This window comes from Streptomyces sp. NPDC002467, from assembly GCF_042889825.1.
In the GTDB taxonomy this organism is placed as follows: domain Bacteria; phylum Actinomycetota; class Actinomycetes; order Streptomycetales; family Streptomycetaceae; genus Streptomyces.
On sequence record NZ_JBIARJ010000011.1, the window covers coordinates 168,765 to 277,514 of the forward strand.

General features: G+C 69.2%; 114 protein-coding genes, 4 tRNA genes and 2 pseudogenes (1 of these 120 cut by a window edge). 32 read left to right on the plus strand and 88 right to left on the minus strand.

The window, feature by feature from the left end:
* The 38 genes from ACFYYJ_RS23310 to rfbB all read right to left on the minus strand — a co-directional run.
* A protein-coding gene (locus ACFYYJ_RS23310) for a DNA-directed RNA polymerase subunit alpha (RefSeq protein ID WP_008739666.1) crosses the window boundary here: on the minus strand, positions 1-318 show its start. The gene continues 705 nt to the left of window position 1, outside the view; only the first 318 of its 1,023 coding nucleotides appear in the window; it begins with the start codon at positions 316-318; its stop codon lies off the left edge, out of view.
* A gap of 150 nt (positions 319-468) precedes the next feature.
* Entirely contained in the window at positions 469-873 is a 405-nt protein-coding gene (rpsK, locus tag ACFYYJ_RS23315; RefSeq protein WP_003956432.1) for a 30S ribosomal protein S11, read from the minus strand.
* A gap of 54 nt (positions 874-927) precedes the next feature.
* A complete protein-coding gene (rpsM, locus tag ACFYYJ_RS23320) occupies positions 928-1,308 on the minus strand; it encodes a 30S ribosomal protein S13 (RefSeq protein ID WP_007265919.1) in 381 nt (126 codons plus the stop codon).
* 200 nt (positions 1,309-1,508) lie between these two features.
* Positions 1,509-1,622 carry a 50S ribosomal protein L36 gene (gene rpmJ / locus ACFYYJ_RS23325; RefSeq protein ID WP_003956441.1) on the minus strand — a complete coding sequence of 38 codons (114 nt, stop codon included), beginning with the start codon at positions 1,620-1,622 and terminating at the stop codon, positions 1,509-1,511.
* A 73-nt stretch (positions 1,623-1,695) separates the two neighbouring features.
* The gene (infA, locus tag ACFYYJ_RS23330) at positions 1,696-1,917 is read right to left on the minus strand and encodes a translation initiation factor IF-1 (protein ID WP_003956442.1); all 222 of its coding nucleotides are present in this window, start codon (positions 1,915-1,917) and stop codon (positions 1,696-1,698) included.
* Between the two features lie 141 nt (positions 1,918-2,058).
* Positions 2,059-2,910, minus strand: a complete 852-nt coding sequence (map, locus tag ACFYYJ_RS23335) for a type I methionyl aminopeptidase (protein ID WP_384585721.1) — start codon at positions 2,908-2,910, stop codon at positions 2,059-2,061.
* Between the two features lie 93 nt (positions 2,911-3,003).
* Complete coding sequence (locus tag ACFYYJ_RS23340; protein WP_385126263.1) at positions 3,004-3,651, minus strand: adenylate kinase; 648 nt, start codon at positions 3,649-3,651, stop codon at positions 3,004-3,006.
* Positions 3,651-4,964 carry a preprotein translocase subunit SecY gene (secY, locus tag ACFYYJ_RS23345; protein ID WP_384745033.1) on the minus strand — a complete coding sequence of 438 codons (1,314 nt, stop codon included), beginning with the start codon at positions 4,962-4,964 and terminating at the stop codon, positions 3,651-3,653. The genes ACFYYJ_RS23340 and secY overlap by 1 nt, the downstream gene beginning before the upstream one ends.
* Before the next feature lie 186 nt (positions 4,965-5,150).
* Complete coding sequence (gene rplO / locus ACFYYJ_RS23350) at positions 5,151-5,606, minus strand: 50S ribosomal protein L15 (protein WP_190183001.1); 456 nt, start codon at positions 5,604-5,606, stop codon at positions 5,151-5,153.
* Between the two features lie 2 nt (positions 5,607-5,608).
* Positions 5,609-5,791: a 50S ribosomal protein L30 gene (gene rpmD, locus ACFYYJ_RS23355; RefSeq protein ID WP_005313525.1), complete on the minus strand. Its 183-nt coding sequence runs from the start codon at positions 5,789-5,791 to the stop codon at positions 5,609-5,611.
* A complete protein-coding gene (rpsE, locus tag ACFYYJ_RS23360; protein WP_030388857.1) occupies positions 5,791-6,393 on the minus strand; it encodes a 30S ribosomal protein S5 in 603 nt (200 codons plus the stop codon). The genes rpmD and rpsE overlap by 1 nt, the downstream gene beginning before the upstream one ends.
* Positions 6,394-6,438: 45 nt before the next feature.
* Positions 6,439-6,822 (minus strand): 50S ribosomal protein L18, encoded by a 384-nt coding sequence (gene rplR, locus ACFYYJ_RS23365; protein WP_030008471.1) that lies wholly within the window; start codon positions 6,820-6,822, stop codon positions 6,439-6,441.
* A gap of 2 nt (positions 6,823-6,824) precedes the next feature.
* On the minus strand, positions 6,825-7,364 hold the full coding sequence (gene rplF / locus ACFYYJ_RS23370) for a 50S ribosomal protein L6 (RefSeq protein ID WP_385126264.1): 540 nt from the start codon (positions 7,362-7,364) through the stop codon (positions 6,825-6,827).
* Between the two features lie 20 nt (positions 7,365-7,384).
* A complete protein-coding gene (rpsH, locus tag ACFYYJ_RS23375) occupies positions 7,385-7,783 on the minus strand; it encodes a 30S ribosomal protein S8 (RefSeq protein ID WP_008739698.1) in 399 nt (132 codons plus the stop codon).
* Positions 7,784-8,003: 220 nt separating this feature from the next.
* Complete coding sequence (locus ACFYYJ_RS23380; RefSeq protein WP_003956452.1) at positions 8,004-8,189, minus strand: type Z 30S ribosomal protein S14; 186 nt, start codon at positions 8,187-8,189, stop codon at positions 8,004-8,006.
* A 5-nt stretch (positions 8,190-8,194) separates the two neighbouring features.
* Positions 8,195-8,746, minus strand: coding sequence for a 50S ribosomal protein L5 (rplE, locus tag ACFYYJ_RS23385; RefSeq protein ID WP_030154702.1), 552 nt, complete (start codon positions 8,744-8,746; stop codon positions 8,195-8,197).
* Positions 8,746-9,057, minus strand: a complete 312-nt coding sequence (rplX, locus tag ACFYYJ_RS23390; RefSeq protein WP_030008468.1) for a 50S ribosomal protein L24 — start codon at positions 9,055-9,057, stop codon at positions 8,746-8,748. The genes rplE and rplX overlap by 1 nt, the downstream gene beginning before the upstream one ends.
* Before the next feature lie 2 nt (positions 9,058-9,059).
* Positions 9,060-9,428, minus strand: a complete 369-nt coding sequence (gene rplN, locus ACFYYJ_RS23395) for a 50S ribosomal protein L14 (RefSeq protein WP_008739701.1) — start codon at positions 9,426-9,428, stop codon at positions 9,060-9,062.
* A gap of 106 nt (positions 9,429-9,534) precedes the next feature.
* The gene (gene rpsQ / locus ACFYYJ_RS23400) at positions 9,535-9,816 is read right to left on the minus strand and encodes a 30S ribosomal protein S17 (protein WP_030008467.1); all 282 of its coding nucleotides are present in this window, start codon (positions 9,814-9,816) and stop codon (positions 9,535-9,537) included.
* Positions 9,816-10,040 carry a 50S ribosomal protein L29 gene (gene rpmC / locus ACFYYJ_RS23405; RefSeq protein ID WP_079429299.1) on the minus strand — a complete coding sequence of 75 codons (225 nt, stop codon included), beginning with the start codon at positions 10,038-10,040 and terminating at the stop codon, positions 9,816-9,818. The genes rpsQ and rpmC overlap by 1 nt, the downstream gene beginning before the upstream one ends.
* A complete protein-coding gene (rplP, locus tag ACFYYJ_RS23410) occupies positions 10,040-10,459 on the minus strand; it encodes a 50S ribosomal protein L16 (protein WP_150258780.1) in 420 nt (139 codons plus the stop codon). Before rplP ends, rpmC begins: the two co-directional genes overlap by 1 nt.
* 5 nt (positions 10,460-10,464) lie before the next feature.
* Positions 10,465-11,304: a 30S ribosomal protein S3 gene (rpsC, locus tag ACFYYJ_RS23415; RefSeq protein ID WP_385126265.1), complete on the minus strand. Its 840-nt coding sequence runs from the start codon at positions 11,302-11,304 to the stop codon at positions 10,465-10,467.
* Entirely contained in the window at positions 11,304-11,651 is a 348-nt protein-coding gene (rplV, locus tag ACFYYJ_RS23420) for a 50S ribosomal protein L22 (protein ID WP_007265904.1), read from the minus strand. Before rplV ends, rpsC begins: the two co-directional genes overlap by 1 nt.
* Before the next feature lie 43 nt (positions 11,652-11,694).
* Positions 11,695-11,976: a 30S ribosomal protein S19 gene (gene rpsS, locus ACFYYJ_RS23425; RefSeq protein WP_008739713.1), complete on the minus strand. Its 282-nt coding sequence runs from the start codon at positions 11,974-11,976 to the stop codon at positions 11,695-11,697.
* Positions 11,977-11,988: 12 nt separating this feature from the next.
* A complete protein-coding gene (rplB, locus tag ACFYYJ_RS23430) occupies positions 11,989-12,825 on the minus strand; it encodes a 50S ribosomal protein L2 (protein WP_031146577.1) in 837 nt (278 codons plus the stop codon).
* A 39-nt stretch (positions 12,826-12,864) separates the two neighbouring features.
* Positions 12,865-13,188 carry a 50S ribosomal protein L23 gene (rplW, locus tag ACFYYJ_RS23435; RefSeq protein WP_030154694.1) on the minus strand — a complete coding sequence of 108 codons (324 nt, stop codon included), beginning with the start codon at positions 13,186-13,188 and terminating at the stop codon, positions 12,865-12,867.
* Positions 13,188-13,838: a 50S ribosomal protein L4 gene (rplD, locus tag ACFYYJ_RS23440; protein WP_376660051.1), complete on the minus strand. Its 651-nt coding sequence runs from the start codon at positions 13,836-13,838 to the stop codon at positions 13,188-13,190. The genes rplW and rplD overlap by 1 nt, the downstream gene beginning before the upstream one ends.
* A 4-nt stretch (positions 13,839-13,842) precedes the next feature.
* The gene (gene rplC, locus ACFYYJ_RS23445) at positions 13,843-14,487 is read right to left on the minus strand and encodes a 50S ribosomal protein L3 (RefSeq protein ID WP_007265899.1); all 645 of its coding nucleotides are present in this window, start codon (positions 14,485-14,487) and stop codon (positions 13,843-13,845) included.
* A 14-nt stretch (positions 14,488-14,501) separates the two neighbouring features.
* On the minus strand, positions 14,502-14,810 hold the full coding sequence (gene rpsJ, locus ACFYYJ_RS23450) for a 30S ribosomal protein S10 (protein ID WP_003948644.1): 309 nt from the start codon (positions 14,808-14,810) through the stop codon (positions 14,502-14,504).
* A gap of 456 nt (positions 14,811-15,266) precedes the next feature.
* Complete coding sequence (locus ACFYYJ_RS23455; protein WP_389135050.1) at positions 15,267-16,406, minus strand: hypothetical protein; 1,140 nt, start codon at positions 16,404-16,406, stop codon at positions 15,267-15,269.
* Between the two features lie 81 nt (positions 16,407-16,487).
* Positions 16,488-19,124: a peptidoglycan recognition protein gene (locus ACFYYJ_RS23460; protein ID WP_389135053.1), complete on the minus strand. Its 2,637-nt coding sequence runs from the start codon at positions 19,122-19,124 to the stop codon at positions 16,488-16,490.
* A 132-nt stretch (positions 19,125-19,256) separates the two neighbouring features.
* On the minus strand, positions 19,257-21,083 hold the full coding sequence (locus tag ACFYYJ_RS23465; RefSeq protein WP_385126270.1) for a phospholipid carrier-dependent glycosyltransferase: 1,827 nt from the start codon (positions 21,081-21,083) through the stop codon (positions 19,257-19,259).
* 6 nt (positions 21,084-21,089) lie between these two features.
* Complete coding sequence (locus ACFYYJ_RS23470; protein ID WP_385359103.1) at positions 21,090-22,388, minus strand: lipopolysaccharide biosynthesis protein; 1,299 nt, start codon at positions 22,386-22,388, stop codon at positions 21,090-21,092.
* A gap of 25 nt (positions 22,389-22,413) precedes the next feature.
* The gene (locus tag ACFYYJ_RS23475) at positions 22,414-23,298 is read right to left on the minus strand and encodes a glycosyltransferase family 2 protein (RefSeq protein WP_384585743.1); all 885 of its coding nucleotides are present in this window, start codon (positions 23,296-23,298) and stop codon (positions 22,414-22,416) included.
* A 9-nt stretch (positions 23,299-23,307) separates the two neighbouring features.
* Entirely contained in the window at positions 23,308-24,114 is an 807-nt protein-coding gene (locus ACFYYJ_RS23480) for a glycosyltransferase family 2 protein (protein WP_385126274.1), read from the minus strand.
* Positions 24,111-24,512, minus strand: coding sequence for a DUF2304 domain-containing protein (locus tag ACFYYJ_RS23485; protein WP_384745019.1), 402 nt, complete (start codon positions 24,510-24,512; stop codon positions 24,111-24,113). The genes ACFYYJ_RS23480 and ACFYYJ_RS23485 overlap by 4 nt, the downstream gene beginning before the upstream one ends.
* Positions 24,513-24,655: 143 nt before the next feature.
* Positions 24,656-25,567: a dTDP-4-dehydrorhamnose reductase gene (gene rfbD / locus ACFYYJ_RS23490; protein WP_389135060.1), complete on the minus strand. Its 912-nt coding sequence runs from the start codon at positions 25,565-25,567 to the stop codon at positions 24,656-24,658.
* Positions 25,564-26,541, minus strand: coding sequence for a dTDP-glucose 4,6-dehydratase (gene rfbB / locus ACFYYJ_RS23495; RefSeq protein WP_385126278.1), 978 nt, complete (start codon positions 26,539-26,541; stop codon positions 25,564-25,566). The genes rfbD and rfbB overlap by 4 nt, the downstream gene beginning before the upstream one ends.
* Positions 26,542-26,623: 82 nt before the next feature.
* On the opposite strand from rfbB, the gene rfbA reads away from it, so the two are divergent.
* Positions 26,624-27,499: a glucose-1-phosphate thymidylyltransferase RfbA gene (rfbA, locus tag ACFYYJ_RS23500; RefSeq protein WP_389135064.1), complete on the plus strand. Its 876-nt coding sequence runs from the start codon at positions 26,624-26,626 to the stop codon at positions 27,497-27,499.
* Positions 27,496-28,095, plus strand: coding sequence for a dTDP-4-dehydrorhamnose 3,5-epimerase (rfbC, locus tag ACFYYJ_RS23505; protein WP_384585755.1), 600 nt, complete (start codon positions 27,496-27,498; stop codon positions 28,093-28,095). The genes rfbA and rfbC overlap by 4 nt, the downstream gene beginning before the upstream one ends.
* Before the next feature lie 83 nt (positions 28,096-28,178).
* Here the strand turns inward: rfbC and ACFYYJ_RS23510 are convergent, their stop codons facing one another.
* From ACFYYJ_RS23510 to ACFYYJ_RS23535, 6 genes are all read right to left on the minus strand, one after another.
* The gene (locus ACFYYJ_RS23510; protein ID WP_385126282.1) at positions 28,179-28,538 is read right to left on the minus strand and encodes a hypothetical protein; all 360 of its coding nucleotides are present in this window, start codon (positions 28,536-28,538) and stop codon (positions 28,179-28,181) included.
* A gap of 222 nt (positions 28,539-28,760) precedes the next feature.
* The gene (tuf, locus tag ACFYYJ_RS23515; RefSeq protein ID WP_030008455.1) at positions 28,761-29,954 is read right to left on the minus strand and encodes an elongation factor Tu; all 1,194 of its coding nucleotides are present in this window, start codon (positions 29,952-29,954) and stop codon (positions 28,761-28,763) included.
* 148 nt (positions 29,955-30,102) lie between these two features.
* Positions 30,103-32,235, minus strand: a complete 2,133-nt coding sequence (fusA, locus tag ACFYYJ_RS23520; RefSeq protein ID WP_376662002.1) for an elongation factor G — start codon at positions 32,233-32,235, stop codon at positions 30,103-30,105.
* Between the two features lie 39 nt (positions 32,236-32,274).
* Positions 32,275-32,745, minus strand: a complete 471-nt coding sequence (gene rpsG, locus ACFYYJ_RS23525) for a 30S ribosomal protein S7 (RefSeq protein WP_007265894.1) — start codon at positions 32,743-32,745, stop codon at positions 32,275-32,277.
* Positions 32,746-32,747: 2 nt separating this feature from the next.
* On the minus strand, positions 32,748-33,119 hold the full coding sequence (rpsL, locus tag ACFYYJ_RS23530; RefSeq protein ID WP_007265893.1) for a 30S ribosomal protein S12: 372 nt from the start codon (positions 33,117-33,119) through the stop codon (positions 32,748-32,750).
* Between the two features lie 321 nt (positions 33,120-33,440).
* Positions 33,441-33,902: a helix-turn-helix domain-containing protein gene (locus ACFYYJ_RS23535; RefSeq protein WP_389135072.1), complete on the minus strand. Its 462-nt coding sequence runs from the start codon at positions 33,900-33,902 to the stop codon at positions 33,441-33,443.
* A 53-nt stretch (positions 33,903-33,955) separates the two neighbouring features.
* Here ACFYYJ_RS23535 and ACFYYJ_RS23540 point away from each other — a divergent pair.
* The 10 genes and pseudogenes from ACFYYJ_RS23540 to ACFYYJ_RS23585 form a co-directional block, all read left to right on the plus strand.
* A pseudogene (locus ACFYYJ_RS23540) lies at positions 33,956-34,096 on the plus strand (WhiB family transcriptional regulator); the annotation flags it as partial.
* Positions 34,097-34,108: 12 nt separating this feature from the next.
* On the plus strand, positions 34,109-34,633 hold the full coding sequence (locus ACFYYJ_RS23545; RefSeq protein ID WP_389135074.1) for a hypothetical protein: 525 nt from the start codon (positions 34,109-34,111) through the stop codon (positions 34,631-34,633).
* A 447-nt stretch (positions 34,634-35,080) separates the two neighbouring features.
* A pseudogene (locus ACFYYJ_RS23550) lies at positions 35,081-35,276 on the plus strand (hypothetical protein).
* A gap of 108 nt (positions 35,277-35,384) precedes the next feature.
* Complete coding sequence (locus tag ACFYYJ_RS23555) at positions 35,385-37,856, plus strand: YfhO family protein (RefSeq protein WP_389135077.1); 2,472 nt, start codon at positions 35,385-35,387, stop codon at positions 37,854-37,856.
* Positions 37,857-37,934: 78 nt separating this feature from the next.
* Positions 37,935-38,657: a Crp/Fnr family transcriptional regulator gene (locus ACFYYJ_RS23560; protein ID WP_389135080.1), complete on the plus strand. Its 723-nt coding sequence runs from the start codon at positions 37,935-37,937 to the stop codon at positions 38,655-38,657.
* 92 nt (positions 38,658-38,749) lie between these two features.
* Positions 38,750-39,475 (plus strand): hypothetical protein, encoded by a 726-nt coding sequence (locus ACFYYJ_RS23565; protein ID WP_389135083.1) that lies wholly within the window; start codon positions 38,750-38,752, stop codon positions 39,473-39,475.
* The gene (locus ACFYYJ_RS23570; RefSeq protein WP_389135086.1) at positions 39,472-41,589 is read left to right on the plus strand and encodes a hypothetical protein; all 2,118 of its coding nucleotides are present in this window, start codon (positions 39,472-39,474) and stop codon (positions 41,587-41,589) included. The genes ACFYYJ_RS23565 and ACFYYJ_RS23570 overlap by 4 nt, the downstream gene beginning before the upstream one ends.
* A gap of 13 nt (positions 41,590-41,602) precedes the next feature.
* Positions 41,603-42,727, plus strand: coding sequence for a hypothetical protein (locus ACFYYJ_RS23575; RefSeq protein ID WP_389135089.1), 1,125 nt, complete (start codon positions 41,603-41,605; stop codon positions 42,725-42,727).
* Positions 42,724-43,218, plus strand: coding sequence for a Pycsar system effector family protein (locus ACFYYJ_RS23580; protein ID WP_389135093.1), 495 nt, complete (start codon positions 42,724-42,726; stop codon positions 43,216-43,218). The genes ACFYYJ_RS23575 and ACFYYJ_RS23580 overlap by 4 nt, the downstream gene beginning before the upstream one ends.
* A gap of 26 nt (positions 43,219-43,244) precedes the next feature.
* Positions 43,245-44,198 (plus strand): M48 family metalloprotease, encoded by a 954-nt coding sequence (locus ACFYYJ_RS23585; protein ID WP_389135096.1) that lies wholly within the window; start codon positions 43,245-43,247, stop codon positions 44,196-44,198.
* A gap of 66 nt (positions 44,199-44,264) precedes the next feature.
* Here ACFYYJ_RS23585 and ACFYYJ_RS23590 read toward each other — a convergent pair whose 3' ends face one another.
* From ACFYYJ_RS23590 to ACFYYJ_RS23640, 11 genes are all read right to left on the minus strand, one after another.
* Entirely contained in the window at positions 44,265-48,164 is a 3,900-nt protein-coding gene (locus ACFYYJ_RS23590) for a DNA-directed RNA polymerase subunit beta' (protein WP_389135099.1), read from the minus strand.
* 97 nt (positions 48,165-48,261) lie between these two features.
* Entirely contained in the window at positions 48,262-51,744 is a 3,483-nt protein-coding gene (rpoB, locus tag ACFYYJ_RS23595; RefSeq protein ID WP_385126288.1) for a DNA-directed RNA polymerase subunit beta, read from the minus strand.
* A gap of 554 nt (positions 51,745-52,298) precedes the next feature.
* Positions 52,299-52,682, minus strand: a complete 384-nt coding sequence (gene rplL / locus ACFYYJ_RS23600; protein WP_384588162.1) for a 50S ribosomal protein L7/L12 — start codon at positions 52,680-52,682, stop codon at positions 52,299-52,301.
* A 111-nt stretch (positions 52,683-52,793) separates the two neighbouring features.
* On the minus strand, positions 52,794-53,324 hold the full coding sequence (gene rplJ, locus ACFYYJ_RS23605; protein WP_030026650.1) for a 50S ribosomal protein L10: 531 nt from the start codon (positions 53,322-53,324) through the stop codon (positions 52,794-52,796).
* A gap of 263 nt (positions 53,325-53,587) precedes the next feature.
* Entirely contained in the window at positions 53,588-54,475 is an 888-nt protein-coding gene (locus ACFYYJ_RS23610) for a hypothetical protein (RefSeq protein ID WP_385126290.1), read from the minus strand.
* A gap of 83 nt (positions 54,476-54,558) precedes the next feature.
* Positions 54,559-55,506: a hypothetical protein gene (locus ACFYYJ_RS23615; RefSeq protein WP_385359120.1), complete on the minus strand. Its 948-nt coding sequence runs from the start codon at positions 55,504-55,506 to the stop codon at positions 54,559-54,561.
* A 190-nt stretch (positions 55,507-55,696) separates the two neighbouring features.
* Positions 55,697-56,425, minus strand: a complete 729-nt coding sequence (gene rplA, locus ACFYYJ_RS23620) for a 50S ribosomal protein L1 (protein WP_384588152.1) — start codon at positions 56,423-56,425, stop codon at positions 55,697-55,699.
* Positions 56,426-56,513: 88 nt separating this feature from the next.
* Positions 56,514-56,948, minus strand: coding sequence for a 50S ribosomal protein L11 (gene rplK / locus ACFYYJ_RS23625; protein WP_030154660.1), 435 nt, complete (start codon positions 56,946-56,948; stop codon positions 56,514-56,516).
* A 168-nt stretch (positions 56,949-57,116) separates the two neighbouring features.
* Positions 57,117-58,016: a transcription termination/antitermination protein NusG gene (nusG, locus tag ACFYYJ_RS23630; protein WP_389135108.1), complete on the minus strand. Its 900-nt coding sequence runs from the start codon at positions 58,014-58,016 to the stop codon at positions 57,117-57,119.
* An 83-nt stretch (positions 58,017-58,099) separates the two neighbouring features.
* Complete coding sequence (gene secE, locus ACFYYJ_RS23635) at positions 58,100-58,381, minus strand: preprotein translocase subunit SecE (RefSeq protein ID WP_030008443.1); 282 nt, start codon at positions 58,379-58,381, stop codon at positions 58,100-58,102.
* 109 nt (positions 58,382-58,490) lie between these two features.
* A tRNA-Trp gene (locus tag ACFYYJ_RS23640) sits at positions 58,491-58,563 on the minus strand.
* A gap of 204 nt (positions 58,564-58,767) precedes the next feature.
* On the opposite strand from ACFYYJ_RS23640, the gene ACFYYJ_RS23645 reads away from it, so the two are divergent.
* Together ACFYYJ_RS23645 and ACFYYJ_RS23650 are read left to right on the plus strand one after the other, a co-directional pair.
* On the plus strand, positions 58,768-59,994 hold the full coding sequence (locus tag ACFYYJ_RS23645) for a pyridoxal phosphate-dependent aminotransferase (RefSeq protein ID WP_385126295.1): 1,227 nt from the start codon (positions 58,768-58,770) through the stop codon (positions 59,992-59,994).
* A gap of 346 nt (positions 59,995-60,340) precedes the next feature.
* Positions 60,341-61,360: an adenosine deaminase gene (locus tag ACFYYJ_RS23650; RefSeq protein WP_385363612.1), complete on the plus strand. Its 1,020-nt coding sequence runs from the start codon at positions 60,341-60,343 to the stop codon at positions 61,358-61,360.
* On the opposite strand, the gene ACFYYJ_RS23655 is transcribed toward ACFYYJ_RS23650, so the two are convergent.
* The 10 genes from ACFYYJ_RS23655 to ACFYYJ_RS23700 form a co-directional block, all read right to left on the minus strand.
* Positions 61,361-61,777, minus strand: a complete 417-nt coding sequence (locus ACFYYJ_RS23655) for a hypothetical protein (protein ID WP_385130759.1) — start codon at positions 61,775-61,777, stop codon at positions 61,361-61,363. It lies immediately after the preceding gene.
* 16 nt (positions 61,778-61,793) lie between these two features.
* The gene (locus tag ACFYYJ_RS23660; protein WP_385130823.1) at positions 61,794-62,909 is read right to left on the minus strand and encodes a UDP-N-acetylmuramate dehydrogenase; all 1,116 of its coding nucleotides are present in this window, start codon (positions 62,907-62,909) and stop codon (positions 61,794-61,796) included.
* Positions 62,906-63,304 (minus strand): DUF3291 domain-containing protein, encoded by a 399-nt coding sequence (locus tag ACFYYJ_RS23665; protein WP_385130824.1) that lies wholly within the window; start codon positions 63,302-63,304, stop codon positions 62,906-62,908. Before ACFYYJ_RS23665 ends, ACFYYJ_RS23660 begins: the two co-directional genes overlap by 4 nt.
* A gap of 77 nt (positions 63,305-63,381) precedes the next feature.
* Positions 63,382-64,836 (minus strand): DHA2 family efflux MFS transporter permease subunit, encoded by a 1,455-nt coding sequence (locus ACFYYJ_RS23670; protein WP_389135115.1) that lies wholly within the window; start codon positions 64,834-64,836, stop codon positions 63,382-63,384.
* A 79-nt stretch (positions 64,837-64,915) separates the two neighbouring features.
* Entirely contained in the window at positions 64,916-65,485 is a 570-nt protein-coding gene (locus ACFYYJ_RS23675; protein WP_385130764.1) for a TetR/AcrR family transcriptional regulator, read from the minus strand.
* Between the two features lie 480 nt (positions 65,486-65,965).
* Positions 65,966-66,394 carry a MaoC family dehydratase gene (locus ACFYYJ_RS23680; protein ID WP_385130767.1) on the minus strand — a complete coding sequence of 143 codons (429 nt, stop codon included), beginning with the start codon at positions 66,392-66,394 and terminating at the stop codon, positions 65,966-65,968.
* 1 nt (position 66,395) lies between these two features.
* Positions 66,396-66,848, minus strand: coding sequence for a MaoC family dehydratase N-terminal domain-containing protein (locus ACFYYJ_RS23685; protein ID WP_384590686.1), 453 nt, complete (start codon positions 66,846-66,848; stop codon positions 66,396-66,398).
* A gap of 165 nt (positions 66,849-67,013) precedes the next feature.
* The gene (gene rpmG / locus ACFYYJ_RS23690) at positions 67,014-67,178 is read right to left on the minus strand and encodes a 50S ribosomal protein L33 (RefSeq protein WP_007265873.1); all 165 of its coding nucleotides are present in this window, start codon (positions 67,176-67,178) and stop codon (positions 67,014-67,016) included.
* 86 nt (positions 67,179-67,264) lie between these two features.
* Positions 67,265-67,337, minus strand: a tRNA-Met gene (locus tag ACFYYJ_RS23695).
* 48 nt (positions 67,338-67,385) lie between these two features.
* Positions 67,386-67,458 (minus strand) — tRNA-Thr (locus ACFYYJ_RS23700).
* Positions 67,459-67,926: 468 nt separating this feature from the next.
* Between ACFYYJ_RS23700 and ACFYYJ_RS23705 the strand changes: the two genes are divergently transcribed.
* Both ACFYYJ_RS23705 and ACFYYJ_RS23710 read left to right on the plus strand, forming a co-directional pair.
* Positions 67,927-69,213 carry an amidohydrolase family protein gene (locus tag ACFYYJ_RS23705; protein ID WP_389135121.1) on the plus strand — a complete coding sequence of 429 codons (1,287 nt, stop codon included), beginning with the start codon at positions 67,927-67,929 and terminating at the stop codon, positions 69,211-69,213.
* 53 nt (positions 69,214-69,266) lie between these two features.
* Positions 69,267-69,923: an SDR family oxidoreductase gene (locus ACFYYJ_RS23710; protein ID WP_385130772.1), complete on the plus strand. Its 657-nt coding sequence runs from the start codon at positions 69,267-69,269 to the stop codon at positions 69,921-69,923.
* Positions 69,924-69,951: 28 nt separating this feature from the next.
* Here the strand turns inward: ACFYYJ_RS23710 and ACFYYJ_RS23715 are convergent, their stop codons facing one another.
* Together ACFYYJ_RS23715 and ACFYYJ_RS23720 are read right to left on the minus strand one after the other, a co-directional pair.
* The gene (locus ACFYYJ_RS23715) at positions 69,952-70,392 is read right to left on the minus strand and encodes a DUF3574 domain-containing protein (protein ID WP_385130775.1); all 441 of its coding nucleotides are present in this window, start codon (positions 70,390-70,392) and stop codon (positions 69,952-69,954) included.
* 104 nt (positions 70,393-70,496) lie between these two features.
* A tRNA-Tyr gene (locus ACFYYJ_RS23720) sits at positions 70,497-70,578 on the minus strand.
* Positions 70,579-70,778: 200 nt separating this feature from the next.
* On the opposite strand from ACFYYJ_RS23720, the gene ACFYYJ_RS23725 reads away from it, so the two are divergent.
* Positions 70,779-71,267: a YajQ family cyclic di-GMP-binding protein gene (locus ACFYYJ_RS23725; protein WP_150209206.1), complete on the plus strand. Its 489-nt coding sequence runs from the start codon at positions 70,779-70,781 to the stop codon at positions 71,265-71,267.
* A 28-nt stretch (positions 71,268-71,295) separates the two neighbouring features.
* Here the strand turns inward: ACFYYJ_RS23725 and ACFYYJ_RS23730 are convergent, their stop codons facing one another.
* Both ACFYYJ_RS23730 and ACFYYJ_RS23735 read right to left on the minus strand, forming a co-directional pair.
* Positions 71,296-72,618, minus strand: coding sequence for a tyrosine-type recombinase/integrase (locus ACFYYJ_RS23730; protein WP_389135128.1), 1,323 nt, complete (start codon positions 72,616-72,618; stop codon positions 71,296-71,298).
* Positions 72,611-73,495: a helix-turn-helix domain-containing protein gene (locus ACFYYJ_RS23735; RefSeq protein WP_389135131.1), complete on the minus strand. Its 885-nt coding sequence runs from the start codon at positions 73,493-73,495 to the stop codon at positions 72,611-72,613. Before ACFYYJ_RS23735 ends, ACFYYJ_RS23730 begins: the two co-directional genes overlap by 8 nt.
* Before the next feature lie 97 nt (positions 73,496-73,592).
* Here ACFYYJ_RS23735 and ACFYYJ_RS23740 point away from each other — a divergent pair, with 97 nt between their 5' ends.
* The 4 genes from ACFYYJ_RS23740 (at position 73,593) to ACFYYJ_RS23755 (ending at position 76,867) form a co-directional block, all read left to right on the plus strand.
* Positions 73,593-73,811 (plus strand): helix-turn-helix transcriptional regulator, encoded by a 219-nt coding sequence (locus ACFYYJ_RS23740; RefSeq protein WP_385286121.1) that lies wholly within the window; start codon positions 73,593-73,595, stop codon positions 73,809-73,811.
* A gap of 143 nt (positions 73,812-73,954) precedes the next feature.
* Positions 73,955-74,251: a hypothetical protein gene (locus ACFYYJ_RS23745; protein WP_367433552.1), complete on the plus strand. Its 297-nt coding sequence runs from the start codon at positions 73,955-73,957 to the stop codon at positions 74,249-74,251.
* Positions 74,252-74,255: 4 nt separating this feature from the next.
* Positions 74,256-75,302 carry a bifunctional DNA primase/polymerase gene (locus ACFYYJ_RS23750; protein ID WP_389135135.1) on the plus strand — a complete coding sequence of 349 codons (1,047 nt, stop codon included), beginning with the start codon at positions 74,256-74,258 and terminating at the stop codon, positions 75,300-75,302.
* Entirely contained in the window at positions 75,299-76,867 is a 1,569-nt protein-coding gene (locus ACFYYJ_RS23755; RefSeq protein WP_389135138.1) for a hypothetical protein, read from the plus strand. Before ACFYYJ_RS23750 ends, ACFYYJ_RS23755 begins: the two co-directional genes overlap by 4 nt.
* A gap of 288 nt (positions 76,868-77,155) precedes the next feature.
* Here ACFYYJ_RS23755 and ACFYYJ_RS23760 read toward each other — a convergent pair whose 3' ends face one another.
* From ACFYYJ_RS23760 to ACFYYJ_RS23770, 3 genes are all read right to left on the minus strand, one after another.
* Positions 77,156-77,992, minus strand: a complete 837-nt coding sequence (locus ACFYYJ_RS23760; RefSeq protein ID WP_389135141.1) for a GNAT family N-acetyltransferase — start codon at positions 77,990-77,992, stop codon at positions 77,156-77,158.
* Between the two features lie 256 nt (positions 77,993-78,248).
* Positions 78,249-78,803 carry a GNAT family N-acetyltransferase gene (locus ACFYYJ_RS23765; protein ID WP_389135143.1) on the minus strand — a complete coding sequence of 185 codons (555 nt, stop codon included), beginning with the start codon at positions 78,801-78,803 and terminating at the stop codon, positions 78,249-78,251.
* 12 nt (positions 78,804-78,815) lie between these two features.
* Positions 78,816-80,078 (minus strand): hypothetical protein, encoded by a 1,263-nt coding sequence (locus ACFYYJ_RS23770; RefSeq protein WP_389135146.1) that lies wholly within the window; start codon positions 80,076-80,078, stop codon positions 78,816-78,818.
* A 338-nt stretch (positions 80,079-80,416) separates the two neighbouring features.
* On the opposite strand from ACFYYJ_RS23770, the gene ACFYYJ_RS23775 reads away from it, so the two are divergent.
* On the plus strand, positions 80,417-81,127 hold the full coding sequence (locus ACFYYJ_RS23775; RefSeq protein ID WP_389135149.1) for a phytanoyl-CoA dioxygenase family protein: 711 nt from the start codon (positions 80,417-80,419) through the stop codon (positions 81,125-81,127).
* Between the two features lie 47 nt (positions 81,128-81,174).
* Entirely contained in the window at positions 81,175-81,627 is a 453-nt protein-coding gene (locus tag ACFYYJ_RS23780) for a hypothetical protein (protein ID WP_389135152.1), read from the plus strand.
* A gap of 93 nt (positions 81,628-81,720) precedes the next feature.
* Here the strand turns inward: ACFYYJ_RS23780 and ACFYYJ_RS23785 are convergent, their stop codons facing one another.
* Positions 81,721-82,464 carry an HNH endonuclease signature motif containing protein gene (locus ACFYYJ_RS23785; RefSeq protein WP_389135155.1) on the minus strand — a complete coding sequence of 248 codons (744 nt, stop codon included), beginning with the start codon at positions 82,462-82,464 and terminating at the stop codon, positions 81,721-81,723.
* 355 nt (positions 82,465-82,819) lie between these two features.
* Here ACFYYJ_RS23785 and ACFYYJ_RS23790 point away from each other — a divergent pair, with 355 nt between their 5' ends.
* Complete coding sequence (locus ACFYYJ_RS23790) at positions 82,820-83,905, plus strand: hypothetical protein (protein ID WP_389135157.1); 1,086 nt, start codon at positions 82,820-82,822, stop codon at positions 83,903-83,905.
* Positions 83,906-83,918: 13 nt separating this feature from the next.
* Here ACFYYJ_RS23790 and ACFYYJ_RS23795 read toward each other — a convergent pair whose 3' ends face one another.
* The gene (locus ACFYYJ_RS23795) at positions 83,919-85,175 is read right to left on the minus strand and encodes an MFS transporter (RefSeq protein WP_389135160.1); all 1,257 of its coding nucleotides are present in this window, start codon (positions 85,173-85,175) and stop codon (positions 83,919-83,921) included.
* A gap of 341 nt (positions 85,176-85,516) precedes the next feature.
* On the opposite strand from ACFYYJ_RS23795, the gene ACFYYJ_RS23800 reads away from it, so the two are divergent.
* The 4 genes from ACFYYJ_RS23800 to ACFYYJ_RS23815 all read left to right on the plus strand — a co-directional run bounded on the left by ACFYYJ_RS23800 (position 85,517) and on the right by ACFYYJ_RS23815 (position 89,976).
* Positions 85,517-85,897: a hypothetical protein gene (locus tag ACFYYJ_RS23800; protein WP_389135163.1), complete on the plus strand. Its 381-nt coding sequence runs from the start codon at positions 85,517-85,519 to the stop codon at positions 85,895-85,897.
* 274 nt (positions 85,898-86,171) lie between these two features.
* Positions 86,172-86,777, plus strand: a complete 606-nt coding sequence (locus ACFYYJ_RS23805) for a hypothetical protein (RefSeq protein WP_389135166.1) — start codon at positions 86,172-86,174, stop codon at positions 86,775-86,777.
* A 517-nt stretch (positions 86,778-87,294) separates the two neighbouring features.
* Positions 87,295-88,731 carry a SulP family inorganic anion transporter gene (locus ACFYYJ_RS23810; protein ID WP_389135169.1) on the plus strand — a complete coding sequence of 479 codons (1,437 nt, stop codon included), beginning with the start codon at positions 87,295-87,297 and terminating at the stop codon, positions 88,729-88,731.
* A 9-nt stretch (positions 88,732-88,740) separates the two neighbouring features.
* A complete protein-coding gene (locus tag ACFYYJ_RS23815; RefSeq protein ID WP_389135172.1) occupies positions 88,741-89,976 on the plus strand; it encodes an APC family permease in 1,236 nt (411 codons plus the stop codon).
* Here the strand turns inward: ACFYYJ_RS23815 and ACFYYJ_RS23820 are convergent.
* The 14 genes from ACFYYJ_RS23820 to ACFYYJ_RS23885 all read right to left on the minus strand — a co-directional run bounded on the left by ACFYYJ_RS23820 (position 89,960) and on the right by ACFYYJ_RS23885 (position 103,187).
* Positions 89,960-90,484 (minus strand): SMI1/KNR4 family protein, encoded by a 525-nt coding sequence (locus ACFYYJ_RS23820; RefSeq protein WP_389135175.1) that lies wholly within the window; start codon positions 90,482-90,484, stop codon positions 89,960-89,962. The two genes, ACFYYJ_RS23815 and ACFYYJ_RS23820, sit on opposite strands and share 17 nt — an antisense overlap.
* 52 nt (positions 90,485-90,536) lie before the next feature.
* Complete coding sequence (locus ACFYYJ_RS23825) at positions 90,537-91,634, minus strand: barstar family protein (protein ID WP_389135178.1); 1,098 nt, start codon at positions 91,632-91,634, stop codon at positions 90,537-90,539.
* Complete coding sequence (locus ACFYYJ_RS23830; protein WP_385130791.1) at positions 91,631-92,023, minus strand: YccF domain-containing protein; 393 nt, start codon at positions 92,021-92,023, stop codon at positions 91,631-91,633. The genes ACFYYJ_RS23825 and ACFYYJ_RS23830 overlap by 4 nt, the downstream gene beginning before the upstream one ends.
* Positions 92,020-92,883 (minus strand): zinc metalloprotease HtpX, encoded by an 864-nt coding sequence (gene htpX / locus ACFYYJ_RS23835; RefSeq protein WP_384590662.1) that lies wholly within the window; start codon positions 92,881-92,883, stop codon positions 92,020-92,022. Before htpX ends, ACFYYJ_RS23830 begins: the two co-directional genes overlap by 4 nt.
* Positions 92,884-93,092: 209 nt before the next feature.
* Complete coding sequence (locus tag ACFYYJ_RS23840) at positions 93,093-94,658, minus strand: NADH-quinone oxidoreductase subunit N (protein WP_385363622.1); 1,566 nt, start codon at positions 94,656-94,658, stop codon at positions 93,093-93,095.
* Positions 94,655-96,208, minus strand: coding sequence for a NuoM family protein (locus ACFYYJ_RS23845; protein ID WP_385130827.1), 1,554 nt, complete (start codon positions 96,206-96,208; stop codon positions 94,655-94,657). The genes ACFYYJ_RS23840 and ACFYYJ_RS23845 overlap by 4 nt, the downstream gene beginning before the upstream one ends.
* 38 nt (positions 96,209-96,246) lie before the next feature.
* Complete coding sequence (locus ACFYYJ_RS23850; protein WP_389135184.1) at positions 96,247-98,271, minus strand: NADH-quinone oxidoreductase subunit L; 2,025 nt, start codon at positions 98,269-98,271, stop codon at positions 96,247-96,249.
* Positions 98,268-98,615: an NADH-quinone oxidoreductase subunit NuoK gene (gene nuoK, locus ACFYYJ_RS23855; protein ID WP_384590653.1), complete on the minus strand. Its 348-nt coding sequence runs from the start codon at positions 98,613-98,615 to the stop codon at positions 98,268-98,270. The genes ACFYYJ_RS23850 and nuoK overlap by 4 nt, the downstream gene beginning before the upstream one ends.
* Positions 98,615-99,244, minus strand: a complete 630-nt coding sequence (locus ACFYYJ_RS23860; protein WP_385363624.1) for an NADH-quinone oxidoreductase subunit J — start codon at positions 99,242-99,244, stop codon at positions 98,615-98,617. The genes nuoK and ACFYYJ_RS23860 overlap by 1 nt, the downstream gene beginning before the upstream one ends.
* The gene (locus tag ACFYYJ_RS23865) at positions 99,244-99,939 is read right to left on the minus strand and encodes a NuoI/complex I 23 kDa subunit family protein (protein WP_389135188.1); all 696 of its coding nucleotides are present in this window, start codon (positions 99,937-99,939) and stop codon (positions 99,244-99,246) included. The genes ACFYYJ_RS23860 and ACFYYJ_RS23865 overlap by 1 nt, the downstream gene beginning before the upstream one ends.
* Complete coding sequence (locus ACFYYJ_RS23870; protein WP_389135191.1) at positions 99,939-100,907, minus strand: NADH-quinone oxidoreductase subunit H; 969 nt, start codon at positions 100,905-100,907, stop codon at positions 99,939-99,941. The genes ACFYYJ_RS23865 and ACFYYJ_RS23870 overlap by 1 nt, the downstream gene beginning before the upstream one ends.
* Positions 100,904-102,178 carry an NADH-quinone oxidoreductase subunit C gene (locus tag ACFYYJ_RS23875; RefSeq protein ID WP_389135194.1) on the minus strand — a complete coding sequence of 425 codons (1,275 nt, stop codon included), beginning with the start codon at positions 102,176-102,178 and terminating at the stop codon, positions 100,904-100,906. Before ACFYYJ_RS23875 ends, ACFYYJ_RS23870 begins: the two co-directional genes overlap by 4 nt.
* Positions 102,175-102,789, minus strand: a complete 615-nt coding sequence (locus ACFYYJ_RS23880) for an NADH-quinone oxidoreductase subunit B (protein ID WP_385130811.1) — start codon at positions 102,787-102,789, stop codon at positions 102,175-102,177. The genes ACFYYJ_RS23875 and ACFYYJ_RS23880 overlap by 4 nt, the downstream gene beginning before the upstream one ends.
* Entirely contained in the window at positions 102,780-103,187 is a 408-nt protein-coding gene (locus ACFYYJ_RS23885) for an NADH-quinone oxidoreductase subunit A (RefSeq protein WP_384759129.1), read from the minus strand. The genes ACFYYJ_RS23880 and ACFYYJ_RS23885 overlap by 10 nt, the downstream gene beginning before the upstream one ends.
* 147 nt (positions 103,188-103,334) lie before the next feature.
* Between ACFYYJ_RS23885 and ACFYYJ_RS23890 the strand changes: the two genes are divergently transcribed.
* The 4 genes from ACFYYJ_RS23890 to ACFYYJ_RS23905 form a co-directional block, all read left to right on the plus strand.
* Positions 103,335-104,519 carry a sensor histidine kinase gene (locus tag ACFYYJ_RS23890; protein WP_385130814.1) on the plus strand — a complete coding sequence of 395 codons (1,185 nt, stop codon included), beginning with the start codon at positions 103,335-103,337 and terminating at the stop codon, positions 104,517-104,519.
* Between the two features lie 305 nt (positions 104,520-104,824).
* Positions 104,825-106,129 (plus strand): sensor histidine kinase, encoded by a 1,305-nt coding sequence (locus ACFYYJ_RS23895; protein ID WP_389135198.1) that lies wholly within the window; start codon positions 104,825-104,827, stop codon positions 106,127-106,129.
* A 501-nt stretch (positions 106,130-106,630) separates the two neighbouring features.
* Entirely contained in the window at positions 106,631-107,290 is a 660-nt protein-coding gene (locus ACFYYJ_RS23900; protein WP_385130829.1) for a LuxR C-terminal-related transcriptional regulator, read from the plus strand.
* A gap of 161 nt (positions 107,291-107,451) precedes the next feature.
* The coding region (locus ACFYYJ_RS23905; protein ID WP_389135201.1) for a 2-oxoacid:acceptor oxidoreductase family protein at positions 107,452-108,750 on the plus strand (1,299 nt) is incomplete at its 3' end.

Below are 108,750 nucleotides of genomic sequence, written 5' to 3' on the forward strand. Positions count from 1 at the left end.
GGTGACCAGGCCGGGACCCTGCTTGCGCAGGTACATCACGACCGGCTCGTCGTGCTCCGAGGAGACGACCAGCTGCTTGATGTTCAGGATGATGTCGGTGACGTCTTCCTTCACACCCGGCACGGTCGTGAACTCGTGCAGGACGCCGTCCACGCGGATGCTGGTGACAGCGGCACCCGGGATCGAGGACAGGAGCGTACGGCGCAGGGAGTTGCCGAGGGTGTAGCCGAAGCCCGGCTCCAGCGGCTCGATCACGAACCGCGAGCGGTACTCGTCGACGACCTCTTCGGTCAGCGAAGGACGCTGAGCGATAAGCATGTCTGTGTTCCTTCATTCGTGGACGCCCACTATTTGACGCCCGACGGGATGCCGTACCGGAGTACGGCTACTGCAAGGGTACGGGCGGCACGGCCCCCGAAGGGGTCGTACCGCCCGGACACTCAAGAACGCACAGGTGCGTCCGCTGCGTCAGACGCGGCGGCGCTTCGGCGGGCGGCAGCCGTTGTGCGGGGTGGGGGTGACGTCCTGGATCGAGCCGACCTCGAGGCCGGTGGCCTGCAGGGAGCGGATCGCGGTCTCGCGGCCGGAGCCCGGACCCTTCACGAAGACGTCGACCTTGCGCATGCCGTGCTCCTGCGCGCGGCGGGCGGCCGACTCGGCGGCCATCTGCGCGGCGAAGGGGGTGGACTTGCGCGAGCCCTTGAAACCGACGTGGCCGGCGGAGGCCCAGGAGATCACGTTGCCGGACGGGTCCGTGATCGAAACGATGGTGTTGTTGAACGTGCTCTTGATGTGGGCGTGCCCGTGAGCGACGTTCTTCTTTTCCTTGCGGCGCACCTTCTTGGCAGCGCCCTGACGACCCTTGGGGGGCATCTAAATCTCCTACGGGAGGTGGTCGGTCCTACAGCGCAAGACCGCTGAACAGGACTACTTCTTGCCCGGCTTCTTCTTACCGGCGATCGCGCGACGCGGGCCCTTGCGGGTACGCGCGTTGGTGCTGGTGCGCTGACCGTGCACCGGGAGGCCGCGACGGTGGCGGATACCCTGGTAGCACTGGATCTCGATCTTGCGGCGGATGTCGCCCTGGATCTCGCGGCGGAGGTCACCCTCGGTACGGAGGTTGGCGTCCACGTACTCGCGGATCTTGACGAGGTCCTCTTCGGCCAGGTCACGAACGCGGGTGTTCGGGTTCACGCCGGTGGAGGCGAGGATCTCCTTGGACCGGGTGCGCCCGATACCGAAGACGTAGGTGAGTGCGATCTCCACGCGCTTTTCGCGCGGGATGTCAACACCGGAAACGCGTGCCATGCAATGGCTCCTGTGTGTTCGGGGGTCTTCCGCAGAACCGATCCCGACCGCCGACCGCCCGAGTGGGTGGTGGTACGTCCGGGTCCCCGGCCCCCGCCGGAGGTGCCGCCGGCCCCCTGAAGGGCTGGGCGGGTTCTGCGTATGTACGTTTTTTCTTACGTCGCGCGAAGAACTGCGGAAGGCAGGTCGGTCGGCGTGCGTCAGCCCTGGCGCTGCTTGTGGCGCAGGTTGTCGCAGATGACCATGACCCGGCCGTGACGGCGGATCACCTTGCACTTGTCGCAGATCTTCTTGACGCTCGGCTTGACCTTCATGTTGGTGAGGTTCTCCGGGTCAGTGCCACCACCCGCACCGGGACGAATGCCCAGGCAGGAGTGAGAGCAAGATCTACTTGTATCGGTAGACGATCCGGCCACGCGTCAGGTCGTACGGAGACAGCTCCACAACGACCCGGTCATCAGGGAGGATGCGGATGTAGTGCATACGCATCTTGCCGCTGATGTGCGCGAGGACCTTGTGACCGTTCTGGAGTTCCACCTTGAACATGGCGTTCGGGAGGGACTCGATCACGGTGCCCTCGATTTCGATGGCACCTTGCTTCTTGGCCACGCTTCGCCTTTCGAATCGGCTACCTTGATCGGCTTCGCGCTTCGCCATGCAGACATGGATGTGCACGAGAGCCGACGAGTCAGTCTACGTCAGGGCACCCAGAAAGACGAATCCGGAAAGTTTGCCCCAGAGTCTAGATCATTAACCGAGCGGGTCCGGGGCCGTGGTGACCCCGTACTCCGCCAGCTTCGCCTTGCCGCAGTCCGGGCTGGTCAGGACGATCGGGCCGTCCTCCGTCAGGGCGATGGAGTGCTCCCAGTGCGAGGACCAGGTGCCGTCCGTGGTGATGACCGTCCAGTCGTCGGACAGCACCTCCGTCTGGGCGGTGCCCAGGGAGACCATCGGCTCGATCGCCAGGCAGAGGCCCGGGACCAGCTTGATCCCCTTGCCCCGCTTGCGCGAGACGTAGTTCAGCAGGTGGGGGTCCATGTGCATCTCGGACCCGATGCCGTGGCCGCCGTAGTCCTCGATGATCCCGAACTTGCCGAGGCTGTGCTCACCGGTGGAGGGGCGGGGCTGGCGCTTGATGTACGACTCGATCGCCTTCGAGATGTCCACGAGGCGGTTGCCGAGCTTCATGGCGGCGATACCGGCCCACATGGACTCCTCGGTCACCCGGGACAGCTCGACCAGCTCCGGAGCGTGACCGGTGCCCACGAAGGCCGTGTAGGCGGCGTCACCGTGCCAGCCGTCCACGATCGCGCCGGCGTCGATCGAGATGATGTCGCCGTCCTTGAGGACGGTCTTGTCGTCGGGGATGCCGTGGACTACGACCTCGTTGACCGAGGTGCAGATCGTCGCGGGGAAGCCGCCGTATCCGAGGAAGTTCGACTTCGCTCCGGCGTCGGCGATCACCTTGCGGGCCACCATGTCCAGATCCCGGGTCGTGGCGCCCGGCACCGCGGCCTCACGGGTCGCCGCGTGGATCGCGGCGACGACCAGCCCAGCCTCGCGCATCTTCGCGATCTGCTCGGGGGTCTTGATCTGAACCATGAAACGGACCTTCCACCTTCGGAACCTGGACTTCTCAACAGTACGGCCGCGATGCCCTGGGGACATCGCGGCCGTACCTGCACTGCAAGGGAACTACTTCTTCAGGGCGTCCATGGCGCGCTGGGTGATCTCCTGCACCTCGCCGAGGGCGGAGATGGTGACCAGCAGGCCCTGCTCCTTGTAGTAGTCGATGATCGGCTCGGTCTGCGTGTGGTAGACCTCAAGCCGGTTGCGGACCGTCGACTCGGAGTCGTCGTCGCGCTGGTACAGCTCGCCGCCGCAGGTGTCGCAGACGCCCTCGGTCTTCGGCGCCGCGTACGTGACGTGGAAGACGTGCGCGGAGTCGTTGCGGCAGATCCGGCGACCGGCGATGCGCTTGACGACCTCGTCCTCCTCGACCTCCAGGTCGAGGACGGCGTCCAGCTTCATGCCCTCGGCCTGCAGCATGACGTCGAGCGCCTCGGCCTGCGAGACGTTGCGCGGGAACCCGTCGAGCAGGAAGCCGTTCACGGCGTCCGGCTGCTCCATCCGGTCCTTGGCCATGCCGATGGTGACGGAGTCCGGGACGAGCTGGCCTGCGTCCATGTACGACTTGGCGCTCTTGCCGAGCTCGGTGCCCTGGCTGATGTTGGCCCGGAACAGGTCGCCCGTGGAGATGTGCGGGATGGACAGGTTCTTGGCAAGGAACGCGGCCTGCGTTCCCTTGCCGGCACCGGGCGGTCCGACGAGGACGATTCGCATCAGCGGAGGAACCCTTCGTAATTACGCTGCTGGAGCTGGCTCTCGATCTGCTTCACGGTTTCCAGACCCACACCCACGATGATCAGGATGCTCGTTCCCCCGAAGGGGAAGTTCTGGTTCGCTCCGAAGCCGGCCAACGCCATCGTCGGCACAAGAGCGATGAGACCCAGGTACAGCGACCCCGGCCAGGTGATCCGGTTGAGCACGTAGCTCAGGTACTCGGCAGTGGGTCGACCCGCACGGATACCCGGGATGAACCCACCATACTTCTTCATGTTGTCTGCAACTTCCTCGGGGTTGAAGGAAATCGCCACGTAGAAGAACGCGAAGAAGACAATCAGGAGGAAGTACGCCGCGATGTAGTACGGGTGGTCGCCCTTGACGAAGTGCTTCTGGATCCAGGTGGCCCAGCCCGCCTGGGATCCGCTGAACTGAACGATCAGCGCGGGGATGTAGAGCAGCGACGAGGCGAAGATGACGGGAATCACACCCGCCTGGTTCACCTTGAGCGGGATGTAGGTCGAGGTACCGCCGTACGCGCGGCGACCGATCATGCGCTTCGCGTACTGGACCGGGATCCGGCGCTGGGCCTGCTCGACGAAGACCACCAGGGCCACCATCGCGAGGCCGACGAGGATCACGACACCGAACTCGACCCAGCCGTCGGCGATCTTGCCCTGGAGCTTGATCTGCCAGAGGGCGCCGATGAAGCCGGCGGCGATCGAGATGAACATGAGGATCGACATGCCGTTGCCGATGCCGCGGTCGGTGACGAGCTCACCGAGCCACATGACGACACAGGTGCCGGCGGTCATCGTGATGACCATGACGATCGTGGTGAAGATGGACCGGTCCGGGACGATCTGGCTGGCGACCTGGCAACCCTGGAACAGGGCGCCGGTGCGGGCGGTGGCGACGAGGCCGGTGCCCTGCAGGATCGCGAGTGCGACCGTCAGATAGCGCGTGTACTGGGTGATCTTCGCGGTGCCGGACTGTCCCTCTTTCTTGAGGTTCTCCAGCTTCGGGATGACCACGGTCAGCAGCTGCAGGATGATGCTCGCCGTGATGTACGGCATGATGCCGAGCGCAAAGATCGTGATCTGCAGCAGCGCGCCACCGCTGAACATGTTGACGAGACCGAACAGCCCATTGCTGCTGCCGGCCTGCTCAACGCAGATCTGTACGTTCTTGTAGCTCACGCCGGGTACCGGGATGTGGGACCCGAGCCGGAACAGCACGATGATGCCGAGCGTGAAGAGCAGCTTCTTGCGCAGGTCGGGCGTCTTGAACGCCCGGGCGAACGCGGTGAGCACGGTGCCTCCTGCGACCCCCGCGCTACTGCGTCAGAGGTGACGGTCTGAGGGATCGACGTATACGACAAAGCAAAGGTGCACGCCACCTTACCGGCGAGTGTGCCCCCCGTGGAACGACCAACCGGGGATGCCCCATATGTGAGGCATCCCCGGTCGGGTTTCGAGCTATTTAGTCACTTGATCGTCTTAGACGAGCTCGGTGACAGAGCCGCCGGCAGCGGCAATCTTCTCCTTGGCGGAGGCGGAAACGGCGTCAACCGAAACCGTCAGCGCCACGGAGATCTCGCCCTGGCCCAGGACCTTGACGAGGCTGTTCTTGCGAACCGCGCCCTTGGCGACCAGGTCGGCCACCGTGACCTCTCCACCCTCGGGGTAGAGGGCACCGAGCTTGTCCAGGTTGACAACCTGGAACTCGGTGCGGAACGGGTTCTTGAAGCCCTTGAGCTTCGGCAGGCGCATGTGGAGGGGCATCTGCCCACCCTCGAAGCGCTGCGGGATCTGGTAACGGGCCTTCTGGCCCTTCGTACCACGACCGGCCGTCTTACCCTTCGACGCCTCACCACGACCGACACGGGTCTTCGCGGTCTTGGCGCCGGGGGCGGGACGGAGGTTGTGGGCCTTCAGCGGGCTGTTCTCAGCCATGATTAGTCAACCTCCTCAACCGTCACGAGGTGGCGGACGGTGTGAACCATTCCGCGGAACTCGGGGCGGTCCTCCTTGACGACGACGTCGTTCAGGCGCTTGAGCCCGAGCGAACGCAGCGTGTCGCGGTGGTTCTGCTTGCTGCCGATGTACGACTTCGTCTGCGTGATCTTGAGGCGAGCCATTACGCACCCGCCCCGGCACGCGCACGAAGCAGAGCCGCGGGGGCGACGTCCTCGAGGGGCAGACCACGGCGAGCCGCGATCTCCTCGGGACGCTGCAGGCCCTGGAGGGCCGCCACGGTCGCGTGCACGATGTTGATCGCGTTGTCGGAGCCGAGCGACTTCGACAGGATGTCGTGAACGCCGGCGCACTCCAGAACGGCGCGCACCGGGCCACCGGCGATAACACCGGTACCGGGGGAAGCAGGCTTCAGCAGGACAACGCCGGCCGCCTTCTCGCCCTGGATCGGGTGCGGGATGGTGCCCTGGATGCGGGGAACCTTGAAGAAGTTCTTCTTGGCTTCCTCGACGCCCTTGGCGATGGCCGCGGGAACTTCCTTGGCCTTGCCGTAACCGACACCTACGGTGCCGTCACCGTCACCCACCACGACGAGCGCGGTGAAGCTGAAGCGACGACCACCCTTGACAACCTTGGCGACACGGTTGATCGCGACAACGCGCTCAACGTAAGCGGTCTTCTCGGCGGCAGGGCCACCGTCGCGACCCTTCCGGTCCCGCCGCTCGCCGCCACCGGCACCGCTTCCGCGGCGCTGGGGTCCAGCCATTGGATTACCTCTCTCTGTTACGTCCGTGAGTCCCGGAACCGGGGCTTAGAACTTCAGCCCGGCTTCGCGGGCGGCGTCAGCCAGAGCGGCAATGCGCCCGGCGTATCGGTTGCCACCGCGGTCGAACACGACGGTCTCGACACCCGCGGCCTTGGCACGCTCGGCGACGAGCGCGCCGACAGCCTGGGCCTGCGAGCTCTTGTCGCCTTCGCCACCGCGGATCGAAGCGTCCAGGGTCGACGCGGACGCCAGGGTGTGGCCCTGGAGGTCGTCGATGACCTGAGCAACGATGTTGCGGTTCGAACGCGTCACGACGAGGCGCGGACGCTCCGCCGTACCCGAGACGTTCTTGCGGATGCGGATGTGGCGGCGAGCCTTGGCAGCGCGCTTGTACGCGTCGCCCTTGGCGATCTTCACACCGTATGCCATGGCTACTTACCAGCCTTTCCGACCTTGCGGCGGATGACCTCGCCGGCGTACTTGACACCCTTGGCCTTGTACGGGTCGGGCTTCCGCAGCTTGCGGATGTTGGCGGCGACCTCGCCGACCTTCTGCTTGTCGATGCCCTCGACCGAGAACTTGGTGGGCGACTCGACCTTGAAGGAGATGCCCTCGGGCGCCTCGATCAGGATCGGGTGGCTGTAACCAAGCTGGAACTCCAGAGCGGAGCCCTTCGCGGCGACGCGGTAACCGACACCGCTGATCTCGAGAGCCTTGACGTATCCCGTGGTCACACCGGTGATCATGTTCGCCACCAGCGTGCGGGACAGGCCGTGCAGGGCCTTGTTCTGACGCTCGTCGTTCGGGCGGATGACGTTCAGAACGCCGTCCTCACCCTTGGCGACAGCGATGGGCGCAGCGACGGTGTGCGAGAGGGAACCCTTGGGGCCCTTCACCGCGACCGTACGGCCATCGATGGTGACGTCCACGCCGGCGGGAACCGGGATGGGGAGCTTGCCGATACGAGACATAGCTTTTCCTCCGTTCCCGACTACCAGACGTAGGCGAGGACTTCCCCACCCACGCCCTTCTTGCCTGCCTGCTGACCGGTCAGGAGACCGTGGGACGTGGAGATGATCGCCACGCCCAGGCCGCCGAGGACCTTCGGCAGGTTGGTGGACTTCGCGTACACGCGCAGACCGGGCTTCGAGATCCGCTTGATGCCCGCGATGGAGCGCTCACGGTTCGGCCCGAACTTCAGCTCGAGGACGAGGTTCTTGCCGACCTCGGCGTCCTCGACCTTCCAGCCGGTGATGAAACCCTCCTGCTTGAGGATCTCTGCGATGTGCGACTTGATCTTGCTGTGCGGCATCACGACGGAGTCGTGGTACGCCGAGTTAGCGTTACGCAGACGCGTGAGCATGTCTGCGATCGGGTCAGTCATGGTCATGAAGTGGCCTTCGGCCTCTCTCGCCGGGGTTTCCTGTATGCGCCATCCCTCTCCCCACTCAGTGGCGGGACGGGTGCGGTGCGGGGACCTACGGCGTAGTAAGTCGATAGGGCGGCGGACGCCCAACCCCACAAGCCTACGGCATGCGGGCAGGGCGGTCCGCCGACCTGATGCTTACCGAGAGCGTCTGGAAAACCTCAACACCCAAAGGGTGAAGGGGCTACCAGGAGCTCTTGGTCACGCCCGGCAGCTCGCCACGGTGAGCCATCTCACGAAGGCAGACGCGGCACAGGCCGAACTTGCGGTACACGGAGTGGGGACGACCGCAGCGCTGGCAGCGGGTGTACGCACGCACACCGAACTTGGGCTTGCGGGCAGCCTTCGCGATGAGAGCCTTCTTCGCCATCTCGCTTACGCCTCCTTGAAGGGGAAGCCGAGGTGACGGAGGAGCGCGCGGCCCTCAGCGTCGTTGGTCGCCGTGGTGACCACGGTGATGTCCATACCCCGGGTACGGTCGATCTTGTCCTGGTCGATCTCGTGGAACATGACCTGCTCCGTGAGACCGAAGGTGTAGTTGCCACGGCCGTCGAACTGCTTCGGCGACAGACCACGGAAGTCGCGGATACGCGGCAGCGCGAGCGACAGCGTACGGTCCAGGAACTCCCACATGCGGTCACCGCGGAGGGTGACGTGGCAGCCGATCGGCTGACCCTCGCGCAGCTTGAACTGCGCGATGGACTTGCGGGCCTTCGTGACGGCCGGCTTCTGACCGGTGATCGTCGTCAGGTCGCGGATGGCACCGTCGATCAGCTTCGAGTCACGGGCGGCGTCGCCGACACCCATGTTCACGACGATCTTGACGAGGCCGGGGATCTGCATGACGTTCTCGTAGGAGAACTCCTCACGCAGCTTGCCCGCGATGTCCTCGCGGTACTTCGTCTTCAGACGCGGAGTGGTAGCCATCAGATGTCCTCACCCGTGCGCTTGGCAACGCGGATCTTGTTGCCTTCGTCGTCGAAGCGGTAACCGACGCGGGTGACGACCTTCTTGCCGTCCTTCTCCACGACCAGCTGCACGTTGCTCACGTGGACCGGGGCCTCGGTGATGACGATGCCACCGGCCTGGTTCTGCGCGGCCTTGGTGTGCTTCTTGACCCGGTTGACACCCTCGACGAGGACACGGTTGTCGGCGGGGAAGGCGACGATGACCTTGCCCTGCTTGCCCTTGTCCTTACCGGTGATGACCTGGACCAGGTCGCCCTTCTTGATCTTCATGCTTACAGCACCTCCGGCGCGAGCGAGATGATCTTCATGAACTTCTTCTCGCGCAGCTCACGGCCCACCGGGCCGAAGATACGGGTGCCGCGAGGGTCGCCGTCGTTCTTCAGAATGACGGCGGCGTTCTCGTCAAAGCGGATGTACGAGCCGTCCTGGCGGCGACGCTCCTTGACGGTGCGAACGATGACCGCCTTGACGACGTCACCCTTCTTCACGTTGCCACCGGGGATCGCGTCCTTGACGGTGGCGACGATGACGTCACCGATGCCCGCGTAGCGGCGACCGGAACCACCGAGAACACGGATGCAAAGGATTTCCTTGGCACCAGTGTTGTCGGCGATACGCAGTCGCGACTCCTGCTGGATCACGTGTATCTCCTGTTTGTCTGCCGGTTCCCGGCGGGGGCCTCACTCCGAAGAGCTACCGCCCCCACCGAGCCTGGCGGAACGAACCTGAGGGAAACCCCTCAGATAATTACTTGGCCTTCTCGAGGATCTCGACGATGCGCCAGCGCTTGCTCGCCGACAGCGGACGCGTCTCCATGATGAGGACGCGGTCGCCGACGCCGGCAGCGTTCTGCTCGTCGTGCGCCTTGAGCTTGTTCGTACGGCGGATGACCTTGCCGTACAGCGCGTGCTTCACGCGGTCCTCGACGGCGACGACGACGGTCTTGTCCATCTTGTCGCTGACGACCAGACCCTCACGGGTCTTGCGGAAACCGCGCTCGGTCTTCTCAGTCACGTTGTTCTCGCTCATCAGGCGCTCTCCACCGTCTCGATACCGAGCTCACGCTCGTGCATCAGGGTGTAGATGCGAGCGATGTCCTTACGGACGGACTTGAGCCGGCCGTTGTTCTCCAGCTGACCGGTGGCCGCCTGGAAACGGAGCTTGAACAGCTCCTCCTTGGCCTCGCGCAGCTTGGCAACGAGCTCCTCGTTGCCGAGCTCGCGGAGCTCGGACGCCTTGGTTCCCGTCGCCATCACGACTCACCTGCCTCGCGCTTGACGATGCGGCACTTCATCGGCAGCTTGTGGGCCGCACGAGTGAGAGCCTCACGCGCAATCTTCTCGTTCGGGTAGGACAGCTCGAACATGACCCGACCCGGGTGCACGTTCGCGATCCACCACTCCGGGGAACCCTTACCGGAACCCATGCGGGTCTCGGCGGGCTTCTTCGTGAGCGGACGGTCCGGGTAGATGTTGATCCAGACCTTGCCGCCACGCTTGATGTGACGGGTCATCGCGATACGAGCGGACTCGATCTGACGGTTCGTCACGTAGGCGGGGGTAAGCGCCTGGATGCCGTACTCGCCGAACGAGACCTCAGTACCGCCCTTGGCCATACCGCTGCGCTTCGGGTGGTGCTGCTTGCGGTGCTTGACCCTACGAGGGATCAGCATGACGGTCAGGCCTCCGTTCCGGTGCTCTCGGCCGGAGCGGCGGCGGGAGCCTCGGCCTTGGGGGCCTCGGCACCAGCAGCCTGCTGCGGCTTGCGGCCACCACGGCCGCCGCGCTCGCCACCACGGCCACCACGGCCGGCGGGACGGTCGCCAGCGCCGGCGCCACGGGCCGGGCGGTTACCCGCACGGGCCGCAGCGTTCTCGGCGCGAACCTCGGCGATGTTCTTGACGTCGCCCTTGTAGATCCAGACCTTCACACCGATACGGCCGAAGGTGGTCTTGGCCTCGAAGAAGCCGTAGTCCACGTTCGCGCGCAGCGTGTGCAGCGGCACACGACCCTCGCGGTAGAACTCGGAGCGGGACATCTCGGCGCCGCCGAGGCGACCGCCGCACTGGATCTTGATGCCCTTGGCGCCGGCCTTCATGGTGCCCTGCATGCTCTTGCGCATGGCACGACGGAAGGAGACGCGGGAGGAGAGCTGCTCGGCAACGGCCTGGGCAACCAGCTGAGCGTCGAGCTCGGGGTTCTTGACCTCGAGGATGTTCAGCTGGACCTGCTTGCCCGTGAGCTTCTCGAGGTCACCGCGGATGCGGTCGGCCTCGGCGCCACGGCGGCCGATGACGATGCCCGGACGAGCGGTGTGGATGTCCACACGCACGCGGTCACGGGTGCGCTCGATCTCAACCTTCGAGATGCCGGCGCGCTCCATGCCGGACGTCATCATCCGACGGATGGCGACGTCTTCCTTGACGTAGTCCTTGTACAGCTTGTCGGCGTACCAACGCGACTTGAAGTCGGTGGTGATGCCGAGTCGGAACCCGTGCGGGTTTACCTTCTGGCCCATTACCGGGAACCTTCCTTGCTGCTGACGACCACGGTGATGTGGCTGGTCCGCTTGCGGATCCGGTAGGCACGGCCCTGGGCACGCGGACGGAACCGCTTCAGGGTCGGGCCCTCGTCCACGTACGCCTCGCTGATGACCAGCGTGGAGGCGTCCGGGTGGTTGTAGTTGTGTGCGGCGTTGGCAATGGCGCTGTCCAGCACCTTGCCGACCGGCACGCTCGCGGCCTGCGGGGCGAAACGCAGGACCGCCTGAGCCTCCGTGGCATCCATGCCACGGATAAGGTCCACCACGCGGCGGGCCTTCATGGGCGTGACGCGGATGTACCGCGCCTGGGCCCTGGCTTCCATGGTTGTCCCTTCGGTGTAAGTCATAGTCGTAACCACCCCGCCTTTAGCGGCGCTTCGACTTCCGGTCGTCCTTGACGTGGCCGCGGAAGGTGCGAGTCGGCGAGAACTCGCCGAGCTTGTGGCCGACCATCGACTCGGTGACGAACACCGGGACGTGGGTCTTGCCGTTGTGCACCGCGATGGTGTGACCCAGCATGCTGGGGATGATCATCGAGCGACGGGACCAGGTCTTGATGACGTTCTTGGTGCCGGCTTCGTTCTGGACGTCCACCTTCTTTACGAGGTGGTCGTCGACGAAGGGCCCCTTCTTGAGACTGCGCGGCATCTAAACCCGCTCCTAGCGCTTCTTGTTCGTCTTGCGGCGGCGGACGATGTACTTGCTCGAAGCCTTCTTCGGCGAGCGAGTACGACCCTCCTTCTGACCCCACGGGGAGACCGGGTGGCGACCACCACTGGTCTTGCCCTCACCACCACCGTGCGGGTGGTCAACCGGGTTCATCGCGACACCGCGGACGGACGGGCGAACGCCCTTCCAGCGCATGCGGCCGGCCTTGCCCCAGTTGATGTTCGACTGCTCGGCGTTGCCGACCTCGCCGACCGTGGCGCGGCAGCGCGCGTCGACGAGACGGATCTCACCGGACGGCATGCGGAGGTGGGCCATGACGCCCTCCTTCGCCAGCAGCTGCACGGAGGCACCGGCCGAACGCGCGAACTTGGCGCCGCCACCGGGACGGAGCTCGATCGCGTGGATCGTGGTACCGACCGGGATGTTGCGGAGCGCGAGGTTGTTACCGGGCTTGATGTCGGCCGTGGGGCCGTTCTCAATCCGGTCACCCTGCTTCAGGCTCTTCGGCGCGATGATGTAGCGCTTCTCGCCGTCGGCGTAGTGCAGGAGCGCGATGCGCGCGGTGCGGTTGGGGTCGTACTCGATGTGCGCGACCTTGGCCGGCACGCCGTCCTTGTCGTGACGACGGAAGTCGATCACGCGGTAGGCGCGCTTGTGTCCGCCACCCTGGTGGCGAACGGTGATCCGGCCGGTGTTGTTACGGCCGCCCTTGCTGTGCAGAGGGCGAACCAGCGACTTCTCCGGCGTGGACCGCGTGATCTCGACAAAGTCGGCGACGCTGGAGCCACGACGGCCCGGGGTCGTCGGCTTGTACTTGCGGATACCCATTTCTCAGTCCTCGTCCGATTCCGGACGACTAGACCTCCGTTAGGAGGCCTGGCCGCCGAAGATGTCGATACGGTCGCCCTCAGCGAGGGTCACGATGGCGCGCTTGGTGTCAGCGCGCTTGCCGAAACCGGTCTTGGTGCGCTTGCGCTTACCCTGACGGTTGATCGTGTTGACCCCGGTGACCTTGACCCCGAAGACCGCTTCCACGGCCTGCTTGATCTGGGTCTTGTTGGAGCCGGGCGCGACGATGAACGTGTACTTGTTCTCGTCCAGCAGCGCGTAGCTCTTCTCCGAGACGACCGGCTTGATCAGCAGGTCGCGCGGGTCAGTGAAGGTCTTGCTGGTAACGGTCGCCTCAGACATCAGGCGTCGCTCCCTTCGGTCTCATCGGCCTTGGGGCCAGACACGAAGGACTCGAAAGCGGCCTGAGTGAAGACCACGTCGTCAGAGACGATCACGTCGTACGTGTTCAGCTGGCCCGGCTCCAGGATGTGAACCTGGGGCAGGTTGCGGGCGGACAGCCACGAGGCCTCTTCGCTGCGGTCGACGACCAGGAGCAGGTTCTTGCGCTCCGAGATCTTGCCGAACAGCGTCTTGGCGGCCTTGGTGGAGGCGGCACCCTCGACCACGCCGGTGACGACGTGGATGCGGGAGTGACGCGCACGGTCCGAGAGGGCACCGCGGAGGGCGGCGGCCTTCATCTTCTTCGGGGTCCGCTGCGAGTAGTCACGCGGCTGCGGGCCGTGGACGACGCCACCGCCGGCGAACTGCGGAGCGCGGGTCGAACCCTGACGGGCGCGGCCGGTGCCCTTCTGGCGGTACGGCTTGCGGCCACCACCACGGACTTCGCCACGGGTCTTGGTCTTGTGCGTGCCCTGACGGGCAGCAGCCAGCTGAGCGACGACGACCTGGTGGATCAGCGGAACGCTGGTCTTCGCGTCGAAGATCTCCGCGGGGAGCTCGACGGTACCGGCCTTGTCGCCTGCCGGCGAAAGGATGTCAATGGTGCTCATTACCTCAAGCCCCCTTGGCCGCGGTACGGACCAGGACGAGGCCGCCGTTCGGACCGGGGACCGCACCCTTGATGAGGAGCAGACCCTTCTCCGCGTCAACCGCGTGGATGGTCAGGTTCTGGGTGGTGACGCGCTCGTTACCCATGCGACCGGCCATGCGCATGCCCTTGAAGACACGCCCAGGGGTGGCGCAGCCACCGATCGAACCGGGGGAGCGGTGCTTGCGCTGCACACCGTGACCGGCGCCGAGGCCCCGGAAGTTGTGCCGCTTCATGACACCGGCGAAGCCCTTGCCCTTGCTGTTGCCCGTGACGTCAACCTTGACGCCGGACTCGAACACCTCGGCAGTGATCTCCTGGCCGAGCGTGTACTCGCTGGCGTCGGAGGTGCGGAGCTCCACCAGGTGGCGGCGCGGGGTGACGTCGGCCTTGGCGAAGTGGCCCTTGAGGGGCTTGTTCACCTTGCGCGGGTCGATCTCGCCGAAGGCGATCTGGACCGACTCGTAGCCGTCGATGTCGTTCGTACGGACCTGGGTAACGACGCAAGGTCCGGCCTTGACCACGGTGACCGGGACGACACGGTTGTTCTCGTCCCAGACCTGGGTCATGCCGAGCTTCTCGCCCAGGACGCCCTTGATCTGCTTTGCCATCTTCTCGACGCCTCTCAGAGCTTGATCTCGATGTCGACGCCGGCCGGAAGGTCCAGGCGCATCAGCGAGTCAACGGTCTTGGGCGTCGGGTCGAGGATGTCGATCAGGCGCTTGTGCGTGCGCATCTCGAAGTGCTCGCGCGAGTCCTTGTACTTGTGCGGCGACTTGATGACGCAGTACACGTTCTTCTCAGTGGGCAGCGGCACCGGGCCCGCGACCGACGCACCAGTGCGGGTCACCGTCTCGACGATCTTCTTCGCCGAGGAGTCGATGACCTCGTGGTCGTAGGCCTTGAGCCGGATGCGGATCTTCTGTCCCGCCATGGCTACTCCGTAGTCCTGTCTCTATGTGGAACGCTCTGGCCCTCGATCGGCTGCGGGACTTGATTCCCGCGGCTTCTCTCCGACCCACGCGGTCGGGCGTGTCGCACACCCTCTACAGAAAATTCCCATACGGAAATTCCCTCGTCCAAGGGGGTGCGGTCCCTGTGACCGCGTTTCGGGGGAGAAACACCCACCGAGCGCCTGGTGTGCACCGTGCTGACACTTCCCAGAAGATTCCCGTACGTCCGCCCTCATTGCTGCCCCGAGAGGCAGATTAAGGACGACGAGTACTGTGGGACTCGCTTCCGGTCCTCCCGGCGGGAGGCGCGCAGCATCGGCACTCAGCCGAGCAACTTGAGTAGTCTGCCATACGAGGCACGTACCTGGCCAATCGGGCCGAAGAGAATACCCCGCCACGCGTACGCGTCAAACTACGCCGCGCGACGGGGCACCTGGTCAGGACCGGGACAGCGTCCCGCAGCCCTCCTGGCTGTCGGCGCCGATGGCCTTGCTCCTGTCGTACGGGTCCACGGGCGTCCCGGAAGGCGCCGGTCCGCTGCCGGGCGGGTCCAAGGGGAACGACGGGTGCACGTGGCCGTCGTACCGGTCACAGGCGCTGTTGCCGATGTCGCGCTGGTAGTGCGTGAGCATCAGCCGGCCGGGAGTCCCCTTCCATTTGCTCAGGTCGGCGATGGAGAAGGTGGCTTCGCGCCGCACGATGGTCCGCGCGACCTCCTCCGGGTCCCCCTTGGTCCTCACGAAGGGGTGGACGAACGAGTAGTCCACCTTGATGTCGGCCATCCCGGGCTTCTGCCCCTCCTCCACCCACATCCGGCCCCGCACCTTGACCACGTCACCCACGGGCTTCAGCTCAGCCGGGTCGTACCGGGTGAAGAGGTCCAGCGGGTCCCGCTCCCGCGACGGCTGGGCGTAGGAGTCGTCCAGCTGCTTCATCAGGTCCTCCTGCTGGGGGTCCAGCAGCTTCAGCGCCGCCTCCGGACGTTCGCCACGCAGGGTCGCGGGATCCAGGTTGGCCGCGGTCAGGAACTGCTTCGCCTTCGCCAGCGCGTCCGCGACCTGCTCCTTGGTGAACCCTCCGACGGCCGTGGCCTCCGGCACCTCGATCCCGGCGGCGCCGTCGGCCCACTGGAGCGCCGGGGAGCCGCGGAAAGGTTCCTTCAGGGTCGGGCGGTCGGGGTCCGCCGAGGCCGGCGGGGCGGTCGGGCGGCCGGTCTCCGCGGCGAGCGGGCCGGCTTTCCCGGCCTCCTCCCGGGCCTGCGACTTGCCCGTGATCCGGTCGATCACCAACTCCGGCCGTACGACGATCAGCGCGACCCCCGCGATGACGGCGACGGCCAGTACGGCCTTCAGCCGCCGCCCGCGCCTGCCGCGCCCCCGCATCTCCTGCCACGCCGGGCCGGTGCGCCAGCCCGGCGGGTCCTGCTGGTTCCGCAGCCGCTCGGTCACCATCCGAGCCCGCGCGGACGGCTCCTGCGGCGCGTTGCCCTCCCCCGCCGCGGCCTGCTCCACGAACCGGGCCCACTCCTCGTCGGAGGGGCTCCTCCCGGCTCGCCCTTCATCGTCGTTCCTGCTCATTCCCCACCCTGTCCGTGAGCGTGCGAGAGGCTCCACACCTTGCGGTGCGGAGCCTCTCACCTGCTAATTCATCGCATTAGATCACTTGCTGAAGTACCCGGTGATGTCCGCGAGGAGATCCACGGAACCGGAGTTGTTGTAGAAGGTGACCTTCCCGTCGACCACGGGGACGATCACCAGGTTGGGGATCGTCCGGCCGGCGGTGAAGTTCAGGTTCGACACCGTGGGGCGGGGGGCCGTCGCGTCTCCCGGGTAGACCGACACGTAGCCGGCCTGCGTCGGGTTCGTCGCCGTCACGTTCAGCACGACGGCCGTGACCCCGGCGGGCAGGGCGCCTTCGGCGCCCGTGAGCTGGAGGGTGACGGTGGAGCCGCCCGCGACCGGCTTCTGCGGGACGCCCAGGCCGTCACGGGTGTCCATGAGGCGCTTGGGGCCGATGTTGGTCTGCGTCGATCCCGCGGTGCTGTCCGAGAAGTAGCCGGTGATGTCGGCGATCAGGTCGACGGTGCCCGAGTGGTTGTAGAAGCTGACCTTGCCGTCGACCACGGGGACGATCACCAGGTTGGGGATCGTCTGGCCGGCGGTGAAGTTCAGGTTCGAGGCGTTGGGGCGCGGCGCGCCCGTGCCGCCCGGGTAGACCGACACGAAGCCGGCCTGCGTCGGGTTGGTCGCCGTCACGTTCAGGACGACGGCCTTGGCCCCGGCGACGGGGACGTCGAGGCTGATCGCGGTGCCGCCGGCCACCTTCTGGCGGGGGACACCAAGGCCTTCACGGGTGTCCATCAGACGGGTCGGGCCGTAGCTGCTCTGCGTGGCGCCCTCGCCGCTCGACGTGAAGTAGCCGGTGATGTCGGCTATGAGGTCGACGCCCCCCGAGTGGTTGTAGAAGCTGACCTTGCCGTCCGCGACCGGGACGACCACCAGGTTGGGGATCGTCTGGCCGGCGGTGAAGTTCAGGTTCGACGCGTTGGGGCGCGGCGCGGAGGCGTCACCCGGGTAGACCGACACGAAGCCCGCCTGCGTCGGGTTGGTCGCCGTCACGTTCAGGACGACCGCGGTCACGTCCTTCATCTCCGGGCCGGTGACCGGGAGGGTGATCGCACCGCCGCCGGGCACCTGGCCCGTGCGCACGCCGAGGCCTTCGCGGGTGTCCATGAGGCGCTTGGGGGTGACGGGGACGAACTTGATGTCCCTGGCCGCGCCCGCCACGACGGTGACCGGGAGGCTGGTGGCCACCTTGCCGTTCAGGGTGGTCGCCCGGACCTGGAGGTCGTGGTTGCCGAGGGCCAGCGGCGGCGTCGAGGCGGTGGTCGCCTTGCCCGCGTCCGCGACCACGGCCCCGTCGACGAGCAGCTCGTACTTGGTGATCTGGGCGGGTGCCGTGGTGGTCGTCCAGGAGAGGGACACCGGTCCGACGGTGGTCTCCAGGGGGGTGCCCGGCTTCGGCGGCGCGCTGTTCACCGTGGCGATCCTGAGCCCGGCGGCGGGGCCGGCCGCGCGGATCGTGCCCAGCTGCGGGTAGAGCGAGTTGCCCGGGCACTGGGTGTTGAAGCCGTCCCGGTGGCCCGAGAGCGACTTGAACTCGTACGACTCGCCCTTGGTGAACTTGGTGCCGGAGAAGTTGGTCTGGGTGTCGCCCGCGACCAGTGTCGTCGTGCCGTTGACGTCCCCGCCGTACTGGCCGAGCTTGTACGAGGCGATCCTGGCGACGGCGTCGAGCGCGGCGGGCGAGGCCCCCTCGTTCGTGTAGTCGCCGAGGACGGCGACGCCCGCCGACTCGGCGTTCCAGCCGTAGGTGTGCGCGCCGTTGACGGGCTGGTCGACGCCGCCCTGGCGGCCCTCGAAGATCGTGCCGCACTTGTCGACGAGGAAGTTGTAGCCGAGGTCCCGCCAGCCGTTGGTCTGCACGTGGAAGACGTGCAGACCGCGGACGACGGCCGCGGACTCGCTGCACTCGTAGGGCGCGCCCGTGGTGTGGTGGACGAAGACCGCCTTGACCTTGCCTCCGGGGAGGTAGATCGGGCCCTCGTTGTTCAGGGACTCGTCCGCGCCCCAGGCGACGCGCGAGACCACGTCGGGCTTGGGCGCGGTGGAGTCGGGGCCGGGGACCGACGGCGGAACGGTGGGCGGGTCGGTGGGCACCGGGTCCGCGGCCGGGAGGGCGAAGGCGGCGGGGGCGGCGGCGAGGTCGCCCTTCTTCTTCGGCTTCGCGGCGCCCGGGTCGACGAGGTTCAGTTCCATCCCCGCGGGGAGCTCCGCGGTGCCGCCGCCCACCCGGACCTCGGCGCCGTCGGAGGGGCCGACCCAGACGGGCTCGGTGGCGCCGTGCAGCCCGGGGCGCTTGCCGTCGAGGCCGGGCTTGGCCACCTCCAGAGTGATCCACTTCGACCACCTACCGGTCTCCGCGTCCCGGGTGCGGGCCTCGATGGTGCCCTTGACCTGCGCGGAAGGGTCCTTCCAGGAAACGCCGAGGAGCCCGAAGGGCTTGGTCTCCTGCTGCGAGAGGACGGCCTTCCCGGTCCCCTTCGGCTTGAGCGCCAGTTTGTGGAGCTTGCCCTCGACGGGCGCCTTCGCCTTGCCGGTGGCCCGGTAGCGCGCGCCGGCGTTCTCGTCCGGGGAGTCCGTGCCGAAGCCGTTGGCCGCTCCCTGGAAACCGAGCACCGCTACGACACCGAGCGCGGCGGCGATGGCCGTCCCGCGTACTCGTCCTGGTTTCAACGCGTTCCCCAACCCTTTGAGAGCCGTGCAGGTGCCACTTGCGAACGGCCGGATGCTACTGGCAGGGGGTGTCGGGGAGATCGGCGGGGTGCCGTGACCTGGGCGCTCGCGCCGCTTCGGGCGGCGTCGGGGTCAGCCGCGCCGCCAGACCACGTACTCGTTCTTGCCCTGGCGGACGTCCCGGTCGACGTGCCAGCCGGCCGGGGCGCCCCGCCAGCTGTCGGTGGCGGGGGCCTTCTTGTCGTAGAGGGCGAGCACGGCCACGTTGGCGTCGGCCGGAGGTGCGTCGTTCTTGAGCAGGAAGCGGGTCCAGACCCGACCGTCGAGCACCAGGTAGGACGCCGTCATCCGGATCTCCCACCGGACGTCGTCGTCCATGACCAGTCGGTCTCCCGGGCGGATGCCGGCCTTCTCGATGAATCCGGTGCCGTCGTCCAGCCGGTCCGCCACGAACTCCTTGTTGACGTGGTCGGTCACGGTGACGGTCGCGAAGGCGCCGAACGCCACCAGCAGCACGCCGACGGCGCCGGTGGCGAGCCCTGCCCGGCGGTCGCCGCCGAGCAGGCGCAGCAGCATCACCACGGCGAACACGGCCAAGGCGACCGCGGTGACGAGCGCCGCGTGGAAGCTGTCCCAGCCCTTCCCCACGAGGCTGGTGAGGAAGGTGGCGTCGGGCAGGCCCCACAGGACGAAGAACCACTCGCTCCACTGCTTGCTCGCCATGTGGAGCAGGGCCGCCGCGAGGGCCAGCGTGAGGCCGCCCCCGGCCACGCCGAGCGCGGCCGTCTTCTTCCACCCTCGGACGTGGTACAGCGCGGCCACCGCGGCGAGCAGGTACGCCGGGACCAACAGGGACAGGTAGCGGGCGTAGACGACGGTGTCGATGCGGTGGTCGTTGGGCAGGCCCGCGGACGCCGCCAGTGCGATGCCGCCCAGCAGCGCGACCATCAGGAAGGCCACCACACGGTTGGCCGGGGCGAAGCGCGCGCTGAGGATCGCGCAGACGCAGACCACCAGGGCCACCGCGCCCAGGCCCCAGGTGGACGTGATGAAGTACCAGAGGTGGCCGATCATCCGCATGACGGTGCGGCGCAGCAGGTGGGGGTTCCCGAGCGTCTCGAACACGGCGTTGCCGACCTGGCTCGGCGCGGCGCCGTCGATCTGGGAGATCATCCACGTGGTCATGAGCTGCTTGAGCACGAACATGACGGCCAGCAGGGCGAGCGCCGAGGCGGCGGCGATCCGCGGTGCCCGGCCGAGGACCAGCGCCACGAGCAGCACCAGACCCGTCAGGGCGACGATCACACCGCCGCGGTCGTGCGTGAGCAGGCAGTATCCGGCGGCGAAGGCACCCAGCAGGGCGAACAGGACGCGGCGCTTCTTGGTGCCCTCGGAGAACAGGCCGTGGACGCCGATCAGCCACGCCAGGATCAGGACCGGCAGCGGGGTGTCCGCCATCGCGTACTGCGAGTAGAAGACCACCGGCGGGACGACCGTCACCAGGGTGGCGCCGATGTACGAGACCGGCCTGGAGACGTTCAGCCGGCGCAGCCCCCAGTACGCCAGGGGCAGCACCAGGCAGCTGATCAGGGCGTTCGTGCCCATGACCAGGTGGTAGGCGAGGACCGGGTCCTGGGTGAGGCGCAGGGCCGGCGAGATGAGCAGGGAGTAGCCGGCGGGGATGACCTGGTCGTTGGGAATCGAGGTGGTCGGCCTGCCCGCCAGGATCCTGGCCATCACCAGGTACATCGACTCGTCCGGGTTGGCGGTCGGGAAGTCCTGCTTGGTGACCAGCGACAACCGGAACAGCACGTTGAGCACGTAGCCCAGGGCCAGCGCCGACGGCACCACGATCCGGGCTCGCCACCAACGCGTCGCCGGAGGGCTGTCCGCCGAGTGCTCCTCGGCGGGCAGGTCGCTCTCCGGGCCGGCGGGGGACAGGGGTGCCAGTCGTGTCATGACAGGTCAGACTTCCGTGAGGTGTCCGTTGGGTACCGGTGCGGCGGTGCGGCGCGGCACGGCGCCGCGCAGGGTCAGCAGCATCGTGCCGGCGGTGGCCAGAGAACCGATCGCGTAGGCCAGGCCCACGCGCAGCGCGATGTCGCCGGGGACCACCGTGATCCCGATGAGCACGACGGTGCCGAGCACCCAGCACACCAACTGGGCGCGGTGCTTGTGCAGCACCATCTGGGCCTGGCCGAGCACCATGGCGAGCATGTAGGCGGTCGTCCCGAGGGCGAACCACAGGAAGTCGACGTGGCCGAGTTGGCCGGGCGCGGCGCCGAACAGGACCTCGATCAGCCAGGGTCCGATCACCACGGCCGGCACACCGCCGACGGCGCCGAGACCGAGGACCACCGCGCACGCCTTGCGGAGCATCCGGGAGAAGCCCTGGTGGTCGCCGCCGGCCACCACGGTGGACAGACCGGAGAGCAGCGAGGCCTGCAGCGAGCCGAAGACGAACAGCGGCACGCGGGCCAGGACCAGGGCGCTGAGCAGGCCGGCGATCAGTTCGGTGCGGGTCGGTTCGAAGAGCTGGGTGCTCATCACCGCCGCGTTGACCACGACCTGGGCGAGCAGGGTGGAAGCGGTCAGCGGGCCGAGGCCGCGGACGAGCTCGCCGGTGGCGATCGGGCCGCCGGGCCGTGCCCCGCGCAGCGTCGGGGACAGCGTGACCAGCAGGGCGATGAACGGCGCCACGACGAGGATCAGGCTGAAGGCGAGCGCCGAGTGCAGTCCTGCGGCGGCGCAGGCGAAGGCCATCGCGATCCGCAGGCCGCCGTCCACCGCGAGCTGGGTCCCGTACGCGGTGAAGTGGCGGGTGCCGGCCAGGACGCCCCGGGTGAGGTAGCACAGGGCCATCGCGGCGAAGGCGGCGCCGAGCACGGCGACCAGTTGGCGGTCGCCCTGGAACAGCCGGTCCGCGATCGGCCCGGCGAAGAGGGCGAGCGCTCCGAGGACCACGGCGAGGATGCCGCCGGTGAGCAGCGCCGCCTTCCGGACCACCGGCGCGGCCCCCTCGTCGCGGACGGCGCGGGCGGCGACGATCCGGGTGAGCTCCTGCTCGATCGGGAAGAACAGGCCGATCCCGACGGACATCACCAGGGTCCACAGCACCGAGACCCCGGCCATGTGGGCCTTGGTGAGGCTGTGTCCGGCCACCGCGAGGTGGATGTAGGAGGCGGCGCCGAGCACAGCGGTGCCCCCCGCGACCATGGCGGTCCCGGGGGGCAGGGCCTTGAGCAGTTTCGAGATCGGGTTCATACAAGAGCTTTCATAGGCCGCACGCTCAGCGTGTGGCGTGGCGGAGCATGGCGCCGACACCGGGGCGACCGGCATGCTTGGCCGCTCCGGGCAGCAGTGTGAGTGCGTGCAGCCGTGAGGAGAGGTGCAGTCGGGAGACCTTGGCCGCGCGCGGCCAGCCGTGTCCGTCGAGGCGGTCGGCGGTCTCGACGAAGAAGCGCTTGGCTTCCTCGAAGCGGTGGCCGGTGTAGGCCTTCGCCGAGGACTCGCTCTCGGCGTGCCGGCGGTAGCTGAAGCAGACCTCCGGGGTGGTGGCCAGGGTCTCCCCCGCCACCAGCAGGTCCACGACGAGGGCGAGGTCCTGGATGACGCCCAGGTCCGTGCGGAAGCCGAAGCGCTTGACCGCTTCGGAGCGCCAGCAGATCGACGGGAAATACAGCCAGTTGCCGCGCAGCAGGCTGGTGGCGAGTTCCTCGCCACCGAGCAGGGCCCTGCCCGGGCCCTTGGGCGCGTACAGCTTGCGCTTGGTGCGGTCGCCCAGGGTGTCGTACGGCAGACCGTCGGAGCCGATCACCCGGACGCCCGGCTGGATCATCGCCGCGGTCGGCTCGCGGTCGGCGGCGGCGCGCACGACCTCCAGGTAGTTCGGGTGCATCAGGTCGTCGCAGCCCATGAGCACGAGGTACTCGTACTCGGCGAGCTCGACGCAGCGGTTGAAGTTGCCGGTGACGCCGAGGTTGCGCTCGTTGCGGAAGTACCTGACCCGGGGGTCCGCCAGCTCCTCGAACCACTCGGGGACGCCCGGCTCACGGCCGTCGTCGACGACGGTCAGGCGCCAGTCGTCGCCGCCCTGGACCAGGACGCTGCGGACCGCGTCCTGCATCAGCGCGACATCGCCGTAGTACGGCAGCAGGATCTCGAAACGCGACATTTTCTCCGCCTAGGCCTTGGTCAGCTCACGGTCGACCAGCTCGGCCGTGCGCTGCTGGAACGCCGCGTACGCCGGGGAACCGGGCGTGAACGCCTTGAGTTCCCCCGGCATCCGGCGGATCATCGCGAGCAGCAGCACGAGGCCGGCCCGGGTGAGGTAGACCATCGCCTTGAGCGGCGACGCGCTCGGGCGGCCGGTGGTGCGCTCCCGCATGGCCACGGGGATCTGGCGCACGGTGAAGCCGGAGCGGGCGGCGCCCACCATCGACTCGATGGTGTCGCCGAGGTACTCCACCGGGTACCAGCGGGCGAAGAACTCGATCAGGGGCCGGTTGCAGGCGCGGAAGCCCGAGGTGGTGTCGGTGAGCTTGGTCCGGGTGATCCGCGAGAGCACCACGGACAGCAGGGACATCGCCCACTTGCGCGGGCCGCGCACCGAGTAGTCGCCGGCGCCGGCGAACCGGGCGCCTATGACGAGGTCGGCGTCGCCGGCGGCGAGGCGCTCCAGGAGGGCCGGCACGTAGGCCGGGTCGTGCTGACCGTCGGCGTCCACCTGGATCGCCACGTCGTAGCCGTGCTGCTGCGCGTAGCGGTAGCCGAGCCGCATCGCGCCGCCGACACCGAGGTTGAAGGGCAGCTGGGCGACGGCGGAACCGGCCGCCCGGGCCACCTCGGCGGTGTCGTCCGCCGAGCCGTCGTCCACCACGAGGGTGTCGACGTAAGGCAGTTGCTGCTGGATCTCGCGCAGGACCGAGGGCAGGCCGTCCTGCTCGTTCCAGGCGGGAAGGATGATCAGAACGCGGCGGCCGTCGTTCACGATTTCACCTGTGCCTCGAAGGCGCCGGAATCCTCCGTGCGCGGCGACGTATTCGGGTAACCGCCCTGCTGGACGAGGTGCGCGCGGATCAACGCGACGTCCTCCGCGAGGGTCCGGGTCTCCGCTTCCAGCCGGCTGGTCTCCCAGCTGAGGTGCAGACTCACCATCAGGACCAGTACGAAGCCGACGAACAGCACCAGGCTCACACCGGAGGCGACACCGAGGGCCCTGGCCACCGGGTCCAGCAGGTCCGGGACGAATCCGAGCGGGGCGACCAGCAGTCCGATCGCGAGCCATATCGCCGCGTACTTCTCCCGCAGTTGCTGGCGGCGCAGCAGCTCGAGGATGTACCCCAGCACCAGAAGTCCGGTGATGGAGGTCAGAACGGAGAGTCGCACAGCCTACGGCGCCTTTCGGGCGAAGGGGCCAACATCTTTATAGGGGAAGCATATGGCACGCCGAATGACGCAAACGGGGCCCGAAAGGTTGCCTCCGGGGCCCCGTGGACGACGTGCGCGCGCACGCGATCAGCCGTGCCGGCTCACCGCTCGGAGGGCGGTCGCAGCAGGTCGGCGAAGGCCGGACGGGTGATCGCCTCGGCGAGCTGGGCCCGCCAGTCGGCCAGCGGTTCGAGCCCCGCGGCCGACCAGCCGTCGTGACCAAGGACACTGAAGGAGGGCCGCACGGCCGGGCGTACGAACGCCTCGGACGTGGTGGGCCGGATCCGCTCCGGGTCGAGCCCGCTCAGCCGGTACGCCTCACGGGCCAGCCCCATCCACGTGGTCCGGCCGCTCGCGGTGCCGTGGTAGACCCCGCCCGGCGCCTTGCCGTCGAGCGCGGCGAGGCCGAGCTCGACGAGCCGGCGGGCCAGCGCGTAGGACCAGGTGGGCTGGCCGTGCTGGTCGTCGACGACGTCGAGGGTGTCGCGTTGGGCGGCCAGCTTCAGCATGGTGGCGACGAAGTTCGGGCCGTGCTCGCCGTACAGCCAGGCGGTCCGCACCACGTAACCGTCCTGCGGCAGCAGCTCGGCGACGGCCCGCTCCCCCACCAGCTTGGAACGGCCGTAGGCGTTGACCGGACCGGTCTCGGCGTCCTCGCGGTACGGCTCCGAGGCGTCGCCGGGCAGCACGTAGTCGGTGGAGACGTGCAGCAGCCGCGCCCCGGCGGCGGCGCAGGCCTCCGCGAGGACCCGTACGCCGGTGCCGTTGACGGCGGTGGCGGCCGCCTCGGCCGTCTCCGCTCCGTCGACGTCGGTCCAGGCGGCGCAGTTCACGACGACGGCGGCGCCGTCGACGGCGGCCCGGACGGCGTCCGGGTCGGTTATGTCGAGGTCGGCTCGGCGCAGGCCTACGGCCTCGATGCCGGCGTCCTCCAGGACGGCCAGTACGTCCTGGCCGAGCATCCCGGCGGCGCCGGTGACGAGCCAGCGCCCGGATCGCGTCTCGGTGTTCACTTCTGCAGGGCCGCCTTCGCCTTCAGCGGCTCCCACCAGGCACGGTTCTCGCGGTACCAGTCGATGGTGGCCTTGATGCCGTCCTCGAACGTGACCTGCGGGGCGTAGCCCAGCTCGGCACCGATCTTGCCGATGTCGATGGAGTAGCGGAGGTCGTGGCCCTTGCGGTCCTCGACCCGCTCGACCATCTCCCAGCCGAGGCCGGCGGCCTCCAGCAGCACTCCGGTGAGCTCCTTGTTGGTGAGCTCGGTGCCGCCGCCGATGTTGTAGACCTCGCCGGCCCGGCCCTTGCGCATGGCCAGGTCGATGCCGCGGCAGTGGTCGGAGACGTGCAGCCAGTCGCGGACGTTGCCGCCGTTGCCGTACAGCGGGACCTTCTTGCCGTCCATCAGGTTCGAGACGAACAGCGGGATGACCTTCTCCGGGAACTGGTAGTGCCCGTAGTTGTTGGAGCAGCGGGTGACCACCACGTCCATGCCGTGCGTGCGGTGGTACGCCAGCGCCAGCAGGTCGGACGACGCCTTGGAGGCGGAGTACGGGGAGTTCGGCACCAGCGGCCACTCCTCCGTCCAGGAGCCCTCGTCGATCGAGCCGTAGACCTCGTCGGTGGAGATGTGGACGAAGCGGCCGACGCCGTGCTTGCGGGCGGAGTCCAGCAGGACCTGCGTACCGACGACGTTGGTCATCACGAACGGACCCGCGCCGGCGATCGAGCGGTCCACGTGGGACTCGGCGGCGAAGTGCACGACCACGTCGTGACCGGCCATCACCTGGTCGACGGCCTCGGCGTCGCAGATGTCGCCCTTGACGAAGCGGTATCCGGGGTGGTTCGCGACCGGGGCGAGGTTCGCCTCGACACCGGAGTAGGTCAGCTTGTCGAAGACAGTGATCTGCGCCGTGGCGTCTGCACCGAGCTGCTGGCGAACGAATTCTGAACCGATGAAGCCGGCGCCGCCGGTCACGAGGATGCGCATAATACGAAGAGTCTAGCCGCCTGCCGAACGTCACATGCCGTGCGCGCGGCTCCCCCACGGCCTCTCGCATAGGGTTCTCCCCATGCGTGGAATCCTCTTGGCCGGTGGCACCGGATCGCGACTGTGGCCGCTGACGCGGGCAGTCTCGAAGCAGCTGCTCCCCGTCTTCGACAAGCCGATGATCTACTACCCGCTCTCCACCCTGGTGATGGCGGGCATCAGCGAGATCCTGATCATCACGACCCCGGACGACAGGGCCCAGTTCGAGCGGCTGCTCGGCGACGGTTCGCAGTTCGGGCTGCGGCTGGAATACGCCGTCCAGGAGCGCCCGGAGGGAATCGCCCAGGCCTTCGTCCTCGGCGCCGACTTCATCGGTGACGAGTCCGTCGCGCTGATCCTCGGCGACAACATCTTCCACGGCAGCGGCCTCGGCACCCGCCTCGCGCAGCACACCGACGCCAAGGGCGGCCGGGTGTTCGCGTACCCGGTGGCGGACCCGACGGCGTACGGCGTCGTCGAGTTCGACGACAAGGGCCAGGCCATCTCCATCGAGGAGAAGCCGGCCAAGCCGAAGTCCCGCTACGCGGTGCCTGGTCTGTACTTCTACGACAACCAGGTCGTGGAGATAGCCAAGGGCCTGAAGCCCAGCGCCCGCGGCGAGCTGGAGATCACCGCCGTCAACGACGCCTATCTCCAGGCCGGCGAGCTGAACGTGACCATCCTCGACCGGGGTACCGCCTGGCTCGACACCGGCACCTTCGTCTCGATGGTCCAGGCCTCCGAGTTCGTCCGCGTGATCGAGGAACGCCAGGGCTTCAAGATCGGCTGCATCGAGGAGGCGGCCTGGCGGGCCGGCCTGATCGACTCCGCGCAACTGCGCGAACTGGCCGAACCGCTGACCAAGAGCGGCTACGGCGACTACCTGCTGCAGCTGCTCGCCGAGGAGGACGCCCGATGAAGTTCCGCGAGCTCTCCATCGAGGGTGCCTTCGAGATCACCCCGCAGCTGCACGGCGACCCGCGCGGCCTGTTCACCGAGTGGTACCGCTTCGACCGGCTGGCCGAGGTCGTCGGGCACCCGCTGAACCTGGCGCAGGCGAACCTCTCCGTCTCCTCGGCCGGCGTGGTCCGCGGCATCCACTTCGCCGACGTCCCGCGCGGCCAGGCCAAGTACGTGACCTGCGTGCGCGGCGCCGTCCTCGACGTGATCGTGGACCTGCGCGTCGGCTCCCCGACCTTCGGCCAGTGGGAAGGCGTCCGCCTCGACGACGTGGACCGCCGCGCGGTCTACATCCCCGAGGGCCTGGGCCACGGCTTCTGCGCGCTCAGCGACGACGCCACCCTCTCCTACCTCTGCTCGGAGACCTACAACCCGACCGGCGAGCACTCCGTGCACCCGCTCGACGCCGACCTGGGCATCGAGTGGCCGGCCGAGGTCCCGCTGCTCTCCGCCCGCGACGAGGCCGCGCCGTCGCTGGCCGACGCGATCGCGACCGGGCTGCTGCCCGACTACGCGGCCTGCAAGGAGTTCACCGAGTCGCTCCGCGTGAGCTGACCCGCGGGCGCACGCGCGCGAAGAGGGCCGCATCCCGTACACCGGGATGCGGCCCTCCGTCGTACCACCGTCCCGACGGCCCGTCAGTGGATGACGGAGAAGCTGCGCCACGGCAGACTGCCGGTGGCCGTCACGTTCGAGGTGGCGGTCGGGATGTAGATCCCGGGCGCCTTCTCGCTCTTCTGGCAGTCCGGCGTCCTGTACATGACCACGTCGACGAGGGTGTTGTTGTAGACGTGGGACGCGCCGCGCGGCAGCGCGATCTTGTGGCAGCCCTGGACGGGCGTGTTCGAGTAGCTGAGCAGGACCGGGGAGTCCTCCGCCCGGAAGCTGAGCTGGCCCACGGTGGTCTTGCCCGTCGAGCAGGCCGTCGCCGTGAGCAGCAGCGCCGCCCCGGCGATGACGCCGACATGCCGGAGCCTGGCTCCTCCGATTTCAAGCATGGTGCTCGGTCCTCGTCTGTGCGGTGGTGTCTGCCTCTACCGCAGCCTCACCCGCCGCGCGCCGTCGGGCATCCGCAGCGCACCCGAAGGGATGACGACCGGACCGGTGGTGGGCGCTCCCCCCACACGCCGAAGGGCCCCGCCCCACCGCCGAAGCGGTGGGACGGGGCCCTTCAGTGCAACTTGGTGCTCGTCGAACGAGCTACCAGGTCAGAGCACGAATTACTTCGTGATCTTGGTGACCTGGCCGGCGCCCACGGTACGACCACCCTCACGGATGGCGAACTTCAGGCCCTCCTCCATGGCGACCGGCTGGATCAGCGCGACCGTCATCTCGGTGTTGTCGCCCGGCATGACCATCTCCGTGCCGGCCGGCAGGGTGACGACACCCGTGACGTCCGTGGTACGGAAGTAGAACTGCGGGCGGTAGTTGTTGAAGAACGGGGTGTGACGGCCACCCTCGTCCTTCGACAGGATGTAGGCCTGGGCCTCGAACTCGGTGTGCGGGGTGACCGAACCGGGCTTGATGATGACCTGGCCGCGCTCGACGTCCTCGCGCTTGATGCCACGGAGGAGCAGACCGACGTTCTCACCGGCCTGGCCCTCGTCGAGCAGCTTGCGGAACATCTCGATACCGGTGACCGTGGTGGTGGTCTTGGTCTCCTTGATACCGATGATGTCGACGGTCTCGTTGACCTTCAGGACACCACGCTCGATACGGCCGGTGACGACCGTACCGCGACCGGTGATCGTGAAGACGTCCTCGACGGGCATGAGGAACGGCTTCTCGGTGTCACGCGGCGGGGTCGGGATGGCCTCGTCGACGGCGGACATGAGGCCGAGGAGCTTCTCGCCCCACTCCTTGTCGCCCTCGAGCGCCTTCAGCGCGGAGACGCGGACGACCGGCAGGTCGTCGCCCGGGAACTCGTACTCGGAGAGCAGCTCACGGACCTCGAGCTCGACGAGCTCCAGGATCTCCTCGTCGTCCACCATGTCGGCCTTGTTCAGGGCGACAACGATGTAGGGAACGCCGACCTGGCGGGCCAGGAGCACGTGCTCCTTGGTCTGCGGCATCGGGCCGTCGGTGGCGGCGACCACGAGGATCGCGCCGTCCATCTGCGCGGCACCGGTGATCATGTTCTTGATGTAGTCGGCGTGACCCGGGCAGTCGACGTGGGCGTAGTGACGCGCCTCGGTCTGGTACTCGACGTGCGCGATGGAGATGGTGATACCGCGCTGGCGCTCCTCAGGAGCCTTGTCGATCTGGTCGAAGGCCGAGGCCTCGTTCAGGTCCGGGTACGCGTCGTGCAGCACCTTGGTAATGGCGGCCGTGAGGGTCGTCTTACCGTGGTCAATGTGACCGATGGTGCCGATGTTGACGTGCGGCTTAGTCCGCTCGAACTTCGCCTTCGCCACGGGGTCCTCCTGGAGAGTGGTTCTGTACGCCTTACTCATCGGCGCCAGGTGATCTTTGCTGGAAAGCCGGCCCCTCCGGGGCAACGGAGGGTTGCTCCTGTTGCCCCAGAGGCTCCGGTGACAAGCCTAAAGCGTGTACTCGGAAGAGTTACTCGCCCTTGGCCTTCGCGATGATCTCCTCGGCGACGTTCCGGGGAACCTCGGCGTAGGAGTCGAACTGCATCGAGTAGCTGGCGCGACCCGAGGTCTTGCTGCGGAGGTCTCCGACGTAGCCGAACATCTCCGAAAGGGGCACGAGGCCCTTGACGATCTTGGCTCCGTGACGGTCCTCCATGGCCTGGATCTGGCCACGGCGGGAGTTGATGTCACCGATGACATCGCCCATGGACTCCTCGGGCGTGGTGACCTCAACGGCCATCATCGGCTCGAGCAGAACGGGCGAAGCCTTGCGCGCGGCCTCCTTGAAGGCCTGCGAGCCGGCGATCTTGAACGCGAGCTCGGAGGAGTCGACCTCGTGGTAGCCACCGTCGAGAAGCGTGACGCGAACGCCCGTCATCTCGTAGCCGGCCAGGATGCCGAACTGCATGGCCTCCTGCGCACCGGCGTCCACCGAAGGGATGTACTCCTTCGGCACGCGGCCACCGGTGACCTTGTTCACGAACTCGTACGCCGGACCGTCGGCCTCGGTGATGGGCTCGATCGCGATCTGCACCTTGGCGAACTGACCGGTACCACCGGTCTGCTTCTTGTGGGTGTAGTCGTGACGCTCGACGGCCTTGCGGATCGTCTCGCGGTAGGCCACCTGCGGCTTGCCGACGTTGGCCTCGACCTTGAACTCGCGCTTCATACGGTCGACCAGCACCTCGAGGTGCAGCTCGCCCATACCGCCGAGGATGGTCTGGCCGGTCTCTTCGTCCGAGTGAACGTGGAAGGAGGGGTCCTCCTCCGCGAGACGCTGGATGGCGACACCCAGCTTCTCCTGGTCACCCTTGGACTTGGGCTCGATGGCGACCTGGATGACCGGAGCCGGGAAGTCCATGGACTCCAGGATCACGGGCTGCTTGTCGTCACAAAGCGTCTCACCGGTGGTGGTCTGCTTCAGGCCCATCACGGCGACGATGTCGCCGGCGCCCACCGAGTCGATCTCCTCACGCTTGTTCGCGTGCATGCGGTAGATCTTGCCGATGCGCTCCTTCTTGCCCTTGACGGAGTTCAGCACCGCAGTGCCGGCCTCCAGGCGGCCCGAGTAAACCCGGACGAAGGTGAGCTTGCCGAGGTGCGGGTCGCTCATGATCTTGAACGCGAGCGCGGCGAGGGGCTCCTCGTCCGACGGCTTGCGCTTCACGACCGTCTCGGCGTCGCGGACGTCGTGGCCCTCGATGGCCTCGATGTCCAGCGGCGACGGGAGGTAACGGACGACGGCGTCGAGCAGGGGCTGAACACCCTTGTTCTTGAACGCCGTGCCACAGAACACCGCGGTGATCGTGGGCTCGCCCTTGCCCTTGCCGGAGCCCAGGATGATGCGGCGCACGGCGGCGTGCAGCTGCTCCTCGGTCGGCTCGTCGCCGTTGAGGAAGAGCTCCATGATCTCGTCGTCGTTCTCGGCGACGGTCTCGACCAGCTTGCCGCGCCACTCCTCGGCAACCTCGGTGTGCGAGGCCGGGATGTCGACGATGTCGTACATCTCGCCCTTGGTCGCCTCGGCGGACCAGACGAGCGCCTTCATGCGGACGAGGTCGACGACACCCTGGAAGTCGGCCTCGGCACCGATCGGGAGCTGCATGACGATCGGAACCGCACCGAGGCGGTCCTTGATCATGTCGACGCAGCGGTGGAACTCGGCACCCGTGCGGTCGAGCTTGTTGACGAAGCAGATGCGCGGAACGCCGTAGCGGTCCGCCTGACGCCAAACGGTCTCGGACTGCGGCTCCACACCGGCGACACCGTCGAACACGGTGACGGCGCCGTCGAGGACGCGGAGCGAACGCTCCACCTCGACGGTGAAGTCAACGTGACCCGGGGTGTCGATGATGTTGATGGTGTGGTCGACGTCCTCGAGCGGCCAGTGGCAGGTCGTCGCGGCAGACGTGATCGTGATGCCGCGCTCCTGCTCCTGCTCCATCCAGTCCATCGTGGCAGCGCCGTCGTGGACCTCACCGATCTTGTAAGACACACCGGTGTAGAACAGGATGCGCTCGGTGGTGGTCGTCTTGCCCGCGTCGATGTGCGCCATGATGCCGATGTTGCGCACCTTGGCAAGGTCAAGCGAAGTGGTAGCCATATCGGCTCAGTCTTCTCTCGGTCTCGATGTGGGTTGCGACTACCAGCGGTAGTGCGCGAAGGCCTTGTTGGACTCGGCCATCTTGTGCGTGTCCTCGCGCTTCTTGACGGCCGCACCGAGGCCGTTCGAGGCGTCGAGAAGCTCGTTCATCAGGCGCTCGGTCATGGTCTTCTCGCGGCGGGCGCGGGAGTAACCCACGAGCCAGCGGAGGGCCAGGGTCGACTGACGACCCGGCTTGACCTCGACGGGAACCTGGTAGGTCGCGCCACCGACACGGCGGGACTTGACCTCGAGGGACGGCTTGACGTTCTCCAGCGCGCGCTTCAGCGTGATGACCGGGTCGTTGCCGGTCTTCTCGCGGAGGCCTTCCATGGCGCCGTAAACGATGCGCTCGGCGGTGGAGCGCTTGCCGTTCAGGAGGATCTTGTTGATGAGCGAGGTCACCAGAGGAGATGCGTAGACCGGGTCGATGATGACCGGGCGCTTCGGGGCGGGGCCCTTACGAGGCATTCTTACTTCTCCTTCTTGGCGCCGTAGCGGCTGCGGGCCTGCTTGCGGTTCTTGACAGCCTGGGTGTCAAGCGCACCGCGGATGATCTTGTAACGAACACCCGGCAGGTCCTTCACACGGCCACCACGCACGAGCACGATCGAGTGCTCCTGCAGGTTGTGTCCCTCACCCGGAATGTAAGCGGTGACCTCGATGCCGGAGGTCAGACGCACACGCGCGACCTTACGGAGCGCCGAGTTCGGCTTCTTCGGGGTGGTCGTGAACACACGCGTGCAGACGCCACGACGCTGAGGCGAAGCCTCGAGCGCGGGGGTCTTTGTCTTCTCGACCTTGTCCTGCCGGCCCTTACGGACCAGCTGCTGGATCGTAGGCACTACTTCTCCGGTTTCTGTGTGCCGTGTAGTGAAGCTAACCTGGAACTTTGCCGACCCACGCGGTCGGGTGTGTCGGACCCTGCACGCCTTCACCGAGGTGAAGGAGGGCGCGGATCGCGGTGTGGACTTCTCGGCTCACCGCGGCGTCCAAGCGCACGCGGGAGCCCAGGGCACACCCCAGGCACAAGGTCAGAGCGTACCTACCTCACAGAGGTAGGTCAAAACAAATGCCCAGCACGAAAACACACCGGACGCAAGGCGTACGGACGGGCCAGTTCGACCGGACCGCCCGGCCGCGGCGCAACTCCCCGAACCGGCAGGTCAGTCCCGGGCCCGGCGGCGGGCGTCGGCGGTGGCCGGCGCGTCGGCGGGCGCCCCGCCCTCCGCGTCCTCCGGCTCCAGGAACTGGCTGACCACCTTGACGAAGACCTCGCGGCGCGCCTCGGGGACGCCCAGCCACTGGGCGAAGTCCTCGATGGTGGGCTTGCGGCCGCCGGGGGCCATTTCCCTGGGGGTGAGCGGGAGCTCCTCGGGGGCGACCCGGCCGGAACGGATCAGCATGTCGCGCACCGAGACCCCGAGCAGCGGGGCGATCCGGCGCATGGTCTCCAGGTCGGGCATGCTCTGGCGCTGGAGCAGACGGGTGACGGCGGCGCGGTGCACGCCGGCCTCGTCCGCGATCCTCGACTTGCCGCCGCCGCGGGGGCTGTCGATGTCGTACCCGCGCTGCCGCATCAGGGTTTCCACCCAGGCCGCGAACGCGTCCAGTTCGAGAGTGCTCATTTGCCGCACCGACAGTCACCGGGACCGCCGACCGGAGCCCTGCCCGGGCCCCCATACCCTCCGCCGCCCCGCGTGGGCCTTGGCAGGCCTCCGCCGCGTGCGCCGGCCTCCCGCCCGACGTCGTCTTCACCAAGCGGGCCAAGATCGCCGCCCCCGCCCTGCGCGCCTGCGTCTCCTGCCCCGTCCGGCGTGAGTGCGAGCAGGCCGTGTCCGACACCGAGTACGGCATGGAGATCAAGCGGCAGAGCGGCAAGACCGCGCTCAGCATCCGCAACGTCGTCACCGGCACCTACGACCAGGCCGTCCGCATCTTCGACCCGTACGGCAACGAGGTCCTGTCCGACGACGTGGTCACCGGCGGCCTGGCCCGCCCCTGGCTGCCGATGCTGCCGCCGCAGGACCTCGGCACCGCGCGCCGGCCGCAGACCAACCAGACCGCGTGGACCGCCATCGCCCGTTCCTCCAACCCGATCTTCCAGCCGAAGATGCGGATCCAGATCGTCACCGCCGCCGCGGCCGGCGTCACCGGACAGATCCGCGTCATGGTCGACGACGTCCAGTGGGGGGACATCGTCACCACCCCCACGTCCTTCGACCGCACGGCCGCGATCACCCCCGACTTCGGAGCCCGCTTCGGCAGCACGGCCAAGATCGAGGTACAGGCGAAGGTCACCGCGGGCACCGGGCTCGTCTACGCCCAGCCGCTGCTGATGTACGGCACCCAGAGCTGATCCGTGCCGACCCCACCCGAGGAGACCCGAACATGAACATCGACCCGACCCTGCCCTGGGGCATCGCCATCGACTACGCGGGCCGCGCCATCGTCACCGAGGCCGGACACACCGTCCAGATCCGCGTGTACGACGCCGGACTCGGCGGCGGCTTCGAACCGGACCCGGTCAGCGGCTACCCGGCCGTGTACGTGACCGCGCAGTTCACCGAGGACGGCGAACTCGGCGCCCAACTGCGCGGAGCCGGCCAGGTCGTCCTGTACCCGGTCGGCATGAACCCCGTGGCCCCCGACCAGACGGCGGTGGCCACCGCCGTCGCCGAGGCCCTGACCGACTTCGATTCCCGGGTCAAGCCCTACACGACCCTGTGCGCCCGCTTCACCGAAACCAGCCCCACCGGAAACTCCGCTCTCCGTCGCCGTCGAGCTGGAGCGGCTGCGCGGAACCATGGAGTCCGGCTTCGCCCGGGTCGACGGCGCCAGCTCTGCTCGTCCAGCACAGCGACCAGTCGGACCGGCAGCTCGCCGATCACGAGACCCGCCTCGACGCCCTGGAACGCTCCCGCTGGCCACTCGCCAGTGTGACGGCGCTCGCCGCGGTCTCCGCGGTGGCGGTGACCGCCTGGCAGATCAGCGGCCAGTGACCCGCCCCACCCCGCGCACCGGGGCGGCCCGCCCGGCGGGCCGCCCCCCGCCCGCGACCTAAACTGGCGGCTTGCCGTCGAGGAGCAGGGAGCAGGACATTGGGCACCGTGGCACCGGAGACGACCGCAGTCGAATCTCCTCCCTCCGGCCCGGACGAGCGCTCCCCCCGCCGATACGCCCTCCGCGCCGCCCGGTTCCGCGGCCCCCTCCTCGCCTTCCTCATCACCTCGGCCGCGTTCTGCACGGCCTGGGTGGCGCGGGGCACCTTCCCCTTCGGCACCACCGGTCGTGCCATCAACGACCAGGCCAACCAGTACGTCCCCTTCCACCGGGCGCTGTGGGACCTGGTCCACGGCCAGGCCGCCGGCGACCTGCTCTTCACCTGGCGCGGCGGCTTCGGCCAGCAGTTCCTGTCCGACTACTACACGTACCTCGGCAACCCCTTCTCCTGGCTCACCGTCCTCGTCCCCCGCGCCCACGTGGACCTGGCGGTCTTCGCGATCACCCCGATCACCATGGGCGCCGCCGCCGCCGTGATGACGGTGTACCTCGGCAAGCTGCGCCCCGGCCCGTGGTGGCAGCGGGGCGTGCTCGGAGCCGTGTACGGCCTGTGCGCCTGGGCGCTGAGCGACGCCTCCTACATCCCGATGTGGCTGTGGGGCCTGGTGGCGCTGCCCATGCTCGGCATCGCCGTCGAGTGGTGCCTGGAGCAGCGGCGCTGGCCGGGCGTGGCCCTGCTCGTCGCGCTCGCCTGGTTCGGGAACTTCTACACCGCGATGATGGCGACGATGGCCGCCTGCGTCCTGCTCGCCATCCGTCTGATCACCCTGGAAATGACGGGCGGGCAACGGCTGCGGGTCCTGTGGCGCGCCGCGACCGCCACCGCCACGGGCGTCCTCCTCACCCTCCCGCTGCTCCTGCCCTCCTTCCTCTCCAGCGGCTCGGCGCAGCCCACCCAGGCCGGCGCCTTCGATCCGGTCCGGATCGAGCTCTTCCTGGCGGGCATGCTCCCGGCGACCCACCTGTGGGGCGGCCGCCCCCGCCTGTACGTCGCCTCCCTCGGGCTGATCCTGGCGGGCTCCTTCCTCCTCAACACGCGCATCGCGAAGAAGACCCGCCTGGTCTGGGCCGCGGCCACGGTCCTCGTACTCGCCTCGTTCCAGTTCCCGCCCACCCAGTACGTGTGGCACGGCCTGGCGGTCCCGAACGGCAACCCGTACCGCGAGGCCTTCGTCTTCAGCGGCATGGTGGTGGTCGTCGCCTGGCTGGCCCTGGCCAACCGGCCGCGCCCGCTCCACCTGGCCCTGGTCGCGGCCCTCCTCGTCCTGGCCGCGTTCGTCCTGCGCCGCGCCAACGACTTCGGCGGCTGGACCTGGCCCGCCGTCCTGGGCGGCGGCGCGGTCTCCCTCCTCGCCCTCGTCCTCCTCACCCTGGGCGAGAAGCGCCGCCGGCTGATCCCCATCGCCGCGGTCCTCATGATCGGCGTGGTCTTCGCCGAGTCGACGGTCGCCGCCTACAACGCGGACGTCCGCCGCGCCCGCGAACGCTGGGCGAAGCCCGTCGCCACCTCGAACCGGTCGATCACCGAGCACTTCGACGCCGTGCGGCGCGTGGACGGCTGGCCCGCCTACCGCACCGATTCGGGCGCGCCCCAGACCTCGTACAACGACGCCCTCACCCTGCGCGCCGAGGGCCCGCAGTACTACAGCAGCTACCTGCCCGAGGCCACCTACAAGGCCCTGGAACCCCTCGGCTACGGCTACAAGAACGACGGCCGTACCTTCTTCGGCGCGGACAACCCGGTGCTCGACGCGATCTTCTCCATCGGCGCCCGCGTCCGCCCCGGCGCCACCCCCGACACCTGGGAGGGCTCCACCTTCCCCGCACCCCCACTGGTCACCGTCCGCACCTCGCCCCACACCTCCCCCAACCCCACGGACAGTGTCTGGGCCCGCCAGGAGAACGTCCTCGGTGCGACCGTCTACCAGGTCCCCGAGGTCACCCGCGGCGGCACCGCCACGGAGCAGACGTACGCCGCCCGGTGCACCCCCGGCTCCGAGGCCTTCTGGTACTCCCCCGCCCTCCACGGCACCCTCACCGCCGGCGGCACCGAGCGGCCCCTGGAAGACCTGATGACCGGGGTCACCCCCCTCGGCCCGGTCCCCGCCTCGGGCCGGCTCGACGTCACCGTCCGCACGCAGACCAAGGACGCCACGGCCGGCACCCACCCCCTGGGCTGCCTGGACCGCACGGCCCTCGACACGAGGGTCCGCGACCTCACCACCACGGGCGCGACCTCGATCGACATCACCGGCCACGGCATCGAGGCGACCCTCCCCCGCGGCACCACCGGCACCGCCGTCCTGGCGATGACGAACGTCCCCGGCTGGCAGTGCTCCGCCCCGATCCGCGACTTCCACGGCCTGATCTCCCTTGACCTCCCCGCGGGCACGGACAAGCTCTCCTGCACCTTCACCCCGAAGGGCCTCACCCCCGGCCTGGCAGCCGCCGGCCTGGCCCTGCTCACCCTGGGATCCGTCGCCTTCGTCATCCGCCGCCGGCACTCGGACGTGGGGTAATCCCGCGGTTCCGGAGCGCACCGAATCGGTTGTTGAGTACATTGACCGCCCTGATCACCGGGGCGGGGGCGACGGCAGATGAACGAGAGTGCGGACCCGGTCGGCGGCGAAGGCGGGCTGGACGACAGGGTCCCCTTCCTCGCTCGGCTGGAGGAGGCCGACGGCACCGCGTTACGGGCGCTCGGGCGGGAGGTGATCTACCAACCGCGCAGCACGCTGCTCCACCAGGACGAGCCCACGACCCACGTCCTCCTCGTATTACACGGCTGGACCAAGGTCACCGCCGCGCACCCCAACGGCTACCAGGCCTTGCTCGCCCTGCGCGGGCCGGGCGACATCGTCGGTGAGTCCGCTGCGCTCACCCGCCGCCCACGCTCCGCGACGGTGACCGCACTCGAGCGGGTCCGCGCGGTCGTCATCGAGCACGAACGGTTCCGGGTCTTCCTCAGCCGGTTCCCCGATGTCGCCCTGCAACTGCTCGCCCTCGCTTCGGACCGTACGCGGGCCGCTGACCGGCGCAACCTCCAGTTCGCCTCGATGCCCGTCCGCGAACGACTCGCGATGCTCCTGCTCGACCTCGCCCGGATCCACGGCGCGCGGACGGCTGAAGGCATCGAGGTGGCCGTCCCACTCACCAAGCAGGAACTGGCAGGTGCCGTGAGCGCCTCCCGCGAAATGGTCCAGCGAGAGCTGAAGAGCTTGCGCGACCGGGGTGTGATCAGCACTGGACGGCGCACGGTGGTGATCGTGCGCCCGGACGTACTGCACCGGATCGCCCGGGCCCAGCCACCGACGGCCTGACGCAAACGCCCCGCCCCTTCAGTGCACACCGTCACACTCGGGCGCGTCATCCTCCCTCACGGCGCAGGCGCCCGCTGCCCGACGCTGCTCACATGACACAGCCGAAGCCGCTCTTCCGCACTCTGCTCCTCATCGACACCGAGCGGTTCAGCGACCGCGACGACGTACAACAGGGCTACCTGCGACGGATGCTCTTCGGGATCGTCGACCGCGTCCTGCTCGCGGCCGGTGCCGACCAAAACCAGCGCCTGCGCGCCGACCGGGGTGACGCGGTGATGGAGCTGATCGATCCCTCCGTCCCACTGACCGACTTGCTCAGGGCGTTGCTGCAGGACGCTCCGGCCGAGCTGCGCGCAGTCAACAGGCTCGCCGCCAGCTCCGCGCAGATCCGGTTGCGGGCCGTCCTGGCAACCGGATTCGTCCACATCGACCAGTTCGACGGCTGGGTGGGCACGGACCTGAACAATGCCTGCCGTCTCCTGGACGCGAACCCGCTGCGAGCCGCACTCCGCGAGCGCACGGACGACTACGCGCTGTGCGTCTCCGAGTCCGTGCACACGGGCATCGTGGTCCACGACCACCTCGGCATCCCGAAGGAGGAGTTCCAGGCCATCACCGTCTCTACGAAGAACGGCCCGATGAGCGCCTGGCTCCACGGCCCGCTCCCCACCACAGCGGCCGCTCCGAAGCAGGTCCCGCCCCGGGACACGATGCCGCCCGCTCCGGCCGGCATCGACTTCCGGGGCACGAACCACGGCCTGGTGGCGAACCAAGTCCAGGGCGACATCACCTTCGGTGGCTCCGGTGAGCGCCGGTGAGCGAGGAGGCAGTACCGAAGACCGATCCGGAGGCGCCCGCGGCCGGGCCGGCCGAAGAGGAGAAAGCCACCGAGACCGAACAGCCGGCACAGGAACCCTGGGCTGCCCGCCGGGACCTGGACGACCACGCTCCGCGTTCGATGCTCCAGTTCCATGGGACCAGCCATGGTGTCGTGGCCGGCAAGCTCATCGGCGACATCATCACCGGCGGCAAGACCGAGCACCACTACAACTTCGGTGGCTTCGGAGGGGGCCACGTCTCCGGTGAGATCCCGTCTGAGACCCTGGAACGGCTCGCCGACGACTTCGTCTCGGAAGACACCCCGTTCGACCGGCTGCTGGCGAGGCTACGCAGGGAACGTGTGATCGTCCTGGCCGGTGCCCCCTTCTCCGGCCGACGGACGGCAGCCCTCATGCTGCTGCACCGGCTCGGCGCCGCACCCGTCCGTGCACTGGACCGGAACGTGACACCGAGCGAGCTGAGTCAGCGTCTGACCGCGGGTGACGGCACCGTCGGTCATGTGCTGTTCGATCTGGAGATCACACGTGAGCAGCCGCTGCGAGAGGCCCACATGTTGGCGCTCCGCAGCCGGATGCGCGAGTTGAACGCGTACCTCGTGATCACAACCGGCCGCAGCCCATACGTCGAGGACACCGTAGAGCTCGCGGCCTGGCGCCCGCCCGACCCTCGGACGGTACTCACGACCCTCCTGCCCAAGAGGACGGATCCCTCACAGGCACGGATGCTGTTGGCACTGCCCGACGTCGACGAGTTCCTGTCGCATCAGCGTCAGATCCGGGAGGTCGTGCGGTACGTCTCGGTCCTCGCTCAGGGCGACAAGGAGAAGATCGAGCAGTACTCGCTGACCACGCTAGAAGAGCAGGTCCAGGAGTGGTTCGAAGAGGCAGAAACACCGGTGCAGTTACGGGAGAAGGCCTTCCTGATCGCACTCGCCGCGTTCGACAAGGGGCCGTACGCCCTGACGGCGGAACTCGGCGACACCCTTTTCGCCAAGCTGCGCAGCACAGGCGACGACGGCTACCAGAAGCCGATCCCGGTCTTCGGCACACACATCGAGAAGCGACTGCAAAGCGCTCGGGCTCGACGCTATGCCGACAAGGAAATGACGGAGTGGGGCGAGGTCACTCAGGTCAAGGCCGAGTTCCACGACGAGCGCGTGGCACCCGTGGTGCTGCGTGAGGTCTGGACCGGCCACCCGGCGGCGCGACCCGCGCTGATCAAATGGCTCGATGGGCTCTCCGTCGACGGGCGCCCGTTCGTACGGACCCGGGCGGCGGCCACTGTCGCCGTCCTCGCGTACACGGACCTGCCCTCCGCTATGGCCCTCGTCGTCGAGCGTTGGGCTGGGGCGAGGGAATCCCGACGTCAGCTGACGGCAGTCAGCGCCCTCGCTCTGGCTCACCGGATCGGAGCCCCGAACATCCCCCGGATCGTCGACGTCTGGAGCACCGACGGTCAGGATCCGAAGCGCTGCTGGGTCGGGGTCCGTGCGCTGGGTCTGATCGGGCCCGAACGCCCACTGGACGCCCTCGCCGCCCTCTGGGCACAGGCCCGGCACCAGTACGACAAGAGGGAGAAGCAGTCCCGCATCGGGGCGGGCGACGAGCAGGTCGCCGCAGAGCTCCCCCAGTCGGTGGCCCTGTTGCTGCTCTCGTCGGCAGCCGAGCCTGCCCTCGGCGCCCTGGTCCCGGTCCTGGACGGTCACCCTTCTGCGCGTGGGCTCGCTCTGGACGGGTTCCTCACCGCCTGCGAACGGGTGGACAAAGCCCCTTGTCCGCCACTGCTGGACCAAGCCGCCCAGTCGCCGTCGGCCTCGGCCCACGTAACCCACCTGCTTCGGATCGCGCTGAACGACCGTACGACCAACGAGCGCGCCGAGACCGTTCTACGGAGCTGGGTCCGGGCGGCCGACCTGGACCCGGACACCGCACAGGCCCTGGTGGACCTGCTTCCCGGACTCGTCGCCGGGCCCCGCGATGCCGCCCGGCTCGACCACCTGCTCGACACGATGGAGGGGCTGGACGGTCAGCCCCGGCCGGCCGTCGCGGAGCGGTTGCGCGCCGCGCTCACCCGTCCCCTCACCCACGCCTGAGAGGAGACCCGTCATGGGCAGCTCGCTGTACCGCTCCACCGACTGGGATCAGCGTGCCGACCGGCACACCCCTCTGAAGGATCCCGTCGTCACCGTCCGCCAGATGAGCCGTTTCGGCCTGTCCGGCGGCCCGCACACCCGCATCGACCACGCCCTCGTCTACACGACCAGGCGTGGCGGGTTCGAATTCTTTCTCCCTCCCCACCGGCCCCGCCGGATCCCTCGGCGCTACACCGCGGTCTACGAAGTGGACATGGGCATGCATCCCGTCCGTACCCAAGTGCCGTTGCCCAGTGTCGACGACGCCCACGAGTTCGAGGTGAGCATCGAACTCGACTGGCAGGTCACCGACCCGGTCCGGTTCGTCCGCAGCGGACACCGCGACGTCCCTCGCCTCCTGCTCGGCGAGTTCGAGCAGGCCGCCCGCCCGGTCACCCGTCGATTCCCCATGTCCGACAGCGCCGGCGCCGAAGCGGAGGTCCTGACCGCGGTCCGCGAGGGCAAACCACTGGGCGAGGAAGCGGGCCTGCATGTCCTGTGGAGCGTTCGACTGCGTCGTGACAAGGACAACATCGAGCACGCCCGTCGCCTCCAGTCGATCGAACACGCGACCGCTGAGGAAGTCCTGACCCAGCAGAGCGGCACCCTGGCCGATCTGGAGAAGGCAAAACGTGCCCATGCCCAGCACCAGCACCGGCTGGAGTTGCAGGAGTACGAGGCGCAGCGGATCGACTTCTATCTGGAGTACCTGGCACGCGGCGGGGCCAACGCCTGGGCCATGCACCTGGCCCAGCATCCACAGGACTCGGCGCAGGCCATGAGCAGCCTTCGAGAGGATCAGCGGGAGCGACTCCAGGCTCAGATGGCCCTCATCAAGGAGTTGCTGGCCAAGGCGGGAACCGAGCCCTTCGAGCTGGAGGGACCGCGGCGGCGCGCGATCGACGCGTTGAATGCGGTCCTGGGCCGGCACGTGCCCGATGAGCAGGATTCCCTGGATCCTGAGGCCCGGAAGGGGACCGAGTCCCCGGCGGAGGCTCATCACCCGAAGGTGCCCACCCAACCAACGGCGGTGGACCTGGCCGACTGGCAGCCGCTCGCACCTCCGGAACCGCCCACTACGCCCGACGTCCCCCGATGACCGCGTCCGACGAGGCCGCCACCCGGCTTCTCACCGACCTACGCGTCGAAATCGCCCGTGCCGACACCAAGGCCGCCCTCCTCCTCGGGGCACTCGGGATGACCACCGGGGTGGTCAGCGGCCCTGTGTCCGGACCGGCCCGGACCCCCGGCGCTCTGTCCGGTCCGGCAGCGATCCTCTGGTGGGCCGGAGCGGCGGCTCTCGCCTTGGCCCTCCTGGCCCTCCTGCTCGCCGTGCTCCCGCGCTCCCTGCGTTCCGCATGGCAGGCGGGCAGTCCGCTGGCCTACTTCGGTGACGTCCACTCCGCCGACCGGCAGGGGCATCTGGACGAGGCCCTGACCGACACCGGCCACGCCCCGGGGAGTGCGGTACGAGCAGCCTTGGCCGCCAACAGTCTGATCGCGGTCCGCAAGCACCAGTGGATCCGGGTCGGCCTGCTGGCCTACGGCTGCGGCACGGTGCTCATGCCGGCCGCCCTGTTGCTCGGCTGACCACACTCCCGCCCGTGGAGGACCGTATGGACGACACTTCCGCACCCTCTGACGACCTGGAGTACCGAAATCCCCCCGGCACCCGCGTCACCTATCGGGCCAGGCAGCGTCGGACCGACCACACCGTCTGGCTCGGTCTCGTCCTGCACCTTCCCGCGTTCCTGCTCAGCTTCGGACTGGTCCTGGCAACGGCGCTGATGCTCGAAGCGTGGTTGGGCGTCCCGGTCTGGCTGCCACCCGCGGTCTGGGCGGCCTCGGGAGCCCTGGCCTTCCACCGGCCCACCGAAGGGCTGCTCGCCCGCCACCTACTGCACCTGCAGCGGCCTCTGCCCGCCGAGCTGAGCACGCTGGCCCCGGTGTGGCGCGAGGTCACCGCCCGAGCCGGGGTGGACGGAAGCCGGTACGAGCTGTGGGTCGAGGACAGCGACGGCCTGAACGCCCTTGCCGCCGCCGGCCACATCGTCGCCGTCACCAGGCGGGCGCTGGAAGCCCTGCCCACCTCCAGGCTGGCGGCCGTGCTCGCCCACGAACTGGGACACCACACGAGCGGTCACTCCTGGTCCGGAATGCTCGGCTGGTGGTACTCGATCCCCGGTCGCATCGCCTTGCGGGGACTGGCCCGCCTGAAGCCCAGGCTGATCCGGACCACACGCGGGGCGTCGGCAACGGCCTTGGGGCTGCTGGTGATCTCCACCGGCTACCTCGCCTTCACCACCCTGAAGGCCACCTACGGATTGCCCCTGGTACTGATCGCGCTGCCCTACCTCGCGGCAGCGGTCGCCAGGCGGGCTGAGCTCCGGGCCGACGCGCACGCCGCCCGCCTCGGCTTCGGGCAACCCCTTGCCCTGGTCCTACACGAGTTGCTCGCCGAACAGTCCACCGCATCCGCTTCGGCAGAACAGCCCGGATTCGGGACACGGCTCCTGTCCCGCCATCCCGATCACCGGACCCGGCTCCACCAACTGCAGCGGTACCTGTGAGCCGGGAACGCCGCAGGGCGGCCACCCTCTCGGGTGACCGCCCTGCGCTTACTGCTCAGCTTCGACTCAGCCGTTGTACGGGCCGTAGTCGTAGTCCTCCAGCGGGACAGCCTGGCCGGAGCCGGTGCCGAAGGGCGAGTAGTCGATGTCGTCGTAGCCGACGGCCGAGTACATCGCGGCCTTCGCCTCCTCGGTGGGCTCCACCCGGATGTTGCGGTAGCGGGACAGACCCGTACCGGCCGGGATGAGCTTACCGATGATGACGTTCTCCTTGAGGCCGATCAGGGAGTCGGACTTGGCGTTGATCGCCGCGTCCGTCAGGACCCTGGTCGTCTCCTGGAAGGACGCCGCCGACAGCCACGACTCGGTCGCGAGCGAGGCCTTGGTGATACCCATCAGCTGCGGACGGCCGGAGGCGGGGTGACCGCCCTCGGTGACCACGCGACGGTTCTCGGTCTCGAACTTCGACCGCTCGACCAGCTCGCCCGGCAGGAGCTCCGCGTCGCCGGACTCGATGATCGTCACGCGGCGCAGCATCTGCCGGATGATGATCTCGATGTGCTTGTCGTGGATCGACACGCCCTGCGAGTTGTAGACCTTCTGGACTTCGCCGACCAGGTGGACCTGGACGGCACGCTGGCCGAGGATGCGCAGCACGTCGTGCGGGTTGGTGGCACCCATGGTGAGCTTCTGGCCCACCTCGACGTGGTCGCCCTCGTGCACGATGACCTTGGCGCGCTTCGAGATCGGGAACGCCGTCTCGTCGCTGCCGTCGTCGGGCGTGATGACGATCTTCTTCGTCTTCTCGGTCTCCTCGATCCGCACGCGGCCGGCGGCCTCGGAGATCGGGGCGACACCCTTCGGGGTACGGGCCTCGAAGAGCTCGACGACACGCGGCAGACCCTGCGTGATGTCGTCACCGGCCACACCACCGGTGTGGAAGGTACGCATCGTCAGCTGGGTACCGGGCTCACCGATGGACTGGGCGGCGATGATGCCGACCGCCTCACCGATGTCGACCAGCTTGCCGGTGGCGAGCGAGCGTCCGTAGCAGAAGGCACAGGTGCCGACCGCGGACTCACAGGTCAGGACCGAGCGGGTCTTGACCTCCTCGACGCCGTTGGCGACCAGGGCGTCGATGAGGACGTCACCGAGGTCGACGTTGGCCGGCGCGATGACCTTGCCGTCGATGACGACGTCCTCGGCCAGCATGCGGGCGTAGATCGAGGTCTCGACGTCGTCGGCCTTGCGCAGCACGCCGTCCTCGCCGCGAACGGCGATCTTCAGCTTCAGGCCGCGCTCGGTGCCGCAGTCCTCCTCGCGGATGATCACGTCCTGCGAGACGTCCACCAGACGACGGGTCAGGTAACCCGAGTCGGCGGTACGCAGGGCGGTGTCCGCCAGACCCTTACGGGCACCGTGCGTGGAGATGAAGTACTCCAGAACGGTGAGGCCCTCACGGAAGGACGCCTTGATCGGACGCGGGATGGTCTCGTTCTTCGCGTTCGACACCAGACCACGCATACCGGCGATCTGTCGCATCTGCATCATGTTTCCTCGGGCACCCGAGTCAACCATCATGAAGATGGGGTTCGTCTTGGGGAAGTTCGCGTTCATCGCCTCGGCGACCTCGTTGGTCGCCTTGGTCCAGATCGCGATGAGCTCCTGCGTGCGCTCGTCCTTGGTGATCAGACCGCGCTCGTACTGCTTCTGGACCTTCTCGTCCTGCTCCTCGTAGCCCTTGACGATGGCCTTCTTGGCCTCGGGCACGACGACGTCGGAGATGGCCACGGTGACGCCCGAACGGGTCGCCCAGTGGAAGCCGGCCGCCTTCAGGTTGTCGAGCGTCGCCGCCACGATGACCTTGGGGTAGCGCTCCGCCAGGTCGTTGACGATCTCGGAGAGCTGCTTCTTGCCCACCGAGTAGTCGACGAACGGGTAGTCCTCGGGCAGCAGCTCGTTGAAGAGCGCACGGCCCAGGGTCGTCTTCAGACGGAAGCTGTCGCCCGGCTGGAACTCCTGCTCGCCCTCCTCGGCGACCGGCGGCACCCAGCCACGCGGCGGGATGGTGCCCACCGGGAAGCGGATGTCGACGGACGACTGGAGCGCCAGCTCACCGTTGTCGAACGCCATGGTCGCCTCGGCCGTGGAGCCGAACGCGCGGCCCTCGCCCTTGGTGTCACGGAGCTCACCGTCGGTGGTCAGGAAGAACAGACCGAGGACCATGTCCTGGGTCGGCATCGTGACCGGACGGCCGTCGGCCGGCTTGAGGATGTTGTTCGAGGACAGCATCAGGATGCGGGCCTCGGCCTGCGCCTCCGCGGAGAGCGGCAGGTGCACGGCCATCTGGTCACCGTCGAAGTCCGCGTTGAACGCGGTGCAGACGAGCGGGTGGATCTGGATGGCCTTGCCTTCGACCAGCTGGGGCTCGAAGGCCTGGATGCCGAGGCGGTGCAGCGTGGGCGCACGGTTCAGGAGGACCGGGTGCTCGGCGATGACCTCTTCGAGCACGTCGTACACGACCGTGCGGCCGCGCTCGACCATGCGCTTCGCCGACTTGATGTTCTGCGCGTGGTTCAGGTCGACCAGGCGCTTCATCACGAACGGCTTGAAGAGCTCCAGCGCCATGGCCTTGGGCAGACCGCACTGGTGCAGCTTCAGCTGGGGACCGACGACGATCACGGAACGCGCGGAGTAGTCCACGCGCTTGCCGAGGAGGTTCTGACGGAATCGACCCTGCTTGCCCTTCAGCATGTCGCTGAGGGACTTCAGGGGACGGTTGCCGGGACCGGTCACCGGACGACCACGACGACCGTTGTCGAAGAGGGCGTCGACGGCCTCCTGGAGCATGCGCTTCTCGTTGTTCACGATGATCTCGGGGGCACCGAGGTCGAGAAGGCGCTTCAGGCGGTTGTTGCGGTTGATCACGCGGCGGTACAGGTCGTTCAGGTCGGAGGTCGCGAAGCGGCCACCGTCGAGCTGCACCATCGGACGGAGGTCCGGCGGGATGACCGGGACGCAGTCCAGAACCATGCCCTTGGGCTTGTTGCTGGTCTGCAGGAACGCCGAGACGACCTTGAGGCGCTTGAGCGCACGGGTCTTCTTCTGGCCCTTGCCGGTACGGATGATCTCGCGGAGGCGCTCGGCCTCCTCCTCCAGGTCGAAGGACTCGAGACGCTTCTGCAGCGCGGCGGCGCCCATGCAGCCGTCGAAGTACGTGCCGAAGCGGTCACGCAGCTCGCGGTACAGGAGCTCGTCGCCCTCCAGGTCCTGGACCTTGAGGTTCTTGAAGCGGGCCCACACCTCGTCGAGGCGGTCGATCTCGCGCTGGGCGCGGTCGCGGAGCTGCTTCATCTCGCGCTCGGCGCCTTCGCGCACCTTGCGGCGCACGTCGGCCTTGGCGCCCTCGGCCTCGAGCTCGGCCAGGTCGCTCTCGAGCTTCTTGGCACGGCCTTCGAGGTCCGCGTCACGGCGGTTCTCGATCTGCTGGCGCTCGACGGAGACGTGGGCCTCCAGCGACGGCAGGTCGCGCTGACGGCGCTCGTCGTCGACGAACGTGATCATGTACGCGGCGAAGTAGATGACCTTCTCGAGGTCCTTCGGCGCGAGGTCCAGCAGGTAGCCAAGGCGCGACGGGACGCCCTTGAAGTACCAGATGTGGGTGACGGGAGCGGCAAGCTCGATGTGGCCCATGCGCTCACGGCGCACCTTGGCGCGCGTGACCTCGACGCCACAACGCTCACAGATGATGCCCTTGAAGCGGACACGCTTGTACTTGCCGCAGTAGCACTCCCAGTCCCGGGTAGGACCGAAGATCTTCTCGCAGAAGAGTCCGTCCTTCTCGGGCTTGAGGGTGCGGTAGTTGATGGTCTCCGGCTTCTTGACCTCGCCGTGCGACCAGGTTCGGATGTCGTCCGCGGTGGCAAGGCCGATCCGCAGCTCGTCGAAGAAGTTGACGTCGAGCACTGTGCGTCAATCCCTCTTTCGGGGTCGAGTCTCAATCATGGTCTGAACGGTCCCGGGGATGACGGGGGACTCTCTGCGGAGTCCCCCGTCAGGCCCGTCAGACCTCTTCGACGCTGCTCGGCTCGCGCCGGGACAGGTCGATACCGAGCTCCTCCGCCGCGCGGAAGACGTCCTCGTCGGTGTCGCGCATCTCGATGGACATGCCGTCCGAGGACAGCACCTCCACGTTGAGGCAGAGCGACTGCATTTCCTTGATGAGCACCTTGAAGGACTCGGGAATGCCCGGCTCGGGGATGTTCTCGCCCTTGACGATGGCCTCGTAGACCTTCACGCGGCCGGTCACGTCGTCGGACTTGATCGTCAGGAGTTCCTGGAGCGCGTAAGCGGCGCCGTATGCCTCAAGCGCCCACACCTCCATCTCACCGAAGCGCTGACCACCGAACTGCGCCTTACCACCCAGCGGCTGCTGCGTGATCATCGAGTACGGACCGGTCGAACGGGCGTGGAGCTTGTCGTCGACCAGGTGGTGCAGCTTGAGGATGTACATGTACCCGACCGAGATCGGGTCCGGGAACGGCTCGCCGGAGCGGCCGTCGAACAGGCGCGCCTTACCGGTCGGGAGCACCATGCGCTCGCCGTCACGGTTCGGGATGGTGTGCTGGAGCAGGCCGGCCAGCTCGTCCTCACGCGCACCGTCGAAGACGGGGGTGGCGACGTTGGTGCCGGGGGCGACCTGGTCGGCGCCGATCGCCTGGAGGCGCTGCGCCCACTCGTCCGCGAGGCCGGAGACGTCCCAGCCGCGGCTGGCGAGCCAGCCGAGGTGGATCTCCAGGACCTGTCCCGGGTTCATTCGGGACGGGACACCCAGCGGGTTCAGGATGATGTCGACCGGCGTGCCGTCCTCAAGGAAGGGCATGTCCTCGATCGGGAGGATCTTGGAGATGACACCCTTGTTGCCGTGACGGCCGGCGAGCTTGTCACCGTCGGTGATCTTGCGCTTCTGGGCGACGTAGACGCGGACCAGCTGGTTCACGCCCGGGGGAAGCTCGTCGCCCTCCTCGCGGTCGAAGACGCGGACACCGATGACCTTGCCGATCTCACCGTGAGGGACCTTGAGCGAGGTGTCACGCACCTCGCGGGCCTTCTCACCGAAGATCGCGCGGAGCAGGCGCTCCTCCGGGGTCAGCTCGGTCTCACCCTTGGGCGTGACCTTGCCGACCAGGATGTCGCCGGCGACGACGTCCGCACCGATGCGGATGATGCCGCGCTCGTCGAGGTCCGCGAGGACCTCCTCGGAGACGTTCGGGATGTCCCGGGTGATCTCCTCGGGGCCGAGCTTGGTGTCACGGGCGTCGACCTCGTGCTCCTCGATGTGGATCGAGGAGAGGACGTCGTCCTGCACGAGGCGCTGCGACAGGATGATCGCGTCCTCGTAGTTGTGACCCTCCCACGGCATGAACGCGACGAGCAGGTTCTTGCCGAGGGCCATCTCGCCCTCTTCGGTCGCGGGACCGTCGGCGAGGACCTGGGACTCGATGATCCGGTCACCCTCGTTGACGATGACCTTCTGGTTGACCGAGGTGCCCTGGTTCGAGCGGGAGAACTTGGCGACGCGGTACGTGGTGTACGTGCCGTCGTCGTTGGCGACGGTGATGTAGTCGGCCGAGACCTCCTGGACGACACCGTCCTTCTCCGCACGGATCGAGTCACCGGCGTCGACCGCACAGCGGTACTCCATGCCGGTGCCGACGAGCGGGGCCTCCGCCTTGATGAGCGGAACGGCCTGGCGCATCATGTTCGCGCCCATGAGGGCACGGTTGGCGTCGTCGTGCTCCAGGAAGGGGATCATCGCGGTCGCGACGGACACCATCTGGCGCGGGGAGACGTCCATGTAGTCGACGTCGCCGCCGGCGATGTAGTCGATCTCGCCGCCACGACGGCGGACCAGGACGCGGTTCTCGGTGAAGCGCATCTCATCGTTCAGGGCGGCGTTCGCCTGGGCGATGACGAAGCGGTCTTCCTCGTCGGCCGTCAGGTAGTCGACCTCGTCGGTGACGACACCGTCGACGACCTTGCGGTACGGGGTCTCGACGAAACCGAACGCGTTGACGCGACCGTAGGAGGCGAGCGAGCCGATCAGACCGATGTTCGGGCCTTCGGGGGTCTCGATCGGGCACATGCGGCCGTAGTGCGACGGGTGAACGTCACGGACCTCGAAGCCGGCCCGCTCACGGGACAGACCACCGGGACCCAGCGCCGAGAGACGACGCTTGTGCGTCAGACCCGACAGCGGGTTGTTCTGGTCCATGAACTGCGACAGCTGGCTGGTGCCGAAGAACTCCTTGATGGAGGCGACGACCGGCCGGATGTTGATCAGGGTCTGCGGCGTGATCGCCTCGACGTCCTGGGTGGTCATGCGCTCGCGCACGACGCGCTCCATACGAGCCAGACCCGTGCGGACCTGGTTCTGGATGAGCTCGCCGACGTTGCGCAGACGACGGTTGCCGAAGTGGTCGATGTCGTCGGTCTCGACCACGATCGAACGGCCGGACTCGCCGATCGTCTCGGTCTCGCCGGCGTGCAGCTTGACCAGGTACTTGATCGTGGCGATGACGTCGTCGGTGGTGAGCACACCGGCGTCGAGCGGCTCGTCGGCGCCGAGCTTCTTGTTCACCTTGTAGCGGCCGACCTTCGCGAGGTCGTAGCGCTTCGGGTTGAAGTAGAGGTTCTCGAGCAGCGTCTGAGCGGCCTCACGGGTCGGCGGCTCGCCCGGGCGCAGCTTGCGGTAGATGTCGAGCAGCGCGTCGTCCTGGCCCTGGGTGTGGTCCTTCTCCAGGGTGGCGCGCATGGACTCGTACTCGCCGAACTCCTCGAGGATCTGCTCGGTGGTCCAGCCGAGAGCCTTCAGGAGGACGGTGACGGACTGCTTGCGCTTGCGGTCGATGCGAACACCGACCATGTCACGCTTGTCGATCTCCATCTCGAGCCAGGCACCCCGGGAGGGGATGATCTTGGCGGAGAAGATGTCCTTGTCGGACGTCTTGTCGATGGAGGAGTCGAAGTAGACACCGGGGGAACGGACAAGCTGCGACACGACGACACGCTCGGTGCCGTTGATGACGAAGGTGCCCTTGTTGGTCATGAGCGGGAAGTCGCCCATGAAGACCGTCTGAGACTTGATCTCTCCGGTCTCGTTGTTCGTGAACTCGGCCGTGACGAACAGCGGAGCCGCGTACGTGAAGTCGCGCTCCTTGCACTCGTCGACGGAGTTCTTCGCCGGCTCGAAACGGTGGTCGCGGAAGGTCAGCGACATCGACCCGGAGAAGTCCTCGATCGGCGAGATCTCCTCGAAGATCTCTTCCAGACCGGACTTGGTGGGGACGTCCTGTCCACTCTCAAGCGCCGACTCGACGCGAGACTTCCAGGCGGCATTGCCGAGAAGCCAGTCAAAGCTCTCGGTCTGCAGCGCCAGGAGGTTCGGAACCTCGAGCGGCTCCTTGATCTTTGCAAAGGAGATGCGCAGCGGGGCAGTGCTGGCACCGGTGTTCGTATTGGTCGAGGCGTTGCGCGAGGCGGCCAAGAGGGGGTCCTTCCGAGGGCTCGGACTCACTACGCGCGTACCGGTCCCAGCCGACACATAAGACCAACCACTCCCGATCCGGCTAAAAGGCCAGGTCAGAACGGTTCAACCAAGTGTGCTTCAGCGTGGGCATGTCCCTGGCGACGGGCAGGGGACAGCTAACAGGCAGCGCAAAGGGTCAGTGTAGCCACTCGGCTCACTGATGTCCAGACCAGGTTTCCGGAAACCGGCAACAGGCCTTCCCCATGTCGTAACGTCGCGACCCTCGTACACAGAGTGTGCGTATCAGTACTGCCCTCTTCGGAGCCGATCCATGCCTCGGATCTCGGATCGAGGTGGTCGAGCTGCCGACGGGACTGAGAATTGCGCGCCTGGTCCCGTTCGTCAAGGCCCCCTGCTCCGTGCGGATCATCCTGGGACCCTGGCGCGGAGCAACGATGATCACCCTACTCCCCAACGACGCAGGGGCAAGTCAGGCACTGCGGATACGCCAAAGGGCGACCACCCTTACGGGTGATCGCCCTTGGATGGGGCCTCAGAGGGCCCCAGAGGTGTTACTTGACCTCGACGGAGGCACCGGCACCCTTGAGGGCCTCGGCGGCCTTGTCAGCGGCCTCCTTGTTGACCTTCTCCAGGACGGGCTTCGGGGCGCCGTCCACGAGGTCCTTGGCCTCCTTCAGACCCAGGGAGGTCAGCTCGCGCACGACCTTGATGACCTGGATCTTCTTGTCGCCGGCGCCGGCGAGGATGACGTCGAACTCGTCCTTCTCCTCCGGGGCCTCGGCGGCGGGGCCACCGGCGGCGGGACCGGCAACGGCGACGGCCGCGGCGGCGGTGACGTCGAACTTCTCCTCGAAGGCCTTCACGAACTCGGAGAGCTCGATGAGGGTCATCTCCTCGAACTGGGCGAGGAGGTCTTCCTGAGAGAGCTTCGCCATGATGGGCGATCCTTCCACTAATTCGGCAGGTGCCGATATGTCTAGAGAGGCGGGCGTAACGGCCCGCTACGACCCGCGCACTAGGCGGCGCGGATCAATGCGCGAGCCGAATTACTCGGCACCGCCCTGCTCGGCGAGCTTGACGCGAAGCGCTTCCGCGGTGCGGACGAACTTCGACGGCAGCGCCTGGAAGAGCGAGGCAGCCTGAGACTGCTTGCCCTTGAACGCGCCGGCCAGCTTGCTGAGCAGAACCTCGCGGGACTCGAGGTCCGCAAGCTTCTTGATGTCGTCGGCGGAGAGAGCCTTACCGTCAAGGACACCGGCCTTGATGATGAGGTTCGGGTTCTCCTTGGCGAAGTCACGCAGGGCCTTCGCCGACTCCACCGGGTCACCGGTGATGAAGGCGACCGCGGTCGGACCAGCGAAGTGCTCGTCCAGCGCGGTGATCCCGGCCTGGTTGGCCGCAATCTTGGTCAGCGTGTTCTTCACCACGGCGTACTGGGCGTTCTCACCAAGGGAGCGACGCAGCGTCTTGAGCTGCGCGACGGTGAGACCCCGGTACTCGGTCAGCACGGCGGCGTTCGAGCTCTGGAACGCGTCCGTGAGCTCGGCTACCGATGCAGCCTTGTTGGGCGTCGGCATGGTGCGTTCGCCTCCTTCCGGGTGATGAGGACCGCTCAGAAGGGGCTGACAAACAAAAACGCCCCGGCGTAGGCGCCAGGGCGTAGCTCGACCGAACAGAATTCGGGAACTTTCCACAGTCACCTGCGCGGGTCGTCCGTAGTCAACGGATCCTTCGGCCACCACACCCTTGCAGGCACGGCAACGACCAGCGGTCTTTGGCTTCTGTGGAAGCGTACGCGAAGGGCTCCAGTCGAGGCAAATCGCCCCCGGGACCGGTCGACTCAGGAGCCGTCGAGGCCTCCCAGCCCCGCGTCCTTCAGCTTCTGGTCGGTCTCCTTCAGCGACTTGTCCACGCCCTTCATCACGTCGTCGAAGTCGACGACCTGGTCGGCCGGGGGCGCACTCACGGCTTCGGCCGTGCCGTAGCCGGAGAACTTCGCCGAGACCTTCGTCGTGCCGTCCTTGGCCACCCTGGAGGTGTCGACGCGGAGCGGGTAGCCGTCCTTGCCGATCCACAGGTCCACCTCGATCGCGCTGTAGTCCTTCAGCGCCTCGTGGAGGGACCGGCGGTTCGCCTCGTCCATGACCTTGGTGGACTCGTCCGCCGCGAGCAGCTCCGCACCGGTGAGGGCGGCCTTGTAGTGCTTGGCCTCCACGCCGTCGGGCTGCTCGGCTCCGACCAGTGTGAGCTTCTGCTGCCCGAGGAGCAGGGCGAGGTACTCGGCCGGGTCGTCGTTGAGCTGGTGGCGGGGCTTGCCGTCCTTGTTCAGGTTCATCTTCATCCAGGACTTGCCCTGCACGGGCTTGTCCACGGCGGTGTAGACGACGTCGCCCAGCATGACCTGGCGGCCGTCGCCCCCCTTGGCGTCGATGCCGGTGGCGGCCGGGTACCAGCCCTTCGTGCCGGTGAGCTGGAGGGGCTTCCCGTCGGCTCCCGTGAACGTCATGTCGAACCGGGCGAACCTGGCGGCCGCCGTCTTCACGTACGACGCCTTCACCGCGTCGGCCGGCGACTCGGCCTTCGGGGCGGCCGAGCCGGCGGGCTTGTCGCCCGCCCCTCCGGCCCCGGCTCCCCCACAGGCCGTGAGCCCGCCGACGAGCAGTGCGGCCCCCGCCGCCGCGACACCGGCCCGGGTCAGGGCGTGCTTGTGCATCTGGTCTTCCCCCATGGTGGATCCGTCTTTCCGTCTTGATGTCCTGCTGTCCTGCTGTCCTGCTGTCCTGCTGTACGTCGTGCGGGCCCGCGGGCTGGTCAGGCCCCGGCGCCGGCCCCGGTCTTGCCGAGCTCCTGCAGCATCGCGAAGAGGTCGAAGGTCTCGTTCTCCGGCGGGGCCTGGACGGTGGCCGCCGAGCCGTAGTCCGAGTAGTGGGCCTCTACCGTCATGGCCCCCTGGGGCATGCCGATGGCGACCTTCATGCGGGCCGGGTAGCCGTCCTTGTCGACCCACACGTCCATGTCGTAGCCCTTGATGCCGGCCGTCTTCATGGCTTCGGTGAGCTTGGCCCGCTCGGCCTCGCTCAGCTGCTTGGAGTTCTGGTTGGCCGCGAGCATCTCATCGAAGCTCAGCGTGCCCTTGTAGTGCGTGGTGTCCACGCCCTCGACCTTCTCCGCGCCGACGCTCTTCACGTTCGGCGAGGCGAGCAGCAGGGCGAGCTGCTTGGCGGGGTCCTGGCTCTGCTCGGCGCCGCCCAGGCCGCCGAACTTCTTGAGGGCCTCGGCGTCGCCCGCGCCCGCGGCGGCGGCCGCCTTCATGTCGAGCTTCATCCAGCGCTTGCCCTCGAAGGCGGCGGAGGACGGCGCACCGGCCGGGATCTCCATGAACATGACGTCGTTCGACATGATCATGCGCATGGTGTCGGCGCCCTGGCCCGGGGCGAGCGCGCCCTTCATGGTGATGTCCATGACGTTCGGGTCCCAGCCCTGCACGCCGGTGAGCTCCACGGTGCCGCCCCCGCCGAGGGTGGCCGGCATCGACATGGTCATGCGCACCTTGGCGGACTTCGCCGCGGAGGTCTTCTTGTAGGCGGCCGCGAGGGCCTCGGTGGCGTTGCCGCCGGCCGCGGGCGCGCTCGGCTGCGCGGACGGAGCGGCCGCCTTGGCCGCGCCGTCCTTCTTCCCGCTCTCGCACGCCGTGGCCCCGCCCACGAGCAGTACGGCCGCCAAGGCCGCTCCGACGGTCTTCTTCCGGTACACGGACATGGCCATGAAGGTCCCCCACCCTTGCTGTCGATCACTTGCTCGGTCGACCCTACGTTCCCCCTCCCGCCGATCGCGCCTCCAAAAGTCCCGTATCGGCGGGATGTGGCCCTGAACACGGAAAACGGGCCCCCCGCCACCCCAGTGAAGGGGGGCGAGGGGCCCGTTCAGCCACTCAGTGAGCCGGGAGGGCTCAGACGGCAGCCGGGTCTTCCTCGACGAGGAGGTTCCGGGTGCGGTTCGGGTCCAGCTGGATGCCGGGGCCCATGGTGGTGCTGAGGGCGGCCTTCTTGATGTAGCGGCCCTTCGCGGCGGACGGCTTCAGACGAAGGATCTCGTCCAGGGCCGCGCCGTAGTTCTCGACCAGCTTGTCATCGGAGAAGGAGACCTTGCCGATGATGAAGTGCAGGTTCGAGTGCTTGTCGACACGGAACTCGATCTTGCCACCCTTGATGTCGGTGACAGCCTTGGCGACGTCCATGGTGACGGTGCCGGTCTTCGGGTTCGGCATCAGGCCACGGGGACCGAGCACGCGGCCGAGACGGCCGACCTTGCCCATGAGGTCCGGGGTGGCGACAACCGCGTCGAACTCGTTCAGGCGGTTGCCCTTGGCGATCTCGTTGATCAGCTCGTCGTCGCCGACAATGTCGGCGCCGGCGGCTTCCGCGGCCGCAGCACGGTCACCGGTCGCGAAGACCAGGACCCGGGCGGTCTTGCCGGTGCCGTGCGGGAGGTTCACGGTGCCGCGGACCATCTGGTCGGCCTTGCGCGGGTCGACACCCAGGCGGAAGGCGACCTCGACGGTGCCGTCGAACTTGGTCGTGGAGGTCTCCTTGGCGAGACGGACGGCCTCGAGCGGGGCGTACAGCTTCTCCCGGTCGACCTTGGCGTCCGCAGCGCGGAGAGTCTTGCTGCGCTTCACTTCTGCTCCTGTATTTCGGCTTCAGGCATGGAGTCGTGGTGCGGACCAGCGCTTGGCCCTACCACTGGTGGTGCTGGGGGTGGCTGGATCAGCCTTCGACCGTGACGCCCATCGAGCGCGCGGTGCCGGCGATGATCTTCATCGCGGCGTCGACGTCGTTGGCGTTGAGGTCGGGCATCTTCAGCTCGGCGATCTCGCGGACCTGGGCGCCGGTGAGCTTGGCGACCTTGGTCTTGTGGGGCTCGCCGGAGCCCTTCTCGATGCCCGCGGCCTTCAGGATGAGGCGCGCGGCCGGCGGAGTCTTGGTGATGAAGGTGAAGGTGCGGTCCTCGTAGACCGTGATCTCCACCGGCACGACCATGCCACGCTGCGACTCGGTCGCGGCGTTGTAGGCCTTGCAGAACTCCATGATGTTGACGCCGTGCTGACCGAGCGCGGGGCCGACCGGCGGAGCCGGGTTGGCCGCACCGGCCTTGATCTGGAGCTTGATAAGCCCCGTGACCTTCTTCTTCTTGGGAGGCATTGCTCTCTCCGGGTCCTAGTGAGAGTTTTCAGCCGCCGATCCGGTCATCCGGATGGAGGCATACCGCACCACGATAACGGGTATCGGTGCGGGGCTAAAAACCGAGCAGGTCAGACCGCCCTTTACGGGGCGATCTGACCTGTCCGGAAGCGTGGGCCCAGAAGATCCCTAGTTCTTCTGGATCTGGTCGAAGCTGAGCTCGACCGGGGTCTCGCGACCGAAGATCTCGACGAGGCCCTTGACCTTCTTCGAGTCCGGGTTGATCTCGTTGATCGTCGCCTGCAGCGTCGCGAACGGACCGTCGGTGACGGTGACCGAGTCGCCGACCTCGAAGTCCAGGACCTCGATGGTGCGCTTGACGGCGGGGGCCGGCAGGCCCGCGGCCTCGGCGGCGGCCTTGTCGGCCTTCTCCTTGGCCTCCGGCGCGAGCATCTTGACGATCTCGTCCAGGGTCAGCGGGTAGGGGTCGTACGCGTTGCCGACGAAGCCGGTGACACCGGGCGTGTTGCGGACGACGCCCCAGGACTCGTTCGTCAGATCCATGCGGACGAGAACGTAACCGGGCAGCTTGTTCTGCCGGACGTTCTTGCGCTCGCCGTTCTTGATCTGGACGATCTCTTCCTCGGGCACCTCGGCCTGGTAGATGAACTCCTCGACGTTCAGCGAGACGGCACGCTGCTCCAGGTTGGCCTTCACGCGCTTCTCGTAGCCCGCGTAGGTGTGGATGACGTACCACTCGCCGGGGAGCAGGCGCAGCTCGTCGCGGAGGGCCTGGATGGGGTCGACGGGCTCGGCGGGCTCGGCCTCGACGTCGGCCTCTTCCTCGGCCTCGTCGTCCTCGTCCGCCTCGTCGGCAGCCGGCTCGACCTCGGCGTCGTCCTCGACCTCGGCGTCGACGTCACCCTCGTCCTCGACGTGCAGCGCGGCCTCTTCGGCGGCGACACCCGCCTCGGCGTCGGCGAGCTCGGCCTCGTCGGGGTCCACAGCGTCCGCCGCCTCGACGATGTCGAGCGCGTCCTCGACGGACTCGACGGAGTCGTGGCTCGCGTTCAGGTTCGGGTCAGACACGGTGGCTGCTTCTTCCTGGATACAAAAGGTGGTGGAACATGCGAAAACGGGCGACACCATCAAGGCGCCGCCCCCCGCGGGGATCAGCCGAAGACGAACTTGATGGCTTTCTCGAACCCGAAGTCAATCACGGTCACCAGACCGATCATGATGACGACGAAGACAATCACCACGGTGGTGTACGTCGTGAGCTGGTTGCGAGTGGGCCAGACAACCTTGCGGAGTTCCGCGATGATCTGGCGGTAGAACAGCGCGAGCCGGCCCAGAGGACCCTTCTTGCCGCGCTTGCCGCCCTTGCGGGCCTTCTTCTCGCGCGTCTCGTCCTCGGCGTCAGGCATGTCGATGGAGCCCAGGGCGTCCGTCACGTCTCTCACCTGAATCCGGGTCGTGGCCGTACCGCGCCCGGTTGCGCCGCACGGCGTTGCATCGAAGTACGTACCTGCGCACACACATCCGAAGAATTGGAGTGTGGAGCAGGGCCGGAGGGACTCGAACCCCCAACCGCTGGTTTTGGAGACCAGTGCTCTACCAATTGAGCTACGACCCTTTGCGTCCCCCAACCTACCGCATCCGGGCGAGTGCACGGAGTGCTCACGCTCTGCAGCGGTCGGCGAGGTCCAACGACAGGTGAGTGTACGTGAACCGGGCCCTGACGTCGAACAGCACCGTCCGGGAGGTCATCCGGCCATCCCGCGGTCCGGTGACTGAAACGGTGTGCGGCGCCTGTTTGGCGTCTGGGACGATTGCCCGCATGACCTCTGCAACGCCTTCCTCCGAGCGCCGCGTCTCCGCCCGTATCGGCGCCATCTCCGAGTCCGCCACCCTCGCCGTCGACGCCAAGGCCAAGGCCCTCAAGGCCGCCGGGCGCCCGGTGATCGGCTTCGGCGCGGGCGAGCCCGACTTCCCGACCCCGGACTACATCGTCGAGGCCGCGGTCGAGGCCTGCCGCAACCCGAAGTACCACCGCTACACGCCGGCCGGCGGTCTGCCCGAGCTGAAGGCCGCCATCGCCGCCAAGACGCTGCGCGACTCCGGCTACGAGGTCGACGCGTCGCAGGTCCTGGTGACCAACGGTGGCAAGCAGGCGATCTACGAGGCCTTCGCGGCCATCCTCGACCCGGGTGACGAGGTCATCGTCCCGGCTCCCTACTGGACCACGTACCCGGAGTCCATCCGTCTCGCCGGCGGTGTCCCGGTCGAGGTCGTCGCCGACGAGACCACCGGCTACCGCGTCTCCGTCGAGCAGCTCGAAGCGGCCCGCACCGAGCGCACGAAGGTCGTCCTGTTCGTCTCCCCGTCCAACCCGACGGGCGCGGTCTACAGCGAGGCCGACGCCGAGGCGATCGGCCGCTGGGCCGTCGAGCACGGCCTGTGGGTCCTGACGGACGAGATCTACGAGCACCTGGTCTACGGCGACGCGAAGTTCGTCTCCCTGCCGGCGATCGTCCCCGAGCTGGCCGACAAGTGCATCGTCGTCAACGGCGTCGCCAAGACGTACGCGATGACCGGCTGGCGCGTGGGCTGGATCATCGGCCCCCGCGACGTCGTGAAGGCCGCGACCAACCTGCAGTCGCACGCCACCTCCAACGTCTCCAACGTGGCCCAGGTCGCGGCGCTGGCCGCCGTCTCCGGCGACCTGGAGGCCGTCCACGAGATGCGCACCGCCTTCGACCGCCGCCGCCAGACGATGGTGCGGATGCTGAACGAGATCGACGGCGTCTTCTGCCCGACTCCCGAGGGTGCCTTCTACGTCTACCCGGCGGTCAAGGACATCCTCGGCAAGGAGATCCGCGGCAAGCGCCCGCAGACCTCCGTCGAGCTCGCGGCCCTGATCCTGGACGAGGTCGAGGTCGCGGTCGTCCCGGGCGAGGCCTTCGGCACGCCGGGCTACCTCCGCCTGTCGTACGCCCTGGGCGACGAGGACCTGGTGGAAGGCGTCTCCCGCATCCAGAAGCTCCTGGCGGAGGCCAAGGCCTAGGCCTGACCCGGCCCCCAGCCCCCTGAGCGGCGCCCTCCCCTCCCGGGAGGCCGCCGCTCAGTCATTCCCGGGCCGGGCCCGCCCCCGGCCGCTGCGCGGAGCAGGTCCCCTACCCGCCCTTCCACCGTTCCCTGGGGCTTCGCCCCAGACCCCGCGCCTCAAACGCCGGCGAGGCTGGAGTGCCCGCAGGGCAATTTCAGCCCGTCCGGCGTTTGAGGACCGGGGGTCCGGGGGCAGCGCCCCCGGCAACGGCGCAGCACCAGGGAGCCCCGCGCATGCGTACGGGCAAGCCCCCAAAAGGTAAAACCCCCTCCCGCCCGGCGCAGCGGTACGGCAGGATCGCCAAATGGAGCACCCCCGCGATCTCACGCTTCTGCCGAAGGCCCACCTCCACCTGCACTTCACCGGCTCGATGCGCCCATCGACCCTCCTGGAGCTCGCCGACAAGTACGGCGTCCGCCTCCCGGACGCCCTCACCGCAGGCGAGCCGCCGAAGCTGCGCGCCACCGACGAGCGCGGCTGGTTCCGCTTCCAACGGCTCTACGACGCCGCCCGCTCCTGCCTCCGGGAGCCCGAGGACATCCACCGCCTCGTGCGCGAGGCCGCGGAGGAGGACGTACGGGACGGCAGCGGCTGGCTGGAGATCCAGGTGGATCCCACCTCCTACGCGCCCCTCCTCGGCGGGATGATCCCGGCCGTCGAACTGATCCTCGACGCCGTCGACTCCGCGTCCCGGGAAACCGGCCTCGGCATGCGGGTCCTGATCGCCGCCAACCGCATGAAGCACCCCCTCGACGCCCGCACCCTCGCCCGCCTGGCCGTCCGCTACGCCGACCGCGGCGTCGTCGGTTTCGGGCTCTCCAACGACGAGCGCCGCGGCATGGCCCGCGACTTCGACCGGGCCTTCGCCATCGCCCGCGAGGGCGGCCTCCTCGCCGCCCCGCACGGCGGTGAGCTCACCGGCCCGTCCTCGGTCCGGGACTGCATCGACGATCTGCACGCCGCCCGCATCGGGCACGGCGTACGGGCCGCGGAGGACCCCCGGCTGCTCAAGCGGCTCGCGGACCGGCAGATCACCTGCGAGGTCTGCCCGGCCTCCAACGTGGCGCTCGGGGTGTACGAGCGGCCCGAGGACGTGCCCCTGCGCACGCTCTTCGAGGCGGGCGTGCCGATGGCGCTCGGCGCCGACGACCCGCTCCTGTTCGGGTCCCGGCTCGCGGCCCAGTACGAGATCGCCCGCCGGCACCACGGCTTCACGGACGCGGAGCTCGCCGAGCTGGCCCGCCAGTCGGTGCGCGCTTCGGCCGCGGCGGAGGACGTACAGGCCAAGCTGCTGGCCGGGATCGACCACTGGCTGGCGTCCTGATCACCGGGTGAGCCGCAGGTCCCCGTCGTGGCAGTCGGCGCGCACCCGGCCCCCGTCGGGGAAGCCGATCTCCAGGTGGGTGCGTCCCTGTTCGGGCAGCGCGAACTCGGCGACCGAGGCGACGGTCTCGCCGAGGTGGCGCAGGAACGGGTGGTCGCCGAGGTCCTCTCCGACCTCGATGCGGCCCCACTCCCCCATGTCGTAGGGCTCGTGCGGCGGCGCGGACTCCACGATCAGGCACTGGTCTGAGCCGGTCGTGATCCGGATGGAGTCGCCGACGCTGTCGATCAGCCAGACGTCGAGGGGGGCCTCGGAGCGCTCGCCGTCGCTGACGTGCCAGGACGCGACGACTCGGCTGAGCGTGCGCCCCACGAGACGAGTGGGGTCCGTACCGGCCCCGTGCAGGGGACAGAGCATGGGCGGCCGGGACTCCTCAGATGCTGACGCCGACCGTCACCGGTTCGTTGACCAGGGTGACGCCGAAGGCCGCGTGGACGCCCGCGACGACCTCGCGGGCCAGGGTGAGGAGGTCCTCGGTGGTGGCCTCGCCGCGGTTGGTCAGGGCGAGGGTGTGCTTGGTGGAGATGCGCGCCGGGCCGGTGCCGTAGCCCTTGGTGAAGCCGGCCTTGTCGATCAGCCAGGCCGCGCTGGTCTTCGTGCGGCCCTCACCCGCGGGGTAGGCGGGCGGGGTGGTGTCGGCGCCGAGGCGGTCCTGGACGCGGGCGAGGAAGGCGGCGTAGGCCTCGTCGGTCAGGATCGGGTTGTGGAAGAACGAGCCGGCCGACCAGGTGTCGTGGTCGGCGGGGTCGAGGACCATGCCCTTCCCGGCGCGCAGGCGCAGCACGGTCTCCCGCGCGACGGCGGCCGGGACCCGGTCTCCGGCCTCGACGCCGAGGGCGCGGGCGGTCTCGGGGTACTTGATCGGCGCGGAGAGCCCGCCGGCGTCTTCCAGGGCGAAGCGGACCCGCAGGACGACGTACCGCTCGGGCTGGTGCTTGAAGAGGCTGTTGCGGTACGTGAACGCGCACTCGGCGGCGCTCAGCGTGACCGTCTCGCCCCGTGTGCGGTCGTAGGCGACGACCTCGGTGATGGTGTCGCAGACCTCCTGGCCGTACGCCCCGACGTTCTGGATCGGGGTCGCACCGGCGGAGCCGGGGATTCCGGCGAGGCATTCGATTCCGGCCAGGCCCGCCTCGACGGTGCGGGCGACGGCGTCGCTCCAGTTCTCGCCGGCGGCGAGCTCCAGGGTGGTGCCGTCGAGGGTGTAGCCGGTGGTCGCGATGCGCAGGGCGGTGCCCTCGAAGCCCCGGTCGCCGATGACCAGGTTGCTGCCGCCTCCGATGACCAGGAGCGGGGTGCCGCTCTCGTCCGCGGCGCGGACGGCGGCGATCACCTCGGCGTCGGTGGTCGCGGTCACCAGGCGACTGGCGGGGCCACCGAGGCGGAAGGTGGTCAGCGGGGCGAGGGGGGCGTCGTGGAGTTCCTGCACGTGGACAAGAGTACGGTCCGTGCCCCTCGCATCCCTGCGGGGCCACGGACCGCGGCTCAGGAGCGCGACTTCTCCTCGGCGAGGCGGCGCTCCGCCTCCTCCCAGCCGATGGGCAGTTCGGAGGCCCGTACGGTCCAGAAGGTGAAGGCGGATTCCTTCATGTACGCGCTGGCGGCGCGGGAGCTGGACCGGTGGGGCTCGCTGCGGGCGAAGCGGTAGAGCGCGTCCCGGTCCTCCCAGGCGGAGAGGGTCAGGAAGGTGCGGCCGAAGACCCGGGCCCGGAGGGCGGTGCCGTGGGCTCCGGGGGCCTTGCGGATCTGTCCGATGATGCCGGGTGCCTTGAGGAAGAACTTGAACGCTCCGGCGAGGGTCGCGGTCTCGAAGCGGGAGGCCATGACGTAGACCTCGGCGTCGGGGGCGGCCTGGGTGGGCGTCGACCAGGGGATGTCGGGCATGGCGAACACTCCTTCGCTCGGATTGATCGAAGAGTAAGGGGCTCAACTTGAGTTTGGGCAGTACATCTGCGGTCTGGTCAGCGGATCGCGGAGACCTTCTCCGGCGACCGGCCCGACGCCTCGCCGACGGCGTGGGCCGGGGCGGGGGAGGAAGCGCCCTTGCGCGGCAGGAGCAGGGCGAGGCCGGCGGCCAGGGCCACGGCGGCCGCGCCGATCCACAGGGCCGGGACGGTGCCGTCGGTGAAGGCCTGCGGGGACTCGTAGCCGCCCTGTGCGGAGAAGACCGAGGCCAGGACGGCCACGCCGAGGGCTCCGCCGACCTCCCGCAGGGCGTTGTTGGTGCCGGAGGCCTTGCCCTGGTCGGCGGGGGCCACGGTGGACATCAGGACGTTGGCGGCGGGGGCGAAGTAGAGGGCCATTCCGATCCCGCTGAGGATCAGCGCGGGCAGCTGGGCGGCGTACGAGACGTCGGCGCTCAGGATCGCGGCGAACCAGCCGAGGCCGAGGGCCTGCAGCGCGAGCCCGGCGGCGACGACGGGGCGGCCGCCGATGCGGTCGGAGAGGATGCCGGCGACGGGGGCGACGATCATCGGCATACCGGTCCAGGGGAGCATCCGCAGCCCGGCCTCGGTCGGCGAGTAGCCCGCGACGCCCTGGAGGAACTGGCTGAGCAGGAAGATCGAGCCGAACATGCCCAGGAACATGAGCAGGCTGGCCAGGTTGATCCCGAGGAAGCCGCGGCTGCGGAAGAGCCTCATGGGAAGCATGGGGTTCGCGCTCTTGAAGCCGTGCAGCACGAACCCGCCGACCAGCGCGGCGCCGACGATCAGCCCGCTGAGCACGGGTGCGCTGGTCCAGCCCTTGGAGTTGGCGTTGACCAGGGCGTAGACGATGCCGAAGAGCCCGCCGCTGACGAGCAGGGTGCCGGGAACGTCAAGACGGGAGCCGGGGGCGGTCGATTCTGCGAGCCGGAGCCGGGCGAGCGGTATGAGCGCGAGCCCGATCGGCACGTTGAGCCAGAAGATCCACTGCCAGGAGATGTGCTCGGTGAGGCTGCCGCCGATGAGGGGCCCGCTGGCGACGGCGAGGCCGGTGACGGCGCCGTAGATCCCGAGGGCCATCCCGCGCCGGGCCGCCGGCACTGCGGCGGTGAGCAGGGTCAGGGTGAGCGGCATCATGATCGCGGCGCCGACGCCCTGGACGGCACGGGCGGCGATGAGGGCGTCGATCCCGGACGAGAGCGCGGCCGCCGCGGAGGCGCCGGTGAACACCGTGAGCCCCACGATGAACAGCTTGCGCCGCCCGAACCGGTCCCCGAGGGCGGAGCCGAACAGCAGCAGGACGGCGAAGGTGAGCGTGTAGGCGTTCACCGTCCACTCCAGGTCCTCCAACTTGCCGCCCAGGTCGGCCCGGATGGCGGGGAGGGCGGTGGTCACGACGAGGTTGTCGAGGGCGGCCATGAAGCTGGCGACGCCGGTGATGACGAGCGCCCACACAGCGGGCCCCCGGAGTTTGCCGTCTTGCGTGTTCACGCTTCCCCCTACTTGTTAGTTATCACTGACTAACTTCCGCGCCCACAACCGAGCCGCACCCAGGGCCGAAGCCCCGCCCCTACGCCTCCAGGCGACCCTTCTCCCGAGCCTCGGGGTACAGCCCCTCCCAAACCCGGTGCTCGGGCGGGAAACCCATGGCGGCCAGGGTGTTGATCAACATCCCGTATGCCATGAAGGTCGTGGCCTCCTTCGCGTCCCAGCCGAAGGGCACGTGGACCGTGTCCCAGAGCTCCATCCACCCCTTCCGCACGAGCTCACCGAGCTCGCGATCACCGGCCGCCTCGGCGGCGGCGACGGTGACGTACATCTGGAGCTGCATCTGGAGCTTGTCCGGATCCTCGGCGATGAGCCGGGTGTACGCATTGGCCATGGCCTGCTTGGCCTCCTCCCCCCGCAACCCCTCGGAAGCGGCGGCGAAGACCTCACGGGTGTCGCGCAGGCAACGCTCGGAGGCGGCGAGGAAGATCGCGAGCTTGTTCGGGAAGAGCCGGAACAGATACGGCTGCGAAACCCCCACCCGCTTGGCGATCGCCTCGGTGGAGGTCCCGTGGTAGCCCCCACGCGCGAACTCGTGCATCGCCGCACGAATGACGCTCTCACGCCGCTCTTCCGCACTCATCCTTGCCATGATTCGAAGTTAGTGCTCAATCACTAACTAAGTCAAGGGCAAGGACGAGCAGGCACACGGCACGATCCGTCACGGCTCACGACCAGCCAGACGGGGGGCAGGCGCCGTCATGGAGGAGCACGTGGCGATCCGTGGTGCCGTGGACCAGCCCCGGACGCGGTTCAGACGCCGTCGCGGAGAAGCGCGTAGCGATCTGAGGAGCCCATTCCCCGCCGAGGCTCGTGTGGTCGGCGTTTGGAGCAGGGTGGCCGCCGGCCCGGTCCGGGAGATGGGCGGAGCGGGCCGAGGCGGGGCGCGCCCCACCGGAGCAGGGTCGGGCATCCCGGCCCGCCCCGCCGTTGACCACCCCAAGGCGGCACCCCAAGGCGGCACCCCGAGGGCGGCACCCCGAGGGCGGCGCCCCAATGCGGCACGCCCAAGGGCGGCAGCCCCGAGGCCGCAACCCAAGGGCACCACCCCAATGCGGTGAGGGCCCAGCCCTCAGCCCAGCGCGACCACCGCGCGCGACATGCCCAGGACCTTCTGGCCCGCGCTCATCGCCGTCAGGTCCACGCGGACCCGCTTGTCGTCGAGCTTCGCCGCGACCTTGGCCGTGACCTCGATCAGCCCGCCCTGGTCGTCGTTCGGGACGACGACCGGCTTCGTGAAGCGCACGCCGTACTCGACCACCGCGCCCGGGTCGCCGACCCAGTCGGTGACCACGCGGATCGCCTCGGCCATGGTGAACATGCCGTGCGCGATGACGTCCGGCAGCCCGACCTCCTTGGCGAACTTCTCGTTCCAGTGGATCGGGTTGAAGTCACCGGAGGCACCCGCGTACCGCACCAGCGTGGCGCGCGTCACGGGGAAGGAGGCCGCCGGCAGTTCGGTGCCGACCTCGACATCGTCGTACTGGATCTGCGCTGCCATGTCAGGCCTCCTCGGGGGCGCGGGAGACGAGCTTCGTCCATGCCGTCACCACGTGCTCACCGGTCTCGTCGTGGACCTCGCCACGGATGTCGATGATGTCGTTGCCCGCCATCGACTTCACGGCCTCGATGGTGGAGGTCACCGAGAGGCGGTCGCCGGCGCGCACCGGACGGGAGTAGGCGAACTTCTGGTCGCCGTGCACGACGCGGCTGTAGTCCAGCCCCAGCTGCGGGTCCTCGATGACCTGGCTCGCCGCCGCGAAAGTGATGGCGAACACAAAGGTCGGCGGCGCGATCACATCGGAGTAGCCGTACGCCTTGGCGGCTTCGGGGTCCGTGTAGACGGGATTGGCGTCACCCACCGCGACCGCGAACTCGCGGATCTTCTCCCGGCCGACCTCATACGGATCGGTGGGCGGGTAGCTCCGCCCCACGAAGGACTGGTCGAGAGCCATGACTCACTACCTCCACAAAGAAACAGATGCATCACAAGGACAAGACGGCGGACGGCCAAGACCGCAGACGACCAACCGGGCCGGACACTCGGAAACGACACGAGGCCGCCCCCCGTTAAGGGGACGACCTCATGACGTTGCCTGTATTTCGAGACGCCGCTGGGGTCAGCGGGTCTCGCGGTGCGCGGTGTGCGAGTTGCAGCGCGGGCAGTGCTTCTTCATCTCCATGCGGTCCGGGTTGTTACGCCGGTTCTTCTTGGTGATGTAGTTCCGCTCCTTGCACTCCACGCAGGCCAGCGTGATCTTCGGGCGGACGTCGGTGGCAGCCACGTGAGTGCTCCTTGACGGATGGGGACGGATGAACGCATAAAAGAGTAGCCGATCGGGAGACCGACCCCGCAATCGGCTACTGGGTGTAGCGGCGACCGGACTTGAACCGGTGACACAGCGATTATGAGCCGCTTGCTCTACCGACTGAGCTACGCCGCTTTGATGTGATCAGCTCCCCACCCGAGGGTGGGGAACCTCTCTCACCAGAGCCCCAATGCGGAATCGAACCGCAGACCTTCTCCTTACCATGGAGACGCTCTACCGACTGAGCTATTGGGGCGAGCGATGAAGACATTACACGGTTGCCCGCCCATCGCCCAAATCCTTTGGGGGGACAGGGCTCCGAGGGGGTCCGGCCGTCCTTCTCGATCGGCCCCGAGGCCGCCCCACCCCCCATTCCCACCCCAAATGTGTCCGGGGTCACTCCGGCCCGCCGCAGCACTCGGACGCCGGCCCACGCACCGGCCCACTCAACCCACCGTGGCACCCGCCCGCACCCGCCCCCACCCGGTCGCACCCGCCCGCACCCACCCACCCGCGCACCACACCGGTACGACTATTGCGCTCTTCCCTGAAGCGAGGTGCCCCGCGCCCTAGGCTCTGAGCACGCTGCGTGATCTTGGGCCACGGATCGCGAGCCATGGGTCGCGAGCCGCAGGTCAGGAGCCCCGGCTGCCGGCCCCCGGGCCCCAAGCCCCCGGCCGCGGCCCAAAGGCCCAGGAACCGCCCGAGCCACCGCAGGAGCGCGATGTCCGACAGCCCGCCGCAGCAGCCGTCCCACTCCCCGCGCAACGGCCGTGGCGAGAGCGGCGGTCTCGGTAACGCGGCCGCCGCCGAAGCCACCACCCTGCTGCTCGCCGGGGCCCGCCTCACCGATGGCCGGACCGTCGACGTCCGCCTCGGCGGCGGCCGCATCCAGGCCGTCGGCACATCGGGCAGCCTGCCCTCCCCCGCGCTGTCCCGGGTGGATCTCAGCGGCTATCTGCTGCTCCCCGCCCCCGCCGAGCCGCACGCCCACGGGGACACCGCCCTGACCGCCGACGGCGAGGGGCCCGTGTCCTACGCCCCCGACGACGTCCAGCGGCGGGCCACCGAGGCCGCCCTGCTCCAGCTCGGCCACGGCGCCACGGCGGTGCGCTCGCACGTGCGGATCGGCGACGTCCACGGCCTCGGCCCGCTGGAGGCCGTGCTCCAGGCACGGCGCTCGCTGCGCGGCCTCGCCGACCTGACCACCGTGGCCGTACCCCGGCTGCTGACCGGGGTGGCCGGCGCGGACGGGCTCGCCATGCTGCGGGACGCGGTCAAGATGGGCGCCTCGGTGATCGGCGGCTGCCCCGACCTGGACCCCGACCCGATCGGCTTCCTCGAAGCCGTCCTCGATCTCGCCGGCGAGCACGGCTGCCCCGTGGACCTGCACACGGACGGTGACGACCCGGCCCGCCTCTCCCGGCTCGCGGCCATGGCCGGCGGACTGCGCCCCGGGGTGACCATCGGCCCCTGCGGCGGCCTGTCCCGGCTCCCGCTCGACGCGGCGACCCGCGCCGCCGACCAGCTGGCCGCGGCCGGCGTACGGGTGACCTGCCTCCCGCAGGGCGACTGCGCGGCCCTGGAACGCCGCGGGCTGCGCACCGCGCCCGTGCGGCTGCTGCGGGCCGCCGGGGTGCGGGTCTCGGCCGGCAGCGGGGCGCTGCGGGACGCGGGGAACCCGGTCGGCCGGGGCGACCCGCTGGAGGCCGCGTACCTGCTGGCCTCCCAGGGCGGCCTGCGGGCGGCGGAGGCCTACGAGTCGGTCAGCGCCTGCGCCCGCGAGGCGATGGGCCTGCCGGAGGTGCGGGTGGAGGCCGGGTTCCCGGCGGAGCTGCTCGCCGTGCGCGGGGACCGGATCGCGGGGGTGCTGTCCCTCGCGTACAGCCGCATCGTGATCCACCGCGGGCGCGTCGTAGCCCGTACGAGTGCCGTACGGGAGTACTGCGACTCCGCCGTCGCGGTGGCCCTGGACCTGCCCCGGCAGGGCCGTACGGAGCCCGGACCCTGAGCTTTCCCGCGCCGTCGCGGGCGGGGGCGCCCGGCTCGTCGTACGGTCGGGACATGCGCATCGTCATCGCTGGTGGACACGGTCAGATCGCGCTGCGGCTGGAGCGCCTGCTCGCCGCGGGCGGGTACGAGGTCGCGGGGATCATCCGCGACCCCGCGCAGGGCGACGACCTCAGGGAGGCGGGCGCCGAACCGGTGCTGTGCGATCTGGAGTCGGCGTCGGTCGAGCACGTGGCCGGGATCCTGCACGGCGCGGACGCGGCGGTGTTCGCGGCCGGCGCCGGCCCCGGCAGCGGCATCGCGCGCAAGGACACCGTGGACCGGGCCGCGGCGGTGCTCTTCGCCGACGCGGCCGAACGGGCGGGCGTGCGACGGTTCCTGATGGTCTCTTCGATGGGCGCCGACGCGTGGCACGAGGGTGACGACGTCTTCGACGTCTACCTGCGGGCCAAGGGCGAGGCCGACGACCACGTCCGTACCCGGCTGGGTCTGGAGTGGACGGTGCTGCGCCCCGGCTCGCTGGTCGACGACGCCGGTACGGGCCTGGTCCGTCTGGAGGCGCACACGGGCCGCGGGACGGTCTCCCGGGACGATGTGGCGGCGGTCCTGGCCGAGCTGATCGAGACTCCGGCGACCGCGGGCCTGACGCTGGAGCTGACTTCCGGATCGACGCCGGTGGCGGTGGCGGTCAAGGACGTGGCGGGCAACTGAGCACCCGCCACCCGTCCCGCCCGGTGGCTCAGAACTCGGCGCTCACCTTGTCGTCCGACCGCCCGACCGAGTCCTGTCGGAACTGGTCCTCGTAGGCCTGCCGGATCCGCTCGATGCGCGTGTTCCGCTCCTTGGCCTCCTTCTCGGGGTACAGCAGCACCACCTCGTAGGAGGTCTCGCGGACGGCCTTGCCGTCGCTGCCCCGCCATTGGCCGTACCCGTCGTGGACGGTCAGCCCCTCGGGGAAGGCGGGGGTGATCTCCCGGTCCAGGAACCGCATGAACTCGCGCTCCTCGACCGGGCCCTGTCCGCCGGGGCGCGCGGTGCCGAAGTAGAGCCTGGTCTCCTGGTACGGCTTCCCCACGTGGGTGTCGAGCGCCGCCCCCACCAGTGTCGGGAGGCCGGCTCCCAGCAGGGCGATGAGCACCCCGCCGCCGATCTTCCCCCGTGTGTCAGATGTCCATTTCACCCTTGGTGAACGACGTGTCCGGCGCGACGATGCGGTCGGCGGGCGGCGGCCCGGACGAAATGCGAAGAAGACCCCCGTTACGAGTAACGGGGGTCTCTCTCGCGTGGCGGCGCCAGGGTTCGAACCTGGGTAGGCTGAGCCGGCAGATTTACAGTCTGCTCCCTTTGGCCACTCGGGCACACCGCCAAGATTTGCTGCCATTTTTTCCGCCTTCCGGCGGCGCTCCCTGGCAACGACGTAAACGATACCTGATGACCAGGGGTGCTTCGCCACCGGATTGATCAGCACCTGCGCTGAGCGCGGTGGCTAGGCTTTGCGGAGCGGGCCGGGGACGTCCGGCCGCGCCCTCCGGGGCCGCCACAACCGACTTCAAGGAGCCACAGCACATGGCCGACTCCAGTTTCGACATCGTCTCGAAGGTCGAGCGGCAGGAGGTCGACAACGCCCTCAACCAGGCCGCCAAGGAACTCTCCCAGCGTTACGACTTCAAGGGCACCGGCGCCACGATCGCCTGGTCCGGCGAGAAGATCCTGATGGAGGCGAACTCCGAGGAGCGCGTGAAGGCCGTCCTGGACGTCTTCGAGACCAAGCTGGTCAAGCGCGGCATCTCGCTGAAGGCGCTGGACGCCGGCGAGCCCCAGCTGTCGGGCAAGGAGTACAAGATCTTCGCCTCGATCGAGGAGGGCATCTCCCAGGAGAACGCCAAGAAGGTCGCGAAGATCATCCGGGACGAGGGCCCCAAGGGCGTCAAGGCCCAGGTGCAGGGCGACGAGCTGCGCGTCAGCTCCAAGAGCCGTGACGACCTCCAGGCCGTCCAGGCACTCCTCAAGGGCAAGGACCTGGACTTCGCGATCCAGTTCGTGAACTACCGCTGATCAGGGTCTCTGACCTGCAAAAACGCTTCTAGGCGAGCTTGGCAGGGCACAACGGGGGCACATCGCCGAGGACCGCCTCGACGGCTGCCCGCGTTGTGTCCTCGTCGTCAGGCCACAGGTGCGTGTACGTGTCGAGCGTGATCGACGGCTTTGCGTGGCCGAGTCGCTTCTGCACCGTCTTGACGTTCTCTCGGTGCTTGATCAGCAGCGAGGCGTAGAAGTGACGCAGGTCGTGCATGGTCGTCCCGGCCGGCACGCGGAGCAGCTCAGGCTGCTTCCCGTCCGGGCGGCCCTTCCTGACCCATGCGGCGTGTGCTCGCTCGTGGGTTACGGCGAGCTTTCTGTTCGCGTTGGTGATCATGCGCGCCCATATGTGCGCCCATCCGTCGCGACGGATGGGCGCACGGTGCTCATTGAGGAAGAGCAACCGGGCCTTTCTCGTGCGCGGCTTACGCGGGTCCGTACGATCCTCGATCTCCGTCTCAGCCGCCGGATAGCGCTCAAGGTGAGCAGCGAGCGCGTCCACGGCCGCCTTGGCGAGCGGCACCGTCCGGTAGCTCTCGTGCGTCTTGGGCTCACCGAGGTACGGCTCGCCCGTCTCAGGGGTGATCGCTTGCTGTCGCACATGGACCTCGCGGCGCAGGAAGTCGGCGTGCTCCACTTCCAGCCCGAACGCCTCGCCTTGGCGCAGCCCGGACGCCGCGGCCAGCAGCATGAGCGCGCGGTACCAGGACGGCGCCGCGTCTATGAGCGCGCGGACGACGTCAGCGTGCAGCGGCACGACCTCGATACGCCGTTTCGGCGGCAGACGGACCCGCTCGCAGGGATTCTTCGCAAGGATGCCGTCGGCGACCGCAGCATGCATGACGCTGACCAGGTAGGCATACGTCACCCGGAGAGTGGACGGGGCGAGGACCTGCGACCGGTCCTTGAGCCACGCCTGCACCTCCGACGGCCGAATGCTGGCCACCGGCCGATCACCGAACGCCGGATTGATGTGATTCCGCAGGGCCCGCTCGACCCGTGATGCGGTGGTGGGGCGGTGCGCGGCTGAGGTGCGCCACCGCTCGGCAACCGCACGGAAGCTCTCCTTGCCAGCGGCGGGGTCAACATAAAGCCCTCGGGCGAGGTCTGCCTCGACGGTGGCCGCGCGGGTGTCCGCCATGCTCCGCTTGTCGAAGTTCTCCTTGCGCTGCTTCCCGCTGCCGTCGCGCCAACGGACCTGCCATCGCTTGCCCTTGCCGTGCTCGCCGCTGGGGGCGAGCTTGCGGGTCTTACTGGTGTGCTCTGTGCACTGCTTGTCGTCCTTGCCCGGCCGGGACTTATGCCACCGGTCGTAGACCTCAGCCATCCGTTTCCCTTCGCTTCTTTCTCTCTTCGGATGTAAGGGCGATTTCTGAGGGGTCGAAGTTCTCCGCTTCCTCGCGCTCCGCCCGCTCTCGCTCAGCCTCGTACGCCTTCACGACCGGCTCCAGCTCGGCCACGAGCGCCCGCGTGATGTGGCCACGCGCGGACTGGAGAGCCCGCTTGCCTTCCGGCAGTTCACCCCGCTCCTGCAGGCGCGCCTCACGCTCCGCGGCGAGCCCGCGCCCCCAGGTGTCACGCGCGGCGTACGCGACGTAGTGCGCAGTCGTGCCAAGCCGCTTAGCTGCCTTGGCCTCGGCCTCGTCGGGCGTCTCCTGCGTGTGCTGCGCCGCAGCGTGTGCTGGCCAAGAGTTGCGGCGCCAGAGCTCGGCCGCAGCCTTCGCAACGCGGACAGCCGTCTCCGTGGGGTCCTGATCACTTGAACCCTTGAGGTACCAACCACCAGGGGCGAACAGTGCACGGTAAGGCGGGTGGTAGTCCCCGCCGAGCACCCTCCGCACCTCCCGCCCATACACACCGAGTTCGGAAGTGAGCCAGACCGTCTCGTCCGGCAGCAACTCGTTCAGCGGGACGCTGTAGATCGCGGGGAGCATGATCAATTCGACGGCGGAGAGTGAGCGCTGCCCCTGCTCAATCTGCCCCACCGTCGGACGGTGCCACGACAGGCCGTAGTGCCGTGCACTCTTGGCGACGTCTTCCGCAGTCCGCCCGTTCCCCTCGCGCACCTGCCGCAGCCGCGCCCCAAGGGCTTCCCCGAAGGTAGGCGCCTGCTCCAGCGCCAGCGCCCACCGCTCTTCATCCGTCGGCGCATCCGCCGAGGGCACCCCCGCGGGCTCTCGTTCCTTGCCATCGTTCGACTTCATGGAGCGTAACAATACCTTTCGCTGGACAGCGACGCGAGAGGTCGCTAACTTTCGAGAGAACGAATTTCGTCCGCTCCATCTCGAAGGAGAGTGACCCGTGCCCAAAGCACACCCGATTGAGGACCGGCAGCCTGCCAGGCGCAGGCTGGCCACCGCCCGCGAGCTCGCCGACTTCTGCGGCGTGCCGCTCGCCACGGTCTACCAGTGGAGCCACCGAGGCGGCGGCCCCCGCATGATCAAGGTCGGTCGCCACCTGCGCGCCCGCTGGGAGGACGTCGAGAAGTGGCTCGACGCGCAGACCGTCGACGCTGCTTGATGCGCGCCCGGAACGCCCCCCACACGTACGAGGGCCGCCAGCGCTGGAACGCCGACGGCCCGAACGCCCTGCCCCACTCCGCCAGTGATCGCCAGCAGCACCGGGTATCTCACCACCCGGGCCGCTTGGAAGGACGTCCCGCCGTGCAGACTACGCACCCCCACCACTCCACTGCCCTGCCGACGATGAGCTACCGCCTGCCCGTTTCGCACGGGTGGGCGGTGCTTCCTGACGCCACCAGGGAGTTGGGCGGACTGACCCCGACACCCAACGGGTTCCGTGCGCGCCTCTTCATCGGAGGTGCGCGCGACATCGACGAGTACACCGCCCGGACGCTCGCCGCCGTACTGGCTCGCAGCGCGGGGTATCAGGTGCACGGCACCGACCCGGACGGGCTCGCTGCTGTCGTGGCCACCCTCGCCGCACTCCTGGGGCGGTGACGGTTTGACGACCCCGACCCCTGACCCGCTCCGCGTCGCCCTGTGGCTGGCCGCTCAGGGCTACGCGGTGCACCCGCTTGCCCCGGGTGCCAAGCTGCCCGTGCGCGGCTGCGACCGCTGTGCAGCCGGGACCAAGGAGCGTCCCAATCCTCACCACGTCCCGCACGATGGGCACGGCTGCGAGTGCATCGCCGACGGCCGCCCCTGTCATGGCGTGCTCGCCGCGACCACCGACCCCGAGCGGATCGCCGCATGGTGGGCCCGGATGCCGTCCGCCGGCGTCGGCGTTGCCGCGGGTCCATCCGGCCTGGTGATCCTTGATGTGGACTGCCACGGCGGACAGCCTCCCGAGGAGCAGTCCGAGCTGCTCCCGGGCGTCGACCTGCCCGAGGACGTCGCCTCCGGCAGCATCGCCGACGGCCGCGACACCCTCGCACTGCTCGTCGAGGCGCGACGTGCGACGCTGCCCGGCTGCGGTCCGCAGACACTGACCGTGCTCACCCCTTCCGGCGGACTGCACTACTGGTTCCGTGCCCCGGCTGGTACGACATGGCGCCCGCTCGCCGGCGCACTGGGCTGGCAGCTCGACGTGCGCGCCGGTGCTTCGTACGCCGTGGCCCCGGGCACGGTCACCCGCGCCGGTACGTACACCGCGCTCGGTGACTGCCGCGCGGTCGCTGAGCTGCCCGTCTGGCTGGCGCGCGACCTCGACCGCACCGGGCACCGCGTACGCCCCGAGCGCCCCCGTACCGTGCTGCCTTGGCGCTCCCGTCCCATGGGCAGCGGGTACGCCGCGGCTGCCGTCGAGGCCGAGCTGCGGACTGTCGCCGAGGCGCAGCCCGGCACTCGGAACGCCACGCTCAACCGCGCCTCCTTCAACCTCGGCACCCTCTGCGCGGCCGGCCGACTCGACCGCGGGCACCTCGTCGACGTACTGCTCGACGCGGCTCGGCACGGTGGGCTGTCCGACCGCGAGGCCGAGGCTGCGATTCGCTCCGGCCTCACCGCAGGCGAGCGGAACCCGCGCACGCACACCGGGGCCGCCGCATGAGCCCTTCGGCCTTTGACCCGATCGCCGCCGCCCGCTCCGTCGTCCCCTTTCCTCGGGCGGAGCAGGGCGGGGAGCAGCCGCGCAGCGCGAAGCAGGAGAAGCAACCCCCGCAGGCCGAGGTGCTGCGTGTCCTCGGGCAGAACCGCTTTCGGTACCTGCACCACAACGGCGCCCCGTACGCAGTCCCGTACGACGGTCCGGCCGTCGCCGTGCCGTTGCGTGCAGCAGCGCACACCGGAACCGGCAGCCTGCGGCAGCACCTCACCCGTATCTACGTCACCGAGTACAACCGCACCCCCTCGCAGACCGCGCTCACGGATGCCGTTGCCACGCTCGATGCCCTTGCCATGCGCGTGCCCGAGACCGAGCTGCACCTGCGCGTCGGTGCAGACCCCGAGGACACAGCGGTGTCCTGGCTCGACCTCGGCCGCCCCGACGGGGAGTCGGTCCGTATCGCCCCCGACGGGTGGACCTTGACGTGCCCGGACCCCGAGGCGGGTCCGGTCTGGCGCCGCACCAAACTGGTTCGGCCACTGCCCCGCCCCGACCGCCCGGCCGGCGGCTGGCGCGAGGGCATCGGCGAACTCTCCGCCCTGCTGCCCTTCACCCCTGAGACGCTGCCGCTCGCGATCGGCTGGCTCCTGGCCGCACTGCGCCCCGGGATGCCCCGCCCCATCGCGTACCTGACCGGCGAGCAGGGCACGGGCAAGAGCACCTCGGGCCAGATGCTCACCGGGATCATCGAGGGCGCCCGCGCGCCCCTGCGGCAGGCGCCCGAGAACCTGCGCGACCTCGGCCCGACCACCGCGGCCGGATGGGTACTCGCCCTCGACAACCTTTCGGGACTGCCCGGATGGCTGTCCGACGCCCTGTGCCGCATCGTCACCGGCGACGCACAGGTGACCCGCGCTCTCTACACCGACGACGACGTGAACGTGCTCACCTACCAGCGGCCCGTACTGCTGACCGGCATCGACCTCGGCGCGCTCCGCAACGACCTCGCCGAGCGCATGATGCCGCTCGAACTCCAGCCGATTCGCCGAGACCAGCGCCGCACCGCGGGGGCCCTGTGGGCCACGTATGAGCAGGCGCACCCCCGAATCCTCGGCGCCCTGCTCGACCTCGCCGCCGAGGTATGGGCCGACCTCCCCCATGCTGCCGCCGACCTCACCGAACGGCCTCGGCTCGCCGATTTCGCCGAGCTGCTGCACGCACTCGACAGGGTCACAGGCTGGCGCAGTCTCGCTGCGTTCAATGGGGCGCAGGACGCCTTGAACGATGCCGTCCTCGACGGTCATCCGGTTGCCGGCGCGCTGCGTGACTGGACAGCCTCTCCTGCCTTCCCGCCCGGCGGATGGCAGGGGACCATGGGCGAGCTGCACCGGCAGCTCAGCAGCGACGGCCGCGGCTTTGCCGATGGCTGGCCCAAGACCCCTGCTGTGCTGAGCGCCCGCATCCGACAGGTGGCCCCGGCACTCCGCGCCCGCGGTATCTCCGTGGCGCGCACGTCGGGCAGCAACAAGAACGGCAAGGTCTACGCCGTCACCCGCGATCCCGTCTCATGACCCCGCCCCCGACACGCGCCCCGGAACGGCAACCGCCGCCCGGGGCGCTTCCATGTGCGGGGGACGCGTTGGGGACGATGGGGACGCACTGCCAACCGCGAGCCGTCCCCCTCCCACCTTCGCCAGCGCCGCCGCTGGTGCGATGTGGGGGACGTTGGGGACTACCCCGCCCCCTCTCTCCTCTGTCTCACCCAGAGGAGGAAGAGAGATGCAGAGGGGACGGCGCCAACACCGTCCCCCTCGTCCCCAACGTCCCCCGGCGTACCTGAGCGAACTGGCCGAGGTTCGTCAGTACGGGGGCAGCACTGTCACGGCAGGTGGGTTTTGCCGCTGCCGGTCGGCCCACTCGGCTCCTCCGGCGAACACTCCGATCACCACATCCATGACCCCGCATATGAGGGGCACAGGTTGCAGCGACACGTTGTCGCGTAGCGGCTTCCACGAACCGGTGTAGCCAGTGGGCCAGGGCTGGGCAACTGCCAGGGCTCCGTAAGCGACAGCTAGGCCCCCCGGCACGTGGGCATATCCGAGCCCAGAGTAGAAGTCAGTGAGGTCGGGACGGTGCACGACCAGGGCGAAGGGTAGAAGTTCGTCGGTAAGGAGTTGCTCCGCTGTAGTCACAAGCGCACGGGCAAGCCCCTTGCCGCGGTGGTCTCTGTGTACTGCAATGCAGTCAATGGCACCGATCGCACGAGTGAAATGTGCACATTCAGTACCTGATTCGAACGCAGGATGGTTGCCGACCCATGCGAGCGGCGGACGAGTCACTACAGCACCGACGACCTGGCCTGAGAGAGTCGTTGCGACAGCCACCCGAGTGCCCGACTCATCAGGGTCAGCGTCCTGAGCAATCAGCATCGGAACACCGGTCCATGTGCCCATGGGATTGTCCGGGTCTGCCTCCTGCAAGATGTCAGCTATCGATTCAGCTTCGTCACAGTCTGGGGAAACGATGTTGTAGCCAAACGGGGTGATCGGATCAAGAATCTCAACGGGATTGCCGACATACTCAGGTGCTCGCTGGCCGCTCCCGCTCTGCCGAGCACGCCCGTGGCTCTTCTTTTTCCCCGTGCGCCTACCCACGTCCCACCCTCTTCGCGTCTCAAAGTCAGTGCAGCTCAACACCGAGGCCAGTGTGCGCTGATGGATGCAACGGCGCCCCACTTTCGACATGGTCAGGCTTCCGCCATCCCCCGACCGAGGGAGTCGCACCGCGACCGGTCGCGCCTTGTGCGCGGGCGCGCGCGAGTAACGCAGGGCACTGACAACGGCTCGAACGTCGGCGCGCATCCGGTTCCCCCTCCCTCGCGCACATAGGAGGCGAGCTTGGTGGAAGGCTCCCGCGACCGGTCGCTGCGCCCCTACGCGCGCGGGAAGCGGCTCAACGAAGGTCGAGCAGCAGCACGTCGTGTAGGTCGGCACCTTCCCACGGTCGCGCCTCCCCGATCTTCCGGTACCCCCAGGAGCGGTACGCGGACACGGCCGCCTTACTGTCCGGGTGGACGTTGAGCAGGACCCGCTCGGCCTCGGTGCCGTCGAGGACGGCATCGTGCAGGCGGCGGGCGATGCCCTGCCTGCGCCATGCGGCTCGCACGGCGAGTTCCATCAGGCCGAACGTCCGGCGGCCGTCCTCACGCCGCATCTCGTCGGGCACGGGCACGGTCAGTTGGTCCCACCAGCCCGTCTGCGGCCCGAGGGGGTAGCCGTACGCCATGCCGACGGCCTCGCCGTCCGAGGTGCTCGCCAGGGCGCCGCGGAAGGTGGCCTTGCGGGTCTGGGACCGGAAGCGGCGGAACGCGGCTGCGACGTCGGTCTCGGTCTCGCCGTAGGGCGGCTCGGCGAACGCCTCGGCGTAGACCAGGCGGAATGCTTCCTCGGCCCTGGCGGCGGCCGGCCCGTCGAGCTGCTCGACGCTGGCCTGTGCTGGCTGACTCATCCGGCGGCCCTTTCACACGGTTTCGCGGATACGTGTCACGCATTCGCGGGCGGTTGGGCTGTCGACTACCCCGGCCGCCCGCTGGAAATCGTGCACCTTGGCCAGCAGCCGGGGCGACGCGATCCCTCCCCAGGTATCCAGCACGCCGCCCACCTCGGCGCACGCCTCGTCGACCTCCCCCGCAGCGAGGAGAACACCAGCGAGCTTGACGCGGTACGAGGCACTGTTCCGGGCGAGCCCACCGCCAATCCCGCGCACGGCCGCCCGGAGGAACGGCACGGCGCGCTTGGGCTGGTCTGCTCGTACGTACATGTCCGCCGTGGCGTAGTCGACCTCGAACGGACCTACGAACTTGGCCCAGTTGGGCACGTCTGTATCGGCGTCCGCGCGCCCCTGGTAGCTGACGGCACGGGACAGGGCGCGGCGTGCGCCCGACAGGGCCCCGGCGTGTGTGGCGACGTTCGCGTCGCGGAGCGCGATCACGAGGTGCACCGTCGCACCCGCCCCTGCTTGGGTTGCGAGGCGGTAGGCGTTCTCGACGGCACTCGCAGCCTCCCAGGACCGGCCGGCCTTGACCGCGAGGAGTACGAGCGTCTCCAGCACGGAGACCTGTAGCAGCGGGTTGTCGACGAGCTGCGCCGCGGCGAGGGCTTCCATGCAGGCGGCGCGGCCCTCCGCGATGCGTCCGCCGTCGTAGCCGTACCAGGCCCGGTGTCCGTGCAGCTCGGCGAGCATCGTCTGTAGCTCACGGCCCACGCCGGAGGTGTACGAGGCGCTACTCAGGGCTCGCGTGATCTCCGCCTCGATGCGCTCGGCCTGCGTGCTCGCCGGCACGCTGCCCGCGGTGTGGTCTGTCTGGTAGAGCCCGTCGAGGCGCTCCCTCAGCCGCCCGAGATCGGCCGTGCCGATGCGGGGGCCCGGCGCGGCGGGCAGCAGGGCAGCGGCAGCGAGGGCGCCCGCGTCTGCGACGAACGTTCTCCTCTTCACCTCTCCAGCGTCGCTGATCGGTGCCGCAACCGTCACGCGATGACCGGGGACGCCGAACCCCATCTCGGCGAGGGGCATGCCGAACATGGCTTCAAGTACGGCTTGCTGGCCCGGGTGCGGCAGGGGCGGGGGCGTCTCGCTCTCCCACCGTCGCAGTTGGCGGACGCTCACCGCGGCGGCGACGCCGAGGCGGGCGGACTCCTGCCGGAACGCCTTGACGAATGTCTCCTGCGTGTGGCCGGCAGCCCGCCGTAACCGTGCCAGCCCGCCCGACTCCTGTTCCGTCATGCGCTTCCCCCTCGCAGCTACGGGTCGTGTACCCACGGTAGTGATCTGGCCCCGGACTCGGGCGCGGAAACGTCCGCCCAAACGTCCGGTGCCCGCTCGCCCATGACGCCCTCTCAAGCGGTGCACTGGTGACACACCGAACCACAACGCCCCTGAGCAGCGGGAGTGCGCATGCCCATGACCATTCGTGTGTACGACGTCGACGGCCAGACGGGACAGGTCGTCCACGAGCGTGCCGAGGTGGTAGTCGGGCTCGGGGTCCGGGACAGCCCGCCCATGAACTCCCTAGCCTTCCCGCCCTGCCAGTGCACCCGATGCCGGCCGAAGGGCGAAGCCTGATGAGCGCGCCCCTCACCATCAGCTACACGGGACCGAGCCCGCTCGGCGAGGACGGGTACCGGACCGGGCTGGATTGGAACACCAACAGCCGAGCACGCGCCCGAGCCGCCGAGGTCATCGCCGAGCACCGGGCCGAGCGGACCGAGGTCGTGCTCGACGCGCACCTGCGCTTCGAGTGGGCTGCGCACGCGGTACGCGCCCCCGGACTGCTCGACGCCGTGCAGGAGACGATCGGCGAGGCGGTCGCCGTCGAGAACACCTTTCTGATGATCAAGTGGCCCGGCCGTGAGTTCCGTGTGCCCTGGCACCAGGACGGCACCAACCGACGGATGCAGCTCGACCCCGCCCGTTCGGTTGCGGCCTGGCTCGCCATCACCGACGCGACCACGGCCAACGGCTGCGTGCAGGTCATCCCCGGCTCACACGCCAGTGGCTACCTCGGCAACGACCGCGAGACGAGCAGCGCGCGCCGAGGCAGAGCGCTCGGAGTGCAGGACATGCCCAACGGACCGCACGACCACGGCGTATGGCTGCCGCTCGACGCCGGGCAGGCGTGCCTGATGGACGTCCGGCTCCTGCACCGCTCGGACAGCAACACGACCGCCGGTGCCCGGATCGGCCTGAACATCCGCTACGTCGCTCCCGGTGCCATCCGGTCGAGCGGCGCCCACAGCCCCAGCCTGTACCCGTTGACCGGGTCGAGCTGGTGATCACGCACCACCTGCAACGCACCATCGGCAACGAGAGGAGAACCACCGTGACCATCCTCGAAACCAGTGCTCCGCCGATCACCCGTGTCCGGGTGCTCACCGGCGAGGACGTCGACCCCGCCCGGCGCGGCAGCAAGAGCGTCGTGGCGTTCAGCGACTGCCGGTACTACTGCCCCGACGCCGCGACCGTCGAGCGGTGCATCGAGCACCTGCGCGCCAGCGACGAGCGGCTGCGCTCCCGCCCCGACGAGCAGATGCTCTGGGACTGGGAGTGCACGTACTTCGAGGCCGACCCGGACAACGAGAACGGCGGCGGGACGGTCCTGCTGGGAGTCGCCTGGTACGACCGCGCGTTCTTCGACGACCGTCGGGGTGCCTGGTTCGGCGCCATGCACACCCGCATCTACCAGGAGATCGGCGTCCCGTTCGAGAACGTGACCGTCGAGCACTGGCTCGCGCTCGACGCGGCCGAGTGGAAGCCGGAGGGCGCGGCTCTCTAAAGGCGAGCTCCGCACATCCGTATCGCCACAGAGATTCGTAGTCTCGGCCCCCGTCGCAGTGCAACCGACGGGGGCCGAGATCCTCCATGCCTTCTAGTAATCACCTCGCGCGCTACGCAGTTGCTTGGCCGCATACGTCAGCTGTTCAATCAGATGCGCTGACCCTGCGAGTTCCTCAGCCGCGTCACGCAGTGTGTTCGCCGAGTCCTCCAGCCCGCGCAATTTGTCGGCAGCCGACCGAAGAGTGCCAGCGCTGTCCTCAAGGCCGCGCAAGTCCTGGGCAGCTGATTGCAGCATCCATGCTGCGTCGGGATCAACACCGAATCCATGCACCCGGGGGTCTGCCAACTCCTCCACCAGCACTCGCAGAGTCGCGGCGGCATCGGGTGCGATGCGTGCAAGCTCAGCAAGCGCCTCGTGTGTCTCGTCGAAGAACGACTCAAACGACTCGGTCACCAGTTCCCTGAGGCGTGCCTCGGTGAGCCCCCGAAGCCCCTGCAACGCTGCCAGACCCCCGGACTCTCGTTCCCGCTTCCATTGGCCAAGCATCGCGACGCTGTACTGGTCGCTGTCACGGCCATCGACACGCACGTGGTGGGCCTTGCACAGCAGCAGCAGGTTCCCGAAGTCGTTCTTCTCTTCGAGAGTCATCTGCGGGTCAAGGCGCTTGCCCCCGGAGCTGACGGCGCGGATGTGAGCAATTTCCAAGTTCAGGATGTGCTCGCCGTCCACGAGCTTCGTCACCGGCTCGTCGCAGCCCGGCCAGTAGCAGGTGCCACGGCACAAAGACATCAGTGCCGCGTGGGTACCCGGCGTGTACTTCCGAGCTTCGCCCATGTTGCTCCCCCTCCGTCGTCAGCGATCGCGCAGCCTAGGCGCTGCCTGATGGACTTCACATCGCAGCAATCGGGGCAAGGGGGCCTAACTCGCCACGCCGACGGTACGCCGGGCATGGCTGCTGTGACCCAAAGGTCTGTCACGTAAAGATCACGTTCAGTCGCGGCCATCCAGTAGTCACGCCAACGGCAGCTTCCTGCGGTGATGACGGAGTCAGCAGCGTGGCGATGAACAGCGCAGGCGGCCGGGTCCACCAGCCCTGGTGAACCCCGAGCCCGTTGTCGGTGCGCCATGCGACCCTCAACCTCGGCCGGGCGCTAGCACAGCCGGCGCACCCGTCGAGATGGGGGACGACATGAGTGACGACACACAGACCGCCGCGCCTTCGGTGGAGGACAGGCTGCGCTCCTCTCGGCTGCTCGCCCGTGCAGAAGGTGCCGTCATGGCTCTCTTCACCACGCAGGCCTACGAACTGGGATGGACGGTACGGAGCGAACTGGGCGGCGTCCTGGACCACGTGACTCTGTTCTGCGCTGCGGGACATTCAATCCAGATAACGCCAGTGTCCGCGCTGCACCCCGAGCTCGGCAGCACGCTTGTCCAGACACCCCCAGGAATGGTGAATGTGGGACCGGCCGGGTGGCCAGCCGCTCTCGCCAAGTGCGAGCCGTGCGCCAGAAAGCAGTGGGAGGAAGCCGCCCGTGCGTCGTTCGCTGATTACGCCATTGAGACCGATCTCCGGATCCTGGCGGACGCCACATCCCCTAGCGGGTATCCGGCGAAGAAAGTTCGCTGCCTGCATGGGCATGAGTTCACCGTAACCGCGATGAATCCACGCACCCCGGGGCGAGTGCCTGGGGTTACTTACGACTTTGCGACGGGCTTTGACGGCGCCGCCGACCCCTGCGCTACGTGTCGCGGTATCTCCCAAACACCCAAGCTCGTTGAGTTCAGGCGCCGCGCGCGCGAGCAGAGCGTCATGATCCTGGACGCCATGTCGAACTACGTAGGCCAGACTGTACGCCTGTGCTGCATCGCCGGACACCTAACCTCAGCAAGCATCAATGCCGGCCTGAAACGCGAGCTGCTGTGCGTACGATGCAGCGGGGCAGCCGTCCGCCCCGAACCAACTGTGTACTACGTGGTGACCGACGAGGCCATGGTGAAGCCAGGCATCTCCTCGGGTGACGGACAAGGACGGCTTGATACCCATCGCAGCCAGCACGGCCTGGGTCAAGTCCGCAGGCTCATAACCGACCTGCCTCTCGGCGCGGCTCGCGACGTCGAGAGGCACGTCCTTAACGGCTTGGCCAGCCAGGGCATCCGTCCGATGATGGGCTCCGAGTATTTCGACGCTGCGCATATAGACAAGGTGCTGGAGCTGGCTGACGGATGGTTCGCAGAGAACCTGCCAGATTTCCCGTGGGCGTTGAGCGCCTAAAAATTGTCCGCCCTCAGTCGATGACAACGGCGTGCCCACGGTGACCCGCTGGCATAGCCTGCGCTGTTCCGAGACGCCCCAGTCGGCGGGCCACAAGTAGCGCGATGAGAGCGCAGGACACGACCGTCCCGCCGCCCACGCCGAACGCAAGCCGTGGGGAGACATCAACGAGAAATGGCAGAACCAGCATTCCAGCGGTGCCGCCGGCCCGGGTGATCGTCTGGTCGACGGACATCAGGCGCAGCCGTTGCGCCGGGGCGAACGCGCCGAGGTGCGCGCGCAGGGTGACGCTCGTAGCCGGGGTGACAATGCCTGTGAGCAGGGCGAGCAGGAACAGCGCGGGCAGTTCGAGCACCAGGCCCATGCAGGCGGTCGCCACACCTTGTAGAGCCCACGCACCGCAGTAGACGGTCAGCCAGCCGCCCGAGCGCCGGTTGCTCGCAAGAGGGTTACCGAGCAGCGCCCCGACGCCCACGGCCGCCGTGAGGAGTCCGTACACCGCGGCACCCGCCCCGTACCGGGTGGCGAGCAGGGCAGGCATACCGATGGCAGTCACGGCCGAGCAGAACAGGGCTACCCCGTGCAGGCCGATCGCCAATCCGACCCGCGGGTGCTCACGCAGCACCGGCCCCGCCGGGACGGACTGCACCCTGCCACCAGGGCGCTCGGCAGCTCCGCCTGCCGAGGTCGCGTAGCGGCGAGCCAGCCAGCGCAGCGCCACGGCGGACACGGCGAACGTCGCGCCGTTCAGAGCGAAGAGCTGTACCTCGGAGACGAAGAGCAGCAGCAGGCCGATGCTGGCCGGGCCCGCGATACGGGCGATGCGGCCCGTGAGGTCGAGGAGACCGGTGATCTGCTGCACCCGCTCGGGCTCGACGAGATCGGGCACCAGGGCGCCGAGGTTGGGATCGAAGAGTGCCCCGAGCGTGCCCAGGAGCAGCACACCGGCGAGCAACAGAGCGATGCCCCGCGCGTCGGGCGACCACAGGAACGGCAGCGCGACTGCGACTGCTGCTCGCGCCCCGTCGACCCATGCGAGTGCCCGGTACGAGGAGAAGTGGGAGACGAGCCGCCGGCCCACGGTGCCGAGGGCGATGTACGGCAGCGACTCAGCCACCGCGACGAGGCCCATGAGCGAGGCCGATCCGGTCCCGGCGTAGACGACCCACATGACCGCGAGGGCATAGAGGCGGTCCCCGAGGACCGAGAGGCTCTGTGCGAGCCACAGCACCAGTACGGGCCGCCGTCGCAGCAGCCGCAGGTGTTCCATGCGCCCTCCGGGCCGAGCTGTGCCAGACCGGGCGCAGCAGCCCCGGTCGAATCGCGGCCAACCCTAGGCCCGATGGGACCAACAAGGGCGGCGTTCTCCCGCACCTCACGCGAACGCAGCAAGCTCGGTACTGATCGCTGCGTAGGGCGGGATGATCGCCTTTCCACGGCCCAGATCGCTCAGCGTGGCCGTATTAGTCACTGCATGCCCGGTACCACTCTCCTGCTCACGCCCCCGACCCGCTCCCACAGCGGCTGGACCGGGCCTCCCTAGTGCGTATCAGCTGCCTTAGGATCAACTCAGCGCCTGAGCAGACAGGTTGCGGACGGGGAGATGCTTCGATGGATGCCGAACTGGTGGCCCTGGCTTCGTCCGGTGCGACGACGCTCGTCGGGCTGATGGTCACGGATGGCTGGGCACAAGCCCGAGCACGTTTTGCACGACTGTTCGGGCGCGAGCAGCCACGTGCGGAAGCAGAACTGGAAGAGTCACGAGCCGAGCTGATCGCGGCGAGCGACAGCGGTGCTGCGCGCGAGGAAACCGAGAGGGTGTGGCGGGACAGAATCCGGGCTCTCCTTGTCGTTTCACCCGGAGCCGCCCAGGAACTGCGTGCGATTCTCGGAGACGTCGCACCCAGGGTGCACGCTGAGATCCACGGCGGAGAGTTCAACGGTCCGGTCCAACTCGGCGGAATTCAGACCAACTACTTTGGCAAACAGTAGGCCCTGAATGTCGCTCAGGAAACCCGGAAACGGCAACGGTATCTATGGTGGAGAGTTTCACAGCCCAGTACAGGTGGGCGGCACCCAAGTAAATGTCCACCAATACTCGGCACGTCGGGTGGTCATGTTCGCCGGCGTCGCCGCGGCAGCGACAGCACTAATATCTGGACTGACATGGCTCGGATATCACACCTACACGTCTTCCAGCGGTTACAGAATCCGATCCGAAGAAGAGCTCGTTCGTAAACTTGCACCCGGGCAGGGATATTACCGAGTGAACCAGTTGCTCGAATCCGAGCCGAGTTTCTCGACAAAACTCCCCTCTGGGAACAAACTTCACCAGTACGAACGGGAATGGGAGACCCTCCAGTTCATCGAGTCTTCCTCGGGGACCACCCTCTCCGTGGCGATCTACTCCAAGGACCCTTCTTTCCGACCGACCATGCCAGTGGGCGGGCCATCAATTCAACTCAACGTGACGACTGTGGCTAACGCGGTGCCACTTCGAAGCCCTGCCGCAGCCAATGCCTATTGTGGCGTCCACAAGGGTGGGTATTTTGAAGCCTATTACCCTATGCCGAATGCCTACAGAACCCAGAACATAGTGGTCGGCGCAAGCAGCGCAGAAACGGAAACGATCAGCCTCTCCGCATCCTGCGAGGCGCTGATGAAGAGCGAATGCGACGCGCCCGACAGCAAGTACGACAACGAGGTCTCCGAGGAGCTGGCCAGGTGTCTCGAAAAATCACCAGACGTCCGCGAAATGCGCCGCCACCTCAAGGCGTCCGTACTCATACTCACCGCACCGGGTGAGCAATTGGTGCCCGACATGCTATATCCGCCCGATGTCGTGGCCGGAGGGGCAATCAAACTCGGGTAACGCGCGGGAAGAGTACTCGCCTGCTCGGGAGCGGACCTCGGTCCCGCCCTGCGTGATGCACCTCTCCCCGGAGCGCCCCATCTGATCGGGAGCACCTCAGCAGCCGGAGGCCCACTGAATGCAGCAGACCCGACGTTCTCGCAGACCTCCCACGAACGCAGGATAAAGCGTGCCTTCAGGGCACATGCAGGGCACAAGGAGCGTGAAAACGCCGAGGAACCACGGCAACTACTGAATGTAGTTTTCCCAGGTCAACGCCCTGTATCCATGTAAGTGCAGGTCAGAGACTCGAACGGGCAGTTCGTGAACTACCGCTGACCCCGGTCGGCGGCCTGCCTCCACGCGGCCCGGTGGTCCTCACGGACCGCCGGGCCGCGGCGTTGCGGGGGCCCTCGGGAGTGTGTGCGGGGCGTGTGCGGCGCACGCGCCACCGAGGGCTTCCGTGGCCACTTGGGCGGCGGTGGGTGCGCCCACCACGCTGGGTGCCATCCATCACCGCGTGGCAGGGGGTTCTCGCATGCCTGGGGCCGGCACGTTTCGCGAAGACTTCGGGGCGTCCGTGGTCGTCGCACTGGTCGCCCTACCCCTGTGCGTGGGGGTGGCCGTCGCATCGGGGGTGCCGGCCGAGCTGGGGATCGTCACCGGGGTGGTCGGCGGGCTGGTCACCGGGTGGTTCCGCGGGAGCTCCCTCCAGGTGAGCGGGCCCGCGGCGGGGCTCACCGTGCTCGTCTTCGAGGCGGTGCGGTCCTACGGCCTGCCCGCGCTCGGGGTGTTGGTGCTGGCCGCCGGGGTGGTGCAGCTGGGCATGGGGGCGCTGCGGCTCGGGCGGTGGTTCCGGGCGATCTCGGTCGCCGTCGTGCACGGGATGCTGGCCGGGATCGGGCTCGTGCTGATCTCGGGGCAGTTGTACGCGCTGGGCGGGGTGGAGGCTCCCGGGCACACCCTGGCGAAGCTGGCCGGGGCGCACGAGCTCGGCGCCCGGGCCGACTGGGCGGCCGTGGCGCTCGGGGCGGGGACGATCGCCGTGATGGCCGCCTGGCGGCGGATGCCCGCCCGGTGGCGGCTCGTCCCCGGGGCGCTCGTCGGGGTGGCGGCCGCCACCGCCGCGGCAGCGCTGCTGCGGCTGCCCGTGGAACGCGTACGGGTCACGGGGGTGCTGGACGCGGTGGCCCTGCCGGGGCCGGGCGACTTCGGGGTGCTGGCCTCGGCCGGGGCGCTGGGGACGGTGGTCGCGCTCGCGCTGATCGCCTCCGCCGAAACCCTGTTCAGCGCGGCCGCCGTCGACCGGATGCACGACGGGCCCAAGACGGACTACGACCGGGAACTGGTCGCCCAGGGCTTCGGGAACGCCGTGTGCGGGCTGCTCGGGTCCCTGCCGATGACCGCGGTGATCGTGCGCAGTGCGGCGAACGTGGAGGCCGGGGCCCGTACCCGGGCGGCCAGGGTGCTGCACGGGGCTTGGCTGCTGCTCTTCGCCGTCGCCTTTCCCCAGGTGCTGGAGGTGGTGCCGCTCGCCGCACTGGCCGGGGTGTTGCTGCACGCGGGCTGGAAGCTGCTGCCCGCCCGGGCGGTGTACGCGCTGTGGCGGACGCACCGGGGTGAGGCGGTGGTGCTGGTGGTCACGGCCGGCGCGATCGTGGTCACCAACCTCTTCGAGGGGGTGCTGGTGGGGTTGGGGCTCGCCATCGCCAAGGCGGCCTGGGAGACCTCCCACGTGCACATCGAGCAGGTGCGGGAGGAGAGCGGGTTGTGCGTCCGGGTGGTGGGGAACGCCAGTTTCCTGCGGCTGCCGAAGCTGCTCGACGCGCTGGACGCGCTGCCGCCCGGTGAGCCGGTGAGGCTCGATCTGAGCGGGCTGCGCCACCTCGACCACGCCTGTCTGACGGCTCTCGAGGGGTGGGAGCGGGAGCGGACGCCACTCGCCGGTCGTGAAGGCGTCATCTGGCCCGGTTAGCCTCCGCCCGTGACAGACGAATTGAAGCGCAGCCTGGGAGTCTCCGACGCCGTCGTCGTCGGACTCGGCGCGATGGTCGGCGCCGGTATCTTCGCCGCCCTCGCCCCGGCGGCCCGGGCGGCGGGCGGCGCGCTCCTCGCCGCCCTCGCGGTGGCGGCCGTCGTCGCCTACTGCAACGCGCATTCCTCGGCGCGGCTCGCCGCCCGGTACCCGGCCTCCGGCGGCACGTACGTCTACGGGCGCGAGCGCCTCGGGCCCTTCTGGGGGTACCTGGCCGGCTGGGGCTTCGTGATCGGCAAGACCGCCTCGTGCGCGGCGATGGCGTTGACGGTCGGCGCGTACGTCTGGCCGGGGCGGCAGCACGCCGTGGCCGTCGCGGCGGTCGTGGCGCTGACCGCCGCGAGCTACGGCGGAGTGCAGAAGTCCGCCCGCCTGGCCCGGCTGATCGTGGCGGCGGTACTGGCGGTGCTGGCCGCCGTGGTGGTGGCGTGCCTGACCTCGGACGCCGCCGAGGCGGGGCGGCTGGGCGGCTCGGACTGGGGCGCGGTGGGGCTGTTGCAGGGCGCCGGGCTGCTGTTCTTCGCCTTCGCGGGCTACGCGCGGATCACCACCCTGGGCGAGGAGGTGCGCGACCCGGAGCGGACGATCCCGCGGGCGGTGCCGCTCGCGCTGGGGATCGCGCTGCTGGTGTACGCGGCCGTGGCGGTGGCCGCGCTGTCGGTGCTCGGCGCCGACGGGCTGGCGCGCTCGGCGGCCCCGCTCGCCGATGCGGTCCGGGCGGCCGGAGTGCCCGGGCTGGTCCCGGTCGTCCGGGTGGGTGCGGCTCTGGCCGCGCTGGGCTCTCTGCTGGCGCTCGTGCTCGGGGTTTCGCGGACCACGCTGGCGATGGCCCGGGACGGCCATCTCCCGCGCGCGCTGGCCGCCGTACATCCTCGGCACCAGGTGCCGCACCATGCGGAGCTGGCGGTGGGTGCGGTCGTGGCGGTGCTCGCGGCCACCGCCGATCTGCGGGGCGCGATCGGTTTCTCCTCCTTCGGAGTACTGGCCTATTACGCGATCGCGAACGCTTCTGCTTGGACTCTCGATTCAGGTGTCAAGGGTCGGGCCGTGGCAGTCGTCGGGCTGTTCGGCTGTGTGGTGCTGGCCTGCGCGCTGCCCCTCGCGGCGGCGGTTTCGGGGGCGGCGGTACTGGCCGTCGGAGCGCTGGCCTACGAGGTGCGCCGGCGGTTCAGATCCGGGATCTGAACTCGGCCCAGGGGGCGGGCTCCAGGTCGAACTCATCCCCCAGACCGGACTCGTCGCAGAACCAGGCGGTGCCGTCGAGCCAGCCGCGGAGCCAGCCGGCCAGGCTCGGGGTGTCGATGCTCCAGGCGAGGTCCGGTTCCCCGAGATTCGGGTCGAACAGCAGCACTTGGGCGGTTTCCGAGCGGCAGTCGACGCAGGCGTACGTGGCGCAGCCGAAGTCGGCCATCGGCAGCACGCCCTCCGGCCAGCGCCATCCCGATTCGCGGCGGGCCGCGTACGCGTCCACGATCCGACGCAGCGACATGAGCCCGCCCCCGGGGCCGAATCCGCCGTCGCCGACTCGGGCGTAGAGCGCGGTGAACAGGGGCGGCAGGGCGAAGCCGAGTATGCCTTCGGCCCGGGCGATCCCTCCGTCGGCGAGCGGCTTCGGCAGGGGTGCTCCACACCTCTGCGCGGAGTCGCGCACGCGGTCTGCGACTTGCTCCAGCAACTGCTCGGTTTCGTTCATGCGTTCATGGTGACGCACGCCACCGACAGCCGCCCGGCCCTGTGGACAACTCTCAGGCCAGGACGACTTCGATGCGCTCCTCGCGGAGGAAGGCCAGGAGCTCTCCGAACCCGGCAGGGCGCCAGGTGAGGGGCGGTACGCCCAGGCAGCGGCGGGCGACCTCGTGGTCGTGCCAGACGAGGGTGAAGGGCAGGGTTGCCCCGAACCGGCCGCACAGCGCGTCCGCGACGCCGTCCAGGCTGCGTCCGAAGTAGCCGCCGGGTCCGTTGATCGCCTCGCCCAGGGCGCAGAAGAAGCCCTCCTCGTCGGTGACGTGCCGACCGTCGAGGTGGAACGTGGTCCCGGCGGGCCGGTCCGGACGCTGCCACTGCCGGTGGTCGAGAGCGGGGCCCAGCCAGTGGTCACGGCCGAGTTCGTCGAAGCGTGCCCACAGGTTGGGGCGTTCGGGAATCCCGCCCTGCCACAGCCGCCAGATGTCCGCGGTGACGGGCGGCAGCGGGTCCATGTGGACCGTCAGGTCGTACAGCCCAGGACCGCGCGCGGAGGGCTGCCAGTCCACGATGTCCGGGTACCCGGCGAGGGCGAGGCGCTCCCCTGCGGCGTCCAGCGCGTCGAGGTGCCGGTAGCCGAGGCGCCGCTTCTTCCGGCGCTGGAGCACGTCCAGCAGCGGCCCCTGTACCGCGCACCCGAGAAGGCGTACGGAGTGCGGTGGCGGATCCTCCGCGGGCAGCACCTCGGCGAGGTCCCGGCATTGGCCCAGCGGCCTGTCCTCGGCGTCCGCCAGGCCGAATCCCACCGACAGGGCGCGCCTTTCGGGGTAGTCCGGCTGCTCGTCGCCCCGCACGGCCTCGACGGTCACATCCAGCCGCGAGAGGTCCCGGGCGCACACACGGGTGGTGAGGACACGGGCGTCCTTCAGGTACCACTCCCACTGGGCCTCGCCGTGCTTGTCGAGCGGCTTGAGGACCAGGAGGCCCAGCGCGGACGGCACATCGCCCTCGAAGGCACAGCCGAGCAGCTCGTACCGCCTGCGTACGGGCGCCGGCGGGTCGGCGAAGAGGTTCTCCGCGGCCTCGCACAGCGCCCACAGCTGCTCGTCCTCGTGGTCCTCGTCCTCGCCCCACAGGGCGAATCCGAAGTCCTGGGTCAACGGGAGGCGAACGGCGCGTCCGTGGGGACGATTTCGCGACCCAGCGGGAGCAGGGAGAGCGGGACCATCTTGAAGTTGGCGATGCCGAACGGGATGCCGATGATCGTGACGCACAGGGCGAGGCCGGTGACGATGTGGCCGATGGCCAGCCACCAGCCCGCCAGGACCAGCCACAGGACGTTTCCGATGCAGGACGCGGCGCCCGCGTCGCGGCGCTCCACCGTGGTGTAGCCGAAGGGCCAGAGGGCGTAGACCGCGATGCGGAAGGCGGCGATGCCGAAGGGGATGCCGATGATGGTGATGCAGAGGAGCACGCCCGCGAGGCAGTAGCCGAGGAACAGCCAGACGCCGCTGAGGACGAGCCAGATGATGTTCAGGATTGTCTTCACTGCGAACGGCCTGCCATCTGTTCGAGCCGGGCGATGCGCTCGGCCATCGGAGGATGTGTCGAGAACATCTTGGTCAATCCCTGACCCGGGCGGAAGGGATTGGCGATCATCATGTGACTCGCCGTCTCCAGCCGGGGCTCCGGGGGCAGCGGAAGCTGCTTCGTGCCGGCGTCGAGCTTGCGCAGCGCACTGGCCAGGGCGAGCGGATCACCCGTGAGCTGGGCGCCCGAGGCGTCGGCCTCGTACTCGCGCGAGCGGCTGATGGCCAGCTGGATAACGGAGGCGGCCAGCGGGCCGAGGATCATGACGAGCAGCATGCCGATGAGGCCGGGCCCTTCGTCGTCGTTCGAGCGGCCCACGGGTATCAGCCAGGCGAAATTCACCAGGAACATGATCACGGAGGCGAGTGCTCCGGCGACCGACGCGATCAGGATGTCGCGGTTGTAGACGTGGCTGAGCTCGTGGCCGATGACTCCGCGCAGCTCGCGCTCGTCGAGGATGCGCAGGATGCCCTCGGTGCAGCAGACCGCGGCGTTGCGCGGGTTTCGGCCGGTGGCGAAGGCGTTGGGGGCCTCGGTGGGCGAGATGTACAGGCGTGGCATCGGCTGGCGCGCGGACGTGGAGAGCTCGCGCACCATGCGGTACAGCTCGGGGGCCTCGAACTCGCTGACGGGGCGGGCCCGCATCGCGCGCAGGGCGAGTTTGTCGCTGTTCCAGTACGCGTACGCGTTCGTCCCGAGGGCGACGAGGACGGCGATGATCAGGCCGCCCCGTCCGAAGAAGCTGCCGATGACGATGATGAGTGCGGACAGCCCGCCGAGGAGTACGGCGGTCTTCAGCCCGTTGTGCCGGCGGTGCACGGTACGCCCTCCTAGTGGTGCGGCAGGGAGCCCCCGTCCTGGACTGAGGGTCTACGGTCCAGTGGACCCTCCCTTCCTGGTCAACGCGAGGTGGGCGCGGCTGGTTCCCGGGGCGTGCCGCAGCGGCGGCCGCCCCGGTGCCCCCGGGGTGGGGGCGGTGGGGCGGCGGCCGCGCGGGTTGCTCCGTACGGGTGACGGCCGTGTGGGGGTTACTGCGGGAAGAGGCTGCTCGACGCGAAGCGCAGGACGAGCTGCGGGGCGCCCGAGAGGACGAGGGCCGTGACGGCGGTGACGGCGATGGCCGCGGTGACGGGCCAGGGGGCCTTCGTACGGGTCGTGGTGGCGGTCTGCGCGCCCTCGGCGTCCGCGGCGCCCTCGGGGGCCCGGAAGAGGGTCGCGGTCCACCGCAGGTAGTAGTAGAGGGCGATGACGACGTTGACCGCCATGATCACGGCGAGCCAGCCCAGGCCCGCTCCGACCGCGGCCTGGAAGACGACGACCTTGGCGAAGAGGCCGATGATGCCCGGCGGCAGGCCGGCCAGGCAGAGCAGGAAGAAGGCCATCGACAGGGCGGCGAGGGGGCGCTCGGCGTACAGGCCGCGGTAGTCGCTGATCCGGTGGAGCGGCTTCGTCCGGGCGACGAGCGCGGCCACGGCGAAGGCGCCGAGGTTCACGACGGCGTACATGAGGGCGTACGAGACGGTGGAGCCGATCTCGTCGCGGTCGGAGTACGCGGCGGCGGCGATCGGGACCAGGAGGTAGCCGGCCTGGCCCACGGAGGACCAGGCGAGCAGGCGCACGGCGCTGTTCGGGCGGTCCGGGGACTGGCGCAGGGCGGCGGCGTTGCCCACGGTCATGGTCAGCGCGGCCAGGACGGCGAGGGCCGGTCCCCAGATGTCGGAGTACGCCGGGAAGGCGATGACCGTCACGAGGATGAGGCCGGTGAAGCCGACGGCCTTGCCGATCACCGAGAGGTACCCGGCGATGGGCAGGGGGGCACCGATGTAGGTGTCGGGGACCCAGAAGTGGAAGGGGACGGCCGCGGTCTTGAACGCGAAGCCGACCAGGGTGAGCGCGACGCCGACCATGGCGACGGTGTCGAGCTGCCCGGGGACGCTTTCGAGGCGGTCGGCGACCTGGGTCAGGTGCAGGGTGCCGGTGGCGGCGTAGACGAAGCTGACGCCCATCAGCGACACCGCGGTGGCGGTGACGGAGGACAGGAAGAACTTGAGGGCGGCCTCGGAGGAGAGCCGGTCGCCGCGCCGCATGCCGACGAGGGCGAAGGCGGGCAGCGAGGCGACTTCGAGGGCGACGATCAGGGTGGCGAGGTCGCGGGAGGCGGGCAGGAGCGCGGCGCCGGCGGCGGAGGAGAGCAGCAGGAACCAGTACTCGCCGGCCGGCATGCGCGCGTCGCGGACCGCGGTGACCGACAGCAGGGCGGTGACCAGGGCGCCGGCCAGTACCAGGAACTGGATGACGAGCGTGAAGTGGTCGGCCGTGTAGCTGCAGGCGGTCGGGTCGCCGCCCAGGCAGAAGGTGGAGCGGTCGCCCGCGCGCAGCGGCAGCAGGGTGGCGGTCGCGGCGGCCAGGCCGGCCACGGAGAGCCACCCGAGGAGCGGCTTGCGGCGCTCGGGCAGGAACAGGTCCGCGATCAGGACGACGAGGGCGACGGCGGCGGGGATGACCACCGGGGCGATGGCGAGCCAGTCGACGGACTGGACGAGGCTGGGGGTCTGCGCCGACGGAGCGGCGGCGAGGACCGTGAGGGCCGTCATGAGTTGCCTCCTGCGAGGAGCTTCTGGACGGCCGGGTCGGTGAGGCCGAGCAGTACCGCGGGCCACAGGCCGGCGAGGACGGTGAGGGCGGCGAGCGGGGTCCAGGCGGCGAATTCGTAGTGCTGGACGTCCGCGAGGACGACCTCGGGGCCGGACTTCGGGTCGCCCATGCAGACGCGCCGTACGACGATCAGCAGGTAGGCGGCGGTGAGCAGGGTGCCGAACGCGCCGAAGGCCATGTACGTGAGGAACGCCGGCCGGGACAGGCCCTCGGCGGGGTCGAACGCGCCGAAGAGGGCCAGCATCTCGCCCCAGAACCCGGCGAGGCCGGGCAGGCCGAGGGAGGCGACGGCGGCGAAGGCGAGGAACGCGCCGAAGCGGGGGGCGCGGCCGTAGAGGGCGGCGCCGGTGACTCCGGAGAGGGTGTCGAGGTCGGCGGTTCCGTAGCGGTCCTTGAGCGCGCCGACCAGGAAGAAGAGCAGGCCGGTGATCAGGCCGTGGGCGATGTTCGCGAACAGCGCGCCGTTGACTCCGGTGGGGGTCATGGAGGCGATGCCGAGCAGGACGAAGCCCATGTGGCCGACGGAGGAGTACGCGATGAGCCGCTTGAGGTCGCCCTTGTTGCCCTTGCGGGCGAGCGAGAGGCAGGCCAGGGACCCGTAGACGATGCCGACGGCGGCGAAGGCGCCCAGGTAGGGGGCGACGGTGGCCATGCCGCTCGGGGTGACGGGCAGCAGGATGCGGACGAACCCGTACGTGCCCATCTTGAGCAGGACGCCCGCCAGCAGGACGGAGCCGACGGTCGGCGCGGCGGTGTGGGCGTCGGGCAGCCAGCTGTGCAGGGGCCACATCGGGGTCTTCACGGCGAGGCCGATGCCGATGGCGAGGACGGCCAGGAGCTGGGTGGTGTGGGACAGTTCGCGGCCGTTGTCAGTGGCGAGCGTCACCATGTCGAATGTGCCGCTGTTCAGTCCGATCAGCAGCAGCCCGAGCAGCATGACCACGGAGCCGAGGAGGGTGTAGAGGATGAACTTCCAGGCGGCTGCCTGCCGCTGAGCGCCGCCCCAGCGGGCGATGAGGAAGTACATCGGGATGAGGACCATCTCGAAGGCGAGGAAGAACAGCAGCAGGTCGAGGACGGCGAAGGTCGCGAGGGTGCCGGTCTCCAGGACCAGGAGCAGCGCGACGAAGGCCTTCGGGGAAGGGCCTGCGGGGAGCTTGAAGTAGCTGTAGAGCGCGCAGAGGAAGAACAGCAGCGCGGTCATCAGGAGGAGGGGGAGCGAGATGCCGTCGACGCCGAGGTGGATCCGGACGTTCAGCGCCGGGATCCAGCTGATGTCCGTCGTCGCCTGGAAGCGGGACGGGGTGTCGTGGTCGAAGCCCAGGGTGAGGGCGATCGCCGCGGCGAGGATCACGCCGGTCACGGTCACGCCGTGGCGGAGCACGGCCTGTTCGGGGCTCTTGCCCTTGAGGCCGGGCGGGGCGGGCAGGAGGGCCGCGACCGCGCCGAGGAGCGGTGCGGCCACGACGAACGCCAGAAGGAACTGCATCACGGACGGGCTGATATCGATCACGGCTGACTCTCGGCTCACGATCCGGCGTTGATGTTGGCGAGGACGGCGGTGGCGATCGCCAGGACCACGGCACCGGCGAACAGGGCGCTCAGGTAGCTCTGCACGTTGCCGGTCTGGGCACGGCGGACGAGGCTGCCGAACAGCCGGGGGGCGGCGCCCGCGCCGCGGACGTACGTGTCGACGACCTCGCGGTCGAGGAAGCGGACCAGGCTCGCGGCCGCCAGGACGGGGCGGACGAAGAGCCGGGCGTAGACGGCATCGAGGTGGAAACCGACCGCCGCGTGCCGGTGCAGGGGGCCGAGGAGCACCTTGCCCGGGTCGGCGGCGGGGCCGGCCGCGGCGGCCGGGTGGTCGTGGGTCACTTCGGCGACCTCGGGGGCTTCGGCGGCGGACTCCGCGACGGTGGCGGCGACGGCGGCGGCGGCCGCGACGCCGTTGGCGACCGAGGCGGTGGCCGCGACGGCGGCGGCCTTGGCCGTGGCGCGCTGCCAGAGGGCGTAGGTGAGCATGACGCCGACGACCGCCGCGCCGGTGCCGAGGACCGAGGTGACCAGGGTCGGGGTGAGCGCCCTGCCGTCGAACCAGTCGGCGAGGGAGTCCGCGGCGAGGCCGAGGCCGATCGTGGGGATCGCGAGCAGCCACAGGACGCCGGTCATGGCGATGGGCTCCTTGCCGTGGTCGGGGGCGGCGGCGCCCCGGCCGCGGAAGGCCATCAGCCACAGCCGGGTGGCGTAGGCGGCGGTGAGCAGGGCGGTCAGCACGCCGGCGACCAGCACCACCCAGCCGGCGCTGCCGGGGGCGAACTCCGAGTGGCCGGTCGCGGTCTGCTCGGCGGCGACGAGGACGGCTTCCTTGGAGAAGAAGCCGGCGAAAGGCGGGATCGCGGCGAGCGCGAGGAGCGCGATCGTCATCGTCCAGAAGGCGTCGGGGATGCGCTTGGACAGGCCGTCCATACGGGACATGGCGGCCAGGGAGTTCGTGCCGGCGGCGTGGATGATCACGCCCGCACCGAGGAACAGGAGCGCCTTGAAGAAGCCGTGGGACAGGAGGTGGAAGACGGCGGCGCCGCGGTCGCCGACGGCCAGCGCGCCGGTCATGTAGCCGAGCTGGCCGATCGTGGAGTAGGCGAGGACGCGCTTGATGTCGTCCTGGGCGAGGGCCGCGAGGCCGGAGCCGACCATCGTGACGGCCGCCATGACGGCCATGACCACCAGCGCGGCGGACGAGGCCGCGAAGACGGGGAGGAGACGGGCGATGAAGTAGATGCCGGCGGCGACCATCGTCGCGGCGTGGATGAGCGCGGAGACCGGGGTGGGGCCCGCCATGGCGTCCGGGAGCCAGGTGTGCAGCGGGAACTGCGCGGACTTGCCCGCGACTCCGGCGAGCAGGAGCAGCGCGATCAGCGTCGGGTGGTCGAGTCCGCCGGCGGCGACGGTGCCCAGCACCTTCGTGATCTCGAAGGAGCCGGCGTCGGCGGCGAGCGCGAACAGGCCGATGAGGAAGGGGACGTCACCGAGCTTGGTGACGAGGAAGGCCTTCAGGGAGGCGGAGCGGGCCGCCTCGGTCTCCCAGTAGTGCCCGACCAGGAAGTACGAGCAGATGCCCATGACTTCCCAGCCGACCAGCAGCACCATCAGGTCGCCGGTGTAGACGACGAGCAGCATGGCGGAGGTGAACAGTGAGACCAGGCCGGCGTACGACGGGTAGCGCGGGTCCTCGCGGAGGTATGCCGTCGAGTAGAGCTGTACGCACGTGGCGACGACTCCGACGAGGACGGCGACCAGGGCGGCGAAGCCGTCCACGTGGAGCGAGAGTTCGATCGGCACGGAGCCGGTCGGGGTCAGCAGGGTCGACGCGTCGATGGCCTTGCCGCCGCCCTGGCGGACGGCGACGAGCACCGCCAGCACGGCGGTGGCGAGCGTCGGCAGGATCGCGAGCGGCCGGACGAAGCCGGGGGCGGTGCGGCCGAGGAGGAGTCCCACGACCCCGCCCAGGAAGGGGAGGAGGGGGACGAGTACGGCGAGGGTCGTCGTGCTCACGCGGTGACCTCGCTCCGGTGGTTCGGGGTGGGCTCGTGGCCTTCGGCGGTGTCGCGCAGGCGGTCGACGTCCGAGGTGCCCCGGTTGCGGTACACCATCAGCACGATCGCGAGGCCGATGCCGATTTCGGCGGCGGCGATCGCGATGGTGAAGAGGGTGAGGGCCTGGCCGGCGTGCAGGGTGTCGCGCAGCCAGACGTCGAAGGCGACCAGGTTCAGGTTGACGGCGTTGAGCATCAGCTCGACGGACATCAGGACCAGGATGGCGTTGCGGCGGGCGAGTACTCCGTACAGGCCCGTGCAGAAGAGGAGCGCCGCGAGCACGGCGGGGTAGGCGAGGTGCATCAGCGCTGCCCCTTCTTCTCGCCGTTGCCTTCGGCATCGGCGGGGTCGGTCTTGCGGGAGAGCACGATGGCGCCGATCAGGGCCGCGAGGAGGAGGACGGAGAGGGCCTCGAAGGGCAGCACCCAGTGCCGGAAGAGGATCTCGCCGGAGACCTTCGTCGAGCCTTGGACCGGGCCGTCGAGGTCGATCCAGGTCGTGCGGAAGGCGTCGACGACGACCCAGACGAGGGCGACGGCCGCCGGGCCGGCTACGCCGAGGGCGATCCAACGGTTGCCGGAGTCGGCGTCCGGGGAGCGGCCGATGGGCGCCTTGGTGAGCATCAGTCCGAAGAGGAGGAGGACGACCACGGAACCGAGGTAGATCAGCACCTGGACCCAGGCGATGAACTCCGCGGTCAGCAGCAGGTACTCGACGGCGATGCCGCCGAGCGCGACGACCAGCCAGAGGGCGGCGTGCACGAGCTGCCGGGTGGTGACCGTGACGAGGGCCGCGCCGAGGGTGGCGAGGCCGACGAGGACGAAGGCGATCTCGACGCCGGTCGGGGAGAGGAACCCGGGGCCGGGCGTGGGCGCGGGGGTGCCTGCGGCTGCGGCTGCGCCCGCGGCTGCGGCGAGGTGGGCGGTCAGCATCAGGCGGTGCCTCCCGCCGAGTCGGTGCCGGCGGCGCCGGGGGCACTGGGGCCGGGGGTGCCGGGGGCGGGGGCGCCGGGGGCGGGCGTGCCGGAGCTGCCCGTGGCGGGAGTGCCCGGGCCCGGGGCGCTGTCGGCGGAGAGGGTCTCGGCTTCGGCGGCTGCCGCTGCGGCGGCCGCCGCTTCCGCCTTTTCGACCGCCTTGCGGGCCGCGGCGATCTCCTTGGGTTCTTCGGCGGCCGGGTCCAGCGCGGGCGGGGCCGGGACGGTCCACATCCACTCGCGGAGCTTGTCGCGCTCGTGGGTCAGTTCGTGGATGTCGGTCTCCGCGTACTCGAACTCCGGCGACCAGAAGAGGGCGTCGAAGGGGCACACCTCGATGCAGATGCCGCAGTACATGCAGAGGGAGAAGTCGATGGCGAAACGGTCGAGGACGTTGCGGCTGCGCTCGCGGCCGCCGGGGGTGGTGGCCGGGACCGTCTCCTTGTGGGAGTCGATGTAGATGCACCAGTCGGGGCACTCGCGGGCGCAGAGCATGCAGACCGTGCAGTTCTCCTCGAACAGGCCGATGACCCCGCGGGAGCGGGGCGGGAGCTGCGGCTGGACCTCGGGGTACTGGGCGGTGTGCGAGCGCTTCGTCATCGTGCGCAGCGTGACGGCCAGGCCCTTGGCGAGGCCGGATCCGGGGATGGGCATTACAGGATCGCCACCTTCACGATGCCGGTGAGCGCGATCTGGGCGAGCGCGAGGGGGATGAGTACGGTCCAGGCGAGTTTCTGGAGCTGGTCCTCGCGCAGGCGCGGGTAGCTCACGCGGAGCCAGATCACGACGAAGGCGAGGACCGCGGTCTTGAGGAGGGTCCAGACCCAGCCGTAGTCGCCGGAGCCGAACGGGCCGTGCCAGCCGCCGAGGAAGAGGACGGTGGTGAGGGCGCAGAGGACGACGATGCCGGCGTACTCGGCGAGCAGGAACAGCGCGAAGCGCAGGCCGGTGTACTCGGTGTACGCGCCGAAGATGATCTCGGAGTCGGCGACGGGCATGTCGAAGGGGGGCCGCTGGAGCTCGGCGAGGCCGGCGGTGAAGAAGACGAGCGCGCCGACGATCTGCCAGGGCAGCCACCACCACTGGAAGCCCTCGACGATGCCGGGGATGGAGACCGTCCCGGCCGCCATGGCGACGGACGCGGCGGCGAGCAGCATCGGGAGCTCGTAGGCGAGCAGCTGCGCGGCGGTGCGCAGGCCGCCGAGCAGGGAGAACTTGTTCGCGGAGGCCCAGCCGGCCATGAGGGAGCCGAGGATTCCGACGCCCATGACGGCGAGCACGAAGAACAGGCCCGCGTCGATGACCTGGCCGACGGCGCCCTCGCCGGGGCCGATCGGGATGGCGACGAGGACGAGGAGGTAGGGCAGCAGGGCGACGGCGGGGGCGAGCTGGAAGATCCGCCGGTCGGCGTTGGCCGGGACGATGTCCTCCTTCTGCGCGAACTTCACGCCGTCGGCCACGAGCTGGGCCCAGCCGTGGAAGCCGCCGGCGTACATGGGGCCGAGGCGGCCCTGCATGTGGGCCATCACCTTGTGCTCGGTCTGCCCGACGACGAGCGGGAGCACGAGGAAGACGGCGAAGACGACGATCAGCCGCAGGGCGACGTCGAGGACGTCGTTCACGCGTCGCCTCCGTTGTCGGGGGTGGGGTCGGTCTTGGTCTCGGTGGCCGGTTGGGCCGGTGTGTCCGCCTCTGCCTCCGGCGGGGTGGCCGGTTGGGCGGCGGGCTCGTCGAAGGCGGGCTTCGGGTTGTGCCAGGGCGCGTCCGCGCTGCGGGGGGCCGGTCGGCGCGGCGGGCGCGCGTCCTCCGCCGCCGTGCCGGTTGCCTCCGGGGCCGCGTCGCCGGCCTGGCTCGCCGAGCCGTCGGCGGACGAGCGGGTGCGGCGGGCCGGGCGGGGTGTGGCCGTGGGCTCGGATTCCGGGGCGGGGGCCGCCGGAGTCGCCCCGGCGGCCTGGTCGGCCGATCCGGTCGCGGCCGGGGTCTCCGTCACCGGGGTTCCGGGCCCCGTGCCGGGGGACGCCGGAGCCGCCTGGCTCGCCGAGCCGTCCGCGACCGAACGGGTACGCCGGGGCGGGCGGGCTGCGGGCGGGGTCTGCAGCTCCGTGGCCGAGGTCTCCTGGGTCGCACCGGGGGTGGCCTGGCTCGTCGAGCCGTCCGCGACCGAGCGGGTGCGGCGGGCCGGGCGAGGGGCGGATTCCGTGGTCTGGGTGGCCGAGCCGTCCGCGACCGAGCGGGCGCGACGGGCCGGGGCGCCCTCGCGGGCGGCGGCTCCCGCCGCACGCGGGGTGCGGGCCGGGCGGGCGGGGGCCGGCGGGAGCTGGCCCTTCATCGGGCCCCAGTCGTTGGGGTCCGGGACGCCCGGCGGGAGCATCTGGCGGCGCTTCGGAGCGTCGGGGTCGTGCGCCTCGCCCGGCTCCTTGGCTCCGGGCCAGGCCTTGGCGACGCGTGCGGCCAGGACGAAGTCCTTGCGCAGCGGGTGGCCCTCGAACTCCTCCGGGAGGAGCAGGTGGACCAGGTGCGGGTGGTCGGTGAAGGTGATCCCGAACATCTCGAACGTCTCGCGCTCGTGCCATTCGGCGCCCGCGTAGACCGCGATCGCGGACGGCAGGGAGGGCGCCGAGTGCGGGACCGTCGTACGCAGCAGCAGTCGGCGTACGCGACGGTTTTCGAGCGCGACGACGTGCGCGCAGACGCGGAAGCCGGTGCCCGGCTCGTCCACGGCGCTCAGCCAGTCGAAGTAGGTGCAGCCCAGCTTGTCCCGGGCGATTTCGAGGGAGGAGATCCAGGATCCGACCGGGACGTCGACCGTCAGGAGGTCATACGCGGACGAGCCGACGGCCTCCTCTCCGAAGACCGCCGCGGCCGCGTCGGGCAGGGAGTCGTAGAGGTTCATGCGCCGGCTCCCGGGGTGGGCGGGGGCGTGACCAGGCCGCTGGTGAGCTGCGCGACGGACGGGCCGGGCGCGTACCGCTCGGCCAGCGACTCGCGGGCGATCTTCTCCTGGAGCTTGAGGATGCCCTGGAGCAGCGCCTCCGGGCGCGGCGGGCAGCCGGGCACGTAGACGTCGACGGGGATGATCTGGTCGACGCCCTTCGTGACCGAGTACGAGTCCCAGTACGGTCCGCCGCAGTTGGAGCAGGCGCCGAAGGAGATGACGTACTTGGGCTCGGGCATCTGCTCGTAGAGCCGCTTCACGGCCGGGGCCATCTTGTCCGTGACGGTGCCCGAGACGATCATCAGGTCGGCCTGGCGCGGGCCGGGCGCGAAGGGGATCACACCGAGCCGGATGAAGTCGTGCCGGGCCATGGACGCGGCGATGAACTCGATCGCGCAGCAGGCCAGACCGAAGTTGAAGACCCACAGGCTGTACCGGCGGCCCCAGTTCAGGACCACCTTCATCGGCTCCGGGGCGAGGCGGGAGAGGACTCCGAGGCGCTTCGGCTCCGGGAGCAGCACCCCCTCGGTCGGCGTCGCGGTAGGCGTCACGGCCGGTGTCACGTCCATTCGAGGACGCCCTTCTTGTACGCGTAGAGCAGGCCGACGGCCAGGAAGCCCAGGAAGATGAACATCTCGACCAGGGTGGTGGCGCCGTAACCGGCGGCGCCGAACACCGTCGCCCACGGGAAGAGGAAGATCGAGTCGACGGCGAAGATGACGTAGAGGAACGCGTAGACGTAGTAGCGGACCTGGGTGTGAGCCCAGCCCTCGCCCACCGGGTCCACACCGCATTCGTACGTCAGGAGCTTCTCGCGGGTCGGGACCTCGGGGCGCAGCAGGCGGCCGGCGCCGAAGGCCACGGCCACGAAGAGCACACCGAGCGCGGCCAGCAGGCCGACGACCGAATAACTCCGGAAGTAGTCCGCCGCGAGCACGGTTACGGTCGATACCGTCGGTTCAGGCACGTCCGTTCCTCGCTCCTCGGCCACTGTCGACGATCTGTTACGGACGGGAGTCTAGGGCCTGCCTCACACAGGGTGGGGTTATCCCCCGTTCACAGCACCCCGGCCACCCCATGGCATGAGCGGGGTCCGCTTGGCAGGCTGTGGCCCATGACCACGAGCCCTGACACCCCCGACAACGATCGGCCCCCTCCCGTACGCGCCGTCTTCAGCGCCGTGACGTGGAAGGAAATAGCCCATCTGGTGACGAACCTGCCGGTGGCGATCGTCGGCTTCGTTTACACGGTTGTCATGGTCTCCGGCACGGGGGGTCTTTCCGTGACGGCGATCGGCGTTCCGCTGCTCGCGGGCGGCCTGTTCTTGTCTCGGCAATTGGGACGACTGGACCGGGCCCGCGCCCGCGCGCTGCTCGGCGTACGGGTGGACGAGCCGACCCCGATCCCCGGCCCGAAGCGGTCCGGTGGATTCTTCCCCTGGCTGTGGACGAGCATCAAGGACCCGGTCGGCTGGCGGACGGTGCTGTACCAGCTGATCCGGCTGCCCTGGGGGGTGCTCACCTTCACGGTAGCTCTGACCGGGCTCTTCGTGCTGTGGCCGGTGCTGCCGTACGTGGTGCGGGGGCTGTCGAACGTGGACCGCGCGATGGTACGGGGGCTGCTGTCGCCCTCCGACGAGCTGGAGCGGCGGATCGCGGAGCTGGAATCCGACCGGGGGGTCGTCGTCGACACGGCCGCGGCGGACCTGCGGCGCATCGAGCGGGACCTGCACGACGGGGCGCAGGCGCGGCTGGTCGCGTTGGCGATGGGGCTGGGCCTGGCGAAGGAGAAGCTGCTGGAGGACCCGGAGGGCGCGGCGGCGATGGTCGACGAGGCCCACGGCGAGGTGAAGCTGGCGCTCCAGGAGCTGCGGGACCTCGCGCGCGGGATCCACCCGGCGGTGCTGACGGACCGGGGACTGGACGCGGCACTGTCGTCGGTGGCGACGCGGTGCGTGGTGCCGGTGAAGGTGCTGGTGGAGTTGCCGGTGGAGGAACGGCCGGTGGAGGCGATCGAGGGGATCGCGTACTTCGTGGTGTCGGAGCTGCTGCAGAACGTGAGCAAGCACGCGGGGGCGGAGGCGCGGGGGGCGAGCGTCGAGGTGTGGCGGGCGGACGCCCGGCTGATGATCCGGGTCTCCGACGACGGGTGCGGCGGGGCGGATGTCTCCCGGGGGTCGGGGCTGGCGGGGCTGGCGGAGCGGTTGGGCGCGGTGGACGGGGTGCTGGTGGTGGACTCCCCCGCGGGTGCGGGGACCGTCGTCACGGCGGAGCTGCCTTGGCGGGGGCGCGGGCGGTAGTTCGGCGCGGCCCGTAGTTCGGCGCGGCTCTTGTTTTTCGGGACTCCCGTCCGGGGTGGACGGGAGTCCCGTTCGCGTTGCCGGTTGCCCGGTGCGGCGGCGTTGCGCGGAGCGGCCCCGGGCTCCGCCCGGGCTTCCGGGGCTCCGCCCCGGACCCCGCTCCTCAAACGCCGGAGGGGCTGGATATGGCCCGGTGGGGGTGGGGTTAACCCCCCGATCGGGACGCCTACTCGCCGGATGGTTCGGGTGGGGGCGGGGCGACAGGGTTGGGGGGTATCGGCGGACGGGAAGGGCGGGGCTGGATCATGGGCAACGGGACGGGTTTGGGGGCGGTGTTGCGGGCCCCCTTCGAGGGGCGGACCTGGCGGGAGTTCGGGTACCTGCTGGTGGGGCTGCCGCTGAGCACGGTGTACTTCTCGCTCGCGATCGCGGGTGTGAGCGTCGGCGCCGGGCTGCTCGTCACCTTCCTCGGCATCCCCGTCCTGGCCGGCGTGCTCGCCATGTGCCGCGGGTTCGGGCACCTGGAGCGGGCCCGGGTTCGGCACCTGTTGCGGGTCGACATCGCCGCTCCCGCGCGCATCCGGGCCGGGAAGAGCGGGCCGCTCGCGGCCATGGGGGCGCTGCTCAAGAGCGGGAGCGCCTGGCGGCACGTGCTGTACTCCGTGATCCACTTCCCGTGGGCGGTGTTCGGCTTCTGCATGGCGCTGACGTTCTGGTCGTACGGGTGGGGCTTCCTGCTGTACCCGCTGTGGTTCTGGGTCTTCCCTGCCTACACCAGCCAGTCCGGACTGATCGTCTTCCAGAACGACGACTACTCGTTCGTCCTCGACTCTCCGCTCGCGATCGTCCTCACTTCCGTCGTCGGGCTGGCCATCACGCTCGCCACGCCGTGGGTGATCCGGGCCCTGACCATCATGGACCGGGTGCTGGTGGCCGGGCTGCTCGGGGCGTCGCGCCTGGACCACCGCGTGAGCGAGCTGGAGTCCGACCGCGGGGTCGTCGTGGACACCGCCGCGGCGGACCTGCGGCGCATCGAGCGGGACCTGCACGACGGGGCGCAGGCCCGGCTGGCGGCGCTGGCGATGGATCTGGGGCTGGCGAAGCAGAAGCTCGCGGAGGACCCGCGGGCGGCCGTACGGATGGTGGACGAGGCCCACGGAGAGGTGAAGGTCGCCCTCCAGGAGCTGCGGGACCTGGCCCGCGGGATCCACCCGGCGGTGCTGACGGACCGGGGGCTGGACGCGGCGCTGTCGTCGGTCGCGGCCCGCTGCGCGGTGCCGGTGCGGGTGTCCGTGGACCTCCCCGCCAGGCCGGCGGAGGCGATCGAGGGGATCGCGTACTTCGTGGTGTCCGAGCTGCTGCAGAACGTGAGCAAGCACGCGGGGGCGACGGCTCGGGGAGCGAGCGTGGACGTGTGGAAGTCCGGGGAGCGGCTGCTGCTCCAGGTCTCCGACGACGGGCGGGGCGGGGCCGGGCTCTCCGAGGGGTCGGGGCTGGCGGGGCTGGCGGAGCGGTTGGGCGCGGTGGACGGGGTGCTGGTGGTGGACTCCCCCGCGGGTGCGGGGACCGTCGTCACGGCGGAGCTGCCTTGGCGGGGGCGCGTGCGGTAGTTCGGCGCGGCCCGTAGTTCGGCGCGGCCCGTAGTTCGGCGCGGCTCTTGTTTTTCGGGACTCCCGTCCGGGGTGGACGGGAGTCCCGTTCGCGTTGCCGGTTGCCCGGTGCGGCGGCGTTGCGCGGAGCGGCCCCGGGGCTGCGCCCGGGCCCGGGGCTCCGCCCCGGGCTCCGCTCCTCAAACGCCGGAGTGGCTGGATATGGCGCGGGCATCGCTCGGAGGCTGGGGACGGGATTCAACCGACGGCTCCGGATCCGGACGGACTGGATATGGCCCGGGTACGCCTGGAAGGCCAAGGTCGATCTCGCGCAGGTGGCTCGGTAGCGGGAAGGGCTGGAATTCGCCCCCGCAGGGGGCCTCTCGGGCCGAAAACTCCCCCTCGGGGCCCACTCGTTGGCCGGGCTCTGCCTGGATTCGGGGTCGATGCTGGAATGCTTGGCCGGGTCAGGGAATTGTGAGAACGACTGGACGCGGGGGCAGCTGAATCGTGGACGACAGGGTGCGGGTGGTCATCGCCGAGGACTCAGTGCTGCTGCGTGAGGGCCTGACCCGGCTGCTGACCGACCGGGGGCATGACGTCGTGGCCGGCGTCGGGGACGCGGAAGCCCTGATCAAGACGGTGGCGGACCTGGCGGCGGAGGATGCGCTGCCGGACGTGGTGGTGGCCGATGTGCGGATGCCGCCGACGCACACCGACGAGGGCGTACGGGCGGCCGTGCGGCTGCGGCGCGAGTACCCGGGCATCGGTGTGCTCGTGCTGTCGCAGTACGTGGAGGAGCAGTACGCCACCGAACTGCTGGCCGGTTCCACCACCGGGGTCGGCTACCTGCTCAAGGACCGGGTGGCGGAGGTTCGGGAGTTCCTCGACGCGGTGGTGCGGGTGGCGCGGGGCGGTACCGCCCTGGACCCGGAGGTCGTCGCGCAGCTGCTCGGCCGCAGCCGGAAGCAGGACGTGCTGGCGGGGCTGACCCCGCGCGAGCGCGAGGTGCTCGGACTGATGGCCGAGGGGCGTACCAATTCGGCCGTGGCGAAGCAGCTGGTGGTGAGCGACGGCGCCGTCGAGAAGCACGTCAGCAACATCTTCATGAAGCTGGGGCTGTCGCCCAGTGACGGGGATCACCGGCGTGTTCTGGCCGTTCTCACCTACCTGAAATCATGATCGACTGACACTCTGTCAGACACGGCAGTTACGGCATACCGGCCGGCCGTCTCAAGGGGCGGCCCGACGGTCCAGAATGTGGTCGCTCCCTTGGAAGCCCTCCCTGCGGACGTAGGGTGGGTTCCGTGGGGGAGCCCACGCCTCGAAGGAGGTCCAGTTCAGTGACCAGCCAGGTCAGCAGCCCAGCCGAGCAGGCCGACGGGGCTGGGGGTGCGGTTGTCGGTGGACAGCGCACCCCTCCGAGCCCGGGCGGCAAGGAAGTACGTCGTCTCGATCGCGTGATCATCCGTTTCGCGGGTGATTCGGGTGACGGCATGCAGCTCACCGGTGACCGGTTCACCTCGGAGACGGCGTCGTTCGGGAACGACCTCTCCACGCTGCCGAACTTCCCCGCCGAGATCCGGGCCCCTGCCGGAACCCTGCCCGGTGTGTCGTCGTTCCAGCTGCACTTCGCGGACCACGACATCCTCACGCCCGGCGACGCGCCGAACGTGCTGGTCGCGATGAACCCGGCCGCTCTGAAGGCCAACATCGCCGACGTGCCGCGCGGCGCCGAGATCATCATCAACACCGACGAGTTCACCAAGCGCCCGATGGCGAAGGTCGGGTACGAGACCTCTCCGCTGGAAGACGGATCGCTCTCCGCCTACAACATCCACCCCGTCCCGCTGACGACGCTGACCGTGGAGGCCCTGAAGGACTTCGGGCTGTCGCGGAAGGAGGCGGAGCGCAGCAAGAACATGTTCGCGCTGGGTCTGCTGTCGTGGATGTACCACCGGCCGACCGAGGGCACGGAGAGCTTCCTGCGGCAGAAGTTCGCGAAGAAGCCGGACATCGCCGAGGCGAACGTCGTCGCCTTCCGGGCGGGCTGGAACTTCGGCGAGACGACCGAGGACTTCGCGGTCTCCTACGAGGTCGCGCCCGCGACCCGCGCGTTCCCCACGGGCACGTACCGCAACATCTCCGGGAACCTGGCCCTGTCGTACGGGCTGATCGCCGCCTCCCAGCAGGCCGATCTGCCGCTCTACCTGGGCTCGTACCCGATCACGCCGGCCTCGGACATCCTGCACGAGCTGTCGAAGCACAAGAACTTCGGCGTGCGGACCTTCCAGGCCGAGGACGAGATCGCCGGCATCGGGGCCGCGCTGGGTGCCGCCTTCGGCGGTGCGCTCGGCGTGACCACCACCTCCGGCCCCGGCGTCGCCCTGAAGTCCGAGACCATCGGCCTGGCGGTGTCGCTGGAGCTGCCGCTGCTGATCGTGGACATCCAGCGCGGTGGCCCGTCCACCGGTCTGCCGACCAAGACGGAGCAGGCCGACCTGCTCCAGGCGATGTACGGCCGCAACGGCGAGGCGCCGGTGCCGGTCGTGGCGCCGCGGACCCCGGCGGACTGCTTCGACGCGGCCCTGGACGCGGCGCGGATCGCGCTGACGTACCGGACGCCGGTCTTCCTGCTCTCC

Excerpts from the sequence above, each read along its gene's own strand:
- rpsK (WP_003956432.1), bottom strand. The coding sequence starts at position 873 with ATGCCCCCCAAGGGTCGTCAGGGCGCTGCCAAGAAGGTGCGCCGCAAG.
- rpsM (WP_007265919.1), bottom strand. The coding sequence starts at position 1,308 with ATGGCACGCGTTTCCGGTGTTGACATCCCGCGCGAAAAGCGCGTGGAG.
- rpmJ (WP_003956441.1), bottom strand. The coding sequence starts at position 1,622 with ATGAAGGTCAAGCCGAGCGTCAAGAAGATCTGCGACAAGTGCAAGGTG.
- map (WP_384585721.1), bottom strand. The coding sequence starts at position 2,910 with ATGGTTCAGATCAAGACCCCCGAGCAGATCGCGAAGATGCGCGAGGCT.
- ACFYYJ_RS23340 (WP_385126263.1), bottom strand. The coding sequence starts at position 3,651 with ATGCGAATCGTCCTCGTCGGACCGCCCGGTGCCGGCAAGGGAACGCAG.
- rplO (WP_190183001.1), bottom strand. The coding sequence starts at position 5,606 with ATGGCTGAGAACAGCCCGCTGAAGGCCCACAACCTCCGTCCCGCCCCC.
- rpmD (WP_005313525.1), bottom strand. The coding sequence starts at position 5,791 with ATGGCTCGCCTCAAGATCACGCAGACGAAGTCGTACATCGGCAGCAAG.
- rpsE (WP_030388857.1), bottom strand. The coding sequence starts at position 6,393 with ATGGCTGGACCCCAGCGCCGCGGAAGCGGTGCCGGTGGCGGCGAGCGG.
- rplR (WP_030008471.1), bottom strand. The coding sequence starts at position 6,822 with ATGGCATACGGTGTGAAGATCGCCAAGGGCGACGCGTACAAGCGCGCT.
- rplF (WP_385126264.1), bottom strand. The coding sequence starts at position 7,364 with ATGTCTCGTATCGGCAAGCTCCCCATCCCGGTTCCCGCCGGCGTGGAC.
- rpsH (WP_008739698.1), bottom strand. The coding sequence starts at position 7,783 with ATGACCATGACTGACCCGATCGCAGACATGCTCACGCGTCTGCGTAAC.
- ACFYYJ_RS23380 (WP_003956452.1), bottom strand. The coding sequence starts at position 8,189 with ATGGCGAAGAAGGCTCTCATCGCGAAGGCTGCCCGCAAGCCCAAGTTC.
- rplE (WP_030154702.1), bottom strand. The coding sequence starts at position 8,746 with ATGGCTACCACTCCGCGTCTGAAGACGAAGTACCGCGAGGACATCGCG.
- rplX (WP_030008468.1), bottom strand. The coding sequence starts at position 9,057 with ATGAAGATCAAGAAGGGCGACCTGGTCCAGGTCATCACCGGTAAGGAC.
- rpsQ (WP_030008467.1), bottom strand. The coding sequence starts at position 9,816 with ATGAGCGAGAACAACGTGACTGAGAAGACCGAGCGCGGTTTCCGCAAG.
- rpmC (WP_079429299.1), bottom strand. The coding sequence starts at position 10,040 with ATGGCGACGGGAACCAAGGCGTCCGAGCTCCGCGAGCTCGGCAACGAG.
- rplP (WP_150258780.1), bottom strand. The coding sequence starts at position 10,459 with ATGCTGATCCCTCGTAGGGTCAAGCACCGCAAGCAGCACCACCCGAAG.
- rpsC (WP_385126265.1), bottom strand. The coding sequence starts at position 11,304 with ATGGGCCAGAAGGTAAACCCGCACGGGTTCCGACTCGGCATCACCACC.
- rplV (WP_007265904.1), bottom strand. The coding sequence starts at position 11,651 with ATGGAAGCCAGGGCCCAGGCGCGGTACATCCGCGTCACGCCCATGAAG.
- rpsS (WP_008739713.1), bottom strand. The coding sequence starts at position 11,976 with ATGCCGCGCAGTCTCAAGAAGGGGCCCTTCGTCGACGACCACCTCGTA.
- rplB (WP_031146577.1), bottom strand. The coding sequence starts at position 12,825 with ATGGGTATCCGCAAGTACAAGCCGACGACCCCGGGCCGTCGTGGCTCC.
- rplW (WP_030154694.1), bottom strand. The coding sequence starts at position 13,188 with ATGTCTGAGGCGACCGTTACCAGCAAGACCTTCACTGACCCGCGCGAC.
- rplD (WP_376660051.1), bottom strand. The coding sequence starts at position 13,838 with ATGAGCACCATTGACATCCTTTCGCCGGCAGGCGACAAGGCCGGTACC.
- rplC (WP_007265899.1), bottom strand. The coding sequence starts at position 14,487 with ATGGCAAAGCAGATCAAGGGCGTCCTGGGCGAGAAGCTCGGCATGACC.
- rpsJ (WP_003948644.1), bottom strand. The coding sequence starts at position 14,810 with ATGGCGGGACAGAAGATCCGCATCCGGCTCAAGGCCTACGACCACGAG.
- ACFYYJ_RS23455 (WP_389135050.1), bottom strand. The coding sequence starts at position 16,406 with ATGAGCAGGAACGACGATGAAGGGCGAGCCGGGAGGAGCCCCTCCGAC.
- ACFYYJ_RS23465 (WP_385126270.1), bottom strand. The coding sequence starts at position 21,083 with ATGACACGACTGGCACCCCTGTCCCCCGCCGGCCCGGAGAGCGACCTG.
- ACFYYJ_RS23470 (WP_385359103.1), bottom strand. The coding sequence starts at position 22,388 with ATGAACCCGATCTCGAAACTGCTCAAGGCCCTGCCCCCCGGGACCGCC.
- ACFYYJ_RS23475 (WP_384585743.1), bottom strand. The coding sequence starts at position 23,298 with ATGTCGCGTTTCGAGATCCTGCTGCCGTACTACGGCGATGTCGCGCTG.
- rfbB (WP_385126278.1), bottom strand. The coding sequence starts at position 26,541 with ATGCGCATCCTCGTGACCGGCGGCGCCGGCTTCATCGGTTCAGAATTC.
- rfbA (WP_389135064.1), top strand. The coding sequence starts at position 26,624 with ATGCGTGGAATCCTCTTGGCCGGTGGCACCGGATCGCGACTGTGGCCG.
- rfbC (WP_384585755.1), top strand. The coding sequence starts at position 27,496 with ATGAAGTTCCGCGAGCTCTCCATCGAGGGTGCCTTCGAGATCACCCCG.
- ACFYYJ_RS23510 (WP_385126282.1), bottom strand. The coding sequence starts at position 28,538 with ATGCTTGAAATCGGAGGAGCCAGGCTCCGGCATGTCGGCGTCATCGCC.
- fusA (WP_376662002.1), bottom strand. The coding sequence starts at position 32,235 with ATGGCTACCACTTCGCTTGACCTTGCCAAGGTGCGCAACATCGGCATC.
- rpsG (WP_007265894.1), bottom strand. The coding sequence starts at position 32,745 with ATGCCTCGTAAGGGCCCCGCCCCGAAGCGCCCGGTCATCATCGACCCG.
- ACFYYJ_RS23535 (WP_389135072.1), bottom strand. The coding sequence starts at position 33,902 with ATGAGCACTCTCGAACTGGACGCGTTCGCGGCCTGGGTGGAAACCCTG.
- ACFYYJ_RS23560 (WP_389135080.1), top strand. The coding sequence starts at position 37,935 with ATGAACGAGAGTGCGGACCCGGTCGGCGGCGAAGGCGGGCTGGACGAC.
- ACFYYJ_RS23565 (WP_389135083.1), top strand. The coding sequence starts at position 38,750 with ATGACACAGCCGAAGCCGCTCTTCCGCACTCTGCTCCTCATCGACACC.
- ACFYYJ_RS23575 (WP_389135089.1), top strand. The coding sequence starts at position 41,603 with ATGGGCAGCTCGCTGTACCGCTCCACCGACTGGGATCAGCGTGCCGAC.
- ACFYYJ_RS23580 (WP_389135093.1), top strand. The coding sequence starts at position 42,724 with ATGACCGCGTCCGACGAGGCCGCCACCCGGCTTCTCACCGACCTACGC.
- ACFYYJ_RS23585 (WP_389135096.1), top strand. The coding sequence starts at position 43,245 with ATGGACGACACTTCCGCACCCTCTGACGACCTGGAGTACCGAAATCCC.
- rplL (WP_384588162.1), bottom strand. The coding sequence starts at position 52,682 with ATGGCGAAGCTCTCTCAGGAAGACCTCCTCGCCCAGTTCGAGGAGATG.
- rplJ (WP_030026650.1), bottom strand. The coding sequence starts at position 53,324 with ATGCCGACGCCCAACAAGGCTGCATCGGTAGCCGAGCTCACGGACGCG.
- ACFYYJ_RS23610 (WP_385126290.1), bottom strand. The coding sequence starts at position 54,475 with ATGGGGGAAGACCAGATGCACAAGCACGCCCTGACCCGGGCCGGTGTC.
- ACFYYJ_RS23615 (WP_385359120.1), bottom strand. The coding sequence starts at position 55,506 with ATGTCCGTGTACCGGAAGAAGACCGTCGGAGCGGCCTTGGCGGCCGTA.
- rplK (WP_030154660.1), bottom strand. The coding sequence starts at position 56,948 with ATGCCTCCCAAGAAGAAGAAGGTCACGGGGCTTATCAAGCTCCAGATC.
- ACFYYJ_RS23645 (WP_385126295.1), top strand. The coding sequence starts at position 58,768 with ATGACCTCTGCAACGCCTTCCTCCGAGCGCCGCGTCTCCGCCCGTATC.
- ACFYYJ_RS23650 (WP_385363612.1), top strand. The coding sequence starts at position 60,341 with ATGGAGCACCCCCGCGATCTCACGCTTCTGCCGAAGGCCCACCTCCAC.
- ACFYYJ_RS23655 (WP_385130759.1), bottom strand. The coding sequence starts at position 61,777 with ATGCTCTGTCCCCTGCACGGGGCCGGTACGGACCCCACTCGTCTCGTG.
- ACFYYJ_RS23665 (WP_385130824.1), bottom strand. The coding sequence starts at position 63,304 with ATGCCCGACATCCCCTGGTCGACGCCCACCCAGGCCGCCCCCGACGCC.
- ACFYYJ_RS23675 (WP_385130764.1), bottom strand. The coding sequence starts at position 65,485 with ATGGCAAGGATGAGTGCGGAAGAGCGGCGTGAGAGCGTCATTCGTGCG.
- ACFYYJ_RS23680 (WP_385130767.1), bottom strand. The coding sequence starts at position 66,394 with ATGGCAGCGCAGATCCAGTACGACGATGTCGAGGTCGGCACCGAACTG.
- ACFYYJ_RS23685 (WP_384590686.1), bottom strand. The coding sequence starts at position 66,848 with ATGGCTCTCGACCAGTCCTTCGTGGGGCGGAGCTACCCGCCCACCGAT.
- ACFYYJ_RS23705 (WP_389135121.1), top strand. The coding sequence starts at position 67,927 with ATGTCCGACAGCCCGCCGCAGCAGCCGTCCCACTCCCCGCGCAACGGC.
- ACFYYJ_RS23710 (WP_385130772.1), top strand. The coding sequence starts at position 69,267 with ATGCGCATCGTCATCGCTGGTGGACACGGTCAGATCGCGCTGCGGCTG.
- ACFYYJ_RS23725 (WP_150209206.1), top strand. The coding sequence starts at position 70,779 with ATGGCCGACTCCAGTTTCGACATCGTCTCGAAGGTCGAGCGGCAGGAG.
- ACFYYJ_RS23730 (WP_389135128.1), bottom strand. The coding sequence starts at position 72,618 with ATGGCTGAGGTCTACGACCGGTGGCATAAGTCCCGGCCGGGCAAGGAC.
- ACFYYJ_RS23735 (WP_389135131.1), bottom strand. The coding sequence starts at position 73,495 with ATGAAGTCGAACGATGGCAAGGAACGAGAGCCCGCGGGGGTGCCCTCG.
- ACFYYJ_RS23755 (WP_389135138.1), top strand. The coding sequence starts at position 75,299 with ATGAGCCCTTCGGCCTTTGACCCGATCGCCGCCGCCCGCTCCGTCGTC.
- ACFYYJ_RS23765 (WP_389135143.1), bottom strand. The coding sequence starts at position 78,803 with ATGAGTCAGCCAGCACAGGCCAGCGTCGAGCAGCTCGACGGGCCGGCC.
- ACFYYJ_RS23770 (WP_389135146.1), bottom strand. The coding sequence starts at position 80,078 with ATGACGGAACAGGAGTCGGGCGGGCTGGCACGGTTACGGCGGGCTGCC.
- ACFYYJ_RS23775 (WP_389135149.1), top strand. The coding sequence starts at position 80,417 with ATGAGCGCGCCCCTCACCATCAGCTACACGGGACCGAGCCCGCTCGGC.
- ACFYYJ_RS23785 (WP_389135155.1), bottom strand. The coding sequence starts at position 82,464 with ATGGGCGAAGCTCGGAAGTACACGCCGGGTACCCACGCGGCACTGATG.
- ACFYYJ_RS23790 (WP_389135157.1), top strand. The coding sequence starts at position 82,820 with ATGAGTGACGACACACAGACCGCCGCGCCTTCGGTGGAGGACAGGCTG.
- ACFYYJ_RS23795 (WP_389135160.1), bottom strand. The coding sequence starts at position 85,175 with ATGGAACACCTGCGGCTGCTGCGACGGCGGCCCGTACTGGTGCTGTGG.
- ACFYYJ_RS23800 (WP_389135163.1), top strand. The coding sequence starts at position 85,517 with ATGGATGCCGAACTGGTGGCCCTGGCTTCGTCCGGTGCGACGACGCTC.
- ACFYYJ_RS23810 (WP_389135169.1), top strand. The coding sequence starts at position 87,295 with ATGCCTGGGGCCGGCACGTTTCGCGAAGACTTCGGGGCGTCCGTGGTC.
- ACFYYJ_RS23820 (WP_389135175.1), bottom strand. The coding sequence starts at position 90,484 with ATGAACGAAACCGAGCAGTTGCTGGAGCAAGTCGCAGACCGCGTGCGC.
- ACFYYJ_RS23840 (WP_385363622.1), bottom strand. The coding sequence starts at position 94,658 with ATGACGGCCCTCACGGTCCTCGCCGCCGCTCCGTCGGCGCAGACCCCC.
- ACFYYJ_RS23845 (WP_385130827.1), bottom strand. The coding sequence starts at position 96,208 with ATGCAGTTCCTTCTGGCGTTCGTCGTGGCCGCACCGCTCCTCGGCGCG.
- nuoK (WP_384590653.1), bottom strand. The coding sequence starts at position 98,615 with ATGCACCTCGCCTACCCCGCCGTGCTCGCGGCGCTCCTCTTCTGCACG.
- ACFYYJ_RS23860 (WP_385363624.1), bottom strand. The coding sequence starts at position 99,244 with ATGCTGACCGCCCACCTCGCCGCAGCCGCGGGCGCAGCCGCAGCCGCA.
- ACFYYJ_RS23865 (WP_389135188.1), bottom strand. The coding sequence starts at position 99,939 with ATGCCCATCCCCGGATCCGGCCTCGCCAAGGGCCTGGCCGTCACGCTG.
- ACFYYJ_RS23875 (WP_389135194.1), bottom strand. The coding sequence starts at position 102,178 with ATGAACCTCTACGACTCCCTGCCCGACGCGGCCGCGGCGGTCTTCGGA.
- ACFYYJ_RS23880 (WP_385130811.1), bottom strand. The coding sequence starts at position 102,789 with ATGGACGTGACACCGGCCGTGACGCCTACCGCGACGCCGACCGAGGGG.
- ACFYYJ_RS23890 (WP_385130814.1), top strand. The coding sequence starts at position 103,335 with ATGACCACGAGCCCTGACACCCCCGACAACGATCGGCCCCCTCCCGTA.
- ACFYYJ_RS23895 (WP_389135198.1), top strand. The coding sequence starts at position 104,825 with ATGGGCAACGGGACGGGTTTGGGGGCGGTGTTGCGGGCCCCCTTCGAG.